Raw genomic sequence first — 115,343 nt, forward strand, 5'->3', positions numbered from 1 at the left:
CGCATCTTATAATTCCTCATCTGCACATCTGAAATCTGCACATCCCCCCGTTCTGCCAATTCGTCACTCCTACCTACTTTGGAACGGCCCTTGTTAACTCCCTACCGTAAACTATACTATAACTCTAAAATCATAAAACAATGCAAGAAAAAGGATCTATTTCGATACACACAGAAAACATTTTCCCTATCATTAAAAAGTTTTTATACTCTGATAACGAGATATTTCTGCGCGAACTGGTGTCAAATGCCGTTGATGCTACGCAAAAGATCAAACGTTTAGCATCCTTAGGGCAATACACCGGCGAGTTGGGCGACCTGCGTGTGGAAGTTGCCTTTGATGCAGACAAAAAGACCATCACCATATCTGATAACGGTTTGGGGATGACGGCCGAAGAAATAAAAAAATACATTAACCAGATCGCTTTCTCGGGCGCTACCGAGTTTGTAGAGAAGTTTAAAGAGGCTAAAGATGCCAACGAGATCATCGGCCGTTTCGGGCTGGGTTTTTACTCGGCATTTATGGTGGCCGACCGTGTGGACATTGAAACCCTTAGCTACCAGGAAGGCGCTGAGCCAGCCCGCTGGACTTGCGATGGCAGCACTGAGTTTGAAATAAGCGAAGGCAGCCTGGAAGAGCGCGGTACCGAAATTACCCTGCACATCAACGCGGAAAGCGAAGAGTTCCTGAACAAGCAAAAGCTACAGGAGATCCTTGATAAATACGCTAAATTTTTACCTGTTCCTATTAAATTTGGTACAGAAACTCAGGAAGAAGAAGATGGTGTTGACGAAGAGGGCAAACCGAAATACAAATCGGTTGAGACTGATAACATCATCAACGATACCACCCCTATCTGGACAAAATCGCCTACCGAACTGAAGGACGAAGATTACCTTAAATTCTACAAAGAACTTTACCCATACAGCGAAGACCCGTTATTCTGGATCCACCTGAATGTAGATTATCCTTTCAACTTAACCGGTGTATTGTACTTCCCTAAGCTGAAGAACGATTTCGAGATCACCAAGAATAAAATCAAATTGTTCAGTCGCCAGGTGTTCATTACCGATGAGGTGAAAGATATCGTTCCCGAATTTTTGATGCTGCTGCATGGTGTTATCGATTCACCGGATATCCCGTTGAACGTATCACGTAGCTTCCTGCAGGCTGATAGCAACGTTAAAAAGATCAACACCTACATCACCAAAAAAGTAGCAGATAAGTTAGCCGATCTGTTTAAAAGCGACCGTAAGGGTTTCGAAGAAAAATGGGGCGACATTGGCCTATTTGTGAAATACGGTATGATCAGCGAAGATAAATTCTACGACAAGGCTAAAGACTTTGTTTTGGTGACCAATACCAAAAAAGAGAATTTCACCCTTACCGAGTACAAAGACAAAGTAGAAGCTACCCAAACCGACAAAGACGGCCAAGTGGTTTACATTTACACCAACGACCCGGAGAAACAGGATGCGTTTATCCAGTCGGCCACCAAGAAAGGTTACGATGTAATGGTGATGAACTCACCTATAGACAACCACTTCATTAGCCAGTTGGAGCAAAAATTAGAGAAAACACAGTTAAAACGTGTGGATGCTGATGTAGCCGATAAACTGATCAAAAAGGATGAAAATCCCGAATCGGTATTGAGCGAAGAGCAGTCGACCCAGATAAAAGAAATATTTGATAAGGCTATAAACAAGCCAGCCTACAAAGTAAAACTGGAAAGCCTTAGCCCGGATGAATTGCCGGTAACTGTAACCATGGATGAGTTTATGCGCCGTATGAAAGATATGGCAGCCATGGGCGGCGGTATGAGTTTTTATGGTAGTATGCCAGATAACTACAACGTTATTGTAAACGGTAACCACAAACTGATCAGCCGGATACTGGCCGATGAGAACACCGAAACACAGGCACAATTCGCTAAACAAGCGTTTGATTTGGCCCTACTTTCGCAAGGTTTATTAACCGGTGCTGAACTGACCGAGTTTGTTAACAGAAGCGTAAGCCTTATTTAGGCCCCCCAACCCCCTAAAGGGGGAGCTTTTGAAAAGCATATAGCCGCCCTCAAAAGGGGCGGCTATTTTGTTCCCCTAAAAATTATTGTTGCCGTTTGTGGAATCCTTCTTCGTTTTACATCCTACATACAAACAATAAGAAAACATGAAAAGGATAATAACAAAAAAGGTTTACGGCCCGGTTGGCTTAAACCAAAAGCCGCCAAAAAGGTCTAACCCGGTACACGCTTCTATCGCGTTTAAACTTATTGATAACTATACTGTTATACAGCAAACAAGCGTTATATTTATACCATAATACATTAGCAATGAAAACTTTAGTAAAAATCATCTTCACCCTAATCATAGCGGTTTCCGCCATACAGCCGGGGCTGGCACAAAACAAAAAAGCCGACAAAAAAGCCGCGAAAGAAGCTGAAATAAAACAACTGATGCAATCTAAAAACTACCTGTTTAAAGCGCAGTACATGTACCCCATGAGCGGCACACAACAGTACCTCACCAGCGATTACGATGTGAAGGTTGGGCAGGATACCCTGGTATCTTATCTCCCCTACTTTGGCGTGGTTTATTTTAACGCTGGGTATAATAATCCGTCAGAGTCGGGCATACAATTTACCTCCACAAAATTCGATTATAACCTCGAAGAGAAAACAAATGGCAGTTATATGGTTTATATAAAACCGAAGGACAATAAAAACACCGCGCAAATGATCCTGACTGTTTCATCAAACGGTTATGCAAGCCTTTCGGTACAAAGCAACAACAGGCAAATGATCCGATTTGGCGGGTATATTACAGAGACACCGAAGACTAAAATATAATGCAATGTTAAGAATAGACATCCCGGGAGGCCCCGACAATGTATCGCAGGAGTTACTGAACCAGTATGGTATTCCGCAGCCGTTTAACGGTAGCGATATAGAGATCAACGGCGACATGGTGCTGTTATTCGACGACGAGCAGCAAGCGGTAAGCTACCTGGATGGGCTGGAGGAATTTGCATCCTCGGTAGAAGGCAACTCTCCCGCCAAAAATGTAATAAGCCTTATTGTAAGCGCCATTGTGAACGATGAATTCGTGCAGGAGTACTTACAATAAGGCCGTTATTAAAACTAAGCGATCAAATTTTTATTGATATACCCAATGCTGCTTACCATGCTGGCAAATGGGTCTTTAGGCATATCGTGCTCCACAAAAAAGTGCTCCATGCCTGATGATTTTGCCGCCACGAAAATGGGTTTAAAATCGATAGTGCCACTTCCTACCGGCAGGATCTCAACGCGCGCAGCATCAAGATCTTTCACATGCCACAGCGGAAAACGGCCCGGGTGCTGTTTAAACATTTCAACCGGGTTTTTCCCACCTTTTATTGCCCAAGCCAGGTCAAGCTCAAATTTCACCAGTTTAGGGTCTGTTTCAGCTAAAAACAGGTCGTAAGGCACCTTACCTTCTACGGTATGGAACTCCGCATCGTGGTTGTGATAGCAAAACTGCAAACCGGCTTTCTTAGCCAATTCTGAGGTTTTGTTCAGCGTTTCTATAGATAACTTAATTTCTTCGAGAGAGGTGATAGGTGTGCTGGCGCATACAAAGTATTTCACACCGCCTTCGGCTGCTTCGTCAACCAGTTGCTGCATATTATCACGCAGGTTCAACATAGGTGGTAAGGTCATAGGTTTACCATCAGGCCCGGCAGGCATTTTTGCACCCGGGGGCAGCTTAAAAGGCGCACCCAACACGTGGTGGCTTTTCCATGACAGGCCCTCGCCATTCACCATGGCTTTAAATTCTTTAGGTTTTAGGCCGTAATAGCCACCCTTTTTACTGAAAGCCGATTCAATTTCTTTGTAGCCTGCTGCCGAAATTTTGCTTAATGTGCCTTTTACATCGGCGTCCATCACATTAAAAAAGGTAAACAGCTGTATACCAACCGCATGTTTGCCTTTAAAGTTTAAAAGGGAAGCTGCTTTGCCCGATAAAGCTATGCCGCCAATGGCCAGCGTACCGGCACTTTTTAAGAAATTCCGCCTTTTATTATTCATTATAATTTAGTTTTTGTTTACTTGGTAAGTAAATCTAAATCAATTAAACTGAATAAAAAAATATTATTGTGTCTTTTTAACGCAATAGCGTTTTGGAGAGTGGTGAATGGGAAGTTGTAAGTAGAAAATGGTGTATCCCTGCGCCCTTGTTTGGTGTTGTCACCAACAAGGCCCGTGATGATTATAAATGGTTGTTAACCGAATAGTTGATACTTTATGTAACCGCTCACCTAATTAACTACTCACTAATCATGGCGCTCCCTGCGGGCCAGGCTATCCGCTCATACTGCACCTGCCTTAACCACGGGCCGGTATCCGCTCCTATCCTTAGCGCATTTTATCTGAGCTCACTACTTAATTAATATCTCGAATTTTAGTTTACGGCCTTCCTCGGGGACGAAAGTCTTGCCTCCATCAGTGCTTAGCGCTGCCGATACGGATACTGTTTTGGCCTCATTATAAGCAAACCCATAGCAACCCGCCGTAGTAGCCGACTTCAGAACAATAACATACTCCTGCCCTTTCGCTATCCGGATATTTGGTGCAATAAAAATATTCCTTGCAGACCAGCCAATTTCTTCAACCGGGATACTTTTGGATGCCAGACCTTTACCCATTGCTAAATGATTTGCCCCTGCTTTATATATTTCAATTACCAATGGAGCATTGGGCTTGTTGTTCTGGAAAATGGTTACACTTAAATTGCCCAACAGCGTTGAACGCAGGGGTTTAAATATTTGCGAGCGCTGTACCTGGCCACCGATATCGCACTTCAGTAACCAATCGTCATTTGCAGATGGCTTAGTTTTAGAATCGGGCGCAGCTCTGGGCATAGTATATTCCACGGCGCATTGTAATGGATTGATAGCGCCCTCTATAGTAAAAGTTAAAGGTGCCCAATAGAAATTGGCAAGCGCCTCGTTTTTGGCGGCGTTGTTCCACAGGTCGCTGCCATAGAGATAAATGGTTTCATTGTTTACTTTAAGGGTAGATACAAAGGACGGCTGTCCACCGCAGGAATTATCGCTGATCTTCGTGGGTTTAGACCAAGGCCCCAGTGGCGACTTTGCCGTGCGGTAAGATGTTCCCGTGCCCGAACAATACCCGCAGTTAGGATCGGAATAAACCACGTAGTAAATGCCTTTGCGCTTAAACAATCCCGGGGCTTCGGTTTCGCCTTCCGTAACGCCTTTAACCACTTCGCCGGTTCCGGTTAAGTAGTCGGCGCTTAATTTTTCTATCACGATGGTGCCTTTGGTTCGCCAGTCGGTATAAGCGAGGTAGGCGGTCCCGTCATCATCAATAAAAGTATCATGATCGCCGTTGTTTAAACCCGCTGCAGGCATATCGCTGTTTACGACAAGGTGCGGTTCGGCAACTTCGCTAAATGGCCCCACAGGCGTTTTGCTGGTGAACACCCGGTAGCCCACCACGTTATCATAAACGTTTATCCACAACACATACAGCTTTGTTTTTTTGTTAAAGATAACATGCGGCCGAAAACAGCCATAAGTTTTACCATCGCAGCGAGATTGCCAAATGGGTGTGGTGGCATCAAACAATGGCCCCCTGTCTGTCCAGTTCACCATATCTTTTGAAGAATAACTTTTAAACCCGCAAAAGGGCGCTGTTTTATTCCCCCACTGAAAACCGCAATCATAACTGGTGCCGTACAGGTAGTAAGTGCCGTCGAAATAAGCGATCTCCCCATCGTGCGCATCAACAGCATCGCCCAGCGTGCTGAAACGGGTTACTTGCTTGCCCTCGCTGTTGAAGTTTTTTATTTGGGCGGAGGCGGCGGGGCAGAATATTGAGAGTATTAAAATAGAGAGGATAATTGAGGCAAGTGGTTTTCTCATAATTAACGGAAGATTTGAGGATAAACAAACCTAATGAAAAAGTTCATTTGTTGCTTGCCGATAATTGTAAGCATCGCCTACGCAAGCAGAATGCTTGTTGTATTTGGATCGAAGTTGAAAACTTCGACCAGTGCTCAGTGCAGATATTACTGTCATGATTTCAACGTTTGAGCCGTTTATCAGCGAGTGATAAATATTTAAGTCCACTTTGGTCAAAGACGTCTTCAACTCGTTCTATTTGAAGAGCTGAATAAACCGCCGCTGCGAAACCTGGTAAAGCGTGTATAAATGCGCTGGTTGTATCAGCCGTGGCAATACCCTGATATGCTGAAATCAGGCCGCAAACTGTCCCAAATATAACGCCATTGAAATTACTTTCGTTCATTCGAGCGGATAGTTCTTCTTTTCTTTGAGTTAGTTCTGCTAAATGTTGATAAAAAAGTGGTGTGCCCTCAATTATAGAAGGATTCAGGGCGATTTGTTCCACTCGTGTTCTAAAAGAAGTTAAAAGCGTTGAGTGTTGTTCTTTGAATCTTAACAACTTGTTTAAATCAATTTCTTGTGGGAAAGGGATCAATTGTGTTAATATTGTTTCTCTCTTTTGTTTCTCTTGGTAAAATGAAGACTTAAAATAAGATGGTCGAATGTAATCAGTAGTAGGCAGCCTATCCGTTTTGGCGCTAATTAATGTTGCCAAAAAATTCATTAGGTTGTTTGCGGTCTTTTGTTCAACGGAATACCACTGCTCATTTGTTCTTTCGGCAAGCCCCAGTTGTTCTAACCCATAAAAGATATTTCCGTCGAATTTATCAGCATGGATAGCTGCTCTTGAAAATTTATCGTTGTGAATGTCGCCACGACCTCCTCGTCTAAAACTATTTTGTGCATCTAAAAGCTTTTCAAGGTTATTTTCAACTAATTGAAGAAAGGGCTCCGTTGCAGTCCACGGGTTGTCTAAAACATCAATTGGATTTATAGGTGTTACAAGTTCGCTTTGAACAAGTTCCAGCATGAATTCGTCATAGCTTCTCGTGGGAGCATAAAAATATTCTTGAGGAACGATGGAACCAATGTTATCGTAATATAATAATGTTCTTAAGGTCCAGTCTGTACGGGGAAGGTTTATATATGGATAATAAAGTAATTTACTCATTTAACTTCGCATTAAATTGTTAACATGAGTAAATGTAGACAATAGTCGTCAATTAAATGAGCCTTAAAACAAGCCCCTCAATGATACAAACAATTCGCAATCAACCCCGTCCACCCGGTTTGGTGGGAGGCGCCTTTGCCGCTGCCGTTATCGCCGTCGAAGTATTCGTAATAAAGGATGTGGTTTCTAAACTCGGGGTCGGTTTGTAGTTTTTCATTATTGCCGAATACGGCACGCCTGCCCTGCTCATCCTTCAAAAAAATGCGCGAGATGCGGCTATAGATTTCGTTGGCCACTTCTTTCAGGGTCATCATATTGCCGCTGCCGGTTGGGCATTCTACCTTGAAATCGTCGCCATAATATTGATGGTAGGTGTTCAAGCTTTCTATGATGAGGTAGTTCATGGGCATCCACACCGGGCCGCGCCAGTTACTGTTGCCGCCAAAAAGACCGCTGTCACTTTCGGCAGGGATGTATTTGATGCTGAAATTATTGCCGTAGATGTTTACACTGTAAGGGTGTTCCAGGTGGTATTTAGAAAGCGAGCGGATGCCATAGTCGCTCAAGAACTCGTTCTCATCCAGCATGTAACGCAACAAGCTTTTCATGCGGTAGCCACGCAGCAAGCTGATAAGGTGGGTACCCCCTGCCCTCACCTCGTTCCAGCGAGAAACCAGTAGGGCCAGGTCCGGCCGGTTGGCGGTAAACCATGCCATCCGGCCTTTAAAAATAGGATTATCAGCAATCGCGGCTTCGTCCAGTACTTCGGCAGCAAACAGCGGGATCAGGCCAACAATGCTGCGCACGCGCATCTTTTCGGCATGGCCATTGGGCAGGCGAAGCTGGTCGTAGAAAAAACCGTCGCCCTCGTCCCAAAGCCCGGTATTGTCCGTGCCAAGGGTGGACATAGCCCCTGCGATATAAATAAAGTGTTCAAAGTATTTCGACGCGATATCCTCGTAAGCCTTGTTGGTAGCCGCAAGCTCCGTTGCTATGCGCAGCAGGTTGAGCGAATACATGGCCATCCAACTGGTGCCGTCCACCTGTTCCAAATGGGTGCCATCGCCAAAACGCATGTTACGATCAAACACACCAATATTATCCAGCCCGAGGAAGCCACCCTCGAAAATGTTATTGCCCACTTCGTCCTTGCGGTTTACCCACCAGGTAAAGTTCAGCATCAGTTTATGGAAGATGCGCTCTAAAAAGTACGTGTCGCCTACGCCGCCGTTATTGGCCTTATCGAGCAGGTAGATCTTCCAGGTGGCCATAGCGTGCACCGGTGGATTGGTATCGCTAAAATCCCACTCGTAGGCGGGGAGCTGGCCGTTGGGATGCATATACCAGTCCTTCACCAGCAGGGTAAGCTGGTTCTTGGCAAACGCCATATCCACACTGGCCAGCGGGATACAATGGAAGGCCAGGTCCCAGGCGGCAAACCAAGGGAACTCCCATTTATCGGGCATCGAGATGATATCGCCGCGGTTATTAAATTGCGGCCACTTGCTGTTACGGCCTGTTAAACGCCGCTCCGGTGGCAGCGGTTGGGCCGGGTCGCCATTGAGCCACTGATGAATATCGTAATAATAAAATTGCTTGTTCCAAAGCATCCCGGCGAAAGCCTGGCGTTGGATCGTGGCTTTATCGCCACTTCCTGTAGGCTGCAGCTCGTTATAGAAGGTATCCGCCTCTGCTTTGCGCATGGCAAACAATTCATCAAAGCCGGCAAAGTCGCTTTCCTTATTGGGCGATAAGCTTAGGCGAATGGTATAACTCCCTTTAGCAGGGATAGTAATATCGTAGTTAACCGCAGCCTTTGTGCCGATTTTACCGGGATCTACCGTTTCTGCCCCGTGGATGACGTAGTCATTAATGCCATCCTTGTAAAAGCGCTTACCATCATCAAAATTATTGAACCGTTTAGTATTGGTTTCGTTATTGCAGAACAGCAATTCGGGCGAACCATCGGCGGTCAAAAAAAGTGCCCCCAATTCCTGGTGACTGATGTTCATCTGGTTAGCCGTATTGGCCGACAATGAAGGCACATCGTGCCCATACCCTAACGACCAGGTATTACGGAACCACAGCGTTGGCAGTACATTTAAGCTTGCCTCCGTATTGCTGCGGTTATGAATAGTGATCCTGATGCCGATATCCTCCTGATCCTGCTTGGCGTATTCTACAAAAACGTCGAAATATTCGTCGTTGTTAAAAATTCCGGTATCTATCAGTTCAAATTCAGGGTCGTTACGGCCCCGGCGCTTGTTCTCTTCCAGTAAAGTTTGGTAAGGAAATTCCTGCTGCGGGTATTTGTACAGCATTTTCATGTACGAGTGCGTGGGCGTATTATCCAGGTAATAATAAAGCTCCTTTACATCTTCGCCGTGGTTGCCTTCGCTGTTACTGAGGCCAAAATAGCGCTCTTTCAGGATAGGATCCTTCTTATTCCAAAGGGCTATCGCAAAACAAAGTAACTGTTCCTTATCGCTGATGCCGGCAATGCCTTCTTCGCCCCAGCGATAGGCCTTGCTGCGGGCCATATCATGCGTGATGGACGACCATGCATCACCGTTAGCGCTATAATCCTCGCGTACGGTTCCCCATTGGCGGTCGCTTACGTAGGGTCCCCACTTTTTCCAACCTGTTGCTTTTAATCTGCCCTGCTCTTCGTTCATACTATAAAATTATTTGCCCCAGGAATGGTAGAACGTTAGTTTGGTGTGGTCGGTACTCACCAGCAGATAACCGTAGGCTACCTGGTCTTTACCATTCACCACCTTCGTCCACTCGGAATCGAAAATATACATTTTACCGGGATACTTTACCCAGCTTTCGCCTGCGGTTATTGTTTTCGAACTGATCAACGTCCATTCGTTATCCGCCGCGAATTTGAGGATGTCGCTGTCTTTATACTTAGCTGCGTTTTCCCAATAAATGGTACGATGCCCGCCGCCAAGCCCCTGCTGACTGGTTTTGTTAATAATATGCCTGCTATCAAAATTCTTCCAAAAACCCGCGGGTGGCAATTTACTGCAACCGGCAAGCATTATAGTTAATAAGATGAGCAGGTATCTACGCTTCACGTTAGATTTATTTAGGCCCAGGCTGTTCTTAAAAACCTTAACCAGTTGCCATGCATCATGTTATCAATATCAGCATCGGTATAGCCGCGTTTCTTTAATATCGCGGGTACTTTTTGCAGATCGGCTATGGTTTCCAGGTCGTAGGGGCATTGCTCCTTGCCAAAAGCACCATCCAGGTCGGTGCCCATGCCTACGTGCAGGGCGTTGCCTGCCAACTGGCAAATATGATCAATATGGTCTGCCATCACTTCCATGTTGCAATTCATCCCCTTTGGGGTTGACTGGCCCCTCACCCATCCGGGCACCATCATCCAGGCATCCAGGGCGGCGCCTATTACCGCCTCCCTGCCTATCAGTGCTTTGATCATTTCATCACTGTACTGGCGGTTATGGTTCACCAGCGCGCGGCAGTTATTGTGGCTTGCCCAAACATGCCCGTTAAAGTTATCCAGTGCCTGCCAAAAAGCATCGTCGCAAAGGTGGGTGGCGTCCAGTATCACATTCAGGCGCTCCATTTCTTTCAGCAACTCCAATCCGTTTGCACCCATTTTGCCGGTTGCATCGGTTCCATTGGCATACCTGCCAGGGCCGTAATGCGCCGGACCTACAGCGCGGAGGCCATTTTTATAAGCGCGTTCTAAATAGCTTACATCTACAAAAGAATCGGCACCCTCTAAACTGAGGATATAGCCTACCTGTTTTTTAGGGTTGTCTTCTTCATCTGCCCAAAGTTGCAGGTGCCTTTCGAGTGAAACAAGATTGTGTATTTGCACCATCTCACCAGCATCTTCCATGGCATTGTACCAGGCTAATTGCCCCTGGGTTTGCGCCCAGGCTTGCTGCGGCGAGTGCCAACCCGGTAGATTATTATCGGGGGCCACGTAACGCCCTATTTGCGTAGCCACCACCAATCCTATATTTCCTTTACGCAGTTCGGGCAGGGAAACCACGCCGAGGCTCCTATCCGGTTTATCGGTTAACCCGGCCTCGCGCGCATTGATAGCTGCAATGGGCTGCGTTAAGTCGCGGTTCCATTCCAGCGCGTTCATGCTGAGGTCGAGATGGGCGTCTATAATAAACATATCTTATTTAGATTTCACAGATAACTTTTGGGATTTCACAGATTATATTTTGATTACACAGATAGAATGATTTTTAAATCGTTATTTTTCTATCCCTCGCCACATTTAACCACTCACCCGTAATGCTTTGATCTTCAATAGTTATAGCGCGTTCGTATAAAGCTATTGTTGGGCAAATATGATTAGGTAAACCATACAAAATATCGCCTACTTTAAAATGATGGTTGGGGCCTGCATCAGCCACCAGGTGTTCTTCGCTTTGGCTTTTAAACACCAGTTGGGGCGCGTTGAGGAAGTAGATCCGCTTGCTCAGTTCATTCTCTGCCGAAACTGATTTATGCCCCACATCAATGCAAACCTTCGTTTCATCGGGCAGGGAAACAACGCGGGCAATAATCAAGGCGGCCGTTTGGAAAGGCTGTTCTTCAAAAGCCAGTTCATACCCCCTGTCCCAATAGGCAAAGGTGCCGGGGCTGCATTCTATTGTTTCTCTTTGGGCGATGATTGGAAAAGTTGGCGAACCACCTGCTATTACAACCGGCGCGGGATAGCCCTCGTCATAGATAGCCATTGCAAGCGCAAGTACCGGTTCTACCGATTCATCGGAACGTTGCTGCCTTGCACTGTAATCGGCATCGTGGATGTGCCCGTCATAGGCGTGGAGGCCTTTTATGGTAATGCCTTCTATTTCTGCGCAGGCCTGGTACAATTCCAAAGCATCCGCCGGACTGATGCCTGTACGGTTCATGCCGATATTCAGATCGATAAAAACGGGAACTATCAAGTCGTCGTTTAAAGCAGCTTCGGCAATGGCATTTGCAGTACCAATATTATCAACCAGGCAAGAAAAAGCCGTGTCGGGGTAAGTTTTAATCAGCCGGATAAACCTTGCCAGCTTTGGTCCGTTGGGCTGGTAAGCCAGCAACACATCCGGAGCGTTACAAGTGCCCAGCATTTCGGCCTCGGCAATGGTGGCACATTTAAATTTACCAATGCCGGCATGCAGCATCAGTTTGGTAACATCCGGGCTTTTATGCGTTTTTACATGCGGGCGAAGGCGGCTGACGTCATCAACCATGGTTTTCACCAGGCTAATGTTGTATTTCACCCGCTCGGGATAAACCACCAATGCAGGTGTATCCAGTTTATCAACCTCGTTTATGGTGTACCACATAGCTGTCGTCCACGCGTTCATTTATAGGTCCAGTTCAAATAAAGCCTCTATCTCCACGGGGATATTATCGGGCAGTGAGCCCATGCCAACCGCACTGCGTACACCTATGCCATTATCCTCGCCCCAAACAGCAGCAAACAACTCGCTCGCGCCGTTTATAATAAAGGGATGCTTTTCAAAATCAGAAGTACAGTTAACCATACCCAGCACTTTTATTACACGCTTAATTTTATTTAAGCTGCCTACGTGGGCTTTTATGGTTGCCAGGATAGCTAAACCAACCTGCCTTGCAGCAAGCTTACCTTCTTCGGCCGTAAGGTCCTGGCCTATGCGACCGATGATAAGGCTCCCATCGCTTTTAACTGTTCCATGGCCGGAAACGTACAGGTACTTTCCATCAATTAAACAAGGTTTGTACACTCCAAGCGGTTTTGGCGCGGGAGGTAAAATAAGCCTTAAGGCTGTAAAATTTTGTTCGGCAAGTTTCATGTGGTAAAACTATTAAAGAGTTGGCACAATTTTCATCAATAATACGCAATAAGACATTTAATGGACACGAATTTCACAAATCGATATTTGGTGCCTGTTAAACAGAAAAAGCCGGGGTAAAACACCCCGGCTTTTAACCAATTAATTAAACACTTATTAGAAATTACAATTTAAACGATACGCCAAGGTTTACCGCGTAGTCTGCAAACGCCGCGTCGCCATGGCTATTTACGCCTGTTAACTGTGTAGAAATTTTATCGGGTACGCTTTGGGTACGGTTACGTACAATAGCTACCGGTACAAAAGTGTAAATAGAGAATTTGCTGATACGGTAAGTTACACCCGGCTCTATAGAGGTGATATAACCCGGCCTGCGGAAACCATTGCTGCCGCCTACAAGATCTTTAACCGGCAGGCATTCGTAACGGATACCGGCAGAGAAGTTGAATTTACCTGCACCATAGTTTGCACCGGCCCTAACCATCAATTGATCTGGTACGCTCATAATATCGCTGCCATTGGCAACGGCTTTGGCACTTGCTGTACCACCGCGTGCAGACGATACGCCGTTTAGCTCGCGCGGGCTGATGAGGTAGTAAAAGCTACCGTACAAGCCAAATTTATGCGAGAAGTTGTAATAGGTGTTGATATCGGTTGTAATGCCGGTACCACCATCGCCTAACTGGATAGACTGATCTACCGGGCCAAGCGTTTTAGCACCGCCTGTACCAGTGTTGTAAAAATAATCCTGGTAGGTGTACGAGCCTGTAGGCAGCTTTAAGCCTAACCCTACCTGTATGTTCCCTTTTTTAGCTTTAGCAGGGTTCAATAACCATGCATAAGCTTTTAGGGTGATATCGCCCACACCGAATGAATGAGTAAGGCGACGCTCTTTTCCACCATGCTCGTATAACGATGAGCGGCTGTTATCCAACACAGGGATATCTAACGAGAACGACCAGCGGTTGTTAAAGATGCGGGTAAGTGTAAGGTCCTGCGCGTAAGAGTGATTTATTACGTTAGTACCCAACGCTATACGCTGTTTTTGTTCCTCGGAACCTACAAAATGCTTGTATGACCGGTAGTAACGGCTGTTACTGTTAAACAACCATACACCACCCGAAGTTGTGCTGTCGGGATGCTCGTCCATATTACAAAGGCCACCTGTACTGCGGATAGCTACGCAACCTTGCGCTTTTACTTCGGTTTTCGTCAGGAATAAGAAGACGGCGATAATTGCCGTAAATTTTAATACAATTCTCATGATAATATGGGGCTTAAAAAATTTGTAAATGTTAGCATACTGCCGGCCAACAAAGGCCGGCAGTAACCCCGGTAGTTTACGGGGAATTTATACTTAGTTAGTAGATTTTTGTTTATTAATTTTTTGCAGAGAGGGTATGCTAAAACCGGATGGTATTCCTTTAAGCGCGAACCATAATGCCAGTATTGCCCCGTAGCTACCGCCGCGTTCTATCCATTCAAAAACTTCGTAATGCGGATAAAACAATTCGGTGGAGATCTTCCAGATGAACAATACAAGCAATATATTTCTAACGGGTTTGATGAGTACGATAAGCGCAGCCGTTATCTCAAAAACGCCAACCATTACGGCAACCTTACCCGGGTGCGAAAACCCAAGCGAAGCGTACTGGTTTAACAGCCCTTTCTTTTCGATAACATTTAACCAGCCATGCCCCATCAGCAGTAAAAAAACCACCACCTTTAAACAATGGCTTACAGTTTCCATTGTTTTTGGGCTTACTTGCGCCGATGAGTCAATCGGCGCAAATAATTGTTTCCAGTTTTTTATACCGCCGGATAGGATGAGCAACGCCAATGGCGCGCCAAAATTACCCGCCCGCTCTATCACTTCTGCAAAAGGCTCGCCCGACATTGGCCGTAAAAACGCCGTGAACGCACCCCACACCACAAGCCATAACGCTATGGCGCGCACCGGGTAAGCCAGCATAATTACACCCATTAAAATATCGAAAGCGCCAACCCATGGCATCAGCGAATAAGCGCTTGCTTTACCAATACCAAACACCGCAAAATAATTGCACCAGATCTCTTTGGTAATTACACCAAAAACGCCGTGGCCAATAAAACACATCGCTACGGCAATGCGTAAAATATAATGCAGTTTTTGTTCAGTTCTCATCAGCAATAATTCTTTCTCTCTCTGCTGTTTTTAGTTCGATCCGTCTGCCTTGCCTTTTGCTACAGCATACGCTCCCACTTTAACACCTGTTGCCAGGCCAACAGTGCAATCGTTGCGGTAGTGGATACCCCCATAAAGGCGCGACATACCCGCCTCGTTTGCCATTGTCATAAACTCTGTGGCACGTTCAGGCACCAAATATCCCAGCACGGTAGCTGCAGCACCGCTAAACGTAGCGTGGCCGGAGATGTAAGACGGGAAGTTTGGTATACCTGTCAGCGTTTTTATGCCGGCCACCATTTGTGTTGGGCGCGGGTTAAAGTAAAAATACTTGGTGTCCCAGCATACAATTGCAGCGTCCATTTCGGCCATGTTCAATAGCGCAAGGTTGCGCGCCCAGCGTACTTCGCTGTAGTTATGTTTTACAAATTCTTCGGCGGCAATGGCGTTCCAGTGGCCTGGCGGCGTTGTAGTACCCACACCATCAGCCCAAAAGGCAACAATGCGTTCGTGCTCGCGGCTGTGGTCGTTACTCATGGCCATTACTTCCTGCATATCCTTTTCATACTCAGCGGTACCCTCTTTATAAGGCGCTGCAGGGCGAATTGCTGCTACAGTAGCTGCCGGTAACAATAGCGGGGTAACTTTAGTGAACAAGGGCAGCATTGGCGGGCGGTGCGGCAATTCAAGGCTTATCCATGGGGTGTTGCCTGCGGCTTTCGCGTCGGTTTCAAATTTAGTCCAGTCGGTTTGGGTACCAATAGCGGCACCGGCTTTATCTGAACGGGCGCGCGCTAAAAACACGGCTGCAACCTGTTTACCTAAGTTTTCCCCTGCATCCCAGTCAGACCGGGTGTTGGCACCAGCCATTAAACGGAACAGTTTTTCTTCGGCAACTTTCTTTTGAATGTAATCCAAATCGCCGGGGAACAACAGCACCATCATTTGCGCGGTAACACCGGCAACAACAGCGTCTTCGCTTGGGTAAGCCGGCAGATCGGATTTTGGAACCAATGCCTGCACATTTACATCGTTTTTGTACGGTGCCGCACGATTGAATGATTTTTTAAACTTCCAGGCCTGTACCAACGCATCGTATTGCGCAGCGCTTACATAAGCATAAGCACGGGCCGCGTATGGCGGGTTTGAGAATGGGAACAGCGGGTAAGCCAATGGATTTGCAGCACTTGGGAAAGGGTAGCTCCCATCGTCGTTTTGGTATGGTGGCAGGTTGTGTTTGGCAACCAGTTCGCGCAAGATCTCGTTCCAGCGCAATACCGAGCCTGCACTCCAGTATTTGATAATGTCTTTTTGTTCGCTGGTGAGGTTTTTTTGATAGCTTTTTATTTCGTTCAGATCGGCCAGGTAATTTGGCGTGGTGATGGCCTCCGGCGTAGCTACTGTAAAAGTTGATGCACCTGTTAAAATAGGCACCCAGGTATCCGCATTCAGGTCAATATTGGCTGGTGCCAACGCTGGGAACTCCTGGTTACGCTCGGTAATATCTTTTTTGCACGATGCCACAAAAAGAGCCGCCGATAATAATGCTGATATATATAGTATTCTTGTTTTCATGATTTTCTCCCCTTTTTATTTCTTTTCTTTTTTTACCGAAAAAACATAATCTATACCACCCATTATTTGAAAGTTTTGGCCTACGTTGCGGCCTGCTACTACATAATTGCTGCCTGCGGTAAACTCAAGCCCTCTTATAGTTTGTGGCATATATTTTACTAAACCACCTATTGCGGTGGCATTCATACGGTTGCTTGGGAAAGGCATGTTATTGCGGGTGATATCAAAACCGCCCAGTGTAGTATATTTTGTTGCAATAGCTTCTACATTTAATAAGAGGCTGCGGAAACCTGCGCTAACTAAAAAATTTGTGGCATTTGGCAATGCTACCTGGTTGGTATAATGCATTTCGGTGGTATAATAAGCATCGCGGTCAATAGTCATGTTGTCCCTGCGGATGTATTGCCCCGCGCCGGCAACAAAAAATCTGCCTATCTGGTAGTTCACTAAACCTCGTACGGCAATGCTTTTACTGCGGCTACCCAGTGCAAAAGGCAAATAATCTCCCTGATAATTACCTACGGGGATAGAGCCCGAAGCAATGGCATGGAAGCTAAGCAGGCCTCGGCCAATTTGCTCGCGCACAGCCATCCACTTAAAAGCCAGGTTAATATCCTGAAAACCGCGCTGGCCGCGTAATGTACCGGCACTTGCCTTAGTTGTAATGTACGGCGTAAAGGCAGATATATTGATGCGGTTGCTAAGCCCGTAAACAACCCCAACGTTGTAAATATTGCTGCTTATATCGCCAAGGTTTAAATTTTCGCGTTTTAGGGTGCCTTCCCAGTAGTGGTCCCAATTATTGTGGGCGTACATGCCGGCAACGCATAAATAGTTTTTCGGGATCATGATAGCATCGCTTTCTGTTTGCGCACAAACCGTTTGCGTCAGGGTAACAAAAGCAACAATACCAACACAATACCTGTAAGTATATTGTAAAAGATATTTCATAAAAAGGAATTAGGATAAAATTATTAAGTTAATATGTCAGCGTAACTGGCTTATACATAAGCGCGGGTATTTACATATATCCTTTACATTTTTTACCGGGTACCAACACGGCGAAATGCAAGATGAATAACTATCCCTCAATGATGAGGCACAGTAAAAAATGTAAGGGATACAAAATCAAATATATTTTGTTATGAGCTGAAGTTGGGCGGTTTGCCCGGAGATTCGATGTAAGGATTGGTTAACTTTGCAGATATAGGGTTCTCATGTCCTTTCAAAGTTTGGGAGAAGGTAACAAAGCTGTAATGAACAATGGGGTTATTATATTCGATACCACCGGCGGCTTTCTTCACCTGTGCTTCCGAACCTTTTTTGCTCAGCGGTACATCGCTTACATCTTTGGCTACAATAAGGTTGGCACTCACCAACCGGGTTTTTACGCTGTTGGCAATACAAACCAGGTACATGGTGTCCTTGGTCATTTTTACGCCAACGTAATTGTAATAATTATCTTTTAACTGAATTTGCCCCTGTACGTGTTCGTAGTCGGGCCAGTCCTGCATTTGTGGGTTATGCATTGGCAGTTTTATCTGGATAAGCTGTGTAGCATCTACTTTATTTTCGTAGATCTGCTTTACCATCTGCACTTCAGACTGATGGATGAAATATTGGAAGAATATATTATACCCTCCTGTATAAAACAGATGCACGCTCAATAAGAATATCGCAAAAAACCTTTTCACTAAATCTGGTGCCAATTAGGGGTATAATTCGTTGGTAAATATATATGAATTAATTTCATTTGCAAACAAATTGAAATGTTTATTGTATCCCCGCAAAATTGTTACAGTGGAGGATGTACAGATATGCAGATTTCAAATGTGCACAATTGCAACTCAAATTGCACAAAATTCACGAATATGATGGCATTACCTGCGGCCGGACAACCTAAAGTCATTTCAAAATCCGAAATCTAACATTCGAAATCCCAAATCATTTCCTCTATTTCCCCGGTGTGTAAATAGCCACCCCTACCCGCGAATCGGCACAGCCGTAATATAAAAACCATTTGCTTTTAAAATAAACCAGCCCTTCCATAAATACGGTACCGGCCGGGTATTGCCCGCTTTTTTCAAAGGGTTCCTGCGGAACAAAGAAGGGCGTATCTAAGCGGTTGATGGCTTTTGTAGGGTCTGTTGTAGAGAACATTACCTGCCCGCCGCAGTAAGAATTGGCAGTATAGTTTTTATCGCCGTAAGTTGGGTTGTTTTTGCCGTTGTATAACAGCACAATACCTTTTGGTGTGATGATAGCCGGCGGCCCGCATTCGGTGAGGTCGCTGTCGAAATAATTACGGCGTGGCGATATCAGGGCATTCAGCGTGCTGTCTTTATTAATTAAGGGTTTCCAGTTCACCAGGTCGGTTGAGGTGGCGGCGTAAACGCCGGATTCGCCCCAGTACATCCAGTATTTGCCGTTTATCTTGGCAATCAACTGCTTGCCGTTCACCAGTTTTGTAATAATGGAGGCCGATTTGCTGGCTATTTTATGGAACTTACCGTTATAGGCTTTTTGAAAGATCGGGCCATGTTTTACCCAGGTTTTCAGGTCCTTAGAGGTAGCAACGCCGAGGCGTGGCAGATCGTGATTCCACTGGGTGTAGAAAACCACATAGGTGCCGCTGGCCGTCATGGCAACGCGTGGGTCTTCGCAGCCGCCGGTCCACTCAAATGCTTTCTGGCTATCATTGGATGGATAGAGTACGGGTACAGGCGAGCGTTTCACCGTGGTTCCATTGCTGCTTTCCGCAAGCCCGATGCGCGAGGTCCTTCCTCCTATCCCGGTGCCCGATTTATCTTCGGCGCGGTACAAAACATAGATTTTGCCATTTTTAATGGTGGCCGCAGGGTTAAAGGTGTCGTTACTTTCCCAGTCCACACTGCGCTTGTACATGGGGTCGTTAAAACGCGTTGTGGTATCGGGACTGATGAGTGGGTTCACGCCTGCCGGCCTTACAAACGGGCCAAAAGCCCATGATGGAAGTTTAGTTTGGGCCTGTAAGGTGCCTGCGACTAATAAAAGCAGGCACAGGGTTTGTATGGTTTTGTAAAAGGTTTTCATCATCATTGGTTAATCAATAGGCATCAGCCTCGCCAAATACCCATCCATATCATCTTCATCCAGTATCTCTATCGCCCAACCCTCTTCGGCAGCTACCTGTATCAGGGTATCCGCATCAATATACAGCCACTGGAACCACTCGTTTTTTTGCCCTTTGTAGGCATACTGGTACCATAGCTCGCCGTAATAGTTACCGGCAGGCGGGTTGCCTTCGTACAAGTAAGCAATATCAGATGAATCGAATAATAATTGGCCGCCCGGTTTAAGGAGCTTTTTGGTATGCTGTAAAAATACACGTAATTGTTGAATATTGCCACAAAGCCCTATCCCATTCATCAACAATAAAAGGGTATCAAATTTTTCGCCGCCGTAATTAAATATGTCGTGCTCAATAGCTTGTTTCACACCGCGTTCCTGCATAATAGCCACAGCCTTGCCCGATATGTCCATCGCTGTAACCTCAATGCCCCGTTGTTGCAATACCAACGCGTGGCTGCCCGCCCCTGCGCCAATATCCAACACCCGGCCCTTGCATTGGTCCAAGGCCAGCAATTCCAGATCGGGCATCTCGTCTTCCCCACGGAAATAAATGTCCAGCGGCATTTCCTCTTTGGGGCCGTATTTATTATTGATGAAAAGCTTGGCGGACTTCGCTGTTTTGAAGTGGTCCCACAAAGCCTGCCCGAAAATATCCTTCGCCAAATTATTTAAGTTTTATCGGTCAAAGAAAAGCATTGCGCGCTAAAGTTGGAAACGGCGCATGTAAATACCCCAAAAAGCACTTGTTTAAACATTGTTTGGCCACTATTTACAAGCCAAATTTAACGGTAATTTAGTACGTTTTAACTCCACCGAAAATGAGTTGATTTTTTGTAACATTTTTAATACAATTTCAAAAAATCAGCTATCTTTATCCCACTAATTAATAAAACTATTGTTCAAACCACTGTTTCATTAGCCCGGCTTTCACCGTACTGATGAGCAGTAACAAAATACTCAATGACCAACATAGGGCAACCGAACCTGTTTTATAAACTTCTCGCTAACAAGTATATTATCCTCTCTGCTTGGGTATTGATAGCCGTATTTTATACTTTTAAAAATCTTGGTTATGGCTCAATTAACAATTACCTCATATTTAAGTACACCTATTTCAATGCCTCCATGGGGCAAAATTTATACGCCAACTACCCGCAATATTATTTCGACAGCAACCATTACGGCCCTATATTTTGCGTCATCATAGCGCCCTTCGCGGTTTTAAAGGGGCAATTGGGTATCTATCTCTGGCAGGTTTGCAATGCTATTTTCCTTTTCATTGCCATCAGGCAATTGCCTTTGAGTAATCTTCAAAAAAACATTATCTGCATCATCTGTACGCAGGAACTTATATTCTCGCTAAAAGAGTATCAAACCAACGGCGCCATTGCGGGCTTATTGATCCTTACCTGGGTGTTGGTTGATAAAAAGAAGGACTTTTGGGCGGCGCTGTTTATTATGCTGGGGTTGTTTATTAAGCTTTACGGCGTTATCGGCATCGTGTTCTTCCTGCTATCCAAACAAAAAAAGCAATTTATTTTAGGCCTGGCAGTTTGGGCCGCCGTGTTTTTCGTATTGCCGATGCTCTTTTTTTCACCGCAGTTTATCGCCTGCTCCTACCTGGATTGGTACCATTCGCTGGTAAGTAAGAACGCCGAAAACCTGGTAATGACTAATAACAACCAGGATATTTCTGTAATGGGGATGCTGCGCCGTATTACCGCCCTACCTATAAGTATTCTGCCAGTGCTGTTAACCGGGCTGGCGCTGTTTGGCGTATCTAACCTTAAAAATTATATGGCCGAAGGCATGCGCCCCAGGCTGTTAATGCTGGCCTCGTGCCTGTTATTTGTGGTGTTATTCAGCACCGGGTCTGAACAATGCACTTATATCATTGCTTTTACGGGGATAGCAATTTGGTTTATTTCGGCCCCGAAGCCTTTCAGCAAAGTGCAAATAACCCTTTTCGTGTTCGCGCTTTATTTTGGCAGCCTTTTCCGTACCGATATTTTCCCGGCGTATATTAAAACCAATTTGATACTGCCTTACGGCCTTAAAGCATTGCCTTGCCTTATGGTTTGGCTTGCTGTAATAAAAGAAATGCTGGCCAAAAAACCATCGCCGCAGTTAATACTCATTACTACAACCCCGGATTTAATAGCCCCTACCCACCAAACTATATGAGATACCCCAACACCGTAACAAACAGCATAAACGGGCCTCAAAAAAAGGTGTCGGTTGTTGTGCCTGCGTTTAACGAAGAACAAAATTTACCCATCCTGATACAGGGCCTGCGCAAGGTTTTTGCCGCCCAGCCTTACGATTATGAATTTATTTTTGTAGATGACGGCAGTAAAGATGAGACCGCCAACTTGCTCAAAACGCTCAACAGCCAGGACAGCCGCATCCATTATATAAAACTGAGCCGCAATTTTGGCCACCAAAACGCTTTAAAAGCCGGGTTGGATTATGCCGACGGGCACTGCGTTATTTGCATGGATGGCGACTTGCAGCACCCACCGGAGCTGATCCCCGCTTTTTTAGCCAAATGGGAAGAAGGCTATGATATTGTTTACAGCAGGCGTAAATCTGCTGCGGAAACCTCCTTATTTAAGCGCACCACATCCAATATGTTTTACGCGCTGGCCAACCGCATGTCGGAAATTAATATGGAGCCGGGCACCGCCGATTTCAGGCTGATAGACCGTAAGGTTGCCGATGCCCTGCTGCAGTTTAAAGAGATAGACCCGTTTTTGCGTGGCATTATCAAATGGCTGGGCTTCTCGCAATATGGCATCAACTATGTGGCCGATCCGCGCCACTCGGGCGAGAGTAAGTACTCGTTCATCAAAATGGTACGCTTTGCCTTCCAGGGGATCACCTCCTTCAGTATTCGTCCGCTTTATTTTGCAGTTTACCTGGGGTTTGGTTTTTCTACCTTAACGGCTATATGCCTGCCGTATGTGCTGTACTGTTATTATACGGGCCATGCCATTGTTGGCTATGCTTCGGCGGGTTGGGCATCAATCCTGATGTCGGTATTCTTTTTGGGCGGCCTGCAGCTCATTATTATGGGTATTATTGGTATTTACGTGGGCAAAATATTCCTGCAAACCAAGCTGAGGCCAAATTATGTGATAGAAAGCAGCAGCATTAACCAGCACCGGCATGATCTTGTTGAGTTTTGATATTGAAGAATTTGATATGCCGTTTGAATACGGCAAAATCATTTCATTTGACGAGCAGATAGCCATCTCAACCGCTGGTACCGGAATCATACTGGCCCTGCTGCAAAAACAGCAGGTGAAAGCCACTTTTTTTTGCACCGCTACCTTTGCGCTTGCCAAACCGGAGCTGATTAAACGGATAATAACCGAGGGGCACGAGGTGGCTTCGCACGGGTACTACCATTCGGCATTTGAACCGGCACATCTGCTCAGCTCAAAATTGGTATTGGAAGGCATTACCGGTCAACCGGTAACGGGCTACCGCATGGCCCGTATGATGCCGGTTGACGAGGCCGAGATCCACAAAGCCGGCTACCTCTACAACAGTTCCGTAAACCCAACCTGGCTGCCGGGGCGGTATAATAACCTCAAAGTTTCGCGCACCATGTTTTGGCAAAGCGGGGTGCTGCAGTTGCCTGCATCGGTAAGTCCGAAACTAAGACTGCCCCTATTTTGGCTGGCGCTACATAACTTCCCCATGTGGTTTTATAAATACCTGTGCCATAAAACTTACAAAACCGACGGCTACCTTAACCTGTATTACCACCCCTGGGAGTTTACAGATCTTACCGATAAAGAACGGTTTGGTTTCCCGGGCTATGTGGGTAAGAATAGCGGGGGGGCTATGTTGGAGCGGATGGAAGAACTGATCGTAAGCTGTAAACAAAAGGGGTTGCCGTTTGGGACGATAAGCAAGTTTTTGGAAGCAAGCGGGGTGACTGTGGAAGCCACTTCTATTAATTAGTTGACTTCAGATACTATCATTCCCGTTGTCTAAGTTAGCTTCACAATCATCAGGTACATCCCTACCCATTCACCACTTCTCCCCCATTTATGTGTATCACCTGGCCTGTTATAAATGAGGAATCATCTGATGCCAGGAAAACATACGCCGGCCCCAGTTCTGATGGCTGCCCGGCGCGTTTCATAGCGGTCTCGCTGCCAAAATCTTTTATCTTCTCTTCGTCGAAGGTAGATACGATAAGCGGCGTCCACACCGGGCCGGGGGCCACAGCATTCACCCGGATCCCCTTTTTCACGAGGTTGGTAGCCAGCGAGCGGGTGAAGGTGGTTATAGCGCCCTTGGTGGATGAGTAGTCGATCAAATTTGGCGATGAGCGGTATGCCGTTACCGATGTAGTATTGATAATGGTATCACCTTCCTGCAAATGCTCCATAGCAGCGCTCGCAAAATGGAAGTACGCGAAAATGTTCGTCTTAAAGGTATCCTCCAGTTGTTCCTCGGTAATATCGGTAAACTCCTTTTGGGGCACCTGCATACCGGCGTTGTTCACCAGGATGTTCAGCTTGCCAAATTCAGCCACGGTTTGTTCTACGGCTATACGGCAAAAAACTCGCTCCTTTACATCGCCTGGTATTAATAGGCACTTCTGTCCAGCCGCTTCTACCAGTGCTTTGGTTTCTTTGGCGTCTTCGTGTTCATCCAGGTAAACAATGGTAACATTAGCGCCTTCGCGGGCATAATGTACTGCTACAGCCCGGCCAATGCCGCTATCGCCACCGGTGATAATGGCCACTTTACCTTCCAGTTTACCTGCCGCTTTATAATTTGGTTTAATATATTCCGGCCGCGGGTCCATCTCTGCTTCTATCCCGGGTTGATGATTTTGTTTTTCGGCTACTTCAATGCCTTCTTTGTTTTCCATCTGCACTTGCAATTAGTTTGATACGCAACAAACCAGCTTAAACTATAGTTTTAAGAAATTTATATAAATCAGCAATTACAATTCAAAACATTCCGTACGGCCGAAATTTAACAAAGCACCCCAAGCGATTTGATAATTCCATTTTAATAGCCAAATTAGATGATGAAAAAACTATTGCTGGTTTTGGTTGTGTTGGTAGCTGTAATTTGTTTTGCTACACGCAGAGAACTGAAGTGGGCGGCCATCGGCGACTCTATTACCTACTCCAACGGAAAACCTGAGGTTACCCAAAACCGCATCTCTAAAGGCTTTATGGATGATGTAACGGCAACGTTGCCTTATATCCATTTTACCAATCATGGTTACCCGGGGTGGACGGCAAAAAGCATGGCCGATAATATAGAGAAGATAGGCCTCGAAAAAGCAGATATCTATTCGGTTTTTCTGGGCACTAACGATTGGTGGGTGGGGCTGCCTATCGGCACCCTGAAGGATTACCATGAAAATACCGGCAACGAGACGGCTTATGGCTCGTACCGCACTATTATAAACAAGATCCGTTCCCTTAATCCGGATGCTAAAATCATTTTAATGACCCCGCTGCAGCGTACAGCTTATGTGGACCTGAACAACCCCAAGGTATTTATCCAGGGTCAATATACCCCCAAAGACGGCGTTTTTCTGTCGCAATACGCAGACGCCGTTAAAGCGATTGCAAAAGCCGAACATTTTGAGCTTGCCGACCTGTATTATAAAAGCGGCATCACCGTAGAAAACGCGGTAAACTTCCGCCGCCTTCGCAATCCTAAAACCGGCGGGTATAAAAACTACACCTATCCAGAATACACTACCATTCCCTACAACCCTGCAACCGATGATTACCCTTACCCCGAAGAAGCTATGAATATGACCTACGATGGCCTGCATCCTTCAGACAAAGGGCACGCTTTGATCGCCAAAATGCTGGTTGAGATTATGAAGAAATATTAGATGCCCGACAAGTGTATTCGTGCCGCTTCATTTTTATTCGTACAATTCGCCTTAATTCGTGAAATTCGTGTCACTTATGAAACTGCACACTATAGATACCGGCTTTTTTAAATTGGATGGTGGCGCCATGTTTGGCGTGGTGCCAAAATCCATCTGGCAAAAAACCAACCCTGCCGACGACAACAACCTGTGTACCTGGGCTATGCGCTGCCTGCTGGTAGAGGATGGCGACAGGCTAATCCTGATAGATACCGGCATCGGCAATAAACAAAGCGAAAAGTTCTTTAGCCACTACTACCTGCACGGCAACGCAACTATGGATAGCTCACTTGCCGCCAAGGGTTTCCATCGGGATGATATTACCGATGTGTTCCTCACCCACCTCCATTTCGACCATGTGGGCGGCGCGGTTTTACATGATGGCGAGCTGCTGAAACCAGCTTTTAAAAATGCTATTTATTGGAGTAACCCACAGCATTGGGACTGGGCCATAAACCCTAACGACAGGGAGCGGGCCTCCTTCCTGAAAGAGAATATTTTACCGATACAGGAGAGCGGACAATTACAGTTTATTGATGCCTTGGATGGTGCAAGTTTTACCGGTGATATCAGTATCCGCCTGGCCTACGGGCATACCGATGCCATGATGCTGCCACTAATCAATTATAAAGGAAAGCAAATATTATATATGGCAGACCTGCTGCCTTCTGTAGGCCACCTGCCCCTGCCGTATGTGATGGCCTATGATATGTTCCCGCTGAAAACGCTTGATGAACGAAAAATTTACTGGAACGAAGCGGTGGAAAAGGAATACATATTGTATTTAGAACACGACCCAATAAACGAGTGCTGCACTCTGCAGCAAACCGAAAAAGGCATTAAGGTTAAAGAAATATTTAGCCTTGATAAACTTTAAAATTGCTTTTAATATATCAATAAATATTGCATTTTAGCAACGGCGTTTTTTAACTTTAAGAAACAAAAATATAACTTTGCACGTTCAATTCTAAAAACAGAATCGAGGTTTAACTAAATAGATGAGACAACTCAAAATAACGCAATCCATTACCAATCGTGAGTCGCAATCCCTCGACAAATACCTGCACGAAATTGGTAAAGTTGATTTGATCACTGCCGAAGAAGAAGTAATCTTAGCTCAAAAAATACGCGAGGGAGACCAGGCCGCGTTAGAACGGTTAACCAAAACAAACCTTCGCTTTGTAGTGTCCGTTGCTAAACAATATCAAAACCAGGGCCTTACCCTTGGCGATCTTATAAACGAAGGCAATTTGGGCCTCATCAAAGCTGCCAAGCGTTTCGATGAAACAAAGGGATTTAAATTCATTTCGTACGCTGTTTGGTGGATTCGCCAGTCTATTTTACAGGCCATTGCCGAGCAAAGTCGTATTGTGCGCTTACCGCTTAACCAGGTAGGTTCTTTAAGTAAAATAAGCAAGGCATTCAGCAAGCTGGAGCAGGAATTTGAACGCGAGCCATCTCCAGAAGAACTGGCCGATATACTGGAAACAACCGTTGATAAAATATCTGATACGCTGAGTAACAGCGGCCGCCACGTAAGTATGGATGCCCCCTTCGTACAAGGCGAAGAGAACACCTTGCTGGATGTACTGGAAAACAAGGAACCAGATACCGATTCGATACTGATAAACGAATCGTTATCCGAAGAAATAAAACGCTCTTTATCAACCCTTACCGAACGCGAGCGTGAGATCATCGTATTGTTTTTCGGTTTAGGCAGCAACCACCCGCTATCGCTCGAAGAGATTGGCGAAAAGTTCAATTTAACACGCGAACGCGTACGTCAAATAAAAGACAAGGCCCTGCAACGCTTACGCCATACCTCAAGGAGCAAGATCCTGAAATCATACCTTGGGTAACAGCCCAAACCGATATTAAAAACCTTCGCCAAAACAGCGGAGGTTTTTTTATGCCCGATTGCTTCTTCTACGCAATATCAATTTACAGATAGCGTTTAGCGATTGTCTGCCTTGGCACAATCAATTCAATGTCTGATATCCGAAAGCTCGTTTGGTACTTTTACAAACCTATATTTCTTTGGAACCTCGCGTTTAGTTTTACCTGTTTATGGCTTGTTGGTACATACGGCGCAAAAATAGCGGGCTTAGTTTTATTTTTCAAGCTGATAGGCTACGCCTCCACCACTTTCCTGCAAAGCTACACTGCTAAAAATGTGTACATGTATTACCGCAATGCCGGTTACAGTATCCGGCGGATGTATGCCTACACTTATGGAATCGACCTGGCTGTCTATTTCGCTATGCTCACCATCTTACTTTTAATAAAACGATGAAAACATTAAAGGTAGATAGCGTACAACTCGAGTTTGACGGGCGCAAGATCTTACAGAGTGTTTACCTCAACTGCAAGCAGGGCGAGGTAATAGGTTTACTGGGGCGAAATGGTTGCGGGAAATCATCGTTGCTGAAGATAATTTTCGGCACGCTGGAAGCGGGGTACCGGTATGTGAGTATAGATGAGCAATACATCCAAAAGGGTTACCACAACAACCGTATAGCCTACTTGCCGCAGCACAACTACCTGCCAGCGGGAATTGAAATAGAAAAACTCGCGAAGCAAATAGTGGACCCGCAATCATGGGTTGAGTTTACCGCATTGCCCATCTTCCGGCGTAATGCCGGTAAAAAGATCCACGAACTCTCGGGCGGGGAACTGCGGCAGCTGGAAACGATGATAATCATCCATAGTCGTGCCGATTTTATTTTGCTGGATGAGCCCTTTACCCACATATCCCCCATCCAGGCAGAGGAATTTAAGCCGGTGATCCGCGCCTGCGCCAAACGCAAAGGCATCATCGTAACCGACCACCAATACTACAATATTTTAGAAGTAAGCGATAAGGTAATTTTATTGGCCAATGGCGTAACAAAACACATCAGCGATAACAGTGAGTTGGTTACTTACGGTTATTTGAGCGGGAAGTAAAGAAGGTCTTATTTTGTAAAATCCTGATTAGCTGTTATTATGTTATAAGCATCTTCATTTAATCTCTCTTTACGATAACTGTATTCAGCAAATTTTTGAGGATAGCTTAATTCTGAAGCTGTATACGACAACAACCCGCCTTTATTAAAGCTCATTATTAATTTATTTTGGCCGCTCAGGCCGGTATATATAAAATCCGACCGATCGAAATAGAAGAAGTACTGAGCAAGGTTTTTAAAGCTTTCGTTAAAATTTATCCGGACATTTCCTTTCGATATGACTAATCCGTTTTGTTTGACAATTCTTGAAGCAACCCGACTAAAAGATTGATCAGGGTTATCTAAAAATAATGCAATTAAAGAAGTTCTATACCCGGCGTCTCTTGCCGCATCTACTATTAAGCTAAAAGACGCATCGTTAAATACAGTCTCCACTAATACGCTTTTACCACCTGAGATAGCCTGATAAGCCATCTCTTTCGTTCTGCTTTTATATACATCCGTCATCAACACTACAAAATCCTCTAACTCATTCAGCCGTGTGCGGATAAATGTGGATTTACCAGCCGCGTTACATCCTGATATGAAGATAAGCTCTGGCTTTACCATCAATCTAACTTTCTTATTATGGTATCGTTAATTTCAACTGGGATGTCACGTTCATCAGTTACAACTTCAATGGTCACCAGGAATTTCTCGCCGTTAGGCATTTCTTTGCGCCAGTAGCCTTCATCCTCTTCAAACTGCGCATAAAACGGGTTGCCCAGTTCAAACGCACGTTGTCTGCCAAGTTCGTGCATGTTGTTCATGTTTTTTAAAAGCCGGTCTACTATTGATCTATTTTCCATGGCAGCTGTTTTTCGATATACAAAAATGCTAAAAACATTTGTACATAAATAATTCCCAATTAAATGCCCAGGATTACAACAGATAGCTTAATTTGCTTTCTTTAAATCTTACTACCATGACTATCCCAATTTACCAGGCTGATGCCTTTACCGATGAGTTATTCGGTGGCAACCCGGCTGCTGTTTGTCCGCTTACCGAGTGGCTGCCCGATGCTGTGATGCAAAAAATAGCTTTGGAGAACAACCTGGCCGAAACCGCCTTTTTTGTAAAGAACGACACCGGCTACCTGCTGCGTTGGTTTACCCCCGAACTGGAGATAGACCTTTGCGGCCACGCCACCCTTGCTTCGGCACATATTATTTTCACCGAGTTGGGATATGAGGGCGACACTATTTATTTCGATACCGTAAAAGCCGGCACCCTCGTAGTAAAACGCGATGGTGAAAAATATTCCATGGACTTCCCCTCTCGCCCACCATTTGCGGCAGATGCGCCGGAAGGTTTGGTGGCGGCTTTGGGCGGCAAGAAGCCGCTGAAAGTATTCCGCTCGCGCGATTATATGCTGGTTTATGAAACCGAAGAAGATATTTTAGGCATGGTGCCGGATCATTCCGCTTTGGCCAAAATAGATACCCTTGGCGTTATTGTAACCGCGCCGGGCAAGGGTGTTGACTTTGTATCGCGTTTCTTTGCTCCTGCCGCAGGCGTACCCGAAGACCCGGTTACCGGTTCGGCGCATTGTAATTTAATACCTTACTGGGCCGGGCGCTTAGGCAAAAACATTTTGCATGCCTACCAGGTTAGCGCCCGTAAAGGCGAGCTTTGGTGCGAGTTGAAAGGCGACCGGGTTTTAATGGCTGGCAAGGCTGTTACTTATTTAAAGGGAGAGATTTATGTGTAATATGATGAAAAAATGGCAGCTGATATTTTTGTTATCGATGATGAGCCCAGCCGTACTTTGTGCGCAGGCTTCTTCCAAAATTTCCGATAAATCAACCGGTTTAAAAAACACAGACAAAATAGTAGAGCTAAAGGTAGGCGACAAGATTTACGATTTCGAAGCTTACGATGCCACTGATAAACTCCACAAGCTTTCAAGCTACACCGGTAAGTTTATCCTGCTCGATTTTTCATCGGTACACTGCGGCCCCTGTGTGACGTCGGCAGATGAGTTGCGGATGCTGACCAAAAAATATAAAAATAAATTAAACGTGATAACCTTTTCTGCTGATAAAAAAGCGGAATGGCTAAAGGGTATCAAAGATGAAAAAGTAACCTGGGTAAGCCTCAACGATGGTACTGGCCTCCGTGGCAAAACCATGTTAAAGTACCGTGCACCGGGCTTTCCGGGCTTCTACATCATTTCGCCGCAGGGTGTAATTGTAGAAACCTGGACTGGTTACGAAAAACTGAAAAAGGGTACAGGTGACCTTGAAAAGCATTTGATCAAATACCTGAAAAAGGCTTAAGCATTTACCCGTTTTCGCTTCGCTCCCTTTAAAAAACCGAATTTTTTCCTTACCTTAAAGCCTTAAATTTCCCGAACGCACTATCCTACTGAATGCAGCTTACACAATTAGAAATCAAGGGTTTCAAAAGCTTTGGCGATAAAATAACCATCAATTTTAATGAGGGGGTTACGGCTATTGTGGGGCCTAATGGCTGTGGTAAGAGCAATGTGGTAGATGCCATCCGCTGGGTTTTGGGCGAGCAAAGCACCCGGATGCTGCGATCAGAGAAGATGGATAACGTTATCTTTAACGGAACCAAGAGCCGCAAACCCGCAAACCTGGCCGAGGTATCGCTCACATTCGATAATACCAAGAACATTCTCCCTACCGATTTTTCGCAGGTAACGCTTACCCGCCGCCTATACCGCACCGGCGAAAGCGAGTACCGCCTCAACGATGTACAATGCCGCCTGAAGGACATCACCGATATGTTTATGGATACCGGCGTAGGTGCCGATTCCTACTCCATCATCGAACTGCGGATGATAGACGAGATCATCAATAACAAAGAAGGTTCGCGCCGTAATTTGTTTGAGGAAGCATCGGGCATATCTAAATATAAGCTCCGCAAAAAACAAACTTTCAGCAAGTTAAAAGATACCGAGGCCGACCTGGAACGCGTGGAGGATCTTCTCTTCGAGATAGAAAAAAACCTCAAAACTTTAGAGAACCAAGCCAAGAAAACCGAGCGCTACTACCGCCTGCGCGATCAGTATAAAATTTTGAGCATGTCGCTGGCATCCTTCCGAATCGCCGGGTTCAGTAAAACACTGGCAGAAATTGAGGAAAAAGAGCAAAAGCAAAGGGCAGAAAGATCGGGCCTGTCTACCAGGATAGATACATTGGAAGCCGCCCTCCAGCAACAAAAACTGGATAGCCTTACGCGGGAAAAAAACCTTGCTGCGCAGCAGAAAACCACCAACGAATTTGTTTCGAAGATCCGTGCATACGAAAGCGAAAAGCGCGTTAAGAACGAGCAGTTAAAACACCAGCAGGATAAGGAAAGCCGTTTAAAAGAAGAACTGGAGCGGGATACCAACCAGCATAAACACGTTCAGTACAACATCAAACGCCTCAACGAGGAAAAAATGCAGGAGGATGAAAATCTGCAAACCATTACCGCCCGCGTTGCCGAGCTAAAAGCCGCAGTGGATGATCTGCGTGTTTCGCAAACGGAAGCGCGTGCCGAACTGAACGAGCTAAACTCGGTGAACAACCGGCTGCAAAACCAGGTTTACAAAACCGAAAAGGATATTGATATCCTGCACATACAGCAACAGGCGCTTGAACAGGAAAGCCTGCGCAATATGGAGGATGCCAGCAACAAAGAGGTGGAACTCTCCCACTTTAACCGCGTTGTTGCCGAACTGGATGGCCGTACCGAAACACTAAAAAGCGAATATGAACTTGCGGTTGATGCCGAAAACAAGCTACAGGAACAGATAATATCCACCGAGGGCGAACTGAAAACCGTTACCGAAAGCATAGCCGCCGATAGCCGTAAGCTCGATGCCAAACAAAACGAATATAACCTTACAAAAAGTATGGTTGATAATTTGGAAGGCTTCCCGGAGTCTATCCGTTTCCTGAAAAAGAACACCAGCTGGGCCAAAAACATCACGCTGTTCAGCGATATTTTATTTTGTAAGGAAGAGTACCGCATAGCGATAGAAAACTACCTGGAACCGCTGATGAACCACTATGTGGTGAATAATTACGATGAGGCCATAGCGGCCATTAACCTGCTGAGCAATTCCTCAAAAGGCAGGGCGCAGTTTTTTATACTGGATAATTATGGCCTTACCCCAACCCCCTCTCCAAAGGAGATGGGCCTAAGTAAGGAAGTCCGCTCCTTTGGAGAGGATTTAGGTGAGGCTGTTACCCCTGCCCTTTCCGTAGTAGAGGTTGATACCCGCTACGCTCCCCTTTGTACCCACCTGCTTAAAAACGTGTACCTGGTAAACGATAATACCGAGCAGGACATTAACAACGCCAACCTGCCCGATGGTGTGGTGCTGATCGGCAAAAGCGGCAAGTTCAATAAATCAAGGCATACCATGGCCGGTGGTTCGGTAGGTTTGTTTGAGGGTAAGCGAATTGGTCGCGCCAAAAACCTGGATAACCTGCTCAAGGAAATTAAACAGGCGGAAACACGTATCGGTTCTTTTAAAAACCAGAGTCAGGAATTGCAAAGCACCTTAACCGCGCTAAAAGCGTCGGGCCGGGCAAACGAGATCAGGCAAAAACAAACCGACCTTAATAAATTAAATACTGAGCTGGTTACCGTTAAAACCAAGCAGGAACAATACCAGGCCTTTATAGAGAACAGCCTCAACCGCAAACAGGATATTGCAAACAAAATAGCGGGTATTAAACTCGAGATCCAAACGCTGCAACCGGCTTTGGTGGAGTACCGTGAGCAAAAACAGGCACAGGCCGACCTGATGCTGGACAAGCAACAGGCTTTTAACGAGCTGAACGAGTTTGTATCCGTGCAGTCCAATGCCTATAACCAGGAAAATATCCGCTTCCATCAGCAGCAGAATAAGGTATCAGGTTTATTGAAGGACCTGGAGTACCGCGAATCGCAGCTGGATAACCTCGATGGCCGCATTATGCACAACAGCGCCGAGATGGAGAAGATAAAAACGCTGATTAGAGAAAACCTGCAGCAAACCGGCGATAGCGACGAGGACCTGCTGGGGATGTACGAGCAAAAGGAAAACCTGGAAAAAGCTACCCAGGAAGCCGAACGCGAGTATTATACCTGGCGCGGAAGCATCACCGAAAGCGAGAACGAGATACTGGTATTGCGCCGTAATAAAGATCAGGCCGAACTCATAGAGAACGAACTGAAGGATGCCCGCAATAACTTAAAACTGGAACTGAACGCCCTTAAAGAGCGCCTGTCGGTAGAGTTTAATGTAGATATTGCTGACCTTCCCGAAACGGAAGAGAATCAAACCGAAAGCGAAGCCGACATCCGCGAGCGTACTGATAAGCTGAAACGCCAGATGGATGATTTTGGTGCCATTAACCCAATGGCGGTAGAGGCTTATAACGAAATGAGCGAACGTCACAGCTTTATCCAGGCACAGAAGAAGGACCTGGCGGAGGCTAAAGCATCTTTGTTGGCCACTATTCAGGAGATAGATGATACTGCCAAAGAGAAATTCATGTCGGCATTTACGCTGGTGCGCGAGAACTTTATTAAAGTATTCCGCTCATTGTTTAACGAGGAAGACAGCTGCGACCTCATCCTCTCCGACCCCTCGCACCCGCTTGAATCGGAAATAGATATCATCGCCCGGCCAAAGGGCAAGCGCCCCTTATCTATCAACCAATTATCGGGTGGTGAAAAAACACTTACCGCTACGGCCATCCTGTTTTCACTTTACCTGCTTAAGCCTGCCCCTTTCTGTATTTTTGATGAGGTGGATGCCCCGCTGGATGATACCAATATTGATAAGTTTAACAATATCATCCGCAAATTCTCTAAAGAATCGCAGTTCATCATCATATCTCACAACAAACGCACCATCGCCTGTACCGATATTATTTACGGCGTTACCATGGTAGAGCAAGGCATCTCCCGCGTAGTACCTGTAGATCTGCGCGAACTGGCCGACTAAACAAAAAAGGCGTCCCGGTTTCCCGAAACGCCTTTTCATCATTATCTATAACACCTAAACTATTTCTTTTTAAGCGATTTGTTAAACACCATTCCGCGGAATTTATTACCATCCATTTCTATACCCGCCTCCCTTGATTGGTCAACCGACATGACATTAGTTTTCCCAGCGGTGCTTTGTATTACCTGGCCCGCTACGGTAAATGTGCCGGTTTTTACATAATTAAGCGCGTATGCAAGTAGTAACTCGGTAGGGTCGCCAAAATCTTTGGTCACGTCATCTATGTGTTCAACCCCCTGATAATCTGTCGATCCCGGTGTCATACCTGCATAGTAACCTCCCTGGTTTGCAGAGTTTTTGGTTTCAAACTCGGGGATGTACATCTGGTATTTATTAATATCGATATCAAAAAAGCCAACCGGTTTACCATAGCTGGTAGTACCTATCAATTTAACATCCATTATAGGGCGCAGGTTGTTGATGGTAAGCTCGCTTGCAGATGCGGTTGAACCTGTTACAATAAAAAACACGTGGCTAAGCGTAAGTGAAACAGGTACGTCAGCTTTAGAAAAATTAACCGCGTTTCCGGATACCGAATAATCAAATTGCGAATAGTTATAAATTTCGCCCGTAGCATCATCTTTACGCACCTGGTTTTTAAGGATACTCGCATTACGGGCTGCTGTGGTTGTTAAGCTTGTTAAGTTGCTATTAAAATAAGAGCTATACATCAACGACCCGCTTTTGGCAGCCGGCGCAATTAAGTTACTCAAATATTCGGCTGTTGACACAAAGCCACCACCGTTGTAACGCAGATCTACAACCAAGTCGGTAATGTTTTGCCCTGCGAATTCGTTAAATGCCTCGTTTAATTTTGGCTTAGCATTTGCCAACGACGTAAAGCTGTTAAAAACAATATATCCAACTTTTTTGCCGGTGCCCTGGTCAAAAACCTTATGGGTTATCACGGGGTTTGTTGTATAAGTTGTTGCGTTAAGGGTAACGGTTATGTTGCTTGCATCCGGTTTTTTCAGCACCATGGTAATAGTACTGCTGTTGGCATAAGCGTTTATTACAAAATTTAAATTTGTACCCGCGCCGCCATTACCATCATAAGCTAAATTGGTACGCCCGTTAATACTGGTAATCTGGTACCCGCGTTTTATTCCTGCCAAGTCGGCTGGCGAGTTAGGGTAGACATAACGAACGCGCAAATCGTTCACCGCGGCATAGATCGGCGCAAAGCCGAAATCGCCATTTACACCATTCAATTCTGATGATACGGTACCGTCATCAATAAACGAATATTTGGCTTCGCCCGGCGAGGCCGGATAATATTCGTATGGTTTACCGGTACTGGGGTTTATTTTATATTGCGATAAAGCGTCAACCTCTTTCTGTATGGCGCTTATATCGTCGGTACCGGTAAAGGTACGCGGTTTAAAGGTCGCGTAATCCGGCAGGCCATCATTCCAGTAATAAGCTTCTTTTGCATAAAGAAAAACCGAATCGCGGATCAGGTCAAGCGTAGTGCCTGTTTTTGAAGGACCGATAGGTGTAGTATCCGGATCCGGTGTTTTACTTTTCTTGCAGGATGATACAACTACGGCAAGCAATATAACAAGGTAAAATATTTTTCGCATTTTTATATATGTATATAGTATATGTTGGTTAACGGATATATCAATAATATATTACAGCCTTGAAATTACAAAAACTCGTTCACATTTAGGTAATCTATTCCGGTTGTTTGGGCACATAACGCGTCTGTTTCCGAATTTTCTATCATCAGCAGGTCTCTTCTTTCCAGTTGGTACTCTTTCATCAGCAAATGCAACACATCGGGCTCGGGTTTCGGCTTGGTTTCGTCGGCAAAATAAGCTATTAAATAGGGTTCCAAACCGTGCCATTCCAGGTGCTTAATTTTATTGAGCTGCTGCTGCGGGTTTCCATTGGTTACTATAAACAACTTTTTCCTGTCGGTAACAGCGTCCTGTAAAAACTCCAGCATGTTCTGGTACAAAAGCAGCTTTAAAGGCACTTTACCGGTTGCCATCAGCAGATCCAGATTAGGTCTGTATTTCTCGTCAACCTTCAGCGTATGCACCAGTTCATCAAAAACAGCATCGGCTCCTTTATTGATATACGTATCAATCATTAAATTGGTTGTCTGTTTCGCGTCAGTAAGATCGGTGTACTCCAACAGGTTGGCAAACAGGTAGTAAATTTGGTATATGTAGTCCTTGGCGGGGTACAAAACATTATCCAGTTCAAAAATAAAAGCCTTTTTACGCGGGTCTATATCGCTATATTTCAATTTGGCCATCTAAAATATCGATGTTATATTCTTTAAACAATAGTTCCGATTCGCGCAGCAAATCAAGTTCATGCCCCGTTAAAACATAAACGGTGTTAACACCCTTATCCAAACAAAGCGTCAGCATCTCGTGCTGGTAACTTACCGATGCGGGACTTGGCAGCTTAAGCAGCCCCATGCTTTTCACCATAAAATCGGGCAGGTCGGCGTGGTCGCCCAATAAAACATCCGGGCTGTTTAGCTTATTTTTCAGCTTATGTGCCGATGCGGATGAGGCGGCGGTTATTAATATACTCACTATAAACTATCTACTATTAAACCATCCTTCATTAATATGGTGCGGTCGGCCATACCGGCGAGTTCCTCGTTGTGGGTTACTATCACAAAGGTTTGGTTAAACTCTTTACGTAACCTTACAAAAAGTTCGTGCAATTCCAGCGCGTTCTTCGAATCAAGGTTTCCCGAGGGTTCATCCGCGAAGATCAGCGCGGGTTTATTTATTAAAGCACGTGCAACGGCAACCCTTTGCTGCTCACCTCCCGATAGTTCGGCTGGTTTATGGGTAAGCCTGTCGCCCAGCCCGAGCATATTAAGCAGTTCGGTAGCACGTTTTTCTGCCTCGGCACGTGGTACGCCGGCTATAAAGGCAGGCATACATACATTTTCTATCGCGTTAAACTCTACCAGTAAATGATGGAACTGAAATATAAAGCCGATCTTCCGGTTCCGGAAATCGCTGAGGTTCTTATTATCCAGCTTGTTTACTTCCACGTTATCTATAAAGAGCTGCCCCGAATCGGCATTGTCCAGCGTCCCCAGGATATTAAGCAGCGAACTTTTGCCCGCACCCGAAGCCCCGACAATGGTTACTATTTCGCCCCGGTTTACCAGCAGATCGACACCTTTTAAAATATGAAGCTGCCCGTAGGATTTATGGATAGATTGTGCTTTAAGCATGGGCAAAGATAATTTTTTTGGGTTGATTATGTGAGTGGTTAAGTGGTGAGTGGTTGGTTTTGTGTCAAAATTCTGCATGCATTTAACTCAATCAACTTAATCCAGCTCAATCAACCTTAAAATAAAAAGAAAATAGTAGTTTTACCGCAAATCTTTCAAAAAACATGAATATTCACGAATATCAGGGCAAAGCGATACTAAAAAGCTTTGGCGTTAGAGTACAGGAAGGCATAGTTGCAGATACACCGGAAGAAGCTGTTGCTGCGGCTCAGAAGATAAAGGAAGACTATGGGTCGGACTGGTCGGTTATAAAAGCACAGATACACGCGGGTGGCCGCGGTAAGGGCGGTGGCGTAAAACTTGCCAAAAATGCAGAACAGGTAAAAGAAATTGCAGGCAAGATCATTGGGATGCAGTTGGTTACCCCGCAAACCGGCCCCGAAGGTAAATTAGTAAAGAAAGTATTAGTAGCACAGGATGTTTACTACCCCGGCGAGAGCGAAGTAAAAGAGTTTTACGTGAGCGTATTGCTTGATCGCGCTGCGGGCCGCAACATCATCATGTATTCTACCGAAGGTGGTATGGATATCGAAGAAGTAGCACACTCTACCCCCGAGCTGATTCACAAAGAAGAAATTGACCCTAAAGTTGGTTTACAACCGTTCCAGGCGCGTAAAATTGCCTTTAACCTGGGCTTAAGCGGCGATGCTTTTAAAGATATGGTGAAATTCATCACCGCTTTATATAAAGCATACGATGCTACCGATTCTTCCCAGTTTGAGATAAACCCGGTTTTAAAAACATCTGATAACAAAATATTGGCGGTTGATGCTAAGGTAAACTTAGACGATAACGCTTTATACCGCCACCCGGATTACGCAGCTATGCGCGATACCGACGAGGAAGACCCAACAGAAGTTGAGGCAAGCAAAAGCAACCTTAACTATGTAAAGCTCGACGGTAACGTAGGCTGTATGGTTAACGGCGCTGGTTTAGCTATGGCAACTATGGATATTATTAAACTGGCCGGCGGTGAGCCTGCTAACTTTTTGGACGTAGGCGGAACCGCTAACGCGCAAACTGTTAAAGCCGGTTTTAACATCATCTTGTCTGACCCTAACGTTAAGGCTATCCTGATTAATATTTTTGGTGGTATAGTTCGTTGCGACCGTGTTGCACAGGGTGTAATTGATGCTTACAAAGAGATCGGTAACATCCCCGTCCCTATCATCGTTCGTTTACAGGGCACCAACGCTATCGAAGGAAAAGAACTGATAGACAACTCAGGCTTAAAAGTTTACTCGGCTATTTTGTTGAAAGAAGCTGCTGAGCGTGTTAAAGAAGTGTTAGCACTGTAAGTTAGAGATTAGAGGCCGGAGGTTAGATATTAGTAATTTCGGGTTTTAAGTATTGAAAGGGGCTTCGGCCCCTTTTTTGTTTGTTAGGATTTTGTTGGTGATTTCGTCTCCGCAGGGTCTCGTTAAAAAAGATCCGGCGGAATGAGGACAAATCGTTGCTTTGCATACCGCTGCAGGGTACCTCTGCGAAACACCCAATGAGCATAGTTTTTAAACTCAAATCATTTTGACCCGAGTTATTTGGCTATTATATTTACTTATTACTTTTACCGAGCAATTTGAACTTTGCCACCATGTCGCTAAACATCAAACGGGTATCCAGCCATGTATACACCCGTATAGGACGTCCTTTGGCATTATATCGATAGGTGCCATCAGATGCTATATTGGGTGCTTGCTTTATCACATATTGGCTGGATGCGGGGTCCTGTCCAAAGCCGGTTTGCAAGGACGTAAGCAGAACCAGGGGACTATCGCCCAATATGTAGACTTCTCCCATTTTATTACCAAAACGGTTCAACTTTATTTCATCTTTCACGAGTTGCGTGAGGTATGTACCGATTTCACTTGTCGGAGCGACATCCGCCATCATTTCGTCCATACTAAAGATGCACTGACGGTAGGCGTTACGTGGAACCTGCCAGATGGGTATTTTGGAGTTGTTGAAAACAGCTTGTGCCGCAGGAATGCAAATGCCGAGGTTGTATTCAAGCGGGCCATGATCCGGAGGGGTTATTATGCCATCATATTCAGGTCCGCCGATCCACACAAGGGTGAGACGTTCGGCTATTTCCGGTTTGAGAAGCCAGGCGCTCGCAATATTGGTCAAACCTGCTCCGCAAACAATATATAATGGCAGATCGGTATCTGTTCGCATAGCTTCTTCGATGATTAGTTGCGCCCCTTCCGATTGCTGGGGTTCATCTATGTTTTTAATGCCATTTTTGGCTCCGGCAACTATTTTATATTTTCCCGGGAGTCGCATCAGGCTAATTACTTTTTTCGCATTCTGACAAGCTTCTTCGGCAGTGTTATTGGCTTTGCTGAATCCACCACCATTGGTCAAATGAGAGCCTATAATTCCCCGGATTTCCACGGAGGGCGACAGCAAATGTTGCACCAACTGAAAATAGCCGTCAGGATCGCCTTCAAAGTCGTTGTCAATAATGATCCTCATCCGTGGCGTGGTATAATTATTACGCATTGAAGTTTGCATGTTTTGAGCCTGAGCACACACGCCGGAAAGAATAAACAATCCAAAAAAGAAGTAATGTGTTTTTTCATAAAATGGTTAATGTAAATGGCGTTCATACTATCTTTTCATTTAGGCAATAATAAACAAGGCGGCCAGGGTTTAAGGCGAGGTTTAGGTCCGTTTTCCAGACATGTTGATAGAAAAACATGGCTGCCACAAATAGTAATAATACCAAAGGAATTCTTCGTCATTTTCAAATAATTATTCAGGCTTTCGCAAGGTGGGTACACTTCTTATTTGCGCCATATAAATAAAAGTTTCTGCGAATTCAATCATTTGTCTTATGTCACCAATAAATGTAAAACTAACACTTAATTAATGAGGTTAAAAAAAAGTATAATGCATATTTAAACTATTTGGTGTTGGGTATTCGAAATTTCGTCCCCACAGGGTCTCTTTGAAAAAGGACCCTCCGACATCAGGACATTTCACATACCATATCGTTTGCTTTGCATGCTGCCGCAGGGTTCTCTGCGAGAGACCCTGCGGGGAAAATTGAGAGGTTTTAGCTTGATAATTTAACAAAAGCATAAAGTGTATTAAGAGGACCTCTGCCCCTTTTTGTTGTTATTTACAAACAATACCCATAAAATACATGTTATAACTTACAATTGTCTACCTATTGTAAAATGAGGAGAATATAATATATGTTTAAACATCTATTATTATATTTGTATCATAATTAAGAGAAACAAAATTCAAAACATAAAAACATCATGGCAACAGCAACAAAATGGGTTTTAGACCCAATGCACTCAGAAGTACAATTTAAAGTAAAACACTTAGTAATATCAACCGTAACAGGCGCTTTCAAAACATTTGAAGGTGAATTAACTACCGAAAGCGACGATTTTGAAGGCGCTGACGTAAGTTTTTCATTAGATGTGAACAGCATCGACACTAACCAGGAAGCACGCGATGGCCACCTTAAATCTGGTGAGTTTTTCGATGCGGAAACTTATCCAAAGATCAGTTTCAAATCAACCTCTTTTACAAAAGATGGCGATGAGTATAAATTAACGGGCGATTTGACCATTAAAGACGTTACCAAACCGGTAACTCTTGATGTAGAGTACGGCGGTGTAGCAGGCGATTTTTACGGTAACACCAAAGCTGGTTTTGAAGTAACCGGCAAAATAAACCGTAAAGATTTCGGTTTGGTTTGGGACGGTGTAACCGAAGCAGGTTCGGTTGTATTGGGCTCGGATATTAAACTGATCATCAACGTTCAGTTCACAAAACAAGCGTAATTGATTTGGGATTTCGGAATTGAGATTTCGAAATTAAAGAGTCTTTAACTTCATATAAAATGCCGGATATAACAATTATTCGGCATTTTTGTATTTATATACAGTACCAACACGAAATTCGAAATTGAACATTCGAAATTCGATATTATATTATGCTGATAAAAATATACCCCGAGAACCCGAACGAAAAAGCCATTGAGCAGGTGGCCGATGTGCTACGCAAAGGCGGGCTCATCATCTACCCTACCGATACCGTTTACGGGCTGGGCTGCGATATCACCAACCATAAAGCCATCGAAGCTATCTGCAAGATCCACGGTATTAAGCCGGAGAAGGCAAACTTTTCTTTTATCTGTTACGATCTGAGCCACATCTCTGATTATATCAAGCCGATTGATAATACCACCTTCAGGGTGTTGAAGAAAGCATTGCCGGGGCCTTTCACCTTTATTTTTAACGCCAGTCACGCTGTGCCGAAGATGCTTAGCTCCAACAAAAAAACTGTAGGTATCCGTGTTCCTGATAATAATATTGCCCGAGAAATTGTAAAGGTATTGGGTAACCCTATCCTATCTACGTCGATACACGATGAGGATGAGATCATCGAATACTCTACCGATCCGGAGCTGATCTACGAAAAATACCAGGACCTGGTAGATATGGTGATAGACGGTGGCTACGGCGATAACGTGCCCTCTACCGTAGTAGACTGTACCAACGGCGAGTTTGAAGTTATCCGCGAAGGCAAAGGCGAATTAGAAGAATATTTATAGGTTGGTTTGCCTTACGGGAGTATTTTAAGTATTTTTATATACTTAAAGCCTTGTTATAATGGGTGACTATGTTTATCCGGTATTTATAATCCCCCTGTTCCTGTCAATATTTATCGCCTGTCGATTTTTAACTGTTCTATTTCATGAACTTGGCCACGCCATCCCGGCACTTTTGTTTACAAAAGAAAAGGTAGAAGTCTATTTAGGGTCGTATGGCGATAATAACGCGCCGAGTATTAGCCTATCCACTCGCTTTACTATATACTTCTATTTTAATCCGCTTAAATGGAATAAAGGAATGATCAGGCATCACGGTTATGGGTTAACTTTTTACAAAGAGTTTTTAATATTGATTTTAGGGCCGTTGAGTTCATTACTCGTTGCTCTTTTAGCTATTTGGATAATTTTTGCATTTGACCTCAATGGGTTCCTGAAACTTTTCTCGATAATATTTTTCTTTTCCGCCTTATTCGACTTGCGAAATATTTATCCTTCGCCCTATCCTATAACGTTATATAACGGCAGCAAAACCTATTGCGACGGCTACCAAATTGCCAAATTGATAAAATACCATAACGACAGAAAAACATATGCCGATGCAGTAATACATTATAACAATGAGCAGTACCAGCAAGCATCCGGATTATTTGAGCAATTAACCCCGGGCTTTATTAACGAAGGCATTTTATCTGTGATTTTGAATTCTTACGTTCAGAACCGTGAATACGTCAAAGCCAAAGATTTTTTTGATAAGCAGACGAATAACGATGTCGACTCGGAGGGTTTTAATTGCATTGGCCTGATAGAGTCACAAATAGGAAATCATGATATTGCGCTTGAATATTACAACAAAGCCTTAATGTTAAACCAGGATAACGTATTTGCAAGGTGTAACAGGGCCTACACTTACAATCTTTTCTCTAAATATACCGAAGCCCTACAAGATTTTAACGAAGTGCTGAAAATCACCCCGGATAGTGCATATGTCTATGCCAATATAGCTTACACTAAAATAAAAACAGGTTTATTAGATGAGGCCTTAGAGGACATTAACAAGGCGCTCATGCTAAACGATATTGAAGCGTATGCCTATCGTAATTTAGGGATCTATTATATCGAAACAGGTGAATACTCAAAAGCCCTGAATAACTTACAGCACGCTTTTGCTATAGATACCAATACCCATATGATAAACGAATACCATTCAATCGCCAAAGGCAAATTAAAAGACGCTCAGTCTATCCCTTTATCCCCGATATAAACGCCGGGATCTTCTCCATATAATTCTCCGTACCCAACAGTTTCACAAAGGCACTCCCTACTATCGCACCATTGGCGTACTGGCAGGCTTTGCTGAATGAAGCATGATCTGAAATACCGAAACCGATGATAGCCGGGTTATTTAAATTCATGGCTTTTACTCGGTTGTAGTACTCTTCTATGCTATCGGTAAGCTGCAAATTGCCGCCCGTGATGGATGACGATGACAGCAGGTAAATAAAGCTGTTGCTCAGCTCATCTATCTTGCGGATGCGTTCATGTGATGTTTGCGGGGTAACCAGGAAGATATTGCTGAGGTTGTTATCTTCAAAATGGTTACTGTACAGCATTTCGTACTCGTACATAGGCAGGTCGGGTACAATAATACCATCCACACCCACAGCTGCGGCATCCTTGCAGAAACGTTCTACGCCGTACTGTACAATCGGGTTTACATAACCCATCAGTAAAATGGGGATATTGACACGCTGACGCAAATCTTTCAATTGTTCAAACAATACGGTTAAGGTCATGCCATTTAGCAACGCGTTTTCAGAACTATGCTGAATGGTCGGCCCATCAGCAACCGGGTCGCTGTACGGGAAACCAATTTCCAGGAAATCGGCACCTGCTTTTTCCAGGGCTTCGGCAATATCTACCGTTGTATTCAGTTCCGGGTAACCGGCTGTAAAATAAATAGACAGTAAGTTTTCCTTTTTCGTATCGAAAAGTTTGTTCAACCTGTTCATCGGGGTAATTGTATCAGCCATATCGTTTGCAATCCAATAGTACGGTGCAAAAATATCGTAAATAATTTCTTTCGGGGTGTTTATTAAAAACTTTTAAAGAGGTGTTCCACTTTGATGTTATTGGCGTGTTTTAGCGGGCTTTGAAAATAAACATAGTTACTTAATTATCAAATAATTATGGATATTACCTCAATAACAGGGGTGTTCCAAAGTGTTTCACCAAAAACTGTAAAATACTGATAATCAATATTATTTTAAAAACAAGTGTTCCACATACAAAAGTGGAACACCTACAGGCAACCATGCAATAATTTGCTTGATATGCCTTAAACTCATACATTCGAAAAAACAGACAAAGCCATGGCCCCGGGAATATTGCTCACATTTATAGTAGGTTACTTTTTGGTGCTACTGGTGATATCGCACCTAACCTCAAAAAATTCTGCCAATAACGATACTTTTTTTGTGGCCAACCGCAATTCCAAATGGTATTTGGTGGCCTTCGGGATGATAGGCACCGCGTTGAGCGGGGTTACTTTTATCTCCGTCCCCGGCAAGGTAGGCGCACCCAGCGGCGACCAGTTTGCGTACTTCCAGTTTGTGCTGGGCAATGCGGCGGGCTTTATCATTATTGCCACGGTGCTGCTGCCTTTGTACTACCGTTTAAAACTCACCTCCATATACAGTTATATCGAGCAGGCGCTCGGCACCTGGAGTTATAAAACCGCGGCGGGCATTTTCCTGATCAGCCGTACCATTGGGTCGTCCTTCCGGCTCTATTTGGTAGTTATTGTATTACAGAAATTCATCTTCGATAGCTATGGGGTACCTTTCGCCGTTACGGTATTAATATGCCTGCTGCTGATATGGAGCTACACCTTTAAAGGGGGCTTAAAAACTATTATTATTACCGATAGCTTGCAAACGTTCTTCCTGGTAACATCAGTTTTCCTGTCGATATACTTCATTTGCCGCAGTCTTGATTACAATTTAATACAAGCGATTGAAGCTATTAAGGATAGCAGCTATTCCAAAATATTCTTCTTTAACGATTTCCTTACCAGCAAGTTCCACTTTGCCAAAGAGTTTTGGGGCGGTATGTTCATCACCATCGGTATGACTGGCTTAGACCAGGACCTGATGCAGAAAAACCTCAGTCTGAAAAACATCAAGGAGGCGCAAAAGAACATGTTCAGTTTTACCGGGGTATTTGTGGTGATCAACATCTTCTTCCTGAGTGTAGGCGCATTGCTATACATCTACGCCAATAGATACGGCATCAACGTAGCAAAAACCGACTACCTCTACCCTACCATCGCCCTAAAATATTTGGGCGTTGTGCCGGCTATGGTATTCATGCTGGGCTTAACAGCGGCCACCTTTGCCACTACAGATTCGGCACTAACCGCCCTCACCACTTCTTTTTGCGTAGACTTTTTGGGCTTCAATAAAAAAGCCGACGTAAACAGCAAAAAGAACGTAAACACCCGCCATTACGTGCACATCGCGCTTTCGGGACTGATGTTTTTAACCATTATTATATTCAACGCCATTAATAATGATGCGGTTGTTGGTGCCATATTTAAAGTTGCTTCCTATACTTACGGGCCGCTTTTAGGCTTATACTCCTTTGGCTTGTTTGTAAGCAGCAGGCAGGTGAAAGACAAGCTGGTGCCGTTTATATGTTTAATATCCCCGGCGATATGCTTCTTTTTAAGCACCGAGAGCAAGAATCTACTGGGTGGTTACGTTTTTGATAACGAACTCATCATCGTAAACGGGTTAATAACCTTTTTGGGATTATGGCTGACGTCGAGCCGGAAAGCAGCAAGCGTTCATACCATTGCCGCTAAAGCTTGAGGCTAACAAAACTTAAAGCAGCAAGCATTGTACTATCAAAAGCATTTACTAACTTTCGAACTTTCCAAAATTTGGGGCAGCAGTGAATGCTGTCCTTCGTATTAAAATATAGCTATGACAAGTGAGGATAAAATAAGACAAGCGTTTGAGAACAAGAACTGGCAGGAGATAAAGGTTACCGATTCCTGGCAGATATTTAAGATAATGGCCGAGTTTGTAGACGGCTTTGAGAAACTGGCCAAAATTGGCCCCTGCGTATCCATCTTCGGTTCCGCACGTACCAAAAACGAAAACAAGTTTTACAAACTGGCAGAAGATACTGCACGCCTGCTAACAGAGCGCGGTTACGGCGTTATCTCCGGCGGCGGCCCCGGTATTATGGAAGCCGCCAACAAAGGCGCTTACGAAGCCGGCGGTAAATCGGTAGGGTTAAATATCGAGCTGCCTTTTGAGCAGTTCCATAACCGCTACATCGATAGGGATAAGATCCTGGAGTTTGATTACTTCTTTATCCGTAAGGTAATGTTTATGAAGTACTCGCAGGGTTTTATTATTCTGCCGGGTGGTTTTGGCACTATGGACGAGTCCTTTGAGGCGATAACCCTGATTCAAACCGGCAAGATCGCCCGTTTCCCCATTGTTTTTGTGGGAAAAGATTACTGGGGTGGCTTGTTTAAATGGGTAGAAGAACGTATGCTGGATGAAGAGCACAACATCAGCAAAGATGACCTGAACCTATACCGCGTTGTAGATACCGCCGAAGAAGCAGCCGAGCACATCTTCCGTTTTTACGATAAATATGTATTGAAACCAAACTTTTAAGCGGCTGTTAACAGAATTGAAAGCGATGCGGTTTACTCCGTATCGCTTTTTTTATGATTCCTCATCCATATTCAAAAATTTATTGTTTATTTACAGGTTATGGACACTCTTGCCCAACCGAAAAAACAAGCTGCGTTAAGCTTTATATTTATAACGCTCCTTATTGATGTTATCGGCCTTGCTATTATCATCCCCGTTTTCCCAAAACTGATAGAAAAACTTATCCACGGCAACATCAGCGAAGCTTCACGCATCTCGGGCTTATTGCTTGTTGCGTACGCTGTTATGCAATTTCTATGCTCACCTTTAATTGGTAATTTGAGCGATAAGTATGGCCGTCGGCCGGTGCTCCTATTCTCCCTTTTAGGCTTCGGTATCGATTACCTTTTCCTGGCATTTGCGCCAACCATTGGCTGGCTGTTCCTGGGGCGCATTATTGCGGGTATCACCGGGGCAAGCTTTACCACGGCATCGGCCTATATAGCAGATGTAAGCACCCCCGAAAAACGCGCGCAAAACTTTGGGATGATAGGCGTTGCTTTTGGCCTCGGTTTTATCATCGGCCCGTTCATTGGCGGTGTTTTAGGTAAAATGGATACCCACTACCCCTTTTATGCAGCGGCGGCCTTAGCCCTGTTAAATGCTGCCTACGGCTTTTTTATACTACCCGAATCGCTGGACAAAGAACACCGTCGCGAGTTTGACATTAAACGGGCTAACCCTCTGGGTTCTTTAAAACAGCTACGCAAATACCCTGCTGTAATAAACCTGGCGGTATGTTTATTTGTAATATACTTTGCCGCCCACGCCGTGCAAAGCGTTTGGACTTACTACACCATCGAAAAATTCAAATGGACTATAGACATCGTTGGTTATTCGCTTGCTTTCATTGGTTTATCCATCGCCATTGTACAGGGCGGACTCATCAGGGTGATCATACCTAAGCTTGGCCAAAACCGGAGCATTTGGGTGGGCCTGGTATTATATGCCATTGGTATGCTGCTGTTTGGCCTGGCTAACCAAAGCTGGATGATGTTTGCCTTTATGGTTCCCTACGCTATGGGTGGAATAGCCGGCCCGGCCCTTCAGGGGGTAATGAGCAGCGAAGTACCCAAGAACGAGCAAGGCGAACTACAGGGGGGCTTAACCAGTATCATGAGCCTCAGTTCGATATTTGGCCCTTGGTTTATGACTTACGTTTTTTACTATTTCACCAAACCGGGGGCGCCGGTTTACTTGCCGGGTGCGCCATATTTCATCGCTTCGGCCTTAATGCTGCTTAGCGCATTGCTGGCCATTAGAAGTTTTAAAAAAGAAGTAAACAATCCCATCTAAAAATACTTATAACAGCATGTATACTACTTTCGCCTGATATTTATGGAGAAAAAGACAAACCAGGGCAAAGCAGCATTAGGATTTATTTTTGTTACCGTTTTTATTGATACCCTCGGCTTGGGTATCATCATCCCTATTTTACCGAAATTATTAGAAAAACTGGCGCACGTAGATGTAAGTATGGCCAGCCAGTACAGCGGCTACCTCACCTTTACTTATGCCATGATGCAATTTATTTTTGCCCCCATATTGGGTAACCTCAGCGATAGGTATGGCCGCCGGCCTGTGTTGCTGTTCTCGCTGTTAGGCTTTGGGGTAGATTATCTGTTCATGGCCTTCGCGCCAACTATCTTCTGGTTGTTTGTCGGCAGGTTTATAGCCGGTATAGCCGGTGCCAGTACCACAACCGCAACCGCCTATATATCTGATGTAAGCAGCGGCGAAAAACGGGCGGCCAACTTTGGCCTTATAGGCGCGGCAACCGGCCTTGGCTTTATTTTGGGTATCGGCATGGGTGGCTTTTTGGGTGATATCGATATTAAACTGCCGTTTTTATGCGCGGCAGGCTTCGCCTTGCTAAACGCCGTATACGGGTTCTTTATCCTGCCGGAGTCGTTAACGCCGAAGAACAGGCGACGCTTTGAATGGAAACGTTCGAACCCAATTGGTTCTTTGATCGGTTTGCGCCACCATTCGTTAGCTGTGAGTACCTTGATTACAGCATATACCATTGTTTACATTGGCCAGAAAGCGGTAGAAAGCTGTCTGCCATTTTATGTTATCGAAAAATTTAAATGGTCGGGATCCAGCATCAGCGCGTTGGGCATATTTTTAGGTTTACTTATTGTGGCCATACAGGGTGGCTTTGTGCGCTGGACAATCCCAAAATTCGGGTTACGGAAGAATATTATGGCGGGCATCGCCTTTTATGGTATCGGGCTGATATTGATAGCCTTTAACAATACACCCTGGCTGATGTATGCTTTTATGGTACCCTATTGCCTCGGAGGAATTGGCGGTACCGCTTTACAGGGTTTTATATCCGAGCATGTTTCCGCTAGGGAACAGGGCGAGTTGCAGGGCGCTTTGGCCAGTTTGGTAAGCGTGACCACAGTTATAGGGCCGCTGATGATGACGACTATATTCCATCACTTCACTACAAGCGAATCTAAAATATATTTCCCGGGAGCGCCGTTCCTCTTGGGCGCTATATTGATGGCTGTAAGTATAATACTAACCATCAGGAGTTTCAAAAAGAAAGACCCAAAACTGTTAACCCAACAAGCTCCTACTCCAGCCCGCTAACCCCGCCGGATATTACAAATTTCATGATCTCTGCAGCGCTCTTATCAATGGGTTTAACCTTATCTGCTGAGATGATGATCACCTGACCGGCAAACGAGTAAGACCATGGGAAATAAACAGCGACCTCACCGGGCAGGCCAATAGAAGCCATGTCCTTACGCACCATAAAGCCAATCTTCTTCATGCCAAATTCGTTCACTTCTACCAAAACAGGTTCGTTAAATTTTTTCTCGTCGCCAACAAAGGCTTCGGTAAGATCTTTTATTGATGAGTATAGGAATTTGAATATGGGTAAACGGTTTAGCCAGCGCCTGAACCAGCCCTTTATCGGATCGGTTATAACGTTGGTAACCAGTATACCTGCTATCAAAATGATAACAAATACGTTAACAATACCCAAGCCCGGGATATAAATAGGCTTGCCGTTTTTGTCTACCCATAGGTGGGCACTCAGGTTAAGCGCGTTGTCAAGCGTAGATACCCCCCAAAATATCAAAAAGAATGCAGCGCCCAGCGGCACTACAATAAGCAGCCCTTTAATAAAGTAATTTAACAGGGCACCAAATAACCTTTTCATGAGGCAAATATACGTTATTCGTAAAAGTACACCCTTTTTACTCGCTGTGAAATATTTGTCAATATTTCATACGGAATGGTACCTATCTGTGCGGCAAGCTGTTCTATCCGTTGCTGCTCGTTAAAAACAATCACTTCATCGCCCTCGCGTACATCGGGCACATCGGTAATATCCAGCATACACATATCCATAGATACATTGCCAACCGTTGGCACCAGCACGCCATTCACCAGCATCCGGCCTACGCCGTTGCCAAAAGCGCGCAAGTACCCATCGGCATAACCTATGCGCACCGTGGCTATCACGCCGTCATTTTTGAGGCTCCCGTTACGGTTGTAGCCAATGGTATCATTCGCCAATACTTTTTTCACTTGCGATACAGTGGTTTTTAGCGTTGCTACGGGTTTTAACCCCGCATCCTCAGCAGCAACGGCGGCGTCAACGCCATACAGGCCAATACCCAACCTAACCATATCGTATTGCGCTGTTGGCCAGCGCGTTATTCCAGATGTATTGCTGATATGCTTTATCACACTATAGCCTACTGCCTCTTCTATCTGCGCGTAAGCTTTTTCGAATATGCCAATTTGCTTCAGGGTGAACAGGTCGTGCTGCTCGTTATCGCTGGCTACCAGGTGCGAGAATACCGACTTTACTTTGACGTATTTATTGATCTCCAGCAGATCACAAAGGGTTTCCACTTCATACTCCTCAAAACCAAGGCGGTGCATACCCGTATCTATCTTAATATGGATGGGGTAATTGCTGATCTCGTTTTCCTGCGCGTACTTTACAAACTCATCCAGCAGGGTAAAACTGTAGATCTCCGGTTCTAATTTATAAGTGGTCAGCTTATCGTAAGCCAGCGGTTCGGGGTTTAAAACCACTATAGGCAGGGTGATGCCACCCTCTCTCAAGGCAATACCTTCGTCGGTATACGCCACCGCGAGGTAATCAACCTTGTTATACTGCAACATATTGGCCACCTCGAAGGTACCGCTGCCGTATGAGAACGCCTTCACCATGGCCATTACCTTAACGCCCGGGTTTAGCTTAGCCTTGTAAAAATTGAGGTTATTAAGCAGTGTATTAAGGTTTATCTCCAGTACTGTTTCGTGTGCCTTTTGCCCCAGCGCTCGGCTTATCCGCTCAAACTCAAAACTGCGCGAACCTTTTATCAGGATGGTTTCCTCTCGAAAGTGTAGCTTGCCGATGTCCTGCAATAGAGCGGCAGTATCGGCGTAAAAATGCGTTTCGGGCAGGTTAAAATATCTCTTATGCCGTTCCAGATCAGCGCCTACACCAATAAAGCGTTCAGTTTTTTTGTCTTTTATGAGTTGCGCCACTTGCTTATACAGGGCATCCTGCTGTAGGCCAGATTGATAAATATCCGAAAGGATCACCGTTTTTTTATAATGCTGGTTCTGCTGGCTCAAAAAATTCAGCGCGATCTCCAGCGACTGGATATCGGAATTATAAGAGTCGTCGATAATAGAGCAATCATTTACGCCATGCTTCAGCTCCAGGCGCATACTTACGGCACTCAGGCGTTCTATCCTGTCGTCGGCATCGGCAGGACTGTATCCCATGGCCAGCATGGTTGCCCAGCATACAATGGCGTTTTCTATCGACGCTTCGTCTCTGAAAGGGATGAGACATTCAATTTCTTTTTCTTTGTAGATGGCCCGCAGGTAATATTTATCAGATATGGCGGTTTCGCTAAAAACGTAAAGGTTAGCCACCTTTAGTTTACGGCTCCAGGTGAAGCATTCAATATCGGCTAACTCGTCTTTATAATTCAGCAGCACCTCATAGTTGTATATCAGCTGCTTACAATTCTTAAATAGTTTTAGCTTTTCCTTCAGTTTTGCCTCCGGCGATTCAAAGCCCTCGTCGTGAGCGGTGCCCATGTGTGTAAGGATGCCAACGGAAGGGCTTATCATCGCCTCCAGTTTTTCCATTTCACCGGAGGTAGAGATGCCCGCCTCAAAGATGCCGAGTTTGTGCCCCTTATTTATCTGCCATACCGAAAGCGGTACTCCTATTTGAGAATTATAGCTTTTAGGGTTGCGTACGATGTTTGTTTCGGGGCAGAATAGTTGATAAAGCCACTCCTTTACTATGGTTTTGCCATTGCTGCCGGTAACGCCTATCACCTGCAGGTTAAATTGGTTGCGATGGTGCGTGGCGAGTGCCTGCAGCGCCGTCAATACATCGGCTACTATCAGGAAGTTAGCATCGGGCATGATCACTTCTGGCCGCTGCTTTACTACAAAGCTGCGTACGCCTGCGGTGTAGGCATCGGCGATAAACTCGTGTCCGTTGCGCCTGTCGCTCAATGCAAAAAACAGCGAAGCCTCCGGATTGGTAATACGGCGGCTATCGGTGAGCAAAACACTGATGGGCTTGTCGGTCACTATATCTCCCCCGGCATTAATGATCCCCTTTACCTCGCTTACAGAATACGTGTTTTGCATGATACGAATTTGCTTATATTTATACGAATACAAGAATTTTAACGAATTTTGGTTTTGATGGATGCGCCTAAAAAGATAAAAATTACCGACGAAAAAGCAGGCCTTCATAAAGCCGAAAATTATTGCGCCTACCAGGAGCGTTCGCAGCAGGAAGTGCGCGACAAACTGTACGAATGGGGGTTGTATACATCGGCTGTAGAAAACATCATCAGCCTGTTAATTGAGGGCAACTATTTGAATGAGGAACGTTTTGCCAATGCCTACGTGCGTGGCAAGTTTAACCAGAAAAGTTGGGGCCGCATCAAGATAAAACAAGGGCTTAAACAAAAAAATGTATCGCCCGTGCTCATAAAAAAGGCGCTCCAAACCATCAACCTTAGCGACTATATGACCGCCCTAACCCGGCTGATAGAGAAAAAAGCCCGCACCGTAACCGAGAAGAATGCAGCCAAAAGGCAGTATAAACTACAGCAGTACGCTTTCAGTCGTGGTTTTGAAACTGAACTTAGCTTGGAGGTTTTGAAAAACAGCGAGTTATAAAAAACTTGAAAAAAAGTTTATTTTTTCCTTGCAGAACCTTCAATTCTGTCTATATTTGCACTCCCGCAAACGAGATAGGCAAAGGGTTACACCAAAGCCAATGTTTAAAGGGAAATACCAATGCGAAAGTAGCTCAGTTGGTAGAGCACGACCTTGCCAAGGTCGGGGTCGCGAGTTCGAATCTCGTCTTTCGCTCAAATCCCTTCCGTTAAAAAGAAGGGATTTATTTTTGAAGGTTCTTACTGATATTTGATAGTTTTTATAACTAACTTAGATTTCAGAAGATCATTCGCTCAGATGGTGGAACTGGTAGACACGCAGGACTTAAAATCCTGTTCCCGTAAACGGAGTGCGGGTTCGATTCCCGCTCTGAGTACAACTAAAAACCGATGCATGCCCGTATCGGTTTTTATGTTAAATAAATACCAACGCGAAAGTAGCTCAGTTGGTAGAGCACGACCTTGCCAAGGTCGGGGTCGCGAGTTCGAATCTCGTCTTTCGCTCAAAAACCCTCCCGAATATCGAGAGGGTTTTTTGTTTATTGCATTTTTTTGATTAGGCCAATAGTGCATCGCCGACTCCTTCCTTACCCCACTAAAAAAAATAAAATCCATCTTTTTTCAAAACCCTTTGGATTATAAATTTCTATTTATAACTTTGAATAACAAAGTACTTTATAAATATATTATTACTTTGTTACTAAAAGTACTTTATTAATCAAAAAACCCAATTAATTATGGCTGGCACCATATGGAATTAACAGCACAACAACGTACAATATTAACACAAACGGTTTAAAATATAAATTCAATGAAAGGCGAAATACTCAACAACCTAAACAACCCCGGGCAACTGGAAAAAATGTATCGCGCTAATAAAGGCGCTTTTAAACGGGAATTTAAGGACGCCTACCCCGAACTTGAAGGTAATACACTGGCAGATTTTTGGAATGAAAGGCTGAAGTATGAAAGCGACGATATCAACTGGGGTACAGGCAGGGAGTTATTGCTGGTAATAACAGGGGCTTTACTGGCCGGGGTTATTGCCAAGCTGCCAGTGTTTTTAGGCCTAAACGAAGAAGTTTTCTATTCCCGCAACATCGGCTTTATCGTTTTCCCGCTGTTAACGGCCTATTTCGCCTGGAAAAACAACTTATCAAAAGGTAAAATAGTCTTTGTTGTTGGGGCAACGCTTGCGGGGGTGATATTTATAAATTTGTTGCCCCATGTAACGAAAAGCGACACGCTCATACTATCGTGCGTGCACTTGCTGCTGTTTTTATGGTCAATACTCGGTTTCGCCTTTGTTGGTGGAGCAAGAAACAATGAGGAGAAACGCCTTAGTTTTTTAAAATACAACGGCGACCTGGTAGTAATGACCACCCTTATACTCATTGCCGGTGGCATCATGACGGGTATCACCATCGGCCTATTCTCGCTCATTGGTTTTAATATCGCGGAGTTCTATTTTAAAAATGTCGCCATTTTTGGGCTTGCCGCGGCGCCTATTATCGGCACCTACCTTACCATGGCAAACCCGCAATTAGTGGGGAAAGTATCGCCGGTAATTGCCAGGCTCTTCAGCCCGCTGGTGATAGTAATGTTGGTGGTGTACCTTGTAGCAATTGTATACTCTGGCAAGAACCCGTATAACAACCGGGAGTTCCTTTTGATCTTCAATGCTTTACTAATAGGCGTTATGGCCATCATTTTCTTCTCCGTTGCCGAAACATCTAAGGTAACTAAAAGCAAAGCGGAAATTTGGATACTGTCCATACTCTCCGTTATCACTATTGTAGTTAACGGGGTAGCGCTATCCGCTATTTTATTCCGAATCTCGGCGCTGGGGGTTACACCAAACAGGGTTGCTGTGCTTGGCGGCAACGTTCTAATTTTAATAAACTTACTGCTGGTAACGGTACAACTTTTTAAGGTACTTTCCAAAAAGGCCGAAATAAGCCAGGTGGGTAAAGCCATTTCCTTTTACCTGGCCATTTATTTTGCGTGGACTATCATCGTAACCTTCTTATTCCCCCTCATATTTGGGTTTAAATAACAAAAAAGCGCATGCCCCTTCCCGGGCATGCGCTTGAAATTTAATGCGCAGCACGCGTGTTAAAATGATATGGTGCGTTTATAAATGATCCTATCGATAGTGTATCCTATTATTTCCAAAACTTCGGCTTCTAAAAAATCCTCATTGCGCTGCATCCATTCGCTGCCCATTTTATACAGCATGGCTACTTTGCCATCTTTAAATTTAACCTGCCATACCTGCCACGATTTAAAATACGCGCTGGTGATACTTACTAAATGTGCCTTCCCGTCTGCCAGTTTAATTTTGTAATCCATAGTGATGCTGAGTTAAAAATTGATGTATTCCTGAATGCTATAAATACGTTAAACAATAAGCCTTATTGTGTTTTTGCAAAGTAAAATTAACCGGGTTTTGCTAATTGAATCACAATCAGCAACTTCTTTAACAAGAAGAAAAAAATTACCAATAGGTATAATTTATCTTATAAAAGAGGTTATCAGGCTGTGGGTGAGGTTTCAATATCCAAAATCTTATCAACATTCGTGGTACGCACAACCGCAACCGTAAAACTGCAAAAAGCGTCATCCCGAAGAATGACGCCGTTATTATAGTTTCTTTTATTTCATCTGCAGCACATCCGCATATTGAAATTTCTACATCAATCACCCCATTTCTCCACTCCCAGCAACTTCTTACCCAGATCAGATAACTCGGCTACCAGGTTTTGTTTTTCGCGCTCCATAGGGTCGCCGGGGAAAGCGTAGCCCTTCATGGCCTCGCGGCTTTGCCAGCTGTTAATGCGCCAGTCTATCAGTTCCTGGTTGTCTTCCTGGGCCGGCATCATGGCAATGTATTGGGCTATGCGCACTTTATTGCCACTGGTATTGGCGCGGATACCGTGCGGTTGCAGACTGTTAAATATCAGCAGATCGCCGGCTTCCAGTTTTACCTTCACCAGTTCAAATCCTGTTGTATCGGGTTTGTAATGGTCGCGGTCTTCGGGCTGGGTCAGTTTCCAGGTATCATACGTACGATATAATTCGGGGATGCATTGGAAGCCACCCATGGTTTCGTCGGTTTGGTCGGCCAATGCCAGTACGCCCTGCACATTTTGCGGCTTGGTCTCAGGGTCGTAATCCCAATGGATAAAGCCTTTATAATCAAAACCCGGGCGTAGCGGAAAGTTGAGGTTCGCCCTGTCTATAGTGGCCCATAGTTTTTCGGTGCCCCATATATCGGCAAATGCCTCATATACGCGCGGGGTTTGGCGGTTATCCCACATTAGCTGCTGGTTGTAAATCTCCACCATACCGGTATTGTTCAGTTCCTTCATCTGCATTTGGGCGTTTGGCTTTTTATACCAGCTTTCTATATCATTAGGGTCTTTGCCCTCGTATTCCCAAAGGTAAATGGCCAGTTTTTCGGCTTGCTCGCGTGACACGGCATTTTTTATCACTACGTAACCGTTCTCCAGCCAAAACTTCCAGTCGTCCTCGCTTAATACCTGTAAAGGCTTGCCATTGCTCCGGTCGTTTAGTTTTACCTGGCTCGATTTCGCGGTAGACGGGTTACCCGGAATTTCTTTGTGCGCGTTTTTTGGCCCCGGCTGCATGCTCATGGTGCCCATGGTTTTGTTTTCTGTAGCTATCATGGTTTTATTGGTTTTTATAATTTGGTTTGTTTTGGCACTTCAAAGGTATGGTGGGAAACAGGCACATATATTCCGCGTAATGACCAATATTTGCTCTGTATTGACCTTTATATTATATTTAACCAGTTTATAAAGCCAATACCGGAATGAACGAGATACAATTAGAGAGGGTGGCCTTTGAGCCGGGGAAATCGTTCAAACTGTTTTCGCCCCGGCTGCGCAATACTTTCTTATGGCATTACCACCCCGAGTTTGAGCTGGTTTATGTAGAGGCCGATGCCGGCATCAGGCACGTGGGTTCGCATATCTCGGGTTATACACAAAGCGACCTCGTGTTTATTGGTAGCAACCTCCCCCATCTTAATTTTGATTACCGCCTGCGCAGCGATTACCACCAGATAGTAATTCAGCTGCGCGAAGATTTCATGGGCAGCGCTATCGCCGTTTCGCCGGAGTTCGCTATCATCAATCAACTGTTTAAAAAAGCCGCTTATGGCATTGCCTTTCATGCCGAAACTAAAGCCATCGTCACCAAAAAACTGAAGGCCCTGGCCAGGTTAAATTCCTTTGAGCAACTGGTAGAACTGATGAAAGTGTTCAACATCCTTGCCCATTCTAATGAATTTACTATCCTGAATACCGATGACGTTAGTCTGCAATTCTTCTTAAAGGATAAGATAAGGATGGGCGCTATTTATGAATATATAGATGCCAACTACAATCGCAAGCCCGATGTGAATGTAGTAGCCGGCAAGGTTAACCTCAGCACTGCCGCGTTTTGCCGTTACTTTAAGCGCCAAACCAATATCACCTTTACTGATTTTGTGAACCAATACCGTATAGATATCGCTAAAAACTTGTTAATGCAGGATAAGAACGTAACCGAAACCTGCTACGCCGTTGGCTTTGAAAGCCTCTCCTATTTTAATAAACTGTTTAATAAGGTGGTGGGTGAGAATCCTTCGGAGTTTAAGAACAGGTTGATTTGAAGCGCGGGAGCAAGAGGCTTGTTTATAGAGCCGTTTTACTGCCCAATATCTTATAAAGTTTCATTACAGATTCTACATTGGTTGCGTTGGGTACGCTCATGTTTCTAAAACCTAACGCGCCGTCAACCTCCGCTGAAGATATTGGTTTAAAGGCCATCGTCCAATCGGGAAAGTTACGTTTACTGATGGCACCCTCTTTATGTAATTGCAGGTTCCGGTGTCTCGGGTCGTTATAAATAGCTGCATATAACAGCTTTACGGCGTTCTCCTCACCCTCAATTAACTGGATGAATTTGCCTTCGAAGTAGAACAATACACCGGTAACGCTCTTGAAAATATTTCTGCGGCGAGCTTTGTCCAAAAGATCTTTCAGGTCTTCATCATTCAATGGTTGGGTAGCGTAGCTACTGTAGATAAGGTAAAACATTGCACAAAGATAGTTAAATACTTATAATATAATTTATAGTTAATTTTTTATATTATAAATATAAATCAATAAATAATCTGTGTCGCATTAAGCCCCCTAATATGTCCGCATTTACATCTTTAATTTGCACTTATGAATTTACCTTTATATTACACCAACAGCTAAGCATATGGAAACTATAAAAGAGATCGTACAGAAAATAAACCAGGCATTCCGCGACAGCGACATGGAAACCTTTACCGGCTACTGTGCCGACGATGTTGTGTGGACAATGGTTGGGAGTAGCGCCGTAACCGGTAAACAAGGTATATTAGATTTTATGAAAGGCATGCCTACCGACTGCGAACCTGTATTGCAGGAAAAGCTGATCTTTGCGGGTGAGAATAACGTTACCTGTACCGGCACCATGGAAATGCCCAGTTCCAACGGCGGCGTTTGGAAAGGCGGGTTTTGTGATATTTATCAGTTTGTAGATGGTAAAATAAAAACGTTGGAAACCTATGTGGTTGAATTTAAGCAGAAGGATTAATCCTTCGCTTTTAAAAAAAGGTAATCTATCGCCTTGCCATCGCCGGATATGGTAGCTTTAAGCTTATCGCCAATTAGGATGTATTCAATCTGCTTGGGAAAATCGTGTTCCGGGTTTTCGCAGGTGAAGCTGTTATCGGTAAGCTGAGTGAGCTTAAAAAACACCGGCTTTTCATTCTCCTTTACGTCAGCTACGTAATAAATGAAGTGGCCCTTTAGTAGCAGGGTCGTTTTTTCCGTTACTGTAGTATCCCCATTTTTTATGCGGACGGCAAAGCCCCTCATTTCGGTAATGGTTACCCTATCCCATTGTTCGTATCCGCTGGTACCAGGGCGTGTATTTGTGCGTATCCACTTGCCGGTCAGCCAGCTCAACTTGCTCATATCTGGTTCAGCGGGGTCTCGCTGTGCAAAGCTGCTTAGCGATGCCAGCAAAAAAACAAAAGTCAACAAATTACGCATACCTGTTAATTTACTACCATAAAGATAATAGGTATACTTTAAATATGCGCACCTTCAATTGGTTTATTAATTCCGCACAACGAAGCTGCAAATCAGATAGTTTTATTATGGCAAAATTTGAGTAGATAGTGAAGTAGGCAAGGGTTCTACTTTTATTGTGGCCTGGCCTTTAAATTAATCGCTGTACCTGTCGTTACGCCAGGGGTACGCTGTATTTGAGTAACCCCTGTCTTCCCAAAAGCCCAATTTATTTTCGGTAAGAAACTCTATCCGTTTTATCCATTTCGAACCCTTCCACGCGTACAGTTGCGGGGTTATCATCCGCACAGGCCCGCCATGCTCAATTTGCAGGGGCTGGCCGTCAAAAGTATGCACCAGCAGTACATCTGGTTTAAGCGCTTCCTCTAAAGATAAGTTGGTGGTGTAAGTATCATAACCATAACACAGTACATGGGTAGCTGTTTCCTTTGGATGAACCAGTGCAGCCAGGTCTAAAAGGCTTACGCCTTTCCAGCGCATATCCAGCTTGCTCCAGGTAGTAACACAGTGAAAATCGGAGGTGTCTTTGGTTTGGGGCAATGCCATAAAATCCTTCCAGCTTAAACGTACAGGGTTGTCCACCGCGCCATCAATAGTTAGTCGCCATTTATCAAGCGGAATATCGGGTTGATACCCCAGATCCAGTACCGGCCATTTAATGGTAGCTGTTTGCCCTATCGGGATAGTTGGCATACCGTGCCTGTTTAGCTTGCCCGATCCTTTTGGTGAATCATCGGCAACGGATGGCGTTAACTTTATTTTTTCTTCAAACCGCGCCTTCAATTTCATACGCGAATCGATAATGCGATTAAGTTTATCTGCTTCTTCCATAGCTAAAATGTTAAATCAATTAAAAATAGCTAAAACTTTGCAAGGGTTAAAACTTTAGGCTTTATCGGCAACAGGTTTCACCGCAAACGGCCACTCTTTGTTTACCCTCGCTTTTATAAAATAAACTACCGTACCTGTTGCTATTGCGGTTAAACCACCCAACACCATATGTAAACCGGTGGAAACCAATATGCCGAACCATATTAAAATAGCCAGATACACCGGTAGCGGAAACAGGGGCATTTTATAAGGGAAAAGCGTTGTTTTGCGCGCCTTTCGCAGCAATAATAAGCCTATGGCCTGGGCAATAAACTGGATAAGGATCCGCATAGCCAGGATAGCACTTATAACATCCTTCAACTTAAACAGCAGGCTAAACACGAAAGCGATGCCACCTAAAACCAATAATGATACGTATGGGAAATTTTTTGTTGGATGCAGTTTGGCAAACACTTTAAAAAAAGCACCGTCGGCCGCCGCCGCGTAAGGGATGCGGCTGTAGCCCAGCGTAGCCGAAAAAACCGATGAAAAAGCCACCAGTAATATGAGGCAGGTTACCACTTTAGCGGCGGTATTGCCCATAAGCAACTGCATAAACTCGCTGATAACGAATTTGCTGCCCATAGCGTGGTGCCAGGGTATAACACTTACAACGCTTACATTCATCAGCATATACAATACCGCTATCCCTGCTATAGAAAGGAACATACTGCGCGGGATATTACGCGATGGCTTTACAATTTCGCCACCCAAATGGCAAACGTTATAGTAACCCAGGTAACTGTAAACACTTTTTACACTGGCAAAGCCAATGGCTGCAACAAAGCCATAATTTAGGTTTATGCCATCGTTGATGTGCCGGATGGGATGCATAAAATTACCATGGGCTATCCCCCCGCCTATTATCCAAAGCATCGTAATTAAAACCCCTACCCAAAGCACCACGCTTATTTTACCAATGGCCTCTATTTTACGGTACAACAATATAACGATGCATATCACCACCGAGCCGCTCATGATCTTCGCTTCGATAGTTGATAAAGGTAACAGGTAGGAGAAGTAGTCGGCAAAGCCTATGGCGGCGGATGCTATAACCAGGGGTGCCTGTATCATGGTTTGCCAAACAAACAAAAAGCTCATTAGCCTGCCCAGTTTTGTTTTGCCGTAAGTCTCTTTCAGGAAGTTATACGATCCGCCGGCCATCGGGAAGGCGGCACCTAATTCGCTCCAAACCATGGCATCAACCATAGATAGCAGCGCGCCGGCGAGCCATGCGTATAAAAACCAGGGACCGTTCATGGTGGCGATAACCATAGGCAGGGTAACAAAGGGCCCTATGCCTACCATATCCGTCATATTGATGGCTGTTGCCTGTGCCAGCCCGAGGCGGCGTACGAGTGAGTCTTCAGCCATATCTATCACAAAAATAGATTTATTAGCAGTGTGGTAAAATTTATTGGGTCAGCGATTTGTAATTAGTGTAGTGGCACGTTTTTAGCGAAACTACAGCTAAAATAATTAAGGAATCGCCGGGGACAAGCTATTCGCAGGCAATGCTTTCCAGCATAAACTTTTTAAATTTAACAGGAACCACCGGCGTGCCCGAAACCCTGCCCTTTAAAGCAAAAATGGCTACGTACCGGGGCGTTATCCCTACATCTTTTATCGCGAGTTGTTTAAACGCCGAATTGGCATCTGCCCCACCCGCGTAAAGCAGTTTGTAGTGGCTGCCTTGTTTTTCTATCCGGAGCGCTGTTCTTTTTAAGTTACCAGATATTATCGAGCTATTGACAGTGCTATCAAGCGTTAAAATAGTGTTGTGCACAAACTCTTCGGGTTTACTTCCTTCGCCGCGTGTTGCTATCGCCTGCACCAAAATCTCGTGGGGCTTTTTAAATCCGCCAAAAAAATCATTATAGGCCAAGGACAAACGGATACTGGGGCTGTTTATGCTGGTATCTTCCATTAACAATAAACCAGCCTGCTGCCACTCGCCCGCGGGTATAAAATCTTCCATATGCAGCTCAGTTACAAAGCAACCTCCGGGCAAACTGCGTATTACCAGGTTTTTTATCTGCGGCAGAGATACACTATCGGGCCAGTTATCGCCGGGCAGCGTAAATAGCGTTAGCGCTTTAGGAATATCTCCGTGTTTTGGCCAGTATACATCGTCTTTATTTAACACCTGCCAATCCTTATCAATCATGGCCTTATCGCTCACATCTTTAAAATTATCGACAAAAGACACCGAACTTTTCCGCTGATACCAGGTATAGGCGGCCAATAACAGTAAAACAGCTGCCAGTACCGGCTTAACCAATGCAAAACTAACCGGCTTAACATCCGGCAATATGGCTTTGGCTAAATGCCGCTCGCGGTATATAAACCAATACGGGTGATGGCTCTCATCTCTTTTACGTTCTAACTCGTTGGTATATGGCGACTTCAACACGTAGCGCGCGAGCGTGTCCATCGAGGCTACTGAGGGGTTCTCTTTTTTCTTTCCGCTTAACACAAAAAGCGAATAATTTTTTAGAGACCGCCATCCCACCGTAAGGCCGGTATGATCTAACAATTGTTGTTGAAAAAGCTTGCCTTCGGTTTCTGTTAAAGGCTGGGTAAGGGATACACCAAAGCAACGGGAATATGCTTCCCGGTATAATATCGAAAAAACTTTTAGTTCAGGATCTTCCATGGTAGAATGTAGCGGCAAAATATCAAACGCGCCAAATATACAATTCCGTTAGGTTTCCGTTCCATTACCGCACCAAATCGTTACAATAAGGGAATTTTGCCACATGCAATATCGCATTCTTAAATGTTTTATCACCATGAAATTTCTATTTTTCTTGACGGCATTATTATTCACAACTGGTTGGGTGTGCGCGCAGCAGCTACAACTGCATTACGACATGCGGCATATGCTAAATCCCGGTCGATACCCTATAAACTATCCCACCCTGTACTTTGAATACTTTAAGACCATTGATAGCGGCAAAACATTTGTTAAACCGGGAAATTTTCTACTGAAGCTACAGGCCGACCTGGTTGGCGAACAGGCAAATATTGGTAAGTACTATATGCAGGTTTCGCAAGAGGTGCGTTTTTGGCAACCTAAAGTGTTTATTAACCTGCAATATAGCGGAGGGCTGGGTATTACTACGCCGCGCCAATACAGTTATTACATTGTAAATACCTTCGCTATTGGTGTAAGCTACCCTTTTAAAATTGGCGATACCTATCTCAGCAGCGTACTCAATTATAAATACGTACCCTATACAAGGGCGAGCCACGACTTCCTCTTCACTACTTATTTCTATAAAGGCCTGTTTAATTATAAGGCGGAATTTGCCGGCAGTTTTTCCTGCTGGACGGAAAACAAAAACCATGGCGACGAACCGGACACCGGCCCAAACGGCAAACGCTTTTACTTTTTTGCCGAGCCTCAATTCTGGTACAAATTAAAGGGCGGCTTATACGTAGGGACAAAGATTAACACCTTTTACCATGTAAATACGGCTGATAATATTGTAGAGGTATACCCTACCGCGGCTGTCAAAATAAAGCTGTAGATATTTTTTGGGAGTGGTGTTACACTCTGTATAAAACATCCGTTATGGTAGGTAAACAGCCGGTTTTTTCTATTTGTTAAGTGGTAGTAAAAACGCGCTTTTTCGACAAAGGTGTATCAACGTTGGGTTAAGTGAGTGAATTACTTGTTGGTCGGCTGTTTTTTTAATGTAAAAGCCCGCGCTTGCGCAACGGGCTTGGCTGTTATAAGATCAGTATAATAGCTCTAAGACTTTTTATTTTGTAAATCCGGATATAAATATCTATATATACTATAGATTAAGTAGTCAATTCGAAAATAGTAGATTATCCGCCGTAAACAAAATATTTAGTAATATTTTTTCTTGAGCCAAAACGCTACATTTACCAACGCTATTAAAGCAGGCACTTCAACCAAAGGCCCTATCACACCCGCAAAGGCTTCTCCGGAATTTATACCGAACACCCCTACCGCGACAGCAATGGCCAGCTCGAAATTATTACCGGTAGCGGTAAAAGCGATCGCCGTGTTGCGCGAGTAATCAGCGCCGAAATATCTGCCAGCAAAAAAACTCAGCAAAAACATCACAGCGAAATAAATTACCAAGGGTATGGCAATTCGCAACACGTCCAGCGGTATTTTGAGGATCAGATCACCCTTCAGGCTAAACATCACTACGATGGTAAATAGTAAAGCGATGAGTGTTAAAGGCGAAATAAACGGAGCATACTTATTTTCAAACCACTCTGCTCCCATCACTTTGATAAGTGCATAGCGGCTTATTACCCCGAAAGCAAAAGGCAGTCCTAAATAAATGCCGACGCTTTTGGCTATCTCAGCAATGCTAATATTAACAGCCAGCCCCTTAAGCCCAAAATGCGGCGGCAGCAGCGTAATAAATACATAAGCGTAAACACTATATAACAATACCTGGAAAATACTATTCAAAGCGATAAGCCCGGCTGCGTATTCGCGATTGCCCTCGGCCAGTTGGTTCCAAACTACCACCATGGCAATACAACGCGCAAGGCCGATGAGAATCAGGCCAACCATATAGTCCGGATGGTCGCGTAAGAGCGTTATAGCCAATATAAACATCAATATGGGGCCTATTACCCAGTTGAGGAGCAGCGATACGCCAAGCACTTTGGTGTCTTTAAATACCCCGCCCATATCCTCATATCTCACCTTGGCCAGCGGCGGGTACATCATTACTATTAAACCAATGGCTAACGGCACATTGGTTGTACCGCTGGAAAAGGAATTAATAAAACCCGATGATGACGGAATAAAGTAGCCAATAGCCACACCTGCTGCCATGGCCAGAAAGATCCACAGGGTGAGAAAACGATCGAGAAAACTCAGTTTTTTACGGTCGGCTGCGGGGGCGCAGTTTGTTGCAGACATTAGTTTAAATGCTGTTTAACAAAATCAAACGAATAAGCCTTTATCATATCCCGCACCCGGCGAAATTCACTCATAATTTCCCCCTCTGTTCCTTTAGCTTTAGCCGGATCGGGGAAATTAAAATGAAAGCGCTCTACCGTACCCGGGAAATATGGGCAGGCTTCATTGGCATTATCGCAAACAGTTATCACATAATCGAAAGGAACATCAAGGTATTCTTCCACATTGTTCGAGGTATGGCCAGATATATCCAAATGGTCTTCTGCCATTACTTTGATAGCACGTGGGTTTACGCCGTGCGTTTCTATCCCCGCGCTATAAATGTTTGCTTTATCGCCGGCAAAATGGCGCAGGTAACCTTCGGCCAGCTGGCTGCGGCAGCTATTGCCGGTGCACAGTACTAATACATTCTTCATTTTTTTAGTTTATAGATTTTTTCATGGCGATGGCCGATTGGGGGCATACATGGCTAAACTCCGACGATGCTTTAACCTCCTCCGGGATATCCATGCGGGCAATATGTTCGTAGCCTTTTCTGCTGAAATAATCGGCAGCGGTTTCTGTAAGTAAGTAGATTCCCTCCAAATTCAGGCTAATCGCCATCTCCTCTATACGTGCCAATAAGCCGGAGCCAATACCCTTCCCTCGGTGATTTTTATCCACCGCCACAGAACGCAGCAACCCATAATCACCGTAAAGCTCCAAGCCGGCAACACCAATAACCATATCATTTTCTATGGCAACAACAAAATTATCCAGCTGAGCAGGGAGATCTTCCACCGGAAGCTTTTCTGCTGATAGCAAGTTGATAACTCCCTCTCTATAAAGATTTGCTTCGGAAATATTCATAAAAATATGCTTTAGCAGCATCCGCCACCCGGCGTACAGCAGGCGGTTTCGGCAGCAAGATTTATTAATGTAACTTTTGGTTTGGCTGGCTCGCAGCATTCCGTGCCTTTGTCATCGGTACCGCAGCTGCCGCCCCTGTTGATAGCTTTACACTGCGTTTGATCTGCCGTTAGATTAACTACCAGGTTTTCACCTTCTGCATTTATATCCGAAGGGTACATTTGCCGGGCATCAAAGGCTGAGTTTCCAAATTCAATTTTCACAATGGCTCCCTTATCCAATGGCAGTAACTTCTCCACCAGATCTATTATCGACAAAGCTTTTCCTACAGTCATAGCCCTTTCCTGTTGCTTCTCCGATGGCTCCCACAGCTGAACAATGACCTCCGTCCACTTGTTCATTACCCCGCCGCAGTCTACCGATGTAATGGGCGCCTGTTTTATCTCGGTGATGTGGTAAGCCGCGTCTACAAATTTGTTCCCGACATATTTAAATTGCAGGTGCAGCGCGGGCTGAAGCCGCAATTGTGCGGTAAAATCCCCCCATTTAAGTGTTTTTGTCGTGTTCATATCAATCGTTTTATTGCGATATTACGTTATATCCGGTAAAAAAATATATCAGCAGCAAGTTTTATCACTAATCTCATAAGAAGCAAAAAAGCCTCCTAATTGTGTACCCAGCTTATTCCAAACTTCATCGTTTATGCAATAACAAACGCTCACACCTTCAATAGTGCCTTTAATGATGCCTACAGTTTTCAACTCTTTCAAATGTTGTGAAATGGTTGCCTGTGCCAGGCCCAGTTCTAATGCCAGATCTCCGCAGATACAAGCCTTTGCTGCTATTATCTGCTGTAAAATTGCTATACGTGCAGGATGCGCTATCGCTTTTAAGGCAATTGCCAGCTGGTTTTGTTCTTCGCTGAATATTTCGGTTTTTGTTAAGCCCATTATTCTATCGCAATATTACGATTAATATGTAACATCTAAATGTTTTTTATTTTTTTGTTAATATTAGGCCAAAAACTTACCGCGCGCCCTATTGTTGATCTAACATGAAATTATTCCAGCAAAGCCTCGATTTGAAACCCCGCCGCCGTGGTTTCCATATTATTACTTATGATGTGATCGACGCCATTCCACAGCTTAGTGAGTTGAAAACCGGTATCTGCCAGGTGTTTATTCAGCATACATCCGCCTCGCTTAGCATCAATGAAAACGCCGACCCCACCGTGAGGCAAGATTTTGAAATGTATTTTAATAAGGCCGTGCCTGAGAACGACCCCGATTACCGCCACGACGACGAAGGCAGTGACGATATGCCGGCACATTTAAAAGCAGCAATGTTGGGATGCTCGGTAACTATCCCAATCCGCAATGGGCGATTAGCTTTAGGTACCTGGCAGGGTATTTATCTTTGCGAACACCGTAATCATGGCGGGCAGCGACGATTGGTTATAACTGCTTGGGGAGAGTAAAAGTCGCAAAACACCCTTCCATGTCGTAAATACATATTGAACGTATACAGATATTGCAGATATTTGATCATCAACTAATATTTTATGCAAACCTTAAACATCATTAACGACCAGAAACAGCTGAATGTACGGGAAGCCAACCTTGCCGGATCTAAAATAACAATGGCCTGCATTAACGACCTCGTGATGAACGATGTATCTGCCACTAACGTTAAGATCACGAATGCCAACCTGAGCGACCTGGAGATAGAAGGTGCACAGTTGGGCGGCGCTTATATCCACAACATTGGCATGCCGCCCAAGGGTCACCCCTTTTACGATGAGACCGCCAAACAGCGCCCCTTGAAATTTGAAGATTGCGACCTGAATGGCAGTACCATAACCAATTGCGACCTAAGCAATGTAGAAATCACTGATTGCGACACTACCGGCACGAAGATCAATGGTATTTTGGTGGATGATCTGCTGAAGGCTTACAAATCGGCCTGGTAAAAAACTAGCTTGGTAATCGTCCGGGCTTTCGTGAATATTACAACGTGGGTATTTTACGTTATACACAAGATTGTTGCATATTTGCATCTTATGATGATGAACATCAAAATACTCGCGTTCGGCATAGCCAAAGATATTTTTGGAGGGAGTACGATCAATATCCAACTGGATGAAAATGCTACAACGAAGCAGCTCAAAACGGAATTAGAAACTGCATATCCACGCCTGAAACAATTGGCGAGCTATATGGTAGCAGTTAATAATGAATATGCCGATGATGCAGGTGCGATAACAGAACGAGATGAAATAGCCATTATACCACCGGTTAGCGGAGGATAATTATGAACACGCAGATAGAGATACATACCGAACCATTAAACATTCAATCCTGCATAGATTGGATCATGTCACCACACTCGGGCGGCATAGACGTTTTTATTGGTACAGTACGGAATATGACGAAGGGTAAAGCTGTAGTCCGCCTTGAGTTTGAATCCTATAATCAAATGGCTATCAACGAGATGGAAAAGATAGCTCAACATACCTTTGATAACTGGCCCATTCAAAAGATCCTGATCCATCACCGTACTGGTGTGTTAGCTGTGGGCGAAATACCTGTTATCATTGCGGTGTCCGCAGCGCACCGTGCAGCGGCATTCGAGTCTTGCCGTTACATTATCGATACCCTGAAAGAAACCGTGCCTATCTGGAAAAAAGAGGTATTTGAGGATGGTGAGGTGTGGGTAGCGGCGCATCCGTAATCCCGAACCGGGATTAAGCGGATTTTTACGATTAGTGGAATTTCGATACAGGTAGGATATTAGCTAATTCCCTATACCGTCTTTTAAAGATAATGCCCTTAGCTCAGGGTTTAATTTATTCACCAACTTTACCGCTTCCCCGCTTCGTTTGCCTGTCGCGCAATAAAATACTATCGTCTTATCCGGTTGTAACTGATCCAGGTTTTCTTCCAATTCATCAAGGGGGATGTGTTCGCCTCCTATGTCGTGCAGATCGCGCTCTGGGAGGGTACGGACATCAATCAGCTGGATATTTTCTTCGCCCAGACCTTTTTGCAGTTCAGTTTGGTTAATAACCGATATTTCTATGGTTGGCTGGAGGGCCGTGATATTCATTTTTGTGGCACTTCCAATCTTGATGATCCTGCTCTGCATGTTTTGGGCATCGAATATCAACACCTTCCCTGCCAGTAATTCACCTGTTTGGGTGATGTATTTGATCACCTCATTTGCCTGCATACTTCCAATAATGCCCGCCAGTGTAGGAATAACGCCCCCTACGGAACAATTGGGGATCTGTGAAGCATCTACCTGCGGGTAAAGATCACGGTAGTTTGGTGTACGGCTGCCGTCTTCATTTGGCATATTCCAAACGGCAACCTGTCCTTCGTACTGATAAATAGCGCCGTAAACAACCGGTTTGCCCAATAGTACACATGCATCATTAATGAGATAGCGCGTCTCAAAATTATCCGTTCCATCAACTATAATATCATAATCTTCAATTACTTGCAGTACGTTTTCTGAAGTTATCTTATCAACATGAGGAACGAGTTCGATCTCGGGATTTTGCCTTAACAGCCGCTCGCAGGCGATGAGCGCCTTGTGCTTACCTACGTCATCAGGATCGTACAAAATCTGGCGGTGCAGGTTACTAACAGATACGGTATCATAATCGGCAATGCCCAACGTACCCACCCCACTGGATGCCAAATATTGCGCGGCCGGGCAGCCTAAGCCCCCGGCACCAATAATAAGCACCCTGGCATCGGTTAGTCGTTGCTGGGCAGCCTCGCTAAATCCGGGCAATGCTATCTGGCAGCTATATCGCTGCAGGTCAGGATGCATGGGTTTGGGCAATTTTGTTATGAATAATGCGCCTTACCCTGTCCATTTCTTCGGGAGTATTTACGTTCGACAAAGCCTCTGTATCCGGTACCTGTAAAAGGTTGATATCCGAATTGATAAGCACCTTTCGTGGGCAGGAATACCCCTGCGCTAAAAATTGAAGTAATGCTGGATAAGATTTTGGCTCCCAAATGGTTATTAATGGTTCAGGGAAGTTTGTCACCTCGCTGTGATAAGCGGTAGCGATATGTTTTGCGCTGCGGTTTTCGGTAAGATGCTGTAATATCTGATCATCCACCAGCGGCATATCACAGGCCACTACCAGCCATGCCGCCTCAGGGTTTTGCCGAAACGCGGAAAGGATCGCCCCATACGGACCCAGGCCGGTGAAAGTATCTGTAAGGGTTGCATACTGTGCATCTATCTCTTGTTTCTGCTCTTCATCCCGGCAGGAAATGAATACCTCGCTGCAAAAATCGTGGAGCAGATCGGCCATATAGTAGCGTTGCTCTTTGCCGTACCAATTTAACCTGCCTTTATCTACTCCCATGCGGGCGCTTTTGCCTCCCGCCAGTACCAGGCCATTTAATACAGGTTTGAAACTTTGGAGTTTAGAATGAAAAAAGTTAACGATCTGGGCGGTATCGTCGTTTAATTTATAGGTTGGCAATTCATGCCAGTTGGGAACAGCATCCTTTACAAAATCAAAAACCTCATCGGCATTATCGGCCAGCAATATCATGACTACGTTGGAAAGCTGTACCACCCTTTTCTGCAATGAAGCTCTTTTGTTGATATCGATAATCACAACCTGCTCCTTAGCTTGCTGGTGATTGCCGTTTACCAAAACCAGGTCCATCTCCGCGAATAACTGGCGTTGCTTAAAGGCGCTTAACGGCGCTTTATAATTCAGCTGGCAAAAGTTAAGCTGATCGGTGTATTCCAAGGCTGCGCCGCTGGTTAGCCTCCCGGGGAGCTGAATAACATCATCGTTATGCGACGTATCGGCATAAGCGCATTGGTACTGCGGCGATAATGCCGAAATAATGCGATCTGCCAAAACTTTAACAACCGTGCATGGCCCACCTAAAATGGCCCATTCATTCCGGCCGAAATTTCCGTTGGCGGGGCGGGCAATGGCTGTATGCTTTTTATGCTCTTTTAAAGTCACGCTTCCCTCCTGTTTTTGAGATGAGTTTGGTTTCTTTTATCACAATATCGTGGCTCATGGCCTTGCACATATCGTACACTGTTAAAGCCGCTACAGACGCCCCAACAAGCGCCTCCATCTCGATGCCTGTTTTGGCGGTGATACTGGCCGTACATTCAATTACAACTTCATTGTTCTCATTTAACTTAATGTAAACCTTGCAGTTATCCATCCCTAAAGGGTGGCACAATGGAATAAGATCGCCGGTTTTTTTAGCAGCCATAATACCCGCAATAATGGCCGTTTGAAACACCCCGCCTTTTTTGGTTTGCAATTCACCATCGGTCAAATGTTGCAAAACCTCCGTCGGCAATACCACGATACTTTGCGCCGTAGCACTACGATGGGTAGGCTGTTTTGCAGATACATCTACCATGGTAGGGTTATCCTGTTTATCTAAATGACTGAAAGTTGATTTCACGGATTTTTGATTGATTACACTGATCTTATTAATTTCCTCTATTAATTAGAATGTCCACACCTGGTATACTTCGCCTTTTTCAAAATCGTTCCGTTCTAAAGGCAGTTCCATAAAAGCATCCGTATCTGCTAAGTTAGCGAAATCGCCCGAGCCATTACCTTCTATTGGCGTTGCCATTAGTTGACCCTGGTTATTAAAATTCAATTTCACCTGCAAAAAATATTGTAATTGCGGTTGAAAGCTAAAATCACGGGCTAAAACGGCGTATACGGGCGCTTTAGCTGTTAGACCGAGTGTTGCATTCGACCACAATAAAAAGTAGCGGTGAAGGCACATAAAGGTGGCTACAGGGTTACCGGGGAACGCGAACACAAGCGCCCCGTTATTATGCCTGCCAAACCAAAAAGGCTTACCAGGGCGTTGCGATACCTTGTGAAATAATTTATCTACCTGTAGTGCCTCCAAAGCTTTCGGGATATAATCAAACTTACCCATGCTGATGCCGCCACTCAATAGTATCACATCGTAATTTTGGAGACATGTTGCTATTTGTTCCCGCGTGATGTCCGGGTTATCGGAAATGTGAAGCATATCGGCATGTAAACCGTGGTTGGTTAGTGCCGCTTTTATGGTATAGTTATTTGAGCGCCTTATCTGGTAAGTGGTAGGCGTATCGGTTACATCAACCAGCTCGTCTCCCGAGGAAATAATCACTACCCGGGGTAGTTTCTTCACCGCGAGTGTGGCTTTACCAACCGATGCCGCAAGACTTATAATAGCCGGTGTTACTTTTTGATTCGCCGCTGCAACCACATCTCCCGTGTGTTTATCTTTCCCTTTAAAATGGATATTCTGTCCTTTTTTAACGGCATGAATAGTTAAAGCCGCCAGCTGGTTGCGGATCTCCAGATCTTCGTAACGGATAATGGTATCGAGCGAAGGGTGCAGGGACGCACCGGTCATGATCTCGATACAAAGGTCATTATCCTCAATACCTATTGGTTCATCTCCAGCGGCTTGCGTGGCCTTGATATGAAACGTGTTAATACCCTCTTCTGCCGCTTTAAAAGATATAGCAATTCCATCCATCGTTACACGATTAAAGGGAGGCAGGTCGCGGTCTGCGCGTATATCCTCCGCCAACACCCTACCAAGTGCCTTTTCAAAAGGCACGGCTTCCGTGCCGTAGTCTGTTAGCTGGGCAAGTACTATTTTTTCGGCTTGTTCTACCGTTGTCATATCCTCAGGTATTTTAGCCACCAATGGTAGCCATCGATTCATGAAAGTTCGGGTTTTCCTTGCGCTTGCGTTCGGCCGCCCAACCGTCTTTTTCCCGGCTGTTAAAGGCAACCCGCAGAGAATCTACAATAGATGTGTTACTTTTCCCGTCGCGCATCAGGTCTTTTATGTTCAATACGCCATCGTCATATAAACAATTCTTCAGCGTTCCCTGCGGCGTAATGCGGATCCGGTTGCAAGTACCGCAAAATGTGCGGGAGTAAGCCGCAATGATGCCTATGCTGCCCGAGTGTCCGGGAATTTGATAATTATAAGCCGTAGAATATAACGGGTCTGGTATTTTTTGAATGTCAGGATAAACGTTCCTGATCTCATCAAAGATGCGGACGTAATCCCAAAGAGCGCCGCTGTAGCTATGTCCATCGCCATTAAAGGGCATTTCTTCTATAAAGCGTACGCTCACCGGCAATTCTTTGGTTAGTTCAACCAACGGGATTATATCCTGCGTATTCTTACCGGCCATCACAACCGTGTTTATTTTCACCTCTATGTCGTGTTTCAGCAATTCGTGCATCGTATCCATCACGTTTGCAAACTCATCGCGACGGGTGATAGCAAAAAAGCGACCGGCATCCAGGGTATCCAGGCTCAGGTTAACTGACCGTACGCCGATAGCTTTCAGTTCGGCAACATGCGGGGCGGTTAAAACGCCGTTTGTGGTCAAGCTTAATTCTTTTAAACCATCGAGTTTGGATAGTGCGGTTAGTAGCTGCATAATATCCTTCCTTACAAAAGGCTCACCACCGGTAATGCGGATCTTATCGATGCCCATCTTCACCAGCAGCTCGCAAACACGCAACATCTCCTCGTAAGTCATCAGCTCATTGCGACTTAGCCAATTTAGCCCCTCCTCGGGCATACAGTAAAAGCAACGCAGGTTACACTTATCGGTCACCGCCAGGCGCAGGTAAGTAATTCTTCTGCCATGATTATCTAATAACAAACGCGTATGTATTAAAATTCAACAATAGTACCGGGCAACAGTTTGGGAGGTATATACAAAGATAACGATTGAATTGTTGATAGTATGTAGAATTATTGGGCAATTGAGTTCACAAAAAAGCGAATTTTACGGATTTAGATTTGCAGTCCGCTCTTCTAAAACTCGTAAGATTCGCTTTGATTATTAAGATTGTGTCCGTTTACTTTGAGAACTTGTAAATAGTTACCGTTTTATAAACCGCGCCGGGTTTTAATATAGTAGACGGGAAGTTTGGCTGGTTCGGAGAATCAGGGTAGTGCTGGGTTTCCATAGCGAACGCGGCGCGATGCTCATCCTTTGCGCCTCCTTTTAGCGTGTTGGTACCATTCATGAAGTTGCCGGTGTAAAACTGCAGCCCCGGCTCTTCTGTAAATACCTCCAGTTTAATGCCGCTTTTATCACCAACAGCGGTAGCTATCGGGGTGCTTATATCGTGTTTGTTCAGTACAAAGTTATGATCGTACCCTTTGCCGAATTTTAATTGCTCGTTAGCAGTTTCAATCCTGGCGCCAATGGCGGTAGCGGTTGTAAAATCGAATGGTGTACCCTTTACCGGCTCAATTTTACCGGTTGGGATAAGGGTGCCATCCACCGGGGTGTAACCATCGGCATCAATTTTTACCACATGATCAAGCGCGGTGCCACTACCTTGCCCGTTGAGGTTAAAGTACGAGTGGTTGGTTAGGTTTACTACCGTGTTTTTGTCGGTAGTAGCTTCGTAGGTGATTTTCACGGCGTTATCATCCGTTAAAGTATAAACCACTTTAACCTTTAAATTGCCGGGGAAGCCCTCTTCCATATCTTTGGACAAGTAGGTAAGTTCGATAGAGCTGCTATCTATTTGTTTAGCATCCCAAACCATGCTATCGAAGCCCTTTTTACCGCCGTGCAATGTGTTTGGGCCGTTGTTGGCAAACAATTTATACTCCTTACCATCCAATGTAAATTTAGCTTTTGCCAAACGGTTGCCGTAGCGGCCAATAGTTGCGCCGTAATAAGCGCCGCCTGCTTTTTGGAACCCGGCTATATCATCAAAGCCTAAAATAACATCGGTTAGTTTGCCATTTTTATCGGGTACCAGCAGGCTTACCAAATGCGCGCCATAGTTGGTGATGGCAGCTTCGGCACCGCTTTTATTCTTCAAAACGTAAAGCTCTGTTTTCTTGCCGTCGATGGTTTGTTCAAAGCCTGTTGCGGCAGGTAAAGCCGCTGTTTTGGTAGATGTGCTGTCTGTCATGGTAATACTTTTTGGGGCAGATTGATTACAGGCCGCAAAAAAAATGCTGCCGGCAATTGCCAGTGCCAAAGTTGGTTTTTTTAAGGTGTTTTGCATAATGATTTATGGTAATTGGATGTATTATTTACGTTGCGATGGTATTGCCAATGGCGTATTCTCCTTTACGGGCGTGCCGAAATTTGGCGTTCCGTTTTTGTTCCAGCTAAATTTTTGCATCCTCGGCGAGCGGTAGCCGCCGCAGCCTTGCCCGGGTTTTGAATTGGCATGATAAATTATCCAATCCTCGGTACCATCTGGGGATTTAAAAAAAGCATTGTGCCCGGGGGCATAAACGCTATTCGCCTCCGATTTTTTGAACACCGGGTTAGGCGATTTTGTCCATGATGCTGGGTCCAGCAGGTTGCTATTGGCCGATGCGGTTAGCATACCCAGGGCGTAAAAATCTGTCCAGCAGCCACTGGCCGAATAGATGAGTAATAATTTATTGCCATGCTTTAAGATCTCGGGGCCCTCGTTCACATTAACATGTGGCGGGTTCACTGCATCATGCAGGTCGCCGTTCTTTTCCCAATCGTAAAGCGGACTGGAGATCTTCACCCTTTTACCCTCGATAGTATAAGGGTTTTTCATTTTAGCGATGTAGATATCCTGCTGACCGTTCTCATCACCTTCCCAGCCGGCCCATATCAAATACATCTGGCCTTTATGCGTAAATACGGAGCCGTCTATCGCCCATTTATCTGTGGAATCGGCCAACTTTCCTTTAAATATCCAGGCACCTTTCAAGGGGTCGGCGGCGCTGTTTTCTAATACATAAAGGCGATGATTATTATTGCTGCCATCATCGGCAGCGTAATACATATACCATTTTTTATTTAGATAATGCAGTTCTGGTGCCCATAGTTCTTTAGAATATTGTGTATTCGGCGGTGGTGTCCAAACCGTTTTCTTTTCGGCGGATACGAGGTCGGCCAGATTTTTCGTCTTCCAAATATTAAGTTTGTTTTGAAGCGAATTGGTGTAATAGTAGTAGCCCTTGTGATAGATCACCCAGGGATCGGCACCCGATGGAAGCAAGGGATTTGTAAAAGTTTTACCCGACTGAGACTGTGCAAGGATGATTTGGGTTGATCCAATGATTATCATTAATGCTAACACAAACTTTTTCAACATCATTCCTACTCTATTTTACTACTGCCGAATCGCAGATGTATGTGGGTACAATACCAGTTGAGGTCATTCTGTTTTGGGCATCTGCCGCCAGTGTATTACCAGATAGTACCAGAACTGTATCCAGTCCAAATTTGTTACCGCCGAGGATATCGGTTTGCAGGGTGTCCCCTACCATCACTATCTCTTTTTTACTGATGGGGCGGTACTCGCGAATGAGGTCGTAAGCAAACATAAACATCTGCGAATCGGGCTTACCAAAACGAATGAACTTTTTCCCAACGATGGCCTCTATCATGGCTGCTATGCCGCCGACAGCAATGGCAATTTCATTTACATTAACTGGGTATGCAAAATCCGTGTTGGCCACAATAGCCGGGATGGTACGGCGGCGCAACAGGTTTACGGTTTTGTTAAGATCGTTGCACCAATCGAAGCCTTCATCATCTAAAAAAACAAGTGCGTTAACTTTATCGAAGTTCTCTGCTGTGATGGCGCTAACCGGCAGGGTATGCAGTCCTTCGCTTTCGATGTAATGGGCGGAATCTTCCGTCCCCAGGTAGGCTACAATACCGTCGTCTACTTTTAGATCCAGAAATTCCTTCGTAAGCATACCGGATGAGATCACCCTGTCGGCAGTAATAATATTAAGCCCTTTTTTATGGTACGATTCGGCTAGCTGCGTTGGGCTGCGCGATGCATCATTAGTTACAATGTAGTACTCCTTGCCCGACTCTTCCAGGTAATCAAATGTCCGCTCGATACCGGGCACCAATCCCCCGTAATTTTTTAAAACGCCGAACGCATCAAAAAACACCACCTCGTAATTATCAATTATCTCACGGAAATCATCAATGCGTTTCATTGGTTGTAGTTGTAAGGGTTAGAATAAGTTATAGAGGTTATAAGGGTTAAAAAGGTTTGTGAGGTGGTGATTTTCAGAGGTATAAACGTTTAGCATTTGCTTAACTATTCTACCTACAACAATTCCAACTTTTACAACCTCTCAAACCCTTTCCAACATCTCTTAACTTATTTCAATTTCAAAGCCTCTATTATTTTCTCGGCATCAAAATCGCGGTCTACCGATGGTAGGTAAACGTCAAATGCTTCTGCCTGAAGTTTTTTAGCGTATTGATCGTTAAAAAAGTGCTTGCCATCCTTTATCACGTAGTTGAGGATGAAAAAGCGGTACGCCTCTTTCATAAATCTTATCTCATCCGCGGTAAGCGGATAAACTTTATGATACTCTTTCAAAAAGGTGATAAACCTATCCTCCATCATTGGGCCTATTACGTAACTAAACACAGTACGGTCGCCAACATCAGATACCACCCTGCTGAAAAAGTAAAAGTCGAGGACGCGGTAGCTCATCCTAAACCAGTCATAATCCCAGCGTGAATATAGCTCATAATTCGGGGTGACCGAAAAATTCCCGATGTTCCAGTCAATAAACACCGGGATAATATCGAACGACGACATATTGTATTTAGAGCGGTTTCGCAGGAACAGGTCACAATGATATTTTAAAAAATCCACCTGCATGGCCGAGCCAAAACTCCTTTCATTCTTCTCTAATTGCTGCTGCAGCGAATAGATATCTGTACGAAGGGTTTTAGACGATTTTGGCAGCACATTCTTCACCCTGCTGCAGGCTTTATGGAACTTACCCGCCTGCTGTCCAAGTTTTTTGATGAGGTTATCGTCCAGTCTTTTCGGCAACCTGTTAAGGATGCGGGTTGGGTTGTAAAACACCACCCAGGCATCTGTTTTGCCATATTTATAATGGTAAATATAAACCCGGTTGTTCTTCAACAGCGATTTGGCTAACAAATTCTCAAAGGGGTAAAGCAGGTTATTGCTTAATGAATGGATGATACGATGATCTTCCTTAAAATGCTCGAATTTGCCAAATAATGATAGCTTGGCGATGATGATATCCTCATCATCAAAGGTAATACGGTACACGTGGTTGGTAGATACCATCGCGCTGATATCCTCTACGCTTTTGATGGTTTTGGAAGCATCATAGCCTTCCCACGCTTTTTTTATAATGATAGAAAAGTCCATAGTTGTCTGAACCGGGATTAAGCGGATTTATGTGATTTTTTGGATTTTAATTGTCCTAAAGCAAAAATTCTTAATACAGTTTAAATTGGTTTGGCGTCAAATATACTATTGTTTAAACTTTTTATTGAGCAGCCTTTTAAATGTTAACGATTTGCTGCAAAATTTATCAGCAGCCCAATTTGAATCCAGGGAAATCGCCTTTAAACTTTTATACTGATTTTGGCTAAAGCCACTATATGTATTATGCCATCCGTCCCCTCAAGGGGACGGCAATAAATGCAGAAATAATACTTTTTTTTCTATTCATTGCCGTTCGGCTTTAGCCAACAGTTAAGTTAAGGCCAACGGAATTGGCTTTAGCCTAAAATTGACAATACTTGAATTTAAAAGCGATTTCCCTGAATTTGAATATTGGTCGGGTATAAATCCATGGTAAGTAAGCAAATCAAAATCCTTAAATCTCATAAATCCGCTTAATCCCGGTTCAGACAATCTCGAAATATCTCTTCAGCTCCCAATCACTCACACTCTTAGCGTATTGCCTGTGCTCCCACAAACGCGTTTGGGTGAAGTGCTGCACAAAATCATCTCCAAACAGTTCTTTGGCGATGGATGAATTTTGCATGGCGGTTGCCGCGTCGAACAGGTTGGCATGCAGGCTGCCGTTGCTTTTATCCTGGTAGCCGTTGCCAACGGTTGGGGCAATGTTTAATTTGAGTTTATTCTTAATACCATATAGCCCTGATGCAAGCGCGGCGGCTATAGCCAGGTAAGGATTAGTATCCGAGCCGGGGATACGGGTTTCCAGCCGGGTGTAGCCAATGGATGTGTTGATCACCCGCAACGCGGTGGTACGGTTATCTATTCCCCAGGTAATGGTGGTTGGTGCCCAGGCCCCTTCTACAAGGCGCTTATAACTATTAATGGTCGGCGCATACATGGGCAATAAATGCGGCATACAATAAAGCTGACCTGCAAGGTATTGCTTATGCAGCTCACTCATTTTATTTTCGTCGGTGCCATTGTAAAACAGGTTTTCGGTTTCATCTTCGCTCCACAAGCTTTGATGGATGTGCCCGCTACAGCCGGGCAGGTTTTGATTCCACTTAGCCATAAAGGTGGCGGTGATGCCGTGCTTGCTGGCTATTTCCTTCACCGCAGTTTTAAACAGTACCGCTTTATCAGCAGCTGCCAGTGTTTCGCAATGCTCAATAGCAGCTTCGTAAACACCGGGGCCGGTTTCGGTATGCAGACCCTCTATCGGGATATTAAATTGGGTGAGCAGGTTAAACAGGTCGTAATAAAAATCGCTGTTTTGCGAGGTGCGCAGGATAGAATAGCCAAACATCCCGGGTGTTAAAGGCTCCATATTAACAAAACCTTTATCCTGCAAGCTTTGCGGCGTTTCTTTAAAATTGAACCACTCAAACTCCTGTGCAAATTCGGCATGGTAGCCCATGGATTTACATTCAGCCACTATTTTTTTCAGCAAGCTCCTCGGATCGGCGGGCACAGTGTTGCCATGCGGCCCGCTGTAATCTGCCAAAAAGAACGGGATGTTATCCTGCCATGGCACGGTGCGGAAGGTGGAGAGATCGATATAACATAGTTTATCGGGGTACCCTGTATGCCAGCCGGTCAGTTCAACATTATCGTAGCAAACATCATTGCTGTCCCAGCCAAAAACTACGTCGCAAAAGCCATAACCGGTTTTTAACCCGTCGAGGAATTTTTTAGTACTGATCACTTTACCGCGTAAAACGCCGTCTACGTCGGCAAAGGCAAATTTAACTTTGGGGATGTTATTTTCTTTGATGTAGGCTATTACCTGTTCCTGATCCATGTGGTTTAGTATAAAATGCCAATTTAAGCAAGTTTAACATATTATAGCGGATATAAATTTTACAAGTATATTTAACTATGACCAATATGTATTTGTTTGTATACGGAACGCTGCTGCAAAACGGTAATCAATTCGCCCGATATTTAAACCAGCATTGCGATTTTATAATAACCGGAAAGATAGCAGGTATATTGTACGATATTGGCGAATACCCTGGATTAGTTATTGACCATAACGCCGACTACGTATTTGGCAGCATTTACCAAATTCGCAACGCAGAAGTATTAAAGGAGATAGATATCTATGAAGGTGTTGGTGCCGATGAAGAACACCCCAATTTATACCTAAGAATCAATCATTCATTTGAAACGGCAGAGGGTCCAATAGACGCCTGGGTATATATCTATAATTTACCGGTTAAAGGATTCCCCCGAATAACATCCGGTGATTACAAGGAATATCTGAGACAAAAAAATCCCCCGATAGTTAAACCGGAGGATTTGTAATTTGATATAGGGGTATTACAATTTTGCAGATTTAACTGTTTTGATGATAACCGCAGCAACTTTGTATGGATCAGCAGCCGAGTTAGGGCGACGATCTTCCAAATAACCACTCCAATCGTGATCAACAGTGTAAAGTGGGATACGGATAGAAGCACCACGATCTGATACGCCGTAGCTAAAATCAGTTATAGAAGCAGTTTCGTGTTTACCAGTTAAACGCAACTCGTTATGTGCACCATATACAGCAACACACTCAGCAACCGCAGGGCGGAAAGCTTCGCAGATAGCAGTGAAAGTTTCTTTGCTGTTTGCAGTACGTAAAGTTGTGTTAGAGAAGTTAGCATGCATACCAGAACCATTCCAGTCTAAAGTACCTAATGGTTTGCAATGGTAGTTGATAGATACGCCATGCGCTTCGCCTACACGCTCTAATAAATAACGAGCAACCCAAATTTGGTCACCTGCTTCTTTAGCGCCTTTAGCAAATATCTGAAACTCCCATTGGCCTGCAGCAACTTCAGCGTTGATACCTTCAACGTTTAAGCCTGCATCTAAACAAGCATCTAAGTGTTCTTCAACAATATCGCGACCGTAAGCGTTGTTTGCACCTACTGAGCAATAGTATGGGCCTTGCGGGCCCGGGTAACCACCTGCCGGGAAACCAAGCGGTTTGTTAGTTGCAGGATCCCATAAGAAGTATTCCTGCTCAAAACCAAACCAAAAATCGTTATCGTCATCCTGGATCAACGCACGGCCGTTAGACTCATGTGGCTGACCTTTAGAATCTAATACTTCGCACATTACCAGGTAAGCATCTTTGCGTTGTGGATCCGGGCAAGTGAATACCGGTTTTAATACGCAATCAGACGAACCACCCGGCGCCTGCTCGGTAGAAGAACCGTCAAAGCTCCAGTTATCTAAATCTGCGACATCGCCGCTGAAAGATTTTACAATTTTTGTTTTGCTACGTAAGCTTTGTGTCGGTTTGTACCCATCAAGCCAGATGTACTCGAGTTTTGTTGCCATTTTTAATGAATTTTGTAATTTTAAGTTTAAATTATAGTTCGTGTTGAGCTTTTACTATGTAATACATTGCGAATTTAATGCAATTTTATAAATATCATAGCAATTTTTGTAAAAATTATAAAAATTTACAATAAATAGCTTTATAAATTCCTAAATCAATTAATTATCTATGTATTCTATAGTTATAGGTAAGTAATTTATACCAAATGCAAGCGCAAAGTAAAAATCACTATGCATGCATAGTGATTTAATTCAAATCAGTAATTACATAATTTACAAATAGCGTCAATTACCCGATGCGACTCCCCAATAGCAACTATTTCTTACCTTTTTCAATAAAGTAGTGTCGGTTTTCACCTCGGTTTTAGTATTCCCAGCCAAAAAATACACTTTGGCCAAGTTATTATCATACAAAAAAGAAGTTATCCTGTGTGGGGCAGATGTTTTGCCTACAACATCTACCCTTAGCGCATTGGTTGCTTTCACCTCGCTTACCGTATCCTGCGGCTGCACAGTTTTTACGTAGTTGATAATAAATTTAACATCCTTTTCAAATGCCGCCGCTTTCTTATAGTTATCATCGGCTTTTACAATTTCTAACAAGCATTTCACACAGGGTTCGGCTATGGTTGCGTTACCGTAGTTCTTTTGCGGATTGTTTATCACGCTGTCTTTTTTGCCGTTTACCACAACTGCGGTTTTACTAACGGTATCAGATACGGGTTTTGGTTTATTACTATTGCAGGCACCTAAAGCTATCAGTGCAATGGCTGAGATAAATAATGCAGGTCGGTTCATAATTGAATAATTTGTTACCATCAGGAACAATTATCCCGTCACTTTGTGTTATTATATAGGTGTAACGCACGGCCTCGCAAATATTCCAAATATTAAAAACATCGGTTTAAACGATTTAATGACATGTTTTTCTGTAAAATTTCTTAAAATTGCCTGATTTATTACTTTACACGTTCTCTTCCGGCAGGTGTTCCGTCATTTTGCCTTAAGTGTGAAAATTTTATCATTATTAGTTTATAACAAAGGTTTCAACAGGCAAACAATTTATTTGAATGTATCTTTAGCATTCAATACTATCATGAATAACGGCAATAAGGTTTCAAATACAACGGTTGATGTGGTTTTAGTTGGCGCAGGTATAATGAGCGCTACACTTGGGGTAATGCTAAAAGAGCTTCAGCCCGATCTTTCTATAGAAATATTTGAACGGCTCAATTCTATTGCCGCTGAAAGTTCTGATGCCATGAACAATGCCGGAACAGGGCACTCCGCTTTTTGTGAGTTGAATTATACGCCGCAAAAGAAAGACGGAACCGTTTCTGCCGATAAAGCCATACAAATTGCTGAGCAATTTGAAATTACCAAAGAGTTTTGGGCGCACCTTGTTGAAAATAAATTTGTTGGCAAACCGCAGACATTCATCAGCAAAATACCGCACATCAGCTTTGTTTGGGGTGCCGATAATGTAACTTACCTAAAAAAACGTTGTGAGGCTATGACCAAACATCATTTTTTTAAGGACATGGAATATTCTGAAAATCACGAGCAACTAAAAAAATGGATGCCATTGGTGATGGAAGGCCGCGAAGACAGTCAAAGCGTAGCAGGTAGCTATATGGATATTGGTACCGACGTGAATTTTGGCGCCCTTACCCGTACCCTGTTCAGCTGGCTGGAGCAACAACCTAACGTAAGCCTGAGCTTAAACCACGATGTTGCCGATATTACACGCAATAAAGATAATAGCTGGTGTATAAAGGTTGCCGATAAAGCAACCGACCAAAAACGCAAACTGAATGCAAAATTTGTTTTTGTAGGTGCTGGTGGTGGCGCTTTGCCCCTATTGCAAAAATCGGGTATAGCGGAGAGCAAAGGCTTTGGCGGTTTTCCGGTGAGTGGGCAATGGCTTGTATGTAATAATACAGCCATTGTAGAAAAACATAATGCCAAGGTTTACGGCAAAGCGTCGGTTGGCGCGCCGCCCATGTCTGTACCGCATTTGGACACCAGGATGATAGACGGCAAAAAAGCACTTTTATTTGGCCCCTACGCTGGTTTCTCCACCCGTTTCCTCAAAAAAGGTTCCTTATTAGATCTGTTTGGGTCGATAAAATCAAATAACTTATTGCCATTGCTTGCAGTTGGCCGTGATAACTGGGATTTGACCAAATACCTCATTGCCCAGGTGCTGCAATCCCCTGCCGACAGGTTAAAAGCCCTGCAGGAATATTTCCCCGGTGCAGAAGCCACCGATTGGGAACTTGAAGTAGCCGGCCAGCGTGTGCAGGTAATAAAAAAGGATAAAGATAAAACCGGCGTATTGCAGTTCGGGACAGAAGTAGTTACCTCTGCCGATGGTAGTATCTCTGCATTGCTTGGCGCTTCGCCGGGCGCATCCACATCGGTACCTATTATGGTGGAACTGATAGAGCGTTGTTTTAAAGACAAAGTTAAAACCCCACAATGGCAGGCCAAGCTAAAGCAAATGATACCATCTTACGGGCAATCGCTTGTTAAGGATGAGGCATTAGCGGATGCTACACGGGCAAGAACCAGTAAATCGTTGGGCTTGGTTTAACAAAACTGTACCGAACCAAGAAAAAATATTTAATTTTCTTCAGCAAACGCTACCGGTACCGAAAATTTCACGCGAACGGGTCATCCGCCTTGCATTCCCGGATGCCATGGCGGCGAAGCTTTCATTACGCGCAAGGTTTCGTCACCGAGGCTTCGGTCGGGCGAGCGCAGTATTTTCACATCGGTTAAGCTGCCGTCCCTTTCAACAACAAAAGTTACTATCACCCTGCCGGTTATTTTATTCTCACGCGCATATTTAGGGTACCTTATATTTCGTGCCAAGTACATGTTAAAATCCGATTCTGTATTTCCAAAACTTGGCTGTTTCTCAACAGCGGTAAATATCAGTTTAACGGGTCTGTGATCTGTGCTCGGCACAATTATGCCATTTTTAAACTCAACCTTGTAAGCGGTTGTATCGTCTGCATCATTAAATATATAAAAATGAATTTATATACAAAACGGCCGGATAGTTTTAACTAACCGGCCGTTTTGTATGCTTATAAGCTTACCTTTTATTTAAAGTCATCGTTACTTACATTGCTGTTTACAACTGCATCGGTCACTTTAAATTCCGCTGTAACACCGCCAACAGAAGTTTTTTCGGCGAAAGGTATTTTTATCCCCGTTGCAATACCGCGGTAATCGCTGTACGATGACGGGGTACCGCCGGGCACATCGGTTAAGCGTTTTACTTTGAAGCCGGTTTTAGGGTCGTAGTAGTGTTTCACACGAACGCCATCCGGGTTGGTGATGCTCACCAGGTACACCAGCTGATTATCAACCACCTGCATTTCGGGGGCCAACTCCAGTTTATAGCCAGCTTTGCCGTAATCCAGTTCAGGGAAAAGCCTGTAACGGTTTCGTACCCGCGGATTTTCTTCTTTACTAACTGGTGCATCATTGTTAAACTGCTTCATCCTGATGCTGTCGCCGTTAATTACAATACTGTTCAGCACAAAATTATTGTACGATGGCGCGATGATGTTAAGGAAAAACTTATCGGGCGTTTTGTATTTGGCCGTCATTTTAATGGCTACTCCCTGGAATATACCGTCGGAGTTAACAGTCAGATCTTTAACATCCTTCAATTTACCCTCGCCACCAACTGCGCTGATGTAAGCATTGATAATATCCGCTGCTGTTTTATCTTTTGCCACCAATTGCCCGCTTAGGGAGTTGTTGTCCGGGTTTACATCGGGCAACACATGGTCGGGGTCTAAGGTTACGTAGGATATTTTGGATGTTGATTTATAAGGGAAAGTCCAGGTGCCACCGCGCTGCCATATTTCGGCAGGTAATTTTATGGTGCTGCTTTTGCCGTTTTCCTCCATCACAAAGGCGGTTACAGGCAGGGCCATTTCGCCAAGATTTTCGATGGTTATTAGCCCGCCTTTCGCAGGGTCGTTATCTGTATAGTTTATTTCTTTCACACCCTGGTCAAGCTTCCAGGTTTGCAGGAACCATTCGTTCCAAAACCAACTCAGGTCCTCTCCTGCCGCGTTATCCATGCTATGGAAAAAGTCCCATGGTGTTGGGTGCTTAAACGCCCAGCGTTTAATATACGTGCGAAAAGCAAAATCAAAGCGCTCTTCGCCCAGGATCTGTTCGCGCAGTATAGTAAGGCCCATGGCTGGTTTTCCATAAGCTGCGACGCCTAAAAAGTCGGTTTGTATCACATCTGGGGTGTTCATAATAGCATCAGCATTTGGGCTGAAGGAAAACGACGCGCCACCCTGCACATCATCCTTAGAATAATATTCTCCTTTATTGAACACCTTGGTATCAACCGAATTGATGAAAGTATTAAAGCCTTCGTCCATCCAGGCATATTTGCGTTCGTTAGAACCCACTATCATCGGGAACCAGTTGTGGCCAAACTCGTGGTTAGTAACCTCCCATAAGCCGCCGCCCTGGCTTTGATGGCTGCAAAACACAATACCGGGGTATTCCATACCGCTTACAGGGCCGCCAACATTAGTAGCCACGGGGTAAGTATATTCAAACCATTTGCCCGAATATAGTTCTATCGAAGCTTTAACGTATTCGGTAGAGCGGCCCCATGCGGCTTTACCACCGCTTGCCACGGGGTAGACCGATTGCGCCAACGCCTTTTTACCGTTAGATAAGTTAATACGTGCCGCGTCCCACACAAATGCCTTTGAGGCCGCCCAGGCTATATCACGAGCGTTCTTGCAGAAAAAGTGCCAGGTAAGCGTTGGCTTTTTAACGTAGGCATTGCCACCAACTACCTCTGCTGAATCTTTTATCATCACGGTTTTATCGCTGGCTTTGGCCAATGCAAGACGTTTTAACGCGGTTGGCGTAAGTACTTCTGTTGGGTTAAGCAACTCGCCCGAACCCACCAGCACTAAGCTTGCAGGCGCAGTAATAGTGTAATCAAAGCTGCCGTATTCCAGGTAAAACTCAGACGCGCCCAAATAAGGGATGGTGTTCCAGCCGCTTACATCATCGTAAACTTCCATACGCGGGTACCATTGGGCAATATCGTAGATCCAGCCCTGTGGTGTTTTTAAACGGCCGGTACGGTCTGTGCCATACTCAGATACATCGTAAGAATAATCTATTTTAACCTGGATCTTGGTACCGTTAGCACGCAGCGTATCTTTCAGTTTTATCTGCATCCGGGTATCATTCACAAGGTAATTAGCCTTTTCAGCCTTGCCTTTATTTAAAATGGTAACGCTTTTTAACTCGTACCCTTTAGTAAAACCATTATTGGCAAAACGACCGCCGCCTACCACCGTAGTGGCCTGCGCACGTGAATCTTCGCGAAGGATGTTCTGGTCTAACTGCAACCATAAAAAATCAAGCCCATCGGGGCTGTTGTTGGTGTAGGTGATAATAACACTGCCGCTCAACCGATGCTTCAGGGTATCAAGCGCAACGTCTATCTTATAATCGGCACGGTTTTGCCAATATTTAGCACCCGGTGAACCCGAAGCGGAGCGGTATACGTTACCTTTTTCGGGATAGAACAGTGGATTAAACACCTTATGCTGATCGTATTTAGGCGCGGGTTTGTCGGTATTTTGCGCATTTGCCGCATAGACACAAACGGTTAGCAGGAGTAAAAGGGCTTTGTGGTATATTTTCATTTTTTAGACAGATGATTAAAAAGCTAATATATTGTTTTTTCGGAAACGAGTATGCGATTATCTAAACATCGGCGTTAAACCCTTGCCTATTTTTTATATTTTTGCAGTAATGCCGTGTTGCTGATTTGAGCGACCCGAGCGTTTTCTTTTTCCTGATAAATGGATATATCTGTTGTAGTACCGCTGTATGATGAAGTTGAATCCTTGCCTGAGCTTACCTCGTGGATAAGCAAGGTAATGGCCGAGAACCGTTATAGTTACGAGATAATTTTAATTGATGATGGTAGCCGCGACGGTTCCTGGGATATGATCGTGAAGCTTAAGGATGGTAACCCGCACATCAGGGGTATTAAATTCAGGCGTAATTACGGCAAATCGGCCGCGCTGAATATTGGTTTTGAGGCTACTAAGGGCGATGTTGTGATAACGATGGATGCCGACCTACAGGACAGCCCCGATGAGATCCCCGGCCTTTACCGACGCATTACCGAGGATAACTACGACCTGGTGTCGGGCTGGAAAGCAAAACGCTATGACCCGCTGAGCAAAACCCTCCCAACCAAATTATTTAACGCCGCCACCCGCAAAATGAGCGGCATCCCCAACCTGCACGATTTTAACTGCGGCTTAAAGGCCTACCGGAAGGCAGTTGTAAAAAACATAGAAGTTTACGGCGAAATGCACCGCTATATACCTGTGCTGGCCAAATGGGCGGGTTTCACCAAAATTGGCGAACAGGTGGTTGAGCATCGTGCCCGTAAATATGGTAAAACCAAATTCGGCATGAGCCGCTTTGTAAACGGGTTTTTAGATCTTCTTTCGATATTTTTCGTAGGAAAATTTGGCAAACGCCCTATGCACTTTTTCGGCATGATGGGTACGCTTAGTTTTTTAACAGGTATTGTATTGGCTGGCTGGCTGGTGGCAGACAAATTGATTGACCTTGCCCACCATGTAAAACCAAGGCAACCTACAGACACACCTTTGTTTTATTTCGCCCTTGTGGCCATTATATTAGGTTCGCAGTTATTTTTAACCGGCTTTGTTGCGGAACTCGTTTCACGCAACGCGCCCGAACGCAATAAATATCAAATTGAAGACTCAATTTGAAAATTTGAGAATGTGTTAATTTGAAAAAACCGGGTTTTTCATTTTCAAATCTTCAAATTGCCAAATCATCTAATTAGCTAAATGTTTTTTTCCATCATTATCCCTTTATATAACCGCCCGCAGGAGATCAGCGAATTGCTGGGCACGCTTACCCTGCAAACTTATAAACAGTTTGAGGTATTGGTTATTGAGGATGGTTCTGCACATAAAGCGGAGGATATCGTAAAAAGCTACGCTGATAAACTCGATGTAAAATACTTTGAGAAAGCCAACGAGGGCCAAGGCTTTACCCGCAACTTCGGGTTTGAGCGAGCTAAGGGCGACTACTTTATCATATTCGATTCGGATTGCCTGATACCGCACGATTACCTGCAAATAGTAAACGATTCCTTGGATGAAAACTGGCTGGACGCCTACGGCGGACCGGATGGTGCACATCCCTCCTTCACTCCTATACAAAAAGCCATCAGCTACAGCATGACCTCCCCTTTTACTACCGGCGGCATCCGCGGGAATAAAAAAGGGATCGGCCAGTTTCACCCGCGCAGCTTTAATATGGGCATATCGCGCAAGGTATGGGAAAACGCGGGCGGCTTTATTATTACCCGCCTTGGCGAGGATATTGAATATAGTATCCGCATCCATTCCTTAGGTTATAAAATAGGCCTGATACCCGACGCTATTGTTTATCATAAGCGCCGTACCGATTTTGTTAAATTCTTTAAGCAACTCCATTTCTTCGGCCGGGCCAGGATCAACGTTTATAAGTTCTTTCCGGATCAGTTAAAGGCTGTGCATTTTTTTCCGGCGGTGTTTACGCTTGGGTTAATATTCACCCTTATTGCTAACTTATTTGGATGGTTTATAGCCATATTGTGCAACATTACGGTAGCTCTTATTATTTTGTTGATATTTTTTCATTCATGGTGGAAAAACAAATCGGCAAAAATTGCATTTTTGAGCATAATAGCTGCTTTTACCCAACTTACAGCTTATGGGTTAGGATTTATGCAGGATTATTGGAAGCGGGTAGTTTTAAAAAGATCATAATAACGTAGCATGTACCATCCATTTTCTGTTGCAGAAACCGTAAAAACTGCTTGGAATATTTTCAGGAAGAACTTTATAACTATCATCGTATACTCTGTTATTTCGTTCTTCTTATTGGCGGTGCTCGGTATTATAATTGGTTTCATATACTCACCTAATGATTTTTGGGGATCGATGGTGGTGACCTTTATTTTGATATGGCTGCAAGCCTACACTACCCTGGGGCTATATAAACTTATATTCATAGTGATAGACAGCGAATATTACGATTTTGAATTTATACAAGTTATCCCCAAAGCCCGTATGGTTTGGAGCTACCTTGCCGTGGTGTTTATATTTGCTTTTTTAGTCACCAATTTGGGTATACTGATTGATTACCTGGAGAATAACGTTGTTGCGGAATTTTTAGTTGAAGCGGTGGCCGTTATTTGTGGCCTTTACTTTGCCCTGCGCATCATGTTCTTCAATACTTTTATTGTAGATGATTTGTCCGGCCCAATAGAATCCTTAAAACAGAGCTTCAACCTTACCAAAGGTTACCTGCTTAAAGTGTTACTTATCCTGGGCATCATCATTGTTTTAATTGCTATACCCGCCAAAATTGCACAGAGTTACCCTTTAATATCCATAGCGATATTATTTACTTACCCGTTTGTGAATATTATATTGGCTGTTACCTACCGCAAACTCATTTACAGCCACCAGGATGTTGACGATGATGTTGCCGAAACCAATTAATGATGGGTTTAAAAGCTGTACTAAGCAAAGCATTCGCCTTTTTTGTTAACCGGCAACTAAACCAGATCCGCCAAAACGCGGTAGCTCTTCAGCAAAAGACTTTCAGCAATTTAATACATGATGCCAAAGGCACAGCTTTCGGTATCGACCATAACTTCGGTTCCATCAACAGCTACGAGGATTTCAAAAAGCAAGTCCCCGTTCGCGATTATGAGGAACTTCGCCCCTACATTGAACGGGTAACCAAAGGCGAAGCCAACGTGCTCTGGCCGGGGAAACCAGCTTATCTCGCCAAAACATCGGGCACTACCTCAGGGGTAAAATATATTCCCATCTCCAAAGAAAGTATGCCCGAGCATATCAAAGCCGCGCGTAACGCATTATTAAGCTACATTCACGAAACCGGGAAGGCCGATTTTGTGGATGGTAAAATGATATTTTTACAGGGCAGCCCGGTGCTAAGCGAAAAGGAAGGAATTGCCGTTGGTCGCTTATCGGGTATTGTGGCGCATCATGTGCCCGGCTATCTGCAAAAAAACAGGCTGCCATCTTACGAAACCAATTGTATTGAAGACTGGGAGCAAAAGGTTGATGCCATTGTGCAGGAAACCGTTAAAGAAGATATGCGACTGATATCCGGCATACCACCCTGGTGCCAGATGTATTTCGACAGACTTTCGGCAGTATCCGGCGGTAAAAAAGTGAAGGACATATTCCCCAATTTTAAACTGTTTGTACATGGCGGCGTAAACTACGAGCCCTACCGCGCACGCATGGAAGAAGTTATCGGCACCAAAATAGATTCGATAGAAACTTACCCGGCTTCGGAAGGCTTCATTGCTTTCCAGGATTCGCAAAAGGAAAAAGGATTGCTGTTGATGGTAGATGCCGGCATCTTTTACGAGTTTATCCCATCCGAAGAATTTTTTAATGATAACCCAACCCGCATCAACCTGAAGGATGTGGAACTGGAACGCAACTACGCGCTCATCCTAAATACAAGCGCCGGTTTATGGGGCTACAGTTTAGGTGATACCATCAAATTCGTATCTAAAAACCCTTATAAAATTGCGGTTACGGGGCGTATTAAACATTACATATCTGCCTTTGGCGAACATGTAATAGGCGAAGAGGTAGAACAAGCGTTAATGGGAGTAGCTGCCGAAGAGGGTGTGGACGTGATAGAATTTACCGTTGCGCCGCAGGTAACGCCTAACGTTGGTGAGTTACCCTACCACGAGTGGTTTATAGAATTTGGCAATCCGCCGAAAGATCCCGGTGCTTTTGCCCTAAAGGTGGATATGGCCCTCCAAAAGAAAAACATTTACTATTTCGATCTGATTGAAGGAAACATTTTACAGCCTTTAGTTATCCGCAGTTTAAAAAAAGATACCTTTATCAATTATATGCGCAGCCAGGGGAAACTGGGGGGGCAGAATAAAGTTCCGAGGCTATCAAACGACCGGAAAATTGCGGACGAATTAAATCCGTATATCAGTAACATTTAAGAACAATCAGCGTCTTTAAGCTGTAGAAAAGCTTAGGCGTATTAGGATACTATAATTGAGCAACAACATAAAAAATATAGCCATACTCGGTTCTACCGGCAGCATTGGCACGCAAACATTGGATGTTATTAAGGATAACCCCAGCCTGTTTCGTGCTTTTATGATCACCGGGCATTCTAATGCATATTTACTGATACAGCAAGCCCTTGAGTTTTTGCCGGAATACGTCATCATTTGTGATGAGGCCAAATACCCTGAGGTAAAAGCCGCGCTGGCTCACCTGCCCATCCAGGTGCTTTCAGGTTACCTGGCTATTAAGGAAATGGTGACCCACCCGGAGATCCATATGGTGCTTACCGCTATGGTTGGTTTTGCGGGTTTAGAGCCTACCATTAATGCCATTAAAGCCGGTAAGGATATCGCCTTAGCAAACAAAGAAACACTGGTAGTTGCCGGGGAACTGGTTACAGCGTTGGCAAGAGAACATAACGTTAATATATTACCGGTAGACAGTGAGCATTCGGCCATCTTCCAATGCCTTGCAGGTGAAGAGCAGAATAAGATAGAAAAAATCATTCTCACAGCTTCGGGCGGGCCATTCAGGGGAAAGACAACCGACTTTTTAGCCGGCGTTACACGCGAGCACGCGCTAAAGCACCCCAACTGGGTAATGGGCGCTAAAATAACCATCGACTCGGCATCGTTAATGAATAAGGGATTAGAAGTGATCGAGGCCAAATGGCTTTTCGACCTGGAAGCGGATCAGATAGACGTTATTGTCCACCCGCAATCCATTGTCCATTCGCTTGTACAATTCGAGGATGGGTCGATAAAGGCGCAAATGGGTTTGCCGGATATGAAGTTGCCGATACAGTATGCCCTATCCTACCCAAACCGCGTCAAAAACAACTTTAAACGGTTTGATTTTGTGAACTATCCCAACCTCAGCTTCGAGAAGCCGGATCTGGATACCTTCCGTAACCTTAAACTGGCCTTTGAAGCGCTAAACCGTAAAGGGAATATGCCCTGCATCATCAACGCGGCCAATGAGATAGCTGTAGCGGCGTTCCTCAACAATGACACCGGTTTTTTAGATATGAGCGATATTATTGAAACCTGTATGACAAGTATAGGTTATATAGAGCAGCCCACCCTGTCCGATTATTTGAATACTGATAAAGAAACACGCATATTTGCGCAAAATTTAATAAAGCAAATGCCGTTAAAGGCATACGATCTTAAAGAGAAATAACAACGAATGGATATATTGATCATGGCCGGCCAATTAATACTTGGCCTTTCAATTTTAGTGATACTACACGAGTTTGGGCATTTTATAGCGGCCCGCGCCTTCGGAATAAAAGTGGAAAAATTTTACCTGTTTTTTGATGCCTGGAATTTCAGCCTCTTTAAATTTAATTACAAAGGTGTTGAATATGGCATAGGCTGGCTGCCATTGGGCGGCTACGTAAAAATTGCCGGTATGATAGATGAATCGATGGATACCGACCAGCTGGCCGGTCCGCCGCAGCCCTGGGAGTTTCGCTCTAAACCGGCCTGGCAGCGCCTTATTGTAATGCTTGGCGGTATCATTGTAAACATCATCGTAGGTATATTTATATTTTGGGTACTTACCATCAAATACGGCGAAACCTACATCCCTAATGCCAATGTTAAATACGGTATTGTACCGGGTATTATAGGTAAAAAGATGGGCCTGCAGGCCGGCGATAAGATCACCGCCGTGAACGGTAAACCCGTTGAGCGCTTTGAAGACCTTAGTAGCTCTAAAGTATTGCTTGATAAAACTGTTTTAAGCGTTGAGCGTGGCAGTCAGCATTTGGAAGTAAAAGTGCCACCTACCATTTTAAACGACATATCTGACTATACGATAGAGGAATTTATAAGCCGAATACCTCGTAGTAAGTTTAGCGTTGATTCGGTTTCGGGAGAGGCTAAGAGAATTGGCCTTACAAAAGGCGATAGTATTATTGCCGTTAACAGTAAACCGGTGCCGTTCTTCGACCAATTTCAGGAGGTTTTGCAGGCCAACAAAAGTAAAGAGGTTCAACTTTCGGTAAGGCGGAAAGACACTGTGCTGATGATGCCCGCTAAAATTGATAGCCTCGGCAAATTAGGTTTCTACAGACCAAAGAAAGAGGTGATTCCCGAAATGAAAACCATTAATTATGGTTTCTTTGCCGCTTTGCCCGTTGGCGCAAATAAGGCTTGGGATATGTTCAGCAGCAATGCGAAGGGTATTAAAAAGATCTTTACCGGCCAGGTTAAGGCCAACAAAGCCATCTCAAGCCCAATTGGCATCGCGGTAATGTTTGGCGGAACTATAGACTGGATCCGTTTCTGGAGCCTCGTGGGTTTCTTATCAATGGTTTTGGCACTAACCAATCTGTTGCCTATACCGGGCTTAGATGGCGGGCACACCGTATTTTTGCTCATCGAAATGATAAAAGGCAAGCCGCTTAGCGATAAATTCTTAGAACGTGCCCAGATAGTAGGTTTTGTACTATTGATCTCCCTGATGGTGTTTGCCTTTGGGAATGATATTGTGAAGCAGTTTACTAAACACAGGTAAGCTCCATCAATAAAAGATATAAATAGGATGGCCGCAAAGTATCACTTTACGGCCATCCTTGCGTTTAAGGAATACTGCCGGGGTAACAGATAGGTAATTATGCGGTTGCTAATCCGCCTTTATTCAATTTTCTCTTTAAGATCAACGCCGCGATCACCGAAACGATCAACCCTACCGGCAGGATCTCCACATAAGTAATGAGTGCAAACAACACCGGATTCCCATACATCTCTTTTTGCGAGCTGAACTCTTTAGTTTTCTCCGCAATTTGAGCGGCGGTGACACCATTACCCTGTAGCACCTTTAAATTATGAGCGGTGAGTTTATCCATAAAATCGGGCATGAAAAAATGGTATTCAACGCCCCAGGATAACACATACATGGAAGATCCTATCAATGCGATAAGCGCCCCTATCTGGAACGCCTTACCAAAACTAACAACGCCATTATTATACTTATCGCGGTAGTTTTTTACGGCAACAAATATTAAGGAGAAAGCCAGCAGCATCGCCGAAAAACCCACCACCATGCTTCCTTCGAGTTTTTCCGAAGAATAACACCATGCCATGCCGCCAACCATAAATACAGATATCATCAATCCGCTTATTAACCCGAATACGATAACGTTCCTTTTCATGTCTTTTATGTTTTAAAGTTTATGGCTCAAAAGTGAAAGTTTAGAAAATATTCCCTGTCATACTTTAGGGTGATTTTGAAATGAAAGCTCATTTTCACACAAAAGGGTGAATATTTTTAGGGTATCAGACTTAGTCGCTTAGCTTTTTCTATGGCTTGCGTGCGGCGTTGCACTTCCAGCTTTTCGAACACTTTGGAGGAGTGGGTTTTAATGGTGTTGAGCGATACAAACAGCTCTTCGGCAATTTGCTGGTTACTAAGTCCACGGGCCATCAGTTGCAGCACTTCCAGTTCGCGGCGGCTTAGCCCAAGCTTAGTCAGCCGGCCCTCATCAAGCACAAATTCATTGGAGTTAACCAACACCTCTTTTTCTATAGTGATGGTTTTTGGCCGACTTAGCTTGAGCGCGAGCCATACGCCTAATCCTGTGAAAATGACAGCCACAAAACCCGCGTAGATCTCAAAAGCGTAGTCGACAATAATAAATCGCCATTCCAGCCACTTTAATAAAAGTAACAGCACAGCCAGCGACATACTGTAAAGAATTACAGACCTGTATTTGGCCAGGTGAGTTGTTGCCATGATTGATTATTGATTTTTAAAAGTATAAAAATCGGCGGACTAATTAAAGGTGTTATGCGGAAATAGCCGCCTGTTTAGTTTGTGTGATCTTTTGAAAACGGTTTTTTATCCGCAGAAAATAACGCTCGAAACCGAAATACGAAATTGATGCCAGGATAACCACCAGCGTAACTGTCCCTAAATATAATATCACAATTTGCCAAAATGCACTGGTTGGGTGAATGTAGTTACGCACAATAAACAACATTAACATCAACGGGTATTTATGCAGGAGGTAAATCCCGTAAGATATTTTACCGCAGTATGTTACCACATTGTTGCCTAAAAAAACATTAGTGTTTCCCGGCTCGCAAAGATAAACCATCATCAATGCAGAAAATGCCGAGATGATGAGATCACCATGCCCTATCTCCCGTCGTACAAACAGGCAGATAAATATCACAAATGCACCAGCCAGCCCCATTTGAAAGTATTTATTGAACAACAGGTTAAACGCGGCTTGAAACCTGAATGTAAAGCTGTTATTTTTGGTATTGAAATACAATAAGGCAACTATGGCCCCAATCATCATATCGTCAAACCGTGTGAAATATAAAAACAGGTCGAGGCTGAGTAAAAACTGGTTATGATATTGGTAATACCTCACAGTAAGATTTAGCGTAACCAATAATATTAATATCCCCGTTAGGGCGTACAAGATATTTTTCACGTTCTTCTGCCGAAAAATGTGCGGGTGGAAAATATAAAACTGCTCCTCAACACCTATCGACCAAATGGGATCGAACATATCGGGCAGCAGTTTCATACAAAAAGCCACGTTGGGCATTAGAAACACGCTCAGCCAAAGCGCGTGCATGGATCCTTTAGCGGGGTAAATAAAAAAGCCTACCACTATCAGCAGGAAATATAATGGCCAGATCCGTAAAATGCGGCGGATATAAAAATGCTTCAGAGATACCTTTTTGAAGCGCTTTTTTTCTTCGAGCAATAAATAACTGATGAGGAAACCACTTAGTGTAAAAAATATGGTCACCCCTATTTTACCAAAGTTTTTAAAGTCAATAACGTCCTGATGATGTATACCCTGAAGCTTTTTATGAAGCTGAACATGCGATAAAACCACCAATAAAGCAGCTATTGCCCTTATCCCATCCAAATTGGCAAAATAAAAATACGCTTTTTTTGGAACTGACGCCGCTTCTTCGCTCATTTAATCGTATTTATCGTTAATAGCGCTGCCCGCTAAAGGGATAACCGCGGTAAACTCATTCTTGCAGGTATCTATTTCAAATTCGTACTCAAAACTACTGCAGGCTCGGGCGATGATCATCAACCCGAAATGCTCCGGCAGGTTCAGCAGGTCGGTTTGTTCCGGCCCGGTTTCTTCAACAAGGAATTCTGCACGGCAATTGTTTTTAAGCGCGATACTTAAATTGCAGCCATTCCAGCTGTATACACATACAGTACGGCCGGCCTGGTGGTTTCCGGGAAGCGGCCATTCATGCTTTATTCCGCCAGAGTACACAACCAGCGGATTTCCGGTATCATTTTTTTTAATAGTGATATTCTCTGGGTCTAAATAAAGCTCAATTTCCGTTTTACCCCCGTCGCTGTGTTTTAAGGCATTGGTGAGCAATTCCATTAATACCAATTTCACTTTAGTGAGCGTATCCCCAGCAACACCTGCCCCATGCTGCAGAAAATCAACCCCTTCCAGCACCAACGGGTATAGCTCATCAGCCGTATGGTTGAAGGTCAATTGTTTTGAGACTGTTGCAGCCATCTTATTTTGCTTTATCAGCTACCGCGTTTTCTATAGTATCAAATATTTTAAAAGCCTTATCCAGCCGTATCAACTGAAACAGTCCCAAAATATCTTTATTTAAACCAGCGACCACTATTTCGGCTTTATTAGTAATGGCATGTTTAAGCGCCGATACTAATGCCCCTAAAAAAGAGCTGTCTACGTAAGTTACCTGTTCAAAATTAACCACGATGTATTTGCCTCCGGTATCTAAAAGCCCGAACAGCTCCGTTTTAAACTTTTCAGATACGGTTAAGTTAGCTTCCTTAACTTGTATAGTGGTAACCAAAGCGCTTTGCTGAGTAGTAGTTTGTAATATCATTAGCTTGTTTTTTTAAAATATATTAAGCTGCAATCGTCTATATGTTCCTTCGTTTTCCATTTCAGAAAATCACTTGCCTTAAAATCGGCAAACGGCTTTCTCAAAAACGGGGTCACCGCCTCTACAAATGAATTGTAGTCTGTTCGTTTACCATTATCGGTGTCGGCATCTATTATCCCATCGGTTAGTATAAACAGCTGATCGCCTTTACTTAAGTCTAAAACTATCTCATCAAAATCGCCATCGGGCATCAGGCCCAGCAACATACCCGATGAACGCACCTCCCTTGCCACATCATTTTTGCTGCTGTAATAAAGCAAAGGCAAGTCGCCTGCCCCAGAATATCTGATCACTGAATCCTCCGCATCTATCAACACAAGCGACAAACTCGATAGCACATCATTCACCACAGGATCGTGGTACACCACCGAGTTTATTTTCTGCAGGATACTTTTGGTAGAAAAATTCCCTTCCGAAATACAGATCCGAACCGCGGCGCGTATGTAACTCAAAAACCCGAAGGAGAAGTACCAGGCGCTCCACTTTTTACCCATCACATCCCCTAAAACAATAAAAGTGTGCCGCTCGTCAACCGTAATAAAATCTATAAAATCGCCCCCGGGATAATTTTGGAATGACTTATGCCAAAAATCAAGCTCGAACCCGGTAACTGCCGGCAGCTTTTGCGGTACAGAATGCAGGTTGAGCGCCATAGCCGCTTTGCTCAACTCCTTCAGCGTACGCTCGTGCTGCTCGCGCACGGTGGTTAAAAAATTATTTATCTTACTTACTATCACCTGTACAGGCGTATCCTTCAGTATATAATCCACAGCTTCCAGGTTTATTCCTTCCAGCATCGCATCGCTATCCACTTCGCTGGTGAGGAACATAAAGGGAATATCTTTAAAGTCGGTGTTTATCAGGTTTTGCCTAAACTCGAAACCGTTAACCTCGGGCATGTGATAGTCCGATAAGATGATATCGGGCCTCTCGTCCTTTAGCAGTTCCATCGCCTGCCCGGCAGAGCCGGCCTTCATGCACTCAAAGCCCTCTTTCGCCAATGCACGGCCCATCATCTCCAGTACAAGGGCATTGTCATCAACCAATAAAATCCTCTTTGATACCGGCATTGGGATTAGTTTAGGCGCTTTGCTTTTTTATTACGCTGCTCAAAAATAAGTAAACCCCCGTAAAAACAATAAGCAGCGATATAATATCCATAATAGTAACGCCATCGTTATCGTTAAAATAAAACACCGTGAACATTTCAAAATATGGCGGTGCCGGCATAATGATCATGGCCATGCCCAGGGTGATCATAATAACGCCGATGATAACAATTATACTTTTTTTAACCCGCTCCCGGGTGATATACTTGCGGGTAATCTCGCTATCCAACTGGTGTCGCGACAACAGGAACTCGAAACCGTTCAGCATCTCGAGCCTGTCTTGCTCCGTATCTAATTCTTTAAACGCCTCTATTTTTTGTGGCAGGGAGGCTTCGTCGAACGCATTCCGCAATTTTTCCTGAACAGCCTTTACACGCCCGGCGTCCACTACTCCCTTCCGGAGTAACATCACCAATTCATCTGCTTTTAATTCAAGCAAAGCACCTTCATCCAAAACTTCCTTATTGTTCAACTTTTTAATTCCTTATAAAATGCCTAACTTTTGCTAATATTATAGCGTAAAACACACATCAATATATTTTGCATGAAAAGGGTTTCCGTAGTCACCATCAACTTCAACCAGGACAAGATAACAGAAGAACTGTTAAACTCTATTGCCGAAACAAACACCTACGAAAACTTAGAGGTAATTGTTGTTGATAATGGCAGCACTGTGAATCCCGTACCTAAATGGGCACCCAAATATCCTAATGTTAAGTTTATACGGTCTGAAGTAAATTTGGGTTTCTCCGGTGGCAACAATATCGGCATAAAACCCGCAACCGGTGATTATTATTTCCTGGTAAACAACGATACCGAGTTTACGCCCGGGCTGGTTCAAAAATTAGTTGATGTGCTGGATACCCATCCCGAGGTTGGTATTGTCTCTCCAAAACTGAACTATCATTTTGATAAAACGCTGATACAATACATGGGCTTTACCCTGGTTGATTATTACACCTGCCGTAACCGGGCAGTTGGCAAAAACCAGCGCGATGTAGGGCAGTTTGATGATTTTCTGGGCCAAACCGGTTATTGCCACGGCGGTGCCATGATGGTAAAGCGCGAAACCTGCGAAAAGGCCGGGTTAATGGCCGATAACTTCTTTATTTATTATGAAGAGGTAGATTGGGGCGAACGCATCAACAAATCGGGCTACCAGGCCTGGGTACACGGCGGCGCGGTTATTTACCACAAGGAATCGATGACGGTTGGGAAGAACAGCCCGTTTAAAGAGTACTTCATGAACCGTAACCGCATCCTGTTTATCCGCCACAACGCGCCTGCGTTTAAGGCATTTGTGTTTTACATCTACTTTGTAATAATGGTTGTGCCGCGTAATATTGTTAATTACATAAAAGAAAAACGCTATAACTTCATTGGATTACTTTTGCGCGCTGTTTGGTGGAACATTACCCATAAAAAAACCAGCACCGAATTAGGGTACACCATAAATAAGGTTTCATGAAGATCACATTTTGGCTGAGCCTGTTTATCGCCTTCTATACTTTTGTTGGCTACGGTATACTGCTGTTTATTATTATCAAAATAAAGCGCGCCATAAAAGGCCGTAAAATAGTTACCGATGTGACCGACGAACTGCTGCCGGAGTGTACACTGGTTGTTGCTGCTTACAATGAGGAACATTTTATTGGGGAGAAGATAGCTAACAGCCTGGCTCTTAACTACCCTGCCGGTAAGCTTAAATTTGTTTTTGTTACCGATGGCTCATCCGACGGGACGACTGAAATTATTGGTCGACACCCGCAAATACAATTGCTTCACCGCGCCGAGCGTGCCGGTAAAATTGCGGCCGTGCATCGCGCTATGGAATACGTTACTACCCAGGCTGTTGTATTTACCGATGCCAATACCTTTTTAAATGCCGATGCCATTAAACGGATCTGCCGCCATTATGCCGATGCTACCGTTGGGTGCGTGGCGGGCGAAAAACGGGTACAGATAGATGCTAATGCCGATGCAAGCGCCGCGGGTGAGGGTTTTTACTGGAAATATGAATCGGCGCTAAAGAAATGGGATTCGGAATTATACTCGGTTGTTGGTGCAGCTGGTGAACTTTTCAGCGTACGCCGTAGCCTTTACCAGGATGTGCCGCCCGACACCGTGTTGGATGATTTTATGATATCGATGCTGATAGCTGCCAAGGGTTACCGCATTGTTTATGAGCCCGAAGCTTACGCGCTGGAAACCGCATCAGAAAACGTTACCGAGGAACTTAAACGCAAAATACGCATAGCTGCCGGTGGCATACAATCTATCCTGCGGTTAGTGCCCTTACTATTGTCGTTTAAATACCCACTACTATCATTTCAGTATGTCAGCCACCGGGTGCTCAGATGGACGGTCACGCCATTCTTTTTGATCCTGGCGTTAATAACCAATTTCGCTTTGGCGTTTGCAGGTATGGGGCTGGTTTACAATGTTTTATTTGCAGGGCAAGTGTTCTTTTACCTGCTGGCCTTCCTGGGCTTTATAATGGAAAAAAGGCATATCCGCGTAAAAGCGCTCTTTGTGCCCTATTACTTTTGTGTAATGAACTACGCTGTTTTAGCGGGCATCATTCGGTACTTTACCAAAAAGCAAAGTGCCATGTGGGAAAAGGTGCAACGGAAACAGTAGGTAGTTCATGGGTCATAGTTGATGGTTCATAGTAATGGGTAATGAGAAGTCTATAATGTGTGACTATCGGCTATGAACCTTCACCCATGAACTAAATCACTCCACCCCCTTTACCCTCATTTGCATGGTGTAAATAGCTTTGGAGGCCGTGATAAACAACACATCCCGGTTCTTGCCACCAAAGCAAAGGTTAGCTGACCACGGCTCAGGTACATCAATATGGGCTATTTGCACGCCCTGCGGATCAAACACCGTAATCCCATTGCCTGCAAGATATAGGTTGCCGCGTTCGTCCAGCGTAATACCATCCGCGCCTTTATCGGTAAATACTCTCCTGCCGTTTAGGGTGCCGTCTTCTTTTATATCGTATTTATAAATTTTGTTGCCCTTGATATCGGCCACATACAAAAATTTGCCATCCGGCGAACCTACAATACCGTTGGGCTGTTTAAGGCTGTCCTCCAGCATAATAGCTTCGGTTTTCCCCTTGGGAAGGTAATAAACCTTTTGGCCGTCCTGATTTGGTTTGGTGCGCGTCCACCATGGGCGTTGGTAGTATGGGTCGGTAAAGTAGATATCGCCATTGGGGTGGATCCAAAGGTCGTTGGGGCCGTTTAAGAGTTTACCCTTATAATCGCCCAGCAGCACTTTCTCTTTTTTACCCTTCTTCACCATCCAAAGTTCATCGTGTTCGTCGGCGCAAACAATAAGGTTGCCTTTTTTATCAAAGTAGGTACCATTCGCGCGGCCTGCATTTTCCATATAAAGTACAAGCTGCCCATCGGTTTTGTACTCCCATATGTTATTATTGGGCTGATCGGTAAAAAAGATATTACCTTTTTTATCCACCGCAGGCCCTTCGGTAAAGGCAAATGTTTTTGATATCAATTTTAGCTTTTCGGCAGCATCAAACAACGTATTTTCCTGTGCCCGCGCTTTACTGAGTGCGACACAAACAACCAAAAATGCTATACTTATCTTTTTCATCTTAATTTCCACTTAATGATGCTTCTTTAAACAATCCCAAATCGCTCAGGGCGATAGATACCGGCGACTTAGTTATCCTCAACCTTACTTTATTGGCCGTAACCGTATCTGGCAAGCGGATAAGCCTGTTGCCGCCTATGCTGGTAGCCGTAGCTATTTGCTGCCATTGGCCGTTTTGCCAGGCATCCAGTTGCACTTCTTCAATACGCTGGCCCAGCTTTATATTTTCGCGCAATCTTATTATATTAAAACTTTGCGGTTTATGCATATCTATCACCAGTTCAGGTGTTTTTACTTTATTATCGGTTGCCCAGTAACTGTAACGGTCGGCATCCAGCAGATTGGTGGCCCCAAATTTAACTTTGTTGCTGCCCCTGGTATTGCTCGCTGTAAGGGTTGCTCCTGTAGCTAAATTTACAGCGAAGGTTTTCTTAAGGATATCGCCAAATTGCTTTAACGACCGCACATCATTTTCATTCAGTCGCCCGGTTTTATCGGGCGATAAACCCAGATCCAAACTGGCACCCCTACCCACGCTTTGCAGATAAATATCCATCAGGTCATGCGGTCTTTTAACCGAGTCATCCTGTGTTTTATGGTAAAACCATCCCGGGCGCAACGAAACATCGCACTCCGCGGGCATCCAATACTTACCATCGCGGTGGCCTTCGGTACCTTCATAATCTTTTACGTAGCCATTACCGGGCTTTTTACCATCTTCGGGTGCATGGGGCGTATAGGTGGCCCAGCTGGTTTCACCTGCCCGGCCTTTCTCGTTACCTACCCAGCGCACGTCCGGGCCAACATCGCCAAAAATAGCGGCATCGGGCTGCAGCTTGCGGGTAATACCCCAGGTAGTATTCCACCCGTAGTAAGTAGAACGGTCTATCGTGCGAACTTCCTTAGCGCCTCCATAATAACCATCGCCCCCATTAGCACCATCGTGCCACGACATAAACAGCTGCCCGTATTTGGTGTACAATTCCTTCAACTGTTCGCGATAAATTTTGGTTACGTACTCCGGTTTGCCATACAGGGTGTTGTTCCGGTCCCATGGCGAGCAGTATACGCCCATTTTCATACCCAGCTTTTCGCAGGCGGCTTTGTATTCCCCTACTATATCGCCCTTACCATTTTTATATGGGCTATTGGCAATATTGTACGTTGTTGTTTTAGTTGGCCACAAGCAAAAACCGTCGTGGTGCTTGGCTACCACTACAATGCCTTTAAATCCGCCTGCTTTTGCCGCGCCTACTATTTGCATAGCGCTAAATTCCGTTGGGTTTACCACCGCTGCACCTTCATCGCCATACCCCCACTCCTTGTTCATATAAGTAGTTGGCCCGAAGTGGATGATGCAGTACATTCCTATTTCCTGCCATTGTATCTGGCCTTTGGTTGGCAGCGGTCCGTAAGGTTTTGGAGCCTTTTGAGCGAGCGCCATTACTGGCAGCAGCAGGAATAGTAAGAGGTGTTTCATAGCAGGTATTTGGTATGGTTTTGCTAAAGTAAATAATCGGCGCGATTTTGGGGCGCGAAATATTAAGCTATTTTTGCCGCAACACAAATAATACAAACCTGCTGTTAGTTTATGTACTCTAAAGACCAGGCATCTCAATTAAAACAAGCATTCTGGACGGCCTTTGGCCAGTATATGGGGCCGGTAATGTCTGCTGATGGGCTGCGCACCAACTGGATCAACTATAAAACCGGGGTTAAGCATATTTACTTTAAAATGCAGGCCGATAATAAGCTGGCGAGCATCGCTATTGAGATCAGCCACCCGGATGCCGAATTGCAGGAACTCTTTTTTGAGCAATTCACCACCTACAAGACATTGTTGTACAGCACACTGGAGGAGGAATGGGAATGGCAGCTTCACACTACCGATGAGTACGGCAAAACCTTCAGCCGCATCTATATGGAACTAAAGCCCGTGAGCATTTTCCAAAGGGGAGACTGGCCAAAACTGATCTCGTTTTTTAAACCACGCGTCATTGCGCTGGATGAATTTTGGAGCAACGCCAAATACGCGTTTGAAGCATAAGGTTCGAAAAGAGAACGGCTACTTTTTTCCGGGTAAAGCAAAGCCGCCCCTAAAACAGCAACCGAGCCTATTTTAATGCCATACAAATATCGTTGGCCTTCTTCAGGTGTTCTTTTAACTTAGGCAACGTTTTATCAGCAAAAGCGGTTACTTTTTTATTAGGATTACCGGTTACGGTCTTAAATACCGCAATGGTTTGTTCATGGTCTTCTACCATGGCTTGTATATAGTCTTTATCAAAAGCTTCCCCTGTTTTTTTTGCAAGGCTTTCCATCGCCAGGGTATGCGCTTTTGTTAGGGTATCGGGCACACTGGCAGATTGGTCTACGGCTATTTTCTTTAACTCATCGCCCGCATCGGTGTGTTCGGTTATCATCATCTTGGCATAACTTATAACAACCTCGCTTTTTGATTGCTTTAACGCCAGTTGCGACAGCTTTACTTCCGCGTTGCCGCCCTCTATACTTTTGGTAATAAAGTTCTGCGCTTCGGCATCTATGCCGTTGTTAAAGTTGCGGGCCTTCCGGTTCTCGTTGCATCCGTGTACAAAGAAAAATACGATCGCTATAAACGCTATGCTGGCCAGTTGTTTCATTATATAATCTTAAGTCTGTAATTGGGTTAACAAACATAAGCGATTCCTGTTTATAAAAAACATATTTTATTTTACAATAGGCTGATAATTTTTCCTTTTAAGAAAAAGAGACGTGTTTTTTAAATAAAAGTCTAAGCGACAAATAATTATGGCGTTGCCTTCGGCCCGGGCCATACGCTGCAACTCCTCATTCCGCACCGCTGATAGAAGCGGTGCTTCATTCCGGGGTTTTCGCTGCTGTCCCTAACGCGGGATGGGGTTTAGTCGCCCTGTTAATTCGGGCCGGGATAAGAAATCCCCATAACTGTTCCACTTTTGAATGTGGAACAGTTATTTTTAAAACAATATTGATTATCAGTGTTTTACAGTTTTTAGTGAAACACTTTGGAACACCCCTGTTCTTCAGGTAAAGTCCACAACTTACTTATTAAAAGTTAGTTAAATATTTCCTTATAAAATTTCCAAATTTGCGAAGTGAAACACTTTTGCCAACCCAAATTAAGCCTGCCGCACGAAAATAAAAAAAGGCCTGCGGAGAATTTTTAATTCCCGGCAGACCTTTAATGATCGTCGTAGGTGATGGATGCAAAAAAATAGCCTTACGCCAAGTTCCTCCCCGCGTTTACAATACCGTATACTGTGCGTATCACCAGCTTATTATAGATGCCGATCAATTCTTCATCCTTTGTATTATTAAGGCATTGCAAAGCGTAGTGCTGTACAATAACCAGCGGCAGTACGATCTTCTCCCGGATGGCTATCGAGCGGCGCTCAACCGGCGACTCTTCCATCAGCACGGCCATACCTGTCAGTTCAAGCAACAGCGATTTGGTCAGTTCAAATTCGTCTTTCAGGCTAATCCAGAATTTGCCGAATTTTTTGTCTTTTTCTAAATAAGCGGTAACCCGGAAATCAGATTTAGACATCGACATCATACAGTTATCCAGCATTGTTTTAAAGAAACCCGAGTCTTGGTAAAGCTCTTTCACTTCTTCCCAACTGCCGCCGTCTTTCATTTTCTTTAACGCAGTGCCTACTCCGTAAAAACCCGGGATGCTTTGCTTCAACTGGCTCCACGAGGTTACAAAACTAATGGCGCGCAGATCTTCCAGTTTTAACTTAGCCGAAGCATTACGCTTGGTTGGGCGGCTGCTGATGTTGATGTGGGACAATAACTTAAGCGGGCTGAATTTTTCCAGGTACTCTACAAACAGGGGATGCTCGCGCAGGGCAAGGAATAAGCCGTGGCTTGCTTCGGCCATTTCGGCTATCAGCGCTTTGTGCTTATCATCCAGCAGGTCTTTATGGTTAGGATGCAATGCAGATATGATCCCTGCGTTGATCAACTGCTCGGTATTAAACCTTGCAGTTTCCACCGATCCATACTGCGAGCTCACGGTTTGCCCCTGTATGGTCAGTTCGATATGGTCATTCGCAATTTCTTTACCCATCGACGCGTAAAAACGGTGCGTTTTGCCACCACCACGTGCAGGCGGGCCTCCCCTGCCATCAAAAAAGGCCAGGTCGATACCGTGTTTGCGGGCGATTGCGGTAAGCTCTACTTTAGCTTTATAAATACTCCAGTTGGCCATTAGGTAGCCGCCATCCTTGGTACTATCGCTAAAGCCAAGCATTATGGTTTGCCTGTTGCCACGGCTCTTCAAATGTTTTTTATAGAATGGATGCGTGTAAAGCGTTTCCATTACATCGCCGGCGTGGATAAGATCGTTAACGGTCTCAAACAACGGCATAAAATCAACGGTAAGTTTATCTTTTTTCCAGCCGCTCCACAGGAACAGGTCTATCAGCTGTAAAATATCAGATGCCTGCTGGCAGTTGCTGATGATGAAACGCTGGCAGCCTTTTACGCCATTGCTTTCCTGTATCTGCCTCATCAGGCGGATGGTATCCAGGGTATCGCGGGTCATATCGTCGGCATCGGCAGGGCAAACAAAATCCGCCTCAGTAAACGGCAGGGTTTTTAGCTTGGCAGCTTCGTCCATTTCGGCGTAGCCCTTTGGTACGCCGGTGTATATTTTCTTGGTACCATAATCAAAAACGCTGCGCAGTACACGGCTATCCTGACGGATATCCAGCGTAGCGAAGTAAGAACCGAATAGCTGCACTTTCTGGATCATATCGCCCACAATGTCCACAAAAAGGCTATCGTGGCTGGTCACCAGTGTTTCGCGCATCGACCTTAAAATGTCAAGCATTTCGGGTTGCAGATCCTTAGGGTTTTCCTGTTGGTTAAAGGCGTTATCGTAAAGCAGCTTTTCCAGTTTGGCGATATTATCAGCAAAACCACGGAAGGTGATACGGCGTTTGAGCACCCTGAAATCGCGATAGTAGCAACGGAAGATATGCTTGCGCAGCAAAACAGCTACCTCACGGGTGCTTTGCGTGGTTACATTTGGGTTGCCATCGCGGTCGCCGCCGGGCCAAAAGCCAAGCTCTAAAACCGGGTCGTTGCCTTCCATGTCAAACTCCTGCTCCAATTTAGACTGGATACCCGATAGCGCGTGGTAAAACACATTTTCTAAAAACCAAACAAGGCTAACTGCCTCATCTACAGGCGTTGGCGAAGTTTTATTAAAGAAAGGGGTTTTACCCAATTGCTGCAACAAAGTATTTATCTCGGGGATATCGTTTTCTTTTAAAGCCCCTATCAGGTCCGTCATGATACCCAGCACTGTGCCCGGGTAAAACTGGGTTGGGTGCGCGGTAAGTACTAAACGCAGCGAAAAATCTTTTAATTGCTTGCTGATCTGTTTGCGGGCATCCTCGTTTGAGGTAGCCTGCTGCACCATGCTTTGTAGCGGGCCGGTATCATCCGTACGGCCCAGGGTGCCGAAAGACGAATCCTCAATGGCATCGAACAAAACCACCTGCCGCTCGATGTATTGAATAAAGCGGAACATGCGGTTGATCTGTTCGCGGTGATCAATACCAGGTACGTAATTTTTAAAAAACGATTCGATGATCTCGGTAGGCGACGATTCGCCCGCCGCTCCCTTTTCGCAATGCGAACTGAAGAAGGGCAGCAAAATACCGGTATCCTTTACCTGGTAAAAAGGCAAGGTTTGAAACAAGCTATTGTATAACTCAAAACGGGTTACAACTTCCTGATTGAATGTTGTTTCTCTCTGACTGAGCCTTAGGGTTGTTGGCATAATAAAACAGGTTTGGCAAAATTTAGTTAATACCGGATAACCAGTATTTTGGCGTGAATTTAACTATCTAAAATTAAATTACGCTAAAATCTGAATAATTAATAACAGATAATCCTTTTTAATGCAATTATGGTTATTGCAAGTTATGGCAATTTTATTTGTTTAAATTTGCAAACGCGAAAATATCCCGCTCAAAATGATGTCATGAATAGCCACAAAAGAGAAATAAAAAGCTTTTTTTACAGCCAGTATTTTTCTGACGGGTTGCGCATTTCTGCCGGTATTTTAATCCCGTCGCTATTGGCCCTTCAGTTTGGCGATTTTGAATTGGGGCTTACCATGTCGCTGGGTGCATTGTGTATCTGCGCGATAGACAGCCCCGGCCCTGTGCAGCACAAACGTAATGCCATGGCTATTGGCAATGGCCTGCTATTGGTGGTATCGTTAATAACGGGTTACGCGCGGCTTAATGTATATACGCTTGGGCTGGAGATCACCGTATTTTCGTTCCTGTTTAGTATGCTAACGGTTTATGGCAACCGGGCCGCATCAGTAGGCACCTCTGCCCTGCTGGTGATGATTTTTATGATGGATAAAGCCATCCCACCTGCCGATCTGCCTATGTTTTGCGCTAACATTTTAGCAGGCGGGCTTTGGTATATGATCTTTAGCCTGATATTTTTTGGCATAAGGCCCTATCGCGCGGCGCAGCAAACCCTTGGCGAGAATGTGGCCGATGTAGCCCGTTTTTTACGCCTGAAGGCCGACTTTTACCGGCCGGAGACTGATATAGATGATAATTACCGCAGGCTGGTGCTACAGCAAATATCGGTAAGCAACCACCAGGATGCCGTGCGCGAAATGCTTTTTAAAAGCCGCCTGATGGTGAAGGAATCTACAGGCGCCAGCCGGATCTTAGTGCTTACGTTTATAGACCTGGTGGATATGTTTGAACAAATCATGGCTACCCATTACGATTACCGCCACATCCGCGAGAAATACGCTCATACCGGGGTGTTAAGCGAGATAGCCGATTTTTTACATACCGTGGCCGACGATCTGGATATTATTGGTTTTGCCGTACTGGCCAATACCCGCCCCGAGAAGCTGAGCAATTTGAACCATAAGCTGGAACTGCTTAAGCTAAAGATTGACGAGGTGGGTGCTGAAGATAAAGAAAGCAGCAATTTGGTGCTGAAGAAGATATTGATCAACCTGCGTGATGTGGCCAAAGGCATTGGCAATATTTATAAATACTACCATTCCAAAGCATCGGATATGTTGCTAAATGATACCCGCGAGGTAGAATACTCCAAATTTGTAACCCACCAGGATTTTGCCCCGCACATTTTTTGGGATAACATCAGTCTGGATTCGGCCACGTTTAAACATGCGCTGCGGGTATCGCTGGTTTGTTTGGTCGGTTTTATAACCGCTAAGAACGTATCCCTCGGCGGGCATAGCTATTGGGTGCTCCTTACCATTATTGTGATATTAAAGCCAGGATTCAGCCTGTCCAAACAGCGCAATTACCAGCGCTTGATAGGTACCATAGCCGGCGGTGCAATAGGTATCCTGATCTTAAATTTTATCCCCGATAAAACCGCGCAATTCATCTTTTTGGTGGTGTTTATGATTGGCACCTATAGCTTTTTAAGGCTCAACTACGTGGTGAGTGTTATATTTATGACACCGTATGTGCTTATCCTTTTCAAGTTTCTGGGTGTTGGTTTGATAAACGTGGCGCAGGAACGCATTATCGATACGGTTATTGGCTCAACCATCGCGTTTATAGCCAGTTATGTAATTTTCCCTACCTGGGAGTTTCAGCAGATCCAGCACGACCTGAAAGCGGTGATCACCGCCAATATCAGTTACCTGCAAAAAGTATCGGAGAGTATTGCCGGTAAACCGGTGCTAATTACCGATTATAAGCTGGCGCGGAAGGATGTGTTTGTGAACTCCGCCAACTTATCAGCCACCTTCGAGCGCATGACCTCTGAGCCAAAAAGCAAACAGCGCAACATTAAGGACATTCACAAGTTTGTAGTGCTTAACCATATCCTGGCATCATACACGGCCAATATTGCCTCAACCATCATCCGTACCGGCCCGCAGCAACCCCATGCCGATGCGCTAAAACTGGTAAAACGAAGCATAGCCGTATTGAAGGAAACCGGTAAAAAGCTAAGCGGCGAGATTATAGAGGCCCCTGCAAAACCTGCAGAAATAGTAAAAACCGCCGAGGTAGCGCCCGCCCCCCTATCAGCAGAAGATGTACTGATGAAAGAACAGCTTGGTTTTATCAATAAAATAACGGTGGATATAGCAAAGGTGACGGAGAATATTTTGAGGTAGCAACATAAAAAACACATCTTTGCGAGGAACTAAGCAATCTCTACAAAGGACAAGCCGCCACGCATGTTGTCTACCAGTCTATCGGGAGATTGCTTCGTGCCTCGCAATGACGGGGTGGAAATAACTCGTCAATGAAAGTGCCTACAACAAGTCCGTTGCCAAATTAGCCAACTCACTACGCTCCCCTTTTTGCAGGGTGATATGCGCGTAAAGCGGGTGCCCCTTTGCTTTATCAATCAGGTACGACAGGCCGTTACTCTCCGCATCCAAATAAGGGGTATCTATCTGGTAAATATCCCCGGTGAATACGAATTTACTGTTTTCGCCGGCGCGGGAGATGATGGTTTTCACTTCGTGCGGGGTTAAATTCTGGGCCTCGTCTACAATAAAAAATATTTTTGCAAGGGTGCGCCCGCGGATGAAAGCTAACGGGGTGATGGAAATTTTATCGTTAGATACCAGCTCGTCTATCTTGTTTTGCATTTTCTCATCGTCAGCAAACTGGTCCTTAATAAATTTGAGGTTATCCCATATAGGTGCCATGTAGGGGTCGATCTTTGATTTTACGTCGCCCGGTAAAAAGCCGATATCCTTATTACTCAGGGGCACTATGGGGCGGGTAACGAAGATCTGGCGGTAATGCTTACGCTGCTCCAGCGCGCTGGCAAGCGCAAGCAGCGTTTTACCGGTGCCTGCGTTGCCTTGTATGGTTACCAGTTTAATATCGGGATGCAGCAGGGCGTGTATGGCAAAGGCCTGCTCTAAGTTTTTTGGGTAGATGTTAAGCACAGGCTGCTCGGTAACTTTTTCTACCTGGCCGCTTTGTTTATTATAAAATGCGGATGCTGTACCATTTTTGCTGTTCAGTACAAAAAACTGGTTACTTTGGGGTTGGATGTCAAAGTCCTCTACAGGTAGACTGTCGCTTTTGTTGAGCTTGCCCATCAGCTTCTCGGTAACTTTATTCAGTACGGTTTTGCCGCTGTATAGCTCGTCGATGTTTTTAACCTTGCCGGTTTCGTAATCCTCGGCATAAATATTAAGCGCTTTGGCTTTCAGGCGCAGGCAGATGTCCTTTGATACCAGGATCACCTTTTTGTCTGGGTTCTCAAACTGTAGGCCAAGAGCGGCGTTGAGTATGCGGTGATCTATCTTTTCGGAACCAAAAACTTCTTCGGCGTCGGCGCTGCTATTCTTTACATCCATGATCACCTTAAAGCTGCCCTTGCTTTTGCCATTAAGTGGCATCCACTGATTGATCAGTTGGTTCCTCGATATGTCGTCCATCAGGCGGATAAAACTGCGTGCCTCAAAATTGCGGGTATCGTTGCCACTTTTCATATTGTCCAGCTCTTCCAGCACCTGTATGGGGATAGCCACATCATGTTCGTGGAAGTTCTCAAAAGCGTTGTGATCATATAGGATAACTGATGTATCCAGCACAAATATTTTCTTTTTCCGGTCGGCCTTGTCTGTATTATCCTTATTCATCAAAGGCTAAATTAAGGATTTTGGTTGAGATAGGTTAAAAAAGTTGGAAGGGTTGACAAGGGTTAGAAAGGTTGAAAAAGTTGCAACTGAAAAGTTAATGGAAGGTTTTAACTTTTACAACCTTTCTTAACTTTTTCTAACCTTTCTTAACCTCCCCAAAACAGGAAAACGGAAGCCTACTCTTGCGAATTGACTCCCGTTTCCTAACTCTTCGGCTGACCATAGCCACCCTTGAGCACCAAGTTTTGTGTAAAATTAACCGACCCGATCTCCTCTTTGTTAATTGCTAACGCTGATGTACCATTATTCCTGCGAATGCTGATGACCTCAAATGTTGGCACCTGATGCAGACTTTGTCAGTCTCCTTGCGGAGGCCTCTCCTTCAATGCCGCCTGTAGCGCTGATCTACCCATTTTCCTTGCGGAAGCCGGTTAGGGCATACTTGCGGACCTTTGAACTCGCCATCCTCCCGAGGGGAAGTCGACTCTGTCGTTATCCGTGCAACGCTGATGTATCTTTATTCTCAGAGAACCAAGTTATACCATTGTTTGCTAACGCTGATTGCTTCGAGGCCATTATTTCGATTGCCGTTCTCCGTAAAGTTTTGCAACACCCATAATACCCCTTTAATCAATTCCGAAGCAGTTTTGCTTTCGCTTCTTTCTACTTCATATGACTCAGGCACTTCCCTAAACTTTAGCTCCCCCGAAGGTTCGCCCGTTTTAGTTTCTGTAATCCTGTAAGGCTGTCAAAGTACGTCGTTCTTGATAATTACAATATCGGAACTTTTACCAATACGTGTCAAGTATTTTTTAAAGTTTTTTACATATTCTTATTAACACTTTATTAACATCAAATCAATAGTTATCCACATTCGCCAAATATTGATTATTAGCGCATTAAATCATTGGTTCACATCAGCCCATAAAATTCTTATTAACAAGCAAATAGGTAAATTCAAAAAAAACGCTTCGTTTCTAAATCTCAAAAACGCGTAAAACGCTAAAAAAACAAATTTTTTCGGTTAAATGCTTCCAATATCCTTGGGAATATGGCTAACTATAGTTTAAATTATTAATTTTATAAACCAGCCTTAAACATGGAAAATCCAGATAATAAATTCACTTTAAATCTCTCTAATGCGGCAGAATTGACAAGCTTTGCTATTGCGCTGGCGGCATTGTTCTCTATTATCAGAAATTATGTTTATTATGTATTGTTACTGCATGTTCCGATATTTCAGTATTTAGATTTAAGCGATATAGTTTTGATTGCCCCATCGGGAATATTTTGGGCATTATATATTTCGGCAATGGAGGCAGTCAATTTCATTGCGTCAAATGAGAAATTCAGTAAAGGTGAAAAAATCTTTTATCCAGTTTTACTTTATGTCTCTATCGGACTATTAACTTGGATTGGATATTATAATGAACCTATAATTGAACAAGGTATGAAATTCTTGTTCCGAAATTGGTGGCTTGCTTTACCATTAGTTCTTTATGTGGTCATTAGAATGAAAGCTATCGATTCAAATAAAGATTTTTTTAAGAAAAATAGATATGCAGCAGCTTGTATTCTAACTGTTTGGTACGCCACATTTGATTCTTATTCCAACTATTCTGTCTTAACTGAGTCATCTCGACACTTACACTTTGTAATGAAAATGAAAAACGGGGTGGTCGTTAAAGTAAATAATGATATAATTTACGCTGGGCGTACAAGTAACTATTGGTTTTTGTATAATAACAAAACAAATTTCGTTAGGGCTATAAAAAACGATGACGTAGAAATAATCGATTTCGATGTTGCAACCCGATAATCCAAAAACTTAAATTTTTTCGGTTAAATGCTTCCAATATCTTTTGGGTATATGGCGCACATGCAGCTTAGTATTTTTGCGCGATGCGATGTTTACGCTGTTAAAATAGTTCTTCCACAGGTGCTGATAAACACTTTCATTCTCGGCGAATGCCGCAATTACAGTATTAGGTTTGCTTAGATCAGCAAAATCCAGTTCAACAAATTGCGTGTTGTGCAGGTCGTAATAGATCCCATACTTGCGCTTTATATCGTAGATCATCCACTTTTGGTCGGCATAGCGGCTTTTAAAATGACGGATAAGCAGCGGCAGTACATTAAAATCAGGTTCTACTGCGGCATAAAAAGTACCATCTGTTAATTGCTGAAAGCGTACAAAGGCCTCCATCCTATGCTTCTCGCGCCTTACCATGCGCACCAGCTCTGATACACGTATTACATATTTATTGCTATAATCCTCCTCAATGTTCATCGGTGAATCAAATGCGTACCTTATATATCCCAGCAGATTGAGATCCTCCCCTGCCATCCCAGCCAAATGAGCGGCATACAAACGCTGTATGCCAATATGCGAGATCCGCTCTTTCAAACCTTTTAGTACCCTTGCCGCACGGAGTTCATCAGTTACCACTTTTATTACGTCCTCAAACAAGGCACTGGTATGCCATTCGCCGGCATGTAGTTTTACGGTTTGCAGATCGGCCTTATTAACATCAACCGGGAAGGCCTGCATATTGCGAATGGCCCAGCCCAGCTTTGGGTCTATATCCAGGTCGAGATGCGGTTGGGCGTTGTTTACGATCTCGTTCACCTTAAAACCATAAAAACGCATCAACCAATCGGCCTGGTACAGGCGGTTCTCGCGCACCATGGGTACGGCGGTATTAAGGGCGGGCAAGCGGCTATCCGCCAGCACAGGTACGTAACCGGAGTAATAAACCCGTTTCAACTTAAAATTCTTATAAAAGTAATTGGCCGATTGCAATACCTCGCTGTCATTCTCGGGCGTGGCACCAATGATCATCTGCGTGCTCTGCCCGGCCGGGGCAAAATGCGGTGCTTTTTTAAATAGCTTCTTTTCTTCGGTGTGTTTAATGATGGCATTTTTGAGGTAGCCCATCGGTTTTATCATATCCTGCTGGTTTTTATCAGGTGCCAGCAGTTTCAGGCCAGCCTCGGTAGG

Annotated in this window: 110 protein-coding genes and 3 tRNA genes (1 of these 113 cut by a window edge); 48 read left to right on the plus strand and 65 right to left on the minus strand. The window is 44.5% G+C overall.

Annotated features, from left to right (window positions below; translation table 11 throughout):
* Positions 1–140: 140 nt before the first annotated feature.
* The 4 genes from htpG (at position 141) to ABIX36_RS15915 (ending at position 3,125) form a co-directional block, all read left to right on the plus strand.
* A complete protein-coding gene (htpG, locus tag ABIX36_RS15900) occupies positions 141–2,024 on the plus strand; it encodes a molecular chaperone HtpG (protein WP_348083149.1) in 1,884 nt (627 codons plus the stop codon).
* Between the two features lie 145 nt (positions 2,025–2,169).
* On the plus strand, positions 2,170–2,322 hold the full coding sequence (locus tag ABIX36_RS15905) for a hypothetical protein (protein ID WP_166727726.1): 153 nt from the start codon (positions 2,170–2,172) through the stop codon (positions 2,320–2,322).
* A gap of 10 nt (positions 2,323–2,332) precedes the next feature.
* The gene (locus ABIX36_RS15910) at positions 2,333–2,848 is read left to right on the plus strand and encodes a DUF4251 domain-containing protein (RefSeq protein WP_348083150.1); all 516 of its coding nucleotides are present in this window, start codon (positions 2,333–2,335) and stop codon (positions 2,846–2,848) included.
* A gap of 4 nt (positions 2,849–2,852) precedes the next feature.
* A complete protein-coding gene (locus ABIX36_RS15915; protein ID WP_348083151.1) occupies positions 2,853–3,125 on the plus strand; it encodes a hypothetical protein in 273 nt (90 codons plus the stop codon).
* A 14-nt stretch (positions 3,126–3,139) separates the two neighbouring features.
* Here ABIX36_RS15915 and ABIX36_RS15920 read toward each other — a convergent pair whose 3' ends face one another.
* From ABIX36_RS15920 to ABIX36_RS15990, 15 genes are all read right to left on the minus strand, one after another.
* Entirely contained in the window at positions 3,140–4,069 is a 930-nt protein-coding gene (locus ABIX36_RS15920; RefSeq protein WP_348083152.1) for a sugar phosphate isomerase/epimerase, read from the minus strand.
* Between the two features lie 350 nt (positions 4,070–4,419).
* Positions 4,420–5,928, minus strand: a complete 1,509-nt coding sequence (locus ABIX36_RS15925; protein ID WP_348083153.1) for a family 43 glycosylhydrolase — start codon at positions 5,926–5,928, stop codon at positions 4,420–4,422.
* Between the two features lie 160 nt (positions 5,929–6,088).
* Positions 6,089–7,081 carry a kinase gene (locus ABIX36_RS15930; RefSeq protein ID WP_348083154.1) on the minus strand — a complete coding sequence of 331 codons (993 nt, stop codon included), beginning with the start codon at positions 7,079–7,081 and terminating at the stop codon, positions 6,089–6,091.
* Positions 7,082–7,158: 77 nt separating this feature from the next.
* Positions 7,159–9,756, minus strand: coding sequence for a glucosidase (locus ABIX36_RS15935; protein ID WP_348083155.1), 2,598 nt, complete (start codon positions 9,754–9,756; stop codon positions 7,159–7,161).
* Between the two features lie 9 nt (positions 9,757–9,765).
* Positions 9,766–10,164, minus strand: a complete 399-nt coding sequence (locus ABIX36_RS15940; protein ID WP_348083156.1) for a hypothetical protein — start codon at positions 10,162–10,164, stop codon at positions 9,766–9,768.
* An 11-nt stretch (positions 10,165–10,175) separates the two neighbouring features.
* Positions 10,176–11,246, minus strand: a complete 1,071-nt coding sequence (locus tag ABIX36_RS15945) for a membrane dipeptidase (RefSeq protein ID WP_348083157.1) — start codon at positions 11,244–11,246, stop codon at positions 10,176–10,178.
* A 73-nt stretch (positions 11,247–11,319) separates the two neighbouring features.
* Positions 11,320–12,441, minus strand: coding sequence for a D-TA family PLP-dependent enzyme (locus tag ABIX36_RS15950; protein ID WP_348083158.1), 1,122 nt, complete (start codon positions 12,439–12,441; stop codon positions 11,320–11,322).
* Positions 12,442–12,909, minus strand: a complete 468-nt coding sequence (locus ABIX36_RS15955; RefSeq protein ID WP_348083159.1) for a RidA family protein — start codon at positions 12,907–12,909, stop codon at positions 12,442–12,444.
* A 163-nt stretch (positions 12,910–13,072) separates the two neighbouring features.
* Entirely contained in the window at positions 13,073–14,173 is a 1,101-nt protein-coding gene (locus ABIX36_RS15960; protein ID WP_348083160.1) for a hypothetical protein, read from the minus strand.
* 93 nt (positions 14,174–14,266) lie between these two features.
* Positions 14,267–15,073 (minus strand): hypothetical protein, encoded by an 807-nt coding sequence (locus ABIX36_RS15965; RefSeq protein WP_348083161.1) that lies wholly within the window; start codon positions 15,071–15,073, stop codon positions 14,267–14,269.
* 30 nt (positions 15,074–15,103) lie between these two features.
* Positions 15,104–16,648 (minus strand): phosphatase PAP2 family protein, encoded by a 1,545-nt coding sequence (locus ABIX36_RS15970; protein ID WP_348083162.1) that lies wholly within the window; start codon positions 16,646–16,648, stop codon positions 15,104–15,106.
* Between the two features lie 15 nt (positions 16,649–16,663).
* A complete protein-coding gene (locus tag ABIX36_RS15975) occupies positions 16,664–17,599 on the minus strand; it encodes a hypothetical protein (protein ID WP_348083163.1) in 936 nt (311 codons plus the stop codon).
* Positions 17,600–17,790: 191 nt separating this feature from the next.
* The gene (locus ABIX36_RS15980) at positions 17,791–18,309 is read right to left on the minus strand and encodes a hypothetical protein (RefSeq protein WP_348083164.1); all 519 of its coding nucleotides are present in this window, start codon (positions 18,307–18,309) and stop codon (positions 17,791–17,793) included.
* 292 nt (positions 18,310–18,601) lie between these two features.
* Positions 18,602–19,726, minus strand: a complete 1,125-nt coding sequence (locus ABIX36_RS15985; protein WP_348083165.1) for a glycoside hydrolase family 130 protein — start codon at positions 19,724–19,726, stop codon at positions 18,602–18,604.
* A 3-nt stretch (positions 19,727–19,729) separates the two neighbouring features.
* Positions 19,730–20,422, minus strand: coding sequence for a class I SAM-dependent methyltransferase (locus ABIX36_RS15990; protein WP_348083166.1), 693 nt, complete (start codon positions 20,420–20,422; stop codon positions 19,730–19,732).
* Positions 20,423–20,719: 297 nt separating this feature from the next.
* On the opposite strand from ABIX36_RS15990, the gene ABIX36_RS15995 reads away from it, so the two are divergent.
* The 3 genes from ABIX36_RS15995 to ABIX36_RS16005 are packed head-to-tail and all read left to right on the plus strand — an operon-like array spanning position 20,720 to position 23,731.
* Positions 20,720–21,943 (plus strand): glycosyltransferase family 87 protein, encoded by a 1,224-nt coding sequence (locus ABIX36_RS15995; protein ID WP_348083167.1) that lies wholly within the window; start codon positions 20,720–20,722, stop codon positions 21,941–21,943.
* Positions 21,940–22,947, plus strand: coding sequence for a glycosyltransferase family 2 protein (locus tag ABIX36_RS16000; RefSeq protein WP_348083168.1), 1,008 nt, complete (start codon positions 21,940–21,942; stop codon positions 22,945–22,947). Before ABIX36_RS15995 ends, ABIX36_RS16000 begins: the two co-directional genes overlap by 4 nt.
* The gene (locus ABIX36_RS16005; protein WP_348083169.1) at positions 22,928–23,731 is read left to right on the plus strand and encodes a polysaccharide deacetylase family protein; all 804 of its coding nucleotides are present in this window, start codon (positions 22,928–22,930) and stop codon (positions 23,729–23,731) included. Before ABIX36_RS16000 ends, ABIX36_RS16005 begins: the two co-directional genes overlap by 20 nt.
* 61 nt (positions 23,732–23,792) lie before the next feature.
* Here the strand turns inward: ABIX36_RS16005 and ABIX36_RS16010 are convergent, their stop codons facing one another.
* The gene (locus ABIX36_RS16010) at positions 23,793–24,653 is read right to left on the minus strand and encodes an SDR family oxidoreductase (protein ID WP_348083170.1); all 861 of its coding nucleotides are present in this window, start codon (positions 24,651–24,653) and stop codon (positions 23,793–23,795) included.
* A gap of 159 nt (positions 24,654–24,812) precedes the next feature.
* Here ABIX36_RS16010 and ABIX36_RS16015 point away from each other — a divergent pair, with 159 nt between their 5' ends.
* The 5 genes from ABIX36_RS16015 (at position 24,813) to ABIX36_RS16035 (ending at position 28,628) form a co-directional block, all read left to right on the plus strand.
* On the plus strand, positions 24,813–25,643 hold the full coding sequence (locus ABIX36_RS16015) for an SGNH/GDSL hydrolase family protein (protein WP_348083171.1): 831 nt from the start codon (positions 24,813–24,815) through the stop codon (positions 25,641–25,643).
* A 76-nt stretch (positions 25,644–25,719) separates the two neighbouring features.
* Positions 25,720–26,559 carry an MBL fold metallo-hydrolase gene (locus tag ABIX36_RS16020; RefSeq protein ID WP_348083172.1) on the plus strand — a complete coding sequence of 280 codons (840 nt, stop codon included), beginning with the start codon at positions 25,720–25,722 and terminating at the stop codon, positions 26,557–26,559.
* Positions 26,560–26,680: 121 nt separating this feature from the next.
* On the plus strand, positions 26,681–27,541 hold the full coding sequence (locus tag ABIX36_RS16025) for an RNA polymerase sigma factor RpoD/SigA (protein ID WP_348083173.1): 861 nt from the start codon (positions 26,681–26,683) through the stop codon (positions 27,539–27,541).
* A 128-nt stretch (positions 27,542–27,669) separates the two neighbouring features.
* Positions 27,670–27,975, plus strand: a complete 306-nt coding sequence (locus tag ABIX36_RS16030) for a hypothetical protein (RefSeq protein ID WP_348083174.1) — start codon at positions 27,670–27,672, stop codon at positions 27,973–27,975.
* Positions 27,972–28,628, plus strand: coding sequence for an ATP-binding cassette domain-containing protein (locus ABIX36_RS16035; protein ID WP_348083175.1), 657 nt, complete (start codon positions 27,972–27,974; stop codon positions 28,626–28,628). Before ABIX36_RS16030 ends, ABIX36_RS16035 begins: the two co-directional genes overlap by 4 nt.
* Before the next feature lie 8 nt (positions 28,629–28,636).
* On the opposite strand, the gene ABIX36_RS16040 is transcribed toward ABIX36_RS16035, so the two are convergent.
* Together ABIX36_RS16040 and ABIX36_RS16045 are read right to left on the minus strand one after the other, a co-directional pair.
* Positions 28,637–29,236, minus strand: a complete 600-nt coding sequence (locus ABIX36_RS16040; protein WP_348083176.1) for a zeta toxin family protein — start codon at positions 29,234–29,236, stop codon at positions 28,637–28,639.
* A complete protein-coding gene (locus ABIX36_RS16045; RefSeq protein WP_348083177.1) occupies positions 29,236–29,475 on the minus strand; it encodes a hypothetical protein in 240 nt (79 codons plus the stop codon). The genes ABIX36_RS16040 and ABIX36_RS16045 overlap by 1 nt, the downstream gene beginning before the upstream one ends.
* 116 nt (positions 29,476–29,591) lie before the next feature.
* Between ABIX36_RS16045 and ABIX36_RS16050 the strand changes: the two genes are divergently transcribed.
* The 3 genes from ABIX36_RS16050 to smc all read left to right on the plus strand — a co-directional run bounded on the left by ABIX36_RS16050 (position 29,592) and on the right by smc (position 34,619).
* Entirely contained in the window at positions 29,592–30,377 is a 786-nt protein-coding gene (locus ABIX36_RS16050; RefSeq protein ID WP_348083178.1) for a PhzF family phenazine biosynthesis protein, read from the plus strand.
* Position 30,378: 1 nt separating this feature from the next.
* A complete protein-coding gene (locus ABIX36_RS16055) occupies positions 30,379–30,945 on the plus strand; it encodes a TlpA disulfide reductase family protein (RefSeq protein ID WP_348083179.1) in 567 nt (188 codons plus the stop codon).
* 92 nt (positions 30,946–31,037) lie between these two features.
* Positions 31,038–34,619: a chromosome segregation protein SMC gene (gene smc, locus ABIX36_RS16060; RefSeq protein WP_348083180.1), complete on the plus strand. Its 3,582-nt coding sequence runs from the start codon at positions 31,038–31,040 to the stop codon at positions 34,617–34,619.
* A gap of 59 nt (positions 34,620–34,678) precedes the next feature.
* Here the strand turns inward: smc and ABIX36_RS16065 are convergent, their stop codons facing one another.
* The 4 genes from ABIX36_RS16065 to ABIX36_RS16080 all read right to left on the minus strand — a co-directional run bounded on the left by ABIX36_RS16065 (position 34,679) and on the right by ABIX36_RS16080 (position 37,893).
* Positions 34,679–36,262 carry a S41 family peptidase gene (locus ABIX36_RS16065; RefSeq protein WP_348083181.1) on the minus strand — a complete coding sequence of 528 codons (1,584 nt, stop codon included), beginning with the start codon at positions 36,260–36,262 and terminating at the stop codon, positions 34,679–34,681.
* A 65-nt stretch (positions 36,263–36,327) separates the two neighbouring features.
* Positions 36,328–36,945: an HAD hydrolase-like protein gene (locus tag ABIX36_RS16070; RefSeq protein ID WP_348083182.1), complete on the minus strand. Its 618-nt coding sequence runs from the start codon at positions 36,943–36,945 to the stop codon at positions 36,328–36,330.
* The gene (locus ABIX36_RS16075; protein WP_348083183.1) at positions 36,926–37,234 is read right to left on the minus strand and encodes a hypothetical protein; all 309 of its coding nucleotides are present in this window, start codon (positions 37,232–37,234) and stop codon (positions 36,926–36,928) included. Before ABIX36_RS16075 ends, ABIX36_RS16070 begins: the two co-directional genes overlap by 20 nt.
* Positions 37,234–37,893: an ABC transporter ATP-binding protein gene (locus ABIX36_RS16080; protein ID WP_348083184.1), complete on the minus strand. Its 660-nt coding sequence runs from the start codon at positions 37,891–37,893 to the stop codon at positions 37,234–37,236. Before ABIX36_RS16080 ends, ABIX36_RS16075 begins: the two co-directional genes overlap by 1 nt.
* Positions 37,894–38,057: 164 nt before the next feature.
* On the opposite strand from ABIX36_RS16080, the gene sucC reads away from it, so the two are divergent.
* Positions 38,058–39,251 (plus strand): ADP-forming succinate--CoA ligase subunit beta, encoded by a 1,194-nt coding sequence (sucC, locus tag ABIX36_RS16085; RefSeq protein WP_348083185.1) that lies wholly within the window; start codon positions 38,058–38,060, stop codon positions 39,249–39,251.
* A 253-nt stretch (positions 39,252–39,504) separates the two neighbouring features.
* On the opposite strand, the gene ABIX36_RS16090 is transcribed toward sucC, so the two are convergent.
* Entirely contained in the window at positions 39,505–40,428 is a 924-nt protein-coding gene (locus ABIX36_RS16090; protein ID WP_348083186.1) for a nucleoside hydrolase, read from the minus strand.
* A 794-nt stretch (positions 40,429–41,222) separates the two neighbouring features.
* Between ABIX36_RS16090 and ABIX36_RS16095 the strand changes: the two genes are divergently transcribed.
* From ABIX36_RS16095 to ABIX36_RS16105, 3 genes are all read left to right on the plus strand, one after another.
* Positions 41,223–41,756 (plus strand): YceI family protein, encoded by a 534-nt coding sequence (locus ABIX36_RS16095; protein ID WP_348083187.1) that lies wholly within the window; start codon positions 41,223–41,225, stop codon positions 41,754–41,756.
* Between the two features lie 152 nt (positions 41,757–41,908).
* Positions 41,909–42,529 (plus strand): L-threonylcarbamoyladenylate synthase, encoded by a 621-nt coding sequence (locus ABIX36_RS16100; protein WP_348083188.1) that lies wholly within the window; start codon positions 41,909–41,911, stop codon positions 42,527–42,529.
* A gap of 58 nt (positions 42,530–42,587) precedes the next feature.
* A complete protein-coding gene (locus ABIX36_RS16105; protein WP_348083189.1) occupies positions 42,588–43,790 on the plus strand; it encodes a tetratricopeptide repeat protein in 1,203 nt (400 codons plus the stop codon).
* On the opposite strand, the gene trpA is transcribed toward ABIX36_RS16105, so the two are convergent.
* Positions 43,768–44,538: a tryptophan synthase subunit alpha gene (gene trpA, locus ABIX36_RS16110; protein WP_348083282.1), complete on the minus strand. Its 771-nt coding sequence runs from the start codon at positions 44,536–44,538 to the stop codon at positions 43,768–43,770. The genes ABIX36_RS16105 and trpA overlap by 23 nt on opposite strands.
* A 360-nt stretch (positions 44,539–44,898) precedes the next feature.
* Between trpA and ABIX36_RS16115 the strand changes: the two genes are divergently transcribed.
* The 4 genes from ABIX36_RS16115 (at position 44,899) to ABIX36_RS16130 (ending at position 49,860) form a co-directional block, all read left to right on the plus strand.
* Positions 44,899–46,398, plus strand: a complete 1,500-nt coding sequence (locus ABIX36_RS16115) for a sodium:solute symporter (protein WP_348083190.1) — start codon at positions 44,899–44,901, stop codon at positions 46,396–46,398.
* A gap of 114 nt (positions 46,399–46,512) precedes the next feature.
* Positions 46,513–47,220 (plus strand): TIGR00730 family Rossman fold protein, encoded by a 708-nt coding sequence (locus tag ABIX36_RS16120; RefSeq protein ID WP_348083191.1) that lies wholly within the window; start codon positions 46,513–46,515, stop codon positions 47,218–47,220.
* A gap of 99 nt (positions 47,221–47,319) precedes the next feature.
* Positions 47,320–48,555, plus strand: a complete 1,236-nt coding sequence (locus ABIX36_RS16125) for a TCR/Tet family MFS transporter (protein ID WP_348083192.1) — start codon at positions 47,320–47,322, stop codon at positions 48,553–48,555.
* Positions 48,556–48,597: 42 nt separating this feature from the next.
* Positions 48,598–49,860, plus strand: coding sequence for a TCR/Tet family MFS transporter (locus tag ABIX36_RS16130; protein ID WP_348083193.1), 1,263 nt, complete (start codon positions 48,598–48,600; stop codon positions 49,858–49,860).
* On the opposite strand, the gene ABIX36_RS16135 is transcribed toward ABIX36_RS16130, so the two are convergent.
* Both ABIX36_RS16135 and ABIX36_RS16140 read right to left on the minus strand, forming a co-directional pair.
* Positions 49,844–50,437 carry a DUF502 domain-containing protein gene (locus ABIX36_RS16135; protein ID WP_348083194.1) on the minus strand — a complete coding sequence of 198 codons (594 nt, stop codon included), beginning with the start codon at positions 50,435–50,437 and terminating at the stop codon, positions 49,844–49,846. The genes ABIX36_RS16130 and ABIX36_RS16135 overlap by 17 nt on opposite strands.
* 14 nt (positions 50,438–50,451) lie before the next feature.
* Positions 50,452–52,914: a bifunctional UDP-N-acetylmuramoyl-tripeptide:D-alanyl-D-alanine ligase/alanine racemase gene (locus ABIX36_RS16140; protein WP_348083195.1), complete on the minus strand. Its 2,463-nt coding sequence runs from the start codon at positions 52,912–52,914 to the stop codon at positions 50,452–50,454.
* Between the two features lie 57 nt (positions 52,915–52,971).
* Here ABIX36_RS16140 and ABIX36_RS16145 point away from each other — a divergent pair, with 57 nt between their 5' ends.
* From ABIX36_RS16145 to ABIX36_RS16165, 5 genes are all read left to right on the plus strand, one after another.
* Entirely contained in the window at positions 52,972–53,454 is a 483-nt protein-coding gene (locus ABIX36_RS16145; RefSeq protein WP_348083196.1) for a RecX family transcriptional regulator, read from the plus strand.
* Positions 53,455–53,576: 122 nt separating this feature from the next.
* Positions 53,577–53,649: transfer RNA gene (locus tag ABIX36_RS16150), tRNA-Gly, on the plus strand.
* 96 nt (positions 53,650–53,745) lie between these two features.
* Positions 53,746–53,830: transfer RNA gene (locus ABIX36_RS16155), tRNA-Leu, on the plus strand.
* Positions 53,831–53,884: 54 nt separating this feature from the next.
* Positions 53,885–53,957, plus strand: a tRNA-Gly gene (locus tag ABIX36_RS16160).
* A 307-nt stretch (positions 53,958–54,264) separates the two neighbouring features.
* Positions 54,265–55,509 carry a hypothetical protein gene (locus tag ABIX36_RS16165; RefSeq protein WP_348083197.1) on the plus strand — a complete coding sequence of 415 codons (1,245 nt, stop codon included), beginning with the start codon at positions 54,265–54,267 and terminating at the stop codon, positions 55,507–55,509.
* 59 nt (positions 55,510–55,568) lie between these two features.
* Here the strand turns inward: ABIX36_RS16165 and ABIX36_RS16170 are convergent, their stop codons facing one another.
* Both ABIX36_RS16170 and ABIX36_RS16175 read right to left on the minus strand, forming a co-directional pair.
* Entirely contained in the window at positions 55,569–55,805 is a 237-nt protein-coding gene (locus tag ABIX36_RS16170) for a hypothetical protein (RefSeq protein ID WP_348083198.1), read from the minus strand.
* A 344-nt stretch (positions 55,806–56,149) separates the two neighbouring features.
* Entirely contained in the window at positions 56,150–57,142 is a 993-nt protein-coding gene (locus tag ABIX36_RS16175; RefSeq protein ID WP_348083199.1) for a phytanoyl-CoA dioxygenase family protein, read from the minus strand.
* A gap of 146 nt (positions 57,143–57,288) precedes the next feature.
* Here ABIX36_RS16175 and ABIX36_RS16180 point away from each other — a divergent pair, with 146 nt between their 5' ends.
* Positions 57,289–58,131, plus strand: coding sequence for an AraC family transcriptional regulator (locus ABIX36_RS16180; RefSeq protein WP_348083200.1), 843 nt, complete (start codon positions 57,289–57,291; stop codon positions 58,129–58,131).
* A gap of 22 nt (positions 58,132–58,153) precedes the next feature.
* Here the strand turns inward: ABIX36_RS16180 and ABIX36_RS16185 are convergent, their stop codons facing one another.
* Positions 58,154–58,558 carry a BLUF domain-containing protein gene (locus ABIX36_RS16185; RefSeq protein WP_348083201.1) on the minus strand — a complete coding sequence of 135 codons (405 nt, stop codon included), beginning with the start codon at positions 58,556–58,558 and terminating at the stop codon, positions 58,154–58,156.
* A 169-nt stretch (positions 58,559–58,727) separates the two neighbouring features.
* On the opposite strand from ABIX36_RS16185, the gene ABIX36_RS16190 reads away from it, so the two are divergent.
* Positions 58,728–59,087 (plus strand): nuclear transport factor 2 family protein, encoded by a 360-nt coding sequence (locus ABIX36_RS16190; protein WP_348083202.1) that lies wholly within the window; start codon positions 58,728–58,730, stop codon positions 59,085–59,087.
* Here the strand turns inward: ABIX36_RS16190 and ABIX36_RS16195 are convergent.
* The 4 genes from ABIX36_RS16195 to ABIX36_RS16210 all read right to left on the minus strand — a co-directional run bounded on the left by ABIX36_RS16195 (position 59,084) and on the right by ABIX36_RS16210 (position 63,113).
* Complete coding sequence (locus ABIX36_RS16195) at positions 59,084–59,548, minus strand: DUF6265 family protein (RefSeq protein ID WP_348083203.1); 465 nt, start codon at positions 59,546–59,548, stop codon at positions 59,084–59,086. The two genes, ABIX36_RS16190 and ABIX36_RS16195, sit on opposite strands and share 4 nt — an antisense overlap.
* A 174-nt stretch (positions 59,549–59,722) precedes the next feature.
* Positions 59,723–60,418: a sulfite oxidase-like oxidoreductase gene (locus ABIX36_RS16200; protein WP_348083204.1), complete on the minus strand. Its 696-nt coding sequence runs from the start codon at positions 60,416–60,418 to the stop codon at positions 59,723–59,725.
* Between the two features lie 54 nt (positions 60,419–60,472).
* Complete coding sequence (locus ABIX36_RS16205; protein WP_348083205.1) at positions 60,473–61,831, minus strand: amino acid permease; 1,359 nt, start codon at positions 61,829–61,831, stop codon at positions 60,473–60,475.
* 127 nt (positions 61,832–61,958) lie between these two features.
* Positions 61,959–63,113, minus strand: coding sequence for a hypothetical protein (locus ABIX36_RS16210; protein WP_348083206.1), 1,155 nt, complete (start codon positions 63,111–63,113; stop codon positions 61,959–61,961).
* Positions 63,114–63,249: 136 nt separating this feature from the next.
* Here ABIX36_RS16210 and ABIX36_RS16215 point away from each other — a divergent pair, with 136 nt between their 5' ends.
* On the plus strand, positions 63,250–63,990 hold the full coding sequence (locus tag ABIX36_RS16215; RefSeq protein ID WP_348083207.1) for a DUF5020 family protein: 741 nt from the start codon (positions 63,250–63,252) through the stop codon (positions 63,988–63,990).
* Positions 63,991–64,316: 326 nt separating this feature from the next.
* On the opposite strand, the gene arsB is transcribed toward ABIX36_RS16215, so the two are convergent.
* Genes arsB through ABIX36_RS16240 form a run of 5 tightly spaced genes read right to left on the minus strand, consistent with a single transcriptional unit; the run spans position 64,317 to position 67,174 of the window.
* Positions 64,317–65,375: an ACR3 family arsenite efflux transporter gene (gene arsB / locus ABIX36_RS16220; protein ID WP_348083208.1), complete on the minus strand. Its 1,059-nt coding sequence runs from the start codon at positions 65,373–65,375 to the stop codon at positions 64,317–64,319.
* A complete protein-coding gene (locus tag ABIX36_RS16225; protein WP_348083209.1) occupies positions 65,375–65,791 on the minus strand; it encodes an arsenate reductase ArsC in 417 nt (138 codons plus the stop codon). Before ABIX36_RS16225 ends, arsB begins: the two co-directional genes overlap by 1 nt.
* A gap of 4 nt (positions 65,792–65,795) precedes the next feature.
* Complete coding sequence (gene arsN2, locus ABIX36_RS16230) at positions 65,796–66,224, minus strand: arsenic resistance N-acetyltransferase ArsN2 (RefSeq protein WP_348083210.1); 429 nt, start codon at positions 66,222–66,224, stop codon at positions 65,796–65,798.
* An 11-nt stretch (positions 66,225–66,235) separates the two neighbouring features.
* Positions 66,236–66,793 (minus strand): DUF6428 family protein, encoded by a 558-nt coding sequence (locus ABIX36_RS16235; RefSeq protein WP_348083211.1) that lies wholly within the window; start codon positions 66,791–66,793, stop codon positions 66,236–66,238.
* Positions 66,794–66,841: 48 nt separating this feature from the next.
* Positions 66,842–67,174: a metalloregulator ArsR/SmtB family transcription factor gene (locus tag ABIX36_RS16240; protein ID WP_348083212.1), complete on the minus strand. Its 333-nt coding sequence runs from the start codon at positions 67,172–67,174 to the stop codon at positions 66,842–66,844.
* Between the two features lie 104 nt (positions 67,175–67,278).
* Here ABIX36_RS16240 and ABIX36_RS16245 point away from each other — a divergent pair, with 104 nt between their 5' ends.
* The 4 genes from ABIX36_RS16245 to ABIX36_RS16260 all read left to right on the plus strand — a co-directional run bounded on the left by ABIX36_RS16245 (position 67,279) and on the right by ABIX36_RS16260 (position 68,954).
* Positions 67,279–67,701 carry a secondary thiamine-phosphate synthase enzyme YjbQ gene (locus ABIX36_RS16245; protein ID WP_348083213.1) on the plus strand — a complete coding sequence of 141 codons (423 nt, stop codon included), beginning with the start codon at positions 67,279–67,281 and terminating at the stop codon, positions 67,699–67,701.
* A gap of 84 nt (positions 67,702–67,785) precedes the next feature.
* Positions 67,786–68,193, plus strand: a complete 408-nt coding sequence (locus ABIX36_RS16250; RefSeq protein WP_348083214.1) for a pentapeptide repeat-containing protein — start codon at positions 67,786–67,788, stop codon at positions 68,191–68,193.
* Between the two features lie 90 nt (positions 68,194–68,283).
* On the plus strand, positions 68,284–68,532 hold the full coding sequence (locus ABIX36_RS16255) for a MoaD/ThiS family protein (protein WP_348083215.1): 249 nt from the start codon (positions 68,284–68,286) through the stop codon (positions 68,530–68,532).
* A gap of 2 nt (positions 68,533–68,534) precedes the next feature.
* Complete coding sequence (locus ABIX36_RS16260) at positions 68,535–68,954, plus strand: molybdenum cofactor biosynthesis protein MoaE (RefSeq protein WP_348083216.1); 420 nt, start codon at positions 68,535–68,537, stop codon at positions 68,952–68,954.
* A gap of 63 nt (positions 68,955–69,017) precedes the next feature.
* Here the strand turns inward: ABIX36_RS16260 and ABIX36_RS16265 are convergent, their stop codons facing one another.
* The 10 genes from ABIX36_RS16265 to ABIX36_RS16310 all read right to left on the minus strand — a co-directional run bounded on the left by ABIX36_RS16265 (position 69,018) and on the right by ABIX36_RS16310 (position 80,293).
* Positions 69,018–70,061 carry a HesA/MoeB/ThiF family protein gene (locus tag ABIX36_RS16265; RefSeq protein WP_348083217.1) on the minus strand — a complete coding sequence of 348 codons (1,044 nt, stop codon included), beginning with the start codon at positions 70,059–70,061 and terminating at the stop codon, positions 69,018–69,020.
* Positions 70,051–71,232, minus strand: a complete 1,182-nt coding sequence (locus tag ABIX36_RS16270) for an NTP transferase domain-containing protein (protein ID WP_348083218.1) — start codon at positions 71,230–71,232, stop codon at positions 70,051–70,053. The genes ABIX36_RS16265 and ABIX36_RS16270 overlap by 11 nt, the downstream gene beginning before the upstream one ends.
* Positions 71,213–71,692 carry a cyclic pyranopterin monophosphate synthase MoaC gene (gene moaC, locus ABIX36_RS16275; RefSeq protein WP_348083219.1) on the minus strand — a complete coding sequence of 160 codons (480 nt, stop codon included), beginning with the start codon at positions 71,690–71,692 and terminating at the stop codon, positions 71,213–71,215. The genes ABIX36_RS16270 and moaC overlap by 20 nt, the downstream gene beginning before the upstream one ends.
* 45 nt (positions 71,693–71,737) lie before the next feature.
* On the minus strand, positions 71,738–72,973 hold the full coding sequence (locus tag ABIX36_RS16280; protein WP_348083220.1) for a molybdopterin molybdotransferase MoeA: 1,236 nt from the start codon (positions 72,971–72,973) through the stop codon (positions 71,738–71,740).
* Positions 72,945–73,934, minus strand: coding sequence for a GTP 3',8-cyclase MoaA (gene moaA / locus ABIX36_RS16285; RefSeq protein WP_348083221.1), 990 nt, complete (start codon positions 73,932–73,934; stop codon positions 72,945–72,947). The genes ABIX36_RS16280 and moaA overlap by 29 nt, the downstream gene beginning before the upstream one ends.
* A 199-nt stretch (positions 73,935–74,133) precedes the next feature.
* Positions 74,134–75,306, minus strand: a complete 1,173-nt coding sequence (locus tag ABIX36_RS16290) for an aldose epimerase family protein (RefSeq protein WP_348083222.1) — start codon at positions 75,304–75,306, stop codon at positions 74,134–74,136.
* A 24-nt stretch (positions 75,307–75,330) separates the two neighbouring features.
* A complete protein-coding gene (locus ABIX36_RS16295; protein WP_348083223.1) occupies positions 75,331–76,356 on the minus strand; it encodes a glycoside hydrolase family 43 protein in 1,026 nt (341 codons plus the stop codon).
* A gap of 37 nt (positions 76,357–76,393) precedes the next feature.
* Positions 76,394–77,245: an HAD-IIA family hydrolase gene (locus ABIX36_RS16300; RefSeq protein ID WP_348083224.1), complete on the minus strand. Its 852-nt coding sequence runs from the start codon at positions 77,243–77,245 to the stop codon at positions 76,394–76,396.
* A gap of 167 nt (positions 77,246–77,412) precedes the next feature.
* Positions 77,413–78,450, minus strand: coding sequence for a hypothetical protein (locus ABIX36_RS16305; protein ID WP_348083225.1), 1,038 nt, complete (start codon positions 78,448–78,450; stop codon positions 77,413–77,415).
* Between the two features lie 484 nt (positions 78,451–78,934).
* On the minus strand, positions 78,935–80,293 hold the full coding sequence (locus ABIX36_RS16310; protein ID WP_348083226.1) for a glutamine synthetase family protein: 1,359 nt from the start codon (positions 80,291–80,293) through the stop codon (positions 78,935–78,937).
* Between the two features lie 86 nt (positions 80,294–80,379).
* Here ABIX36_RS16310 and ABIX36_RS16315 point away from each other — a divergent pair, with 86 nt between their 5' ends.
* Positions 80,380–80,799, plus strand: a complete 420-nt coding sequence (locus tag ABIX36_RS16315; protein ID WP_348083227.1) for a gamma-glutamylcyclotransferase family protein — start codon at positions 80,380–80,382, stop codon at positions 80,797–80,799.
* A 15-nt stretch (positions 80,800–80,814) separates the two neighbouring features.
* On the opposite strand, the gene ABIX36_RS16320 is transcribed toward ABIX36_RS16315, so the two are convergent.
* On the minus strand, positions 80,815–81,825 hold the full coding sequence (locus ABIX36_RS16320) for a glutamine synthetase beta-grasp domain-containing protein (RefSeq protein ID WP_348083228.1): 1,011 nt from the start codon (positions 81,823–81,825) through the stop codon (positions 80,815–80,817).
* A gap of 285 nt (positions 81,826–82,110) precedes the next feature.
* The gene (locus tag ABIX36_RS16325) at positions 82,111–82,623 is read right to left on the minus strand and encodes a hypothetical protein (protein WP_348083229.1); all 513 of its coding nucleotides are present in this window, start codon (positions 82,621–82,623) and stop codon (positions 82,111–82,113) included.
* A 211-nt stretch (positions 82,624–82,834) separates the two neighbouring features.
* Between ABIX36_RS16325 and ABIX36_RS16330 the strand changes: the two genes are divergently transcribed.
* Positions 82,835–84,421: a malate:quinone oxidoreductase gene (locus tag ABIX36_RS16330; RefSeq protein WP_348083230.1), complete on the plus strand. Its 1,587-nt coding sequence runs from the start codon at positions 82,835–82,837 to the stop codon at positions 84,419–84,421.
* A gap of 80 nt (positions 84,422–84,501) precedes the next feature.
* On the opposite strand, the gene ABIX36_RS16335 is transcribed toward ABIX36_RS16330, so the two are convergent.
* Both ABIX36_RS16335 and ABIX36_RS16340 read right to left on the minus strand, forming a co-directional pair.
* Complete coding sequence (locus ABIX36_RS16335) at positions 84,502–84,702, minus strand: energy transducer TonB (RefSeq protein WP_348083231.1); 201 nt, start codon at positions 84,700–84,702, stop codon at positions 84,502–84,504.
* 233 nt (positions 84,703–84,935) lie between these two features.
* Entirely contained in the window at positions 84,936–87,539 is a 2,604-nt protein-coding gene (locus ABIX36_RS16340; protein ID WP_348083232.1) for a M1 family metallopeptidase, read from the minus strand.
* Positions 87,540–87,698: 159 nt separating this feature from the next.
* Here ABIX36_RS16340 and ABIX36_RS16345 point away from each other — a divergent pair, with 159 nt between their 5' ends.
* The 6 genes from ABIX36_RS16345 (at position 87,699) to rseP (ending at position 94,538) form a co-directional block, all read left to right on the plus strand.
* A complete protein-coding gene (locus ABIX36_RS16345) occupies positions 87,699–88,649 on the plus strand; it encodes a glycosyltransferase family 2 protein (protein ID WP_348083233.1) in 951 nt (316 codons plus the stop codon).
* An 81-nt stretch (positions 88,650–88,730) separates the two neighbouring features.
* On the plus strand, positions 88,731–89,699 hold the full coding sequence (locus tag ABIX36_RS16350; protein WP_348083234.1) for a glycosyltransferase: 969 nt from the start codon (positions 88,731–88,733) through the stop codon (positions 89,697–89,699).
* 9 nt (positions 89,700–89,708) lie between these two features.
* On the plus strand, positions 89,709–90,437 hold the full coding sequence (locus ABIX36_RS16355; protein WP_348083235.1) for a hypothetical protein: 729 nt from the start codon (positions 89,709–89,711) through the stop codon (positions 90,435–90,437).
* A 2-nt stretch (positions 90,438–90,439) separates the two neighbouring features.
* Positions 90,440–91,945 carry a GH3 auxin-responsive promoter family protein gene (locus tag ABIX36_RS16360; protein ID WP_348083283.1) on the plus strand — a complete coding sequence of 502 codons (1,506 nt, stop codon included), beginning with the start codon at positions 90,440–90,442 and terminating at the stop codon, positions 91,943–91,945.
* 55 nt (positions 91,946–92,000) lie between these two features.
* Complete coding sequence (locus ABIX36_RS16365) at positions 92,001–93,197, plus strand: 1-deoxy-D-xylulose-5-phosphate reductoisomerase (protein WP_348083236.1); 1,197 nt, start codon at positions 92,001–92,003, stop codon at positions 93,195–93,197.
* 6 nt (positions 93,198–93,203) lie between these two features.
* A complete protein-coding gene (gene rseP, locus ABIX36_RS16370) occupies positions 93,204–94,538 on the plus strand; it encodes an RIP metalloprotease RseP (protein WP_348083237.1) in 1,335 nt (444 codons plus the stop codon).
* A gap of 97 nt (positions 94,539–94,635) precedes the next feature.
* Here rseP and ABIX36_RS16375 read toward each other — a convergent pair whose 3' ends face one another.
* From ABIX36_RS16375 to ABIX36_RS16405, 7 genes are all read right to left on the minus strand, one after another.
* On the minus strand, positions 94,636–95,175 hold the full coding sequence (locus ABIX36_RS16375; protein WP_348083238.1) for a DUF4199 domain-containing protein: 540 nt from the start codon (positions 95,173–95,175) through the stop codon (positions 94,636–94,638).
* Positions 95,176–95,291: 116 nt separating this feature from the next.
* Complete coding sequence (locus tag ABIX36_RS16380; protein WP_348083239.1) at positions 95,292–95,756, minus strand: LuxR C-terminal-related transcriptional regulator; 465 nt, start codon at positions 95,754–95,756, stop codon at positions 95,292–95,294.
* Positions 95,757–95,808: 52 nt separating this feature from the next.
* Complete coding sequence (locus tag ABIX36_RS16385; RefSeq protein ID WP_348083240.1) at positions 95,809–96,966, minus strand: acyltransferase; 1,158 nt, start codon at positions 96,964–96,966, stop codon at positions 95,809–95,811.
* Entirely contained in the window at positions 96,967–97,539 is a 573-nt protein-coding gene (locus ABIX36_RS16390; RefSeq protein ID WP_348083241.1) for an ATP-binding protein, read from the minus strand. It lies immediately after the preceding gene.
* Position 97,540: 1 nt separating this feature from the next.
* Positions 97,541–97,882 (minus strand): STAS domain-containing protein, encoded by a 342-nt coding sequence (locus tag ABIX36_RS16395; RefSeq protein WP_348083242.1) that lies wholly within the window; start codon positions 97,880–97,882, stop codon positions 97,541–97,543.
* Positions 97,882–99,012, minus strand: coding sequence for a fused response regulator/phosphatase (locus ABIX36_RS16400; RefSeq protein ID WP_348083243.1), 1,131 nt, complete (start codon positions 99,010–99,012; stop codon positions 97,882–97,884). Before ABIX36_RS16400 ends, ABIX36_RS16395 begins: the two co-directional genes overlap by 1 nt.
* Positions 99,013–99,022: 10 nt before the next feature.
* Positions 99,023–99,523 (minus strand): hypothetical protein, encoded by a 501-nt coding sequence (locus tag ABIX36_RS16405; RefSeq protein ID WP_348083244.1) that lies wholly within the window; start codon positions 99,521–99,523, stop codon positions 99,023–99,025.
* A gap of 72 nt (positions 99,524–99,595) precedes the next feature.
* On the opposite strand from ABIX36_RS16405, the gene ABIX36_RS16410 reads away from it, so the two are divergent.
* Both ABIX36_RS16410 and ABIX36_RS16415 read left to right on the plus strand, forming a co-directional pair.
* Positions 99,596–100,519, plus strand: coding sequence for a glycosyltransferase family 2 protein (locus ABIX36_RS16410; RefSeq protein WP_348083245.1), 924 nt, complete (start codon positions 99,596–99,598; stop codon positions 100,517–100,519).
* Positions 100,516–101,691 (plus strand): glycosyltransferase family 2 protein, encoded by a 1,176-nt coding sequence (locus ABIX36_RS16415; protein WP_348083246.1) that lies wholly within the window; start codon positions 100,516–100,518, stop codon positions 101,689–101,691. Before ABIX36_RS16410 ends, ABIX36_RS16415 begins: the two co-directional genes overlap by 4 nt.
* Positions 101,692–101,787: 96 nt before the next feature.
* Here ABIX36_RS16415 and ABIX36_RS16420 read toward each other — a convergent pair whose 3' ends face one another.
* Positions 101,788–102,678 carry an SMP-30/gluconolactonase/LRE family protein gene (locus tag ABIX36_RS16420; protein ID WP_348083247.1) on the minus strand — a complete coding sequence of 297 codons (891 nt, stop codon included), beginning with the start codon at positions 102,676–102,678 and terminating at the stop codon, positions 101,788–101,790.
* Between the two features lies 1 nt (position 102,679).
* Complete coding sequence (locus tag ABIX36_RS16425) at positions 102,680–104,158, minus strand: alpha-L-fucosidase (RefSeq protein WP_348083248.1); 1,479 nt, start codon at positions 104,156–104,158, stop codon at positions 102,680–102,682.
* A 111-nt stretch (positions 104,159–104,269) separates the two neighbouring features.
* On the opposite strand from ABIX36_RS16425, the gene ABIX36_RS16430 reads away from it, so the two are divergent.
* Positions 104,270–104,725, plus strand: coding sequence for a DUF4268 domain-containing protein (locus ABIX36_RS16430; protein ID WP_348083249.1), 456 nt, complete (start codon positions 104,270–104,272; stop codon positions 104,723–104,725).
* Positions 104,726–104,792: 67 nt separating this feature from the next.
* Here ABIX36_RS16430 and ABIX36_RS16435 read toward each other — a convergent pair whose 3' ends face one another.
* Together ABIX36_RS16435 and ABIX36_RS16440 are read right to left on the minus strand one after the other, a co-directional pair.
* Positions 104,793–105,320 (minus strand): DUF4142 domain-containing protein, encoded by a 528-nt coding sequence (locus tag ABIX36_RS16435; protein ID WP_348083250.1) that lies wholly within the window; start codon positions 105,318–105,320, stop codon positions 104,793–104,795.
* A 599-nt stretch (positions 105,321–105,919) separates the two neighbouring features.
* Entirely contained in the window at positions 105,920–108,493 is a 2,574-nt protein-coding gene (locus tag ABIX36_RS16440; protein WP_348083251.1) for a phosphoenolpyruvate carboxylase, read from the minus strand.
* Between the two features lie 204 nt (positions 108,494–108,697).
* On the opposite strand from ABIX36_RS16440, the gene ABIX36_RS16445 reads away from it, so the two are divergent.
* Positions 108,698–110,851, plus strand: coding sequence for an FUSC family membrane protein (locus ABIX36_RS16445; protein ID WP_348083252.1), 2,154 nt, complete (start codon positions 108,698–108,700; stop codon positions 110,849–110,851).
* 141 nt (positions 110,852–110,992) lie between these two features.
* Here ABIX36_RS16445 and ABIX36_RS16450 read toward each other — a convergent pair whose 3' ends face one another.
* Entirely contained in the window at positions 110,993–112,342 is a 1,350-nt protein-coding gene (locus ABIX36_RS16450) for a PhoH family protein (RefSeq protein WP_348083253.1), read from the minus strand.
* A gap of 1,099 nt (positions 112,343–113,441) precedes the next feature.
* Here ABIX36_RS16450 and ABIX36_RS16455 point away from each other — a divergent pair.
* Entirely contained in the window at positions 113,442–114,161 is a 720-nt protein-coding gene (locus ABIX36_RS16455; protein WP_348083254.1) for a hypothetical protein, read from the plus strand.
* 9 nt (positions 114,162–114,170) lie between these two features.
* On the opposite strand, the gene ABIX36_RS16460 is transcribed toward ABIX36_RS16455, so the two are convergent.
* On the minus strand, positions 114,171–115,343 hold the 3' portion of the coding sequence (locus tag ABIX36_RS16460) for a putative DNA modification/repair radical SAM protein (RefSeq protein WP_348083284.1). 510 nt of this gene lie beyond the right edge of the window; only the last 1,173 of its 1,683 coding nucleotides appear in the window; its start codon lies off the right edge, out of view; it ends in the stop codon at positions 114,171–114,173.

Source organism: Mucilaginibacter sp., from assembly GCF_039925265.1.
GTDB lineage: Bacteria > Bacteroidota > Bacteroidia > Sphingobacteriales > Sphingobacteriaceae > Mucilaginibacter.

What these genes read in the sequence shown, in the direction of transcription:
- ABIX36_RS16095 (WP_348083187.1), top strand. Translation starts at nt 41,223, where the DNA reads ATGGCAACAGCAACAAAATGGGTTTTAGACCCAATGCACTCAGAAGTA.
- ABIX36_RS16040 (WP_348083176.1), bottom strand. Translation starts at nt 29,236, where the DNA reads ATGGTAAAGCCAGAGCTTATCTTCATATCAGGATGTAACGCGGCTGGT.
- rseP (WP_348083237.1), top strand. Translation starts at nt 93,204, where the DNA reads ATGGATATATTGATCATGGCCGGCCAATTAATACTTGGCCTTTCAATT.
- ABIX36_RS16455 (WP_348083254.1), top strand. Translation starts at nt 113,442, where the DNA reads ATGGAAAATCCAGATAATAAATTCACTTTAAATCTCTCTAATGCGGCA.
- ABIX36_RS15960 (WP_348083160.1), bottom strand. Translation starts at nt 14,173, where the DNA reads ATGAGAATTGTATTAAAATTTACGGCAATTATCGCCGTCTTCTTATTC.
- ABIX36_RS16185 (WP_348083201.1), bottom strand. Translation starts at nt 58,558, where the DNA reads ATGTTTTACCTTATCTACAGTAGCTACGCTACCCAACCATTGAATGAT.
- ABIX36_RS16225 (WP_348083209.1), bottom strand. Translation starts at nt 65,791, where the DNA reads ATGAAGAATGTATTAGTACTGTGCACCGGCAATAGCTGCCGCAGCCAG.
- ABIX36_RS16125 (WP_348083192.1), top strand. Translation starts at nt 47,320, where the DNA reads ATGGACACTCTTGCCCAACCGAAAAAACAAGCTGCGTTAAGCTTTATA.
- ABIX36_RS16410 (WP_348083245.1), top strand. Translation starts at nt 99,596, where the DNA reads ATGAAAAGGGTTTCCGTAGTCACCATCAACTTCAACCAGGACAAGATA.
- ABIX36_RS15955 (WP_348083159.1), bottom strand. Translation starts at nt 12,909, where the DNA reads ATGAAACTTGCCGAACAAAATTTTACAGCCTTAAGGCTTATTTTACCT.
- ABIX36_RS16130 (WP_348083193.1), top strand. Translation starts at nt 48,598, where the DNA reads ATGGAGAAAAAGACAAACCAGGGCAAAGCAGCATTAGGATTTATTTTT.
- ABIX36_RS16395 (WP_348083242.1), bottom strand. Translation starts at nt 97,882, where the DNA reads ATGATATTACAAACTACTACTCAGCAAAGCGCTTTGGTTACCACTATA.
- ABIX36_RS16135 (WP_348083194.1), bottom strand. Translation starts at nt 50,437, where the DNA reads ATGAAAAGGTTATTTGGTGCCCTGTTAAATTACTTTATTAAAGGGCTG.
- ABIX36_RS15915 (WP_348083151.1), top strand. Translation starts at nt 2,853, where the DNA reads ATGTTAAGAATAGACATCCCGGGAGGCCCCGACAATGTATCGCAGGAG.
- ABIX36_RS15905 (WP_166727726.1), top strand. Translation starts at nt 2,170, where the DNA reads ATGAAAAGGATAATAACAAAAAAGGTTTACGGCCCGGTTGGCTTAAAC.
- ABIX36_RS16190 (WP_348083202.1), top strand. Translation starts at nt 58,728, where the DNA reads ATGGAAACTATAAAAGAGATCGTACAGAAAATAAACCAGGCATTCCGC.
- ABIX36_RS16425 (WP_348083248.1), bottom strand. Translation starts at nt 104,158, where the DNA reads ATGAAACACCTCTTACTATTCCTGCTGCTGCCAGTAATGGCGCTCGCT.
- ABIX36_RS16255 (WP_348083215.1), top strand. Translation starts at nt 68,284, where the DNA reads ATGATGATGAACATCAAAATACTCGCGTTCGGCATAGCCAAAGATATT.
- ABIX36_RS16300 (WP_348083224.1), bottom strand. Translation starts at nt 77,245, where the DNA reads ATGAAACGCATTGATGATTTCCGTGAGATAATTGATAATTACGAGGTG.
- ABIX36_RS16360 (WP_348083283.1), top strand. Translation starts at nt 90,440, where the DNA reads ATGGGTTTAAAAGCTGTACTAAGCAAAGCATTCGCCTTTTTTGTTAAC.
- ABIX36_RS16025 (WP_348083173.1), top strand. Translation starts at nt 26,681, where the DNA reads ATGAGACAACTCAAAATAACGCAATCCATTACCAATCGTGAGTCGCAA.
- ABIX36_RS16440 (WP_348083251.1), bottom strand. Translation starts at nt 108,493, where the DNA reads ATGCCAACAACCCTAAGGCTCAGTCAGAGAGAAACAACATTCAATCAG.
- ABIX36_RS16445 (WP_348083252.1), top strand. Translation starts at nt 108,698, where the DNA reads ATGAATAGCCACAAAAGAGAAATAAAAAGCTTTTTTTACAGCCAGTAT.
- ABIX36_RS16140 (WP_348083195.1), bottom strand. Translation starts at nt 52,914, where the DNA reads ATGCAAAACACGTATTCTGTAAGCGAGGTAAAGGGGATCATTAATGCC.
- ABIX36_RS16350 (WP_348083234.1), top strand. Translation starts at nt 88,731, where the DNA reads ATGTTTTTTTCCATCATTATCCCTTTATATAACCGCCCGCAGGAGATC.
- ABIX36_RS15950 (WP_348083158.1), bottom strand. Translation starts at nt 12,441, where the DNA reads ATGAACGCGTGGACGACAGCTATGTGGTACACCATAAACGAGGTTGAT.
- htpG (WP_348083149.1), top strand. Translation starts at nt 141, where the DNA reads ATGCAAGAAAAAGGATCTATTTCGATACACACAGAAAACATTTTCCCT.
- ABIX36_RS16080 (WP_348083184.1), bottom strand. Translation starts at nt 37,893, where the DNA reads ATGCTTAAAGCACAATCTATCCATAAATCCTACGGGCAGCTTCATATT.
- ABIX36_RS16070 (WP_348083182.1), bottom strand. Translation starts at nt 36,945, where the DNA reads ATGGCCAAATTGAAATATAGCGATATAGACCCGCGTAAAAAGGCTTTT.
- trpA (WP_348083282.1), bottom strand. Translation starts at nt 44,538, where the DNA reads ATGAACAGGTTGAACAAACTTTTCGATACGAAAAAGGAAAACTTACTG.
- ABIX36_RS16375 (WP_348083238.1), bottom strand. Translation starts at nt 95,175, where the DNA reads ATGAAAAGGAACGTTATCGTATTCGGGTTAATAAGCGGATTGATGATA.
- ABIX36_RS16165 (WP_348083197.1), top strand. Translation starts at nt 54,265, where the DNA reads ATGAAAGGCGAAATACTCAACAACCTAAACAACCCCGGGCAACTGGAA.
- ABIX36_RS16415 (WP_348083246.1), top strand. Translation starts at nt 100,516, where the DNA reads ATGAAGATCACATTTTGGCTGAGCCTGTTTATCGCCTTCTATACTTTT.
- ABIX36_RS16175 (WP_348083199.1), bottom strand. Translation starts at nt 57,142, where the DNA reads ATGATAGCTACAGAAAACAAAACCATGGGCACCATGAGCATGCAGCCG.
- ABIX36_RS16050 (WP_348083178.1), top strand. Translation starts at nt 29,592, where the DNA reads ATGACTATCCCAATTTACCAGGCTGATGCCTTTACCGATGAGTTATTC.
- ABIX36_RS16205 (WP_348083205.1), bottom strand. Translation starts at nt 61,831, where the DNA reads ATGGCTGAAGACTCACTCGTACGCCGCCTCGGGCTGGCACAGGCAACA.
- ABIX36_RS16020 (WP_348083172.1), top strand. Translation starts at nt 25,720, where the DNA reads ATGAAACTGCACACTATAGATACCGGCTTTTTTAAATTGGATGGTGGC.
- ABIX36_RS16385 (WP_348083240.1), bottom strand. Translation starts at nt 96,966, where the DNA reads ATGAGCGAAGAAGCGGCGTCAGTTCCAAAAAAAGCGTATTTTTATTTT.
- ABIX36_RS16005 (WP_348083169.1), top strand. Translation starts at nt 22,928, where the DNA reads ATGATCTTGTTGAGTTTTGATATTGAAGAATTTGATATGCCGTTTGAA.
- ABIX36_RS16105 (WP_348083189.1), top strand. Translation starts at nt 42,588, where the DNA reads ATGGGTGACTATGTTTATCCGGTATTTATAATCCCCCTGTTCCTGTCA.
- ABIX36_RS16345 (WP_348083233.1), top strand. Translation starts at nt 87,699, where the DNA reads ATGGATATATCTGTTGTAGTACCGCTGTATGATGAAGTTGAATCCTTG.
- ABIX36_RS16055 (WP_348083179.1), top strand. Translation starts at nt 30,379, where the DNA reads ATGATGAAAAAATGGCAGCTGATATTTTTGTTATCGATGATGAGCCCA.
- ABIX36_RS16210 (WP_348083206.1), bottom strand. Translation starts at nt 63,113, where the DNA reads ATGGAAGATCCTGAACTAAAAGTTTTTTCGATATTATACCGGGAAGCA.
- ABIX36_RS15945 (WP_348083157.1), bottom strand. Translation starts at nt 11,246, where the DNA reads ATGTTTATTATAGACGCCCATCTCGACCTCAGCATGAACGCGCTGGAA.
- arsN2 (WP_348083210.1), bottom strand. Translation starts at nt 66,224, where the DNA reads ATGAATATTTCCGAAGCAAATCTTTATAGAGAGGGAGTTATCAACTTG.
- ABIX36_RS15970 (WP_348083162.1), bottom strand. Translation starts at nt 16,648, where the DNA reads ATGAAAACAAGAATACTATATATATCAGCATTATTATCGGCGGCTCTT.
- ABIX36_RS16295 (WP_348083223.1), bottom strand. Translation starts at nt 76,356, where the DNA reads ATGATAATCATTGGATCAACCCAAATCATCCTTGCACAGTCTCAGTCG.
- sucC (WP_348083185.1), top strand. Translation starts at nt 38,058, where the DNA reads ATGAATATTCACGAATATCAGGGCAAAGCGATACTAAAAAGCTTTGGC.
- ABIX36_RS16065 (WP_348083181.1), bottom strand. Translation starts at nt 36,262, where the DNA reads ATGCGAAAAATATTTTACCTTGTTATATTGCTTGCCGTAGTTGTATCA.
- ABIX36_RS16180 (WP_348083200.1), top strand. Translation starts at nt 57,289, where the DNA reads ATGAACGAGATACAATTAGAGAGGGTGGCCTTTGAGCCGGGGAAATCG.
- ABIX36_RS16355 (WP_348083235.1), top strand. Translation starts at nt 89,709, where the DNA reads ATGTACCATCCATTTTCTGTTGCAGAAACCGTAAAAACTGCTTGGAAT.
- ABIX36_RS16380 (WP_348083239.1), bottom strand. Translation starts at nt 95,756, where the DNA reads ATGGCAACAACTCACCTGGCCAAATACAGGTCTGTAATTCTTTACAGT.
- ABIX36_RS16245 (WP_348083213.1), top strand. Translation starts at nt 67,279, where the DNA reads ATGAAATTATTCCAGCAAAGCCTCGATTTGAAACCCCGCCGCCGTGGT.
- ABIX36_RS16390 (WP_348083241.1), bottom strand. Translation starts at nt 97,539, where the DNA reads ATGGCTGCAACAGTCTCAAAACAATTGACCTTCAACCATACGGCTGAT.
- ABIX36_RS15965 (WP_348083161.1), bottom strand. Translation starts at nt 15,073, where the DNA reads ATGAGAACTGAACAAAAACTGCATTATATTTTACGCATTGCCGTAGCG.
- arsB (WP_348083208.1), bottom strand. Translation starts at nt 65,375, where the DNA reads ATGTCTGCAACAAACTGCGCCCCCGCAGCCGACCGTAAAAAACTGAGT.
- ABIX36_RS16340 (WP_348083232.1), bottom strand. Translation starts at nt 87,539, where the DNA reads ATGAAAATATACCACAAAGCCCTTTTACTCCTGCTAACCGTTTGTGTC.
- ABIX36_RS16170 (WP_348083198.1), bottom strand. Translation starts at nt 55,805, where the DNA reads ATGGATTACAAAATTAAACTGGCAGACGGGAAGGCACATTTAGTAAGT.
- ABIX36_RS16045 (WP_348083177.1), bottom strand. Translation starts at nt 29,475, where the DNA reads ATGGAAAATAGATCAATAGTAGACCGGCTTTTAAAAAACATGAACAAC.
- ABIX36_RS16320 (WP_348083228.1), bottom strand. Translation starts at nt 81,825, where the DNA reads ATGGCAACAAAACTCGAGTACATCTGGCTTGATGGGTACAAACCGACA.
- ABIX36_RS15985 (WP_348083165.1), bottom strand. Translation starts at nt 19,726, where the DNA reads ATGATGATGAAAACCTTTTACAAAACCATACAAACCCTGTGCCTGCTT.
- ABIX36_RS15930 (WP_348083154.1), bottom strand. Translation starts at nt 7,081, where the DNA reads ATGAGTAAATTACTTTATTATCCATATATAAACCTTCCCCGTACAGAC.
- ABIX36_RS15975 (WP_348083163.1), bottom strand. Translation starts at nt 17,599, where the DNA reads ATGAAATATCTTTTACAATATACTTACAGGTATTGTGTTGGTATTGTT.
- ABIX36_RS16430 (WP_348083249.1), top strand. Translation starts at nt 104,270, where the DNA reads ATGTACTCTAAAGACCAGGCATCTCAATTAAAACAAGCATTCTGGACG.
- ABIX36_RS15910 (WP_348083150.1), top strand. Translation starts at nt 2,333, where the DNA reads ATGAAAACTTTAGTAAAAATCATCTTCACCCTAATCATAGCGGTTTCC.
- ABIX36_RS15995 (WP_348083167.1), top strand. Translation starts at nt 20,720, where the DNA reads ATGACCAACATAGGGCAACCGAACCTGTTTTATAAACTTCTCGCTAAC.
- ABIX36_RS16435 (WP_348083250.1), bottom strand. Translation starts at nt 105,320, where the DNA reads ATGAAACAACTGGCCAGCATAGCGTTTATAGCGATCGTATTTTTCTTT.
- ABIX36_RS16315 (WP_348083227.1), top strand. Translation starts at nt 80,380, where the DNA reads ATGTATTTGTTTGTATACGGAACGCTGCTGCAAAACGGTAATCAATTC.
- ABIX36_RS16420 (WP_348083247.1), bottom strand. Translation starts at nt 102,678, where the DNA reads ATGAAAAAGATAAGTATAGCATTTTTGGTTGTTTGTGTCGCACTCAGT.
- ABIX36_RS15920 (WP_348083152.1), bottom strand. Translation starts at nt 4,069, where the DNA reads ATGAATAATAAAAGGCGGAATTTCTTAAAAAGTGCCGGTACGCTGGCC.
- ABIX36_RS16250 (WP_348083214.1), top strand. Translation starts at nt 67,786, where the DNA reads ATGCAAACCTTAAACATCATTAACGACCAGAAACAGCTGAATGTACGG.
- ABIX36_RS16100 (WP_348083188.1), top strand. Translation starts at nt 41,909, where the DNA reads ATGCTGATAAAAATATACCCCGAGAACCCGAACGAAAAAGCCATTGAG.
- ABIX36_RS16400 (WP_348083243.1), bottom strand. Translation starts at nt 99,012, where the DNA reads ATGCCGGTATCAAAGAGGATTTTATTGGTTGATGACAATGCCCTTGTA.
- ABIX36_RS16000 (WP_348083168.1), top strand. Translation starts at nt 21,940, where the DNA reads ATGAGATACCCCAACACCGTAACAAACAGCATAAACGGGCCTCAAAAA.
- ABIX36_RS16260 (WP_348083216.1), top strand. Translation starts at nt 68,535, where the DNA reads ATGAACACGCAGATAGAGATACATACCGAACCATTAAACATTCAATCC.
- ABIX36_RS16145 (WP_348083196.1), top strand. Translation starts at nt 52,972, where the DNA reads ATGGATGCGCCTAAAAAGATAAAAATTACCGACGAAAAAGCAGGCCTT.
- ABIX36_RS16120 (WP_348083191.1), top strand. Translation starts at nt 46,513, where the DNA reads ATGACAAGTGAGGATAAAATAAGACAAGCGTTTGAGAACAAGAACTGG.
- ABIX36_RS15925 (WP_348083153.1), bottom strand. Translation starts at nt 5,928, where the DNA reads ATGAGAAAACCACTTGCCTCAATTATCCTCTCTATTTTAATACTCTCA.
- ABIX36_RS16325 (WP_348083229.1), bottom strand. Translation starts at nt 82,623, where the DNA reads ATGAACCGACCTGCATTATTTATCTCAGCCATTGCACTGATAGCTTTA.
- ABIX36_RS16290 (WP_348083222.1), bottom strand. Translation starts at nt 75,306, where the DNA reads ATGCAAAACACCTTAAAAAAACCAACTTTGGCACTGGCAATTGCCGGC.
- ABIX36_RS16450 (WP_348083253.1), bottom strand. Translation starts at nt 112,342, where the DNA reads ATGAATAAGGATAATACAGACAAGGCCGACCGGAAAAAGAAAATATTT.
- ABIX36_RS16265 (WP_348083217.1), bottom strand. Translation starts at nt 70,061, where the DNA reads ATGCATCCTGACCTGCAGCGATATAGCTGCCAGATAGCATTGCCCGGA.
- ABIX36_RS16115 (WP_348083190.1), top strand. Translation starts at nt 44,899, where the DNA reads ATGGCCCCGGGAATATTGCTCACATTTATAGTAGGTTACTTTTTGGTG.
- ABIX36_RS16240 (WP_348083212.1), bottom strand. Translation starts at nt 67,174, where the DNA reads ATGGGCTTAACAAAAACCGAAATATTCAGCGAAGAACAAAACCAGCTG.
- ABIX36_RS16195 (WP_348083203.1), bottom strand. Translation starts at nt 59,548, where the DNA reads ATGCGTAATTTGTTGACTTTTGTTTTTTTGCTGGCATCGCTAAGCAGC.
- smc (WP_348083180.1), top strand. Translation starts at nt 31,038, where the DNA reads ATGCAGCTTACACAATTAGAAATCAAGGGTTTCAAAAGCTTTGGCGAT.
- ABIX36_RS16030 (WP_348083174.1), top strand. Translation starts at nt 27,670, where the DNA reads ATGTCTGATATCCGAAAGCTCGTTTGGTACTTTTACAAACCTATATTT.
- ABIX36_RS16215 (WP_348083207.1), top strand. Translation starts at nt 63,250, where the DNA reads ATGAAATTTCTATTTTTCTTGACGGCATTATTATTCACAACTGGTTGG.
- ABIX36_RS16305 (WP_348083225.1), bottom strand. Translation starts at nt 78,450, where the DNA reads ATGGACTTTTCTATCATTATAAAAAAAGCGTGGGAAGGCTATGATGCT.
- ABIX36_RS15935 (WP_348083155.1), bottom strand. Translation starts at nt 9,756, where the DNA reads ATGAACGAAGAGCAGGGCAGATTAAAAGCAACAGGTTGGAAAAAGTGG.
- ABIX36_RS16310 (WP_348083226.1), bottom strand. Translation starts at nt 80,293, where the DNA reads ATGGATCAGGAACAGGTAATAGCCTACATCAAAGAAAATAACATCCCC.
- ABIX36_RS16280 (WP_348083220.1), bottom strand. Translation starts at nt 72,973, where the DNA reads ATGAATCGATGGCTACCATTGGTGGCTAAAATACCTGAGGATATGACA.
- ABIX36_RS16035 (WP_348083175.1), top strand. Translation starts at nt 27,972, where the DNA reads ATGAAAACATTAAAGGTAGATAGCGTACAACTCGAGTTTGACGGGCGC.
- ABIX36_RS16235 (WP_348083211.1), bottom strand. Translation starts at nt 66,793, where the DNA reads ATGAACACGACAAAAACACTTAAATGGGGGGATTTTACCGCACAATTG.
- ABIX36_RS16090 (WP_348083186.1), bottom strand. Translation starts at nt 40,428, where the DNA reads ATGAGGATCATTATTGACAACGACTTTGAAGGCGATCCTGACGGCTAT.
- ABIX36_RS16010 (WP_348083170.1), bottom strand. Translation starts at nt 24,653, where the DNA reads ATGGAAAACAAAGAAGGCATTGAAGTAGCCGAAAAACAAAATCATCAA.
- ABIX36_RS16015 (WP_348083171.1), top strand. Translation starts at nt 24,813, where the DNA reads ATGATGAAAAAACTATTGCTGGTTTTGGTTGTGTTGGTAGCTGTAATT.
- ABIX36_RS16200 (WP_348083204.1), bottom strand. Translation starts at nt 60,418, where the DNA reads ATGGAAGAAGCAGATAAACTTAATCGCATTATCGATTCGCGTATGAAA.